We start from the raw sequence: 112119 nt of genomic DNA on the forward strand, positions 1-112119 counted from the left end.
GTGGTCGGCCGGCGGACTGCTCTGGCTCGGCCGCGGCCTCCCCCAGGTGACGGCGCGGCGCACGGCATTCAAGGTGTCGAACAGCGCCAGCAGGATCGGATTGTGCGCCGCCTCGGCGATCTCATGGTGGAAGCGCGCATCATAGGCCTCGTACTCACGCCAGGTCGTCGCGGCGCGGCAGGCGGCATTCAGTTCGGCGAGCGTGGCGATTTCGGCCGCAGTCGCATTGATCGCGGCCAGGCGCGCAAGCTCCGGCTCGAGACCGATGCGCGCTTTCATCACCTGGACCGGATTGCTGCGCTGCGCCAGGTCGGAAATATCGACCAGCTGCGGCGGCTTCGGACCGACGAAGGTTCCCTTGCCGACATGGCGCCAGAGCTGGCCTTCGCGCTCGAGCACCGCCAGCCCCTTGCGCAATTCGGTGCGCTTGACGCCGAGCAGTTCGGCGAGTTCCCGCTCCGGCGGCAAGCGCCCGTCATCGGGCAGCCGCGCGGCCGAAAGGAACCCGTAGAGCTGCGTCAGGACCCCCGAAAAGGCGGCATCGGTGGAGGCGACGACTTTCTGATCCATCATGTGGCGACCGGCTGCAGGTGATGGCGCCTTGATCCCACGGAACCTCCGCCAACGCAACCATTATTCGCATTGGTTGGATCAATAGGGTATCGCCGGCTGAAATTTTGCTGATTTTGAAAGCAAATGCGGCCTTGACATGATCAATCCGTCACTTGACACTGCCCAAAATAAAATTGGTTGCGACCATAACAGACAAGAACGCAACAGCACTCTGGGAGGAGTCAAACCATGCAACCCTTGGGAAGAAGGCTGTCTACCGTGTTCGCTGCCGCCTTTGCGGCCGCCACTTTGTTCGGGACTGTCGCTGCGCAGGCGCAAAGCAAGGTGCGGGTGGCGTTGGGCGACGTCCTGTCGACCGAGACACTCGCCATGGTCATCGCGCTCGAGCGCGCCAAGGAGAAGGGCGTCGACTATCAGGTGACGCATTTCTCGAAGGAGGACCTCGCCATCCAGGCTGTGATCAACGGCCAGGCGGATCTCGGCATCGGCACGCCCTATGCCGTGGTCCAGAAGAGCAAGGCGCCGCTGCGCGTCCTGTTCCAAGGCACGCGCCTGGTGTTCTTTCCGGTCGCCGACAAGTCCTACAAGACCTGGAAGGACATGAACGGCCAGCCGATCACATTCCATGCCCGTGCAACCGGGACCGAGGCGATCGGCAACATCATAGCCAAGCGTGAAGGCATCCAATTCGGCGAGCGCAGCTATGTGCCCGGCTCGGAGAACCGGATCATCGGGATGATGAAGGGCCAGATCAAGGCCACCGTCGTCGACCTCGCCAACAAGAACCTGCTGCTCGAGAAGGCGGGCGACCGCTTCCATGTCCTGCCAGGCGTCAGCGCGCCTGCCTCCGACGAGACCCTGTTCGGCAACATCGAGTGGATCCAGAAGAACGAGAAGCAGGTCGACGTCATCGTCACCGAATTCCTGCGGCTCTGGCAGGAGATGGCGGCCAATCCGGCCGTCGTCGAGCAGGAGCGCGCAAAGCGCAAGCTGATGGCCGACCAGCCGAAGGAGGTCCTGGAGGGCATCACCAAGTTCTACACAATGGCCACCAAGGAAGGCGTCTATGCGCCGGCCGGCGGCAGCGCCGAGATCGCGAAGGCAGATTTCGAGTTCTACACCGAGGCCGGGCAGATGCAGGGGCCGGTGGCGGAGTTGAAGGTCGAGGACTTCTGGTATCTCGCCCCGCTCGAACGGGCCCGCAAGGCTCTCGGCAGCTAACGCCCTCGCGTTCGACAGCCCACCCGCATGCCGGGCCTTCACGACCCGGCATGCGCCCAGCTTCGGCCTCAAGCGGAGTGACCTCCCTTGCAGATTTCCGACCTAGCTACCGCCTTGCCCCACTCTCGCGAAGCTTCGGCCCAGCGCTGGCGCGACGTTCTGATCCACCCGCTCGTCCTGCGCCTGCTCTCCTTCGCTGCCGTGTTCGCGCTCTGGGAATATGCCGGGCGCATTCCCCTGAGCCCGGCTTTCCCGACCTTTCTCGAAACGCTCGGCGGCCTCGGCGCGATCATCGCCGACGGTTCCCTCTTCAAGGCCTTCCTGATCACGCTCCATCCGCTCGTCATCGGTCTTGCCGTCTCGGTCGTGCTCGGCGTCGGCCTCGGGGTGCTGATGGGCCTGCACGAGCCTTCGGAGTGGCTGATCTCGCCGATCTTCATCATCGCTCAGGCGGCACCGCTGGCTGCGCTCATCCCGATCCTGACCTTCGCCTACGGCATCGGGCAGACGGCCAAGGTCATGACCGTCTGCATCATGGCGATGCCCGTCATCGTGCTGAACACGCTCGGCGCGGTGCGCAACACGCCGAAATCGCTCCTGGAAATGGGGCGGTCCTTTCTCGCCAGCCGCAGCCAGAACATCCGCCTCGTCATCCTGCCCGCGGCGAGCCCGATGATCTTCGCGGGTCTGCGGCTTGGCTGCGCGGCCGCCTTCATCGGCGTCATCCTCGCCGAACTGCTGATCACGCCGACCGGCATCGGCGACGTGATCTCCTACAACCAGTCGGTCGCCGACTATCCCAAGATGTACGCGGCCATTCTCGCCATCATCGCCTTCTCGGTCCTGTTCATCGAGGTTCTCGAGCGGATCGAGGTCACCCTGTTCCGACCGGAGGGACGCGCATGACCCCGAACCTTGCAGCGGTCACACCGCGGCACATGACCGACATCGCGCCGCCACTTCTTGCCACACGGCCGATCGTCGAGGTCAAAAGCGTCTCGAAGACCTATCCGGGCGGCATCGAGGCGCTCAGCGGGATCTCGCTGGATTTTCCCGAGGGCCGGCTGACGACGCTGCTCGGCCCCTCCGGCTGCGGCAAGACCACGCTTCTCAAGATCATCGCCGGGCTGATCCCGGCCAGCGGCGGCCAGGTCTTCGTAGACGGTCGCGAGGTGAAGGGGCCCGGCCCCGAGCGCGCGTTCGTGTTCCAGGACTTCGCGCTGATGCCGTGGGCGAGCGTGATCCGGAACGTCGCATTCGGGCTCGAACTGCGCGGCGTCGCCCATAGCGAGCGCGAGGCGATCGCCGAGCGCCACATCGCACGCGTCGGCCTCAAGGGGTTCGAGCGGAAATATCCGCACGAGCTCTCGGGCGGCATGCGGCAGCGGGTCGGGCTTGCCCGTGCCCTCGCGGTCGACGCCAAGGTCGTGCTGATGGACGAGCCGTTCTCGGCGGTCGACGAGCAGACCCGCCGCAAGTTCCAGGAGGAACTGCTCGAGCTCGTCGCGAACGAGGGCAAGTCCTTCATCTTCGTGACGCACAGCATCGAGGAGGCGGTCTATGTCTCCGACCGGATCGCGCTGCTTTCGCGCCGGCCGAGCCGCGTCGCGGCGGTCATCGAGCCGAAGATCATGCGCGGCGGCGACCCGGACAAGATCAGGCGCGACAGCACCTATCTCGACGTCGTCGAGGAGATTTGGCAGCAGCTCAAGCACTATCTGGACTAGGGGGCGGGCATGGTCATTTCCGGTATCCGCCTTCCCTTGATGACGTCGCTGATCGTCTGGGCCGTGATCTGGGAGATCGTCGGCCATACGGACGCCGGCTTCATCCTGCCGCCGCTGTCCAGCATCATCGGGCGCGTCTTCGAGATCGTGCCGACGGCCTCGTTCCTCGATGCGCTCCTGATCACCGGCCGCGCCTTCCTGCTCGGCAACGCGATCGCGATCGGCATCGGCGTCCCGCTCGGGATCCTGATGGGCCGCTCGGTCATCGCAGACCGCCTCCTGCTGCCCTGGGTGAACCTCTTCCTCTCGGCGCCGCTGAGCGCCCTCGTTCCCGTCATCATGGTGCTGTTCGGGCTCGGCGAGACGACGATCGTGCTGACGGTCGTGCTGTTCTCGATGTGGATCGTCGTGCTCAACACGCGAGCCGGCATCCGCGCCATCTCACCCTCGCTGGTCGAGATGGCGCGCAGCTTCGGCGCCAGCCGCTGGCAGGCCTTCAGCCGGATCTATCTCTGGGCAGCCCTGCCCGAGATCTTGGCCGGCATCCGGCTCGGGATGATCCGCGCCGTCAAGGGTGTGGTGATCGGGCAATTGCTGGTCTCTGTCGTCGGCTTCGGGACGCTCTTCGAGATCTACCAGTCGCATTTCCTGATGGAGCATTTCTGGGCGCTGCTGCTGGTGCTCTTCACCTTCGCCTTCACGCTCAACGAATTGCTGGCCGGGCTCGAACGTCGGTTCGCCTATTACGCCGCCTCACGCTGACCCACCCTCTTGCCAACGAAGGACGCCGCAAGATGAACATCGCCACGCCTCAGAACCATGTCGTGCAGGCCCCCGCGCCAATCTCCATCGCGGTGCGGGGGACGCAAAGTCGCTTCCCCGTCCACCGCATCTACTGCGTCGGCCGCAACTATGCCGCCCACACGATCGAGATGGGGGGCGACCCGAACCGCGAGGCGCCCTTCTTCTTCCAGAAGAACCCCGACAACGTCGTCCTCGATGGCGCCGATTTCCCCTACCCGCCGCGCAGCAGCAATGTGCACCACGAGATCGAAATGGTCGTCGCCCTCGCCAAGGGCGGCAAGGACATCCCGGTCGAAAAGGCGCTCGATCACGTCTACGGCTATGCGGTCGGCCTCGACATGACCCGGCGCGACCTGCAGGACGAGTGCAAGAAGGCGAGCCGCCCCTGGGAGATCGGCAAGGCCTTCGAGCATTCCGCGCCGATGGGCGAGATCGTTCCGGCGAGCACGATCGGCCACCCCGAGAACGGGGCGATCTGGCTGAAGGTCAACGGCGAAATCCGCCAGCAGGGCGACCTCAACCACATGATCTGGAAGGTGCCGGAGATGATCTCCTACCTCTCCGGCCTGTTCGAGCTCGAGCCGGGCGACCTGATCATGTCCGGCACCCCTTCCGGTGTCGGCGCGATCGTGCGGGGCGACGTCATGGAAGGCTATGTCGAGGGCATCGGCACGTTGCACGCCAAGGTGGCGTGACCGCGACGGGCGCGGTCCGCCTTGCTGGCCGCGCCCCATCAAGAAGAGGCCGGGGGCCTGCGCCTGAGCGCACGCCCTCTGCTCAGCCCTCGAGCGCCACCGCTCGATACCAGTCGTAGATCTCGCCCGCCGTCGCGAACCAGACGCCGTCATGCCCGGCGAAATGGTCGAGCGCCTGTTCAAAGTAGCCGATCCGGTGCGGCACACCCATGATGTAGGGGTGGACGCTCAGCGACATGATGCGCGGCTGCGTCTCCCCCTCCGCATAGAGCCGGTCGAACTGGTCGCGCAGCCGCCGTAGCCAGAGATCGGACTCGTGGTGATGAGCGACCATCATCGGGAGATCGCCGGTTTCGAGTGAATAGGGCATGGCCACGATCGGCCCATGATCGGTCGCCATCTCGACCGGATGCTCATCCATGGCCCAGTCGCAGACATAGCCGAAACCCGCCTCGGCGAGCAGGTCGAGCGTCTCGGCGGTCTCGGCCATGCCGGGTCCGAGCCAACCCTGCGGCGCCTTGCCGGCGAAATCGCGCAGGATGCGCATCGAGCTCTGGATCGCCTCGCGCTGATCGGGCACCGCGTGCATCGCACCCTGCACGACGCCATGGCCCACGAACTCCCAGCCGGCATCGAGCATCGCCCGCGCCACCGGCTCGTAGCTCTCGCAGAGCTTCGCATTGATCGGTGCGGAGGCCCTCAGCCCGCGCCGTGACAGCGCTTCCAGCAGGCGCCAGAATCCAACCCTCAGGCCGTATTCGTGCCAGGCCCAGTTCTGCACGTCCGGCACCACCGGCACCGCCGCCGGCGACGGCACGTATTGCCGCACGATCGGCTTGCGGAAGTCCCAGTCCTCGACATTGACGACGGTGTAGACGGCGATCCGCGCGCCGCCCGGCAACGCGATCGGTCGCCGATGCGGCATCGCGGAATAGGAAAATCGGTCGGACGGAAGCTTCACGGCGCCTGCTCGGTTGACGGCATATGACATTTCTTATGATATTTCTCTTGCGACATCAATTAAAAGGGGAATGACATGCTGCGCACCGCGCTCACGGCGCTGAACTCGCTCATAATGACCATCGGCATCGGTCTGGTGCCGGTCTGTACCGAGGCCATGGCGCAGACCTGGCCACAACGCCCCGTAAGCATCGTTGTCCCGCTCGCCGCCGGCGGAACAGCCGACGGCGTCGCCCGGGTTCTCGCCGAGGGCCTGGCCGAGCGCTGGGGCGTCCGCGTCAACGTCGAGAACAAGAGCGGTGGCAATGCCATCATCGGCACCGACGCCGTCGCCAAGTCACCGGCCGACGGCTACACGCTCAGCATGGGGCTGATCACCTCGCAGGCGGCCAACCCCTTCCTCTTCGACAAGCTGCCCTACAACGTCGAGAAGGACTTCACCGGCATCGCGCTGCTCGCGACGAGCCCGATCTTCCTGGTGGTGCACCCGTCCGTTCCGGCCAAGAACCTGCAGGAATTCATCGCCTTTGCGAAGGCGAACCCGGACAAGCTCGCCTTCGCCTCGACCGGCTATGGTTCCTCCTTCCACCTTGCGACCGAGCAGCTGACCCAGCGCACCGGAATCAAGATGACCCATGTGCCCTATCGCGGCATGGGCGCGGCCGTGATCGACCTGCTCTCTGGCAACATCCAGGTCGCGATGGACGTCTCGACCATGGCGCAGGTGAAGGAAGGCAAGCTCAAGGCACTGGGGGTCGCAAGCGCAAAGCGCTATGAGGGCGAGCCCGATATTCCTTCCTTCGCGGAGCAGGGCCTGCCCGATCTTGATGCCGGCACCTGGCTCAGCCTGCACGGCCCGGCCGGCCTGCCGGCCGATATCCGCGACAAGATCAACGCCGACATCAACGCGGTGCTGTCCAAGCCCGAGATTCGCGCGCGCATGCTGACGATGCATTATGTCCCCGCCGGCGGCAGCGCCGCGGAGCTCGACAGCTTTCTCGGGAAGGAACGCGCCAAGATCGGCGAGATCATCCGGGTCGGCAACATCCGCGTGCAGCAATAGCGAACGCTTGGGAAAGCGGGAAGGCGGGCGCGATTTGCCCGTCTTTCGCTTCGACGATATTGAAGGATCGCTACTCCGGCGATTGCTCCAACTCCGTGCGGCATGACGAAATGACAGCCACGACCAGCGAAACAGCCCGGAAGCGGCGTCCCGCGCAAAAGGCCAAGGTCAAGGAAGAGACCCTGTCGCTTTCGGAGCAGGCCTATATCGCGATCAAGGACCGCATCATCACGCTGTTCTTCGCGCCGGGCCAGTATCTCAACGAGGCTTCGATCTGCGAGCAGCTCGGCCTGGGGCGCACGCCGGTCCACCAGGCGCTGCAGCGCCTGCAGGCGGAAGGACTCGTCGACATCGTTCCGCGCAAGGGCGTGATCATCCAGCCCGACTCCATGGGGCAGGTGCTGGAGATCCTCGACGCGCGCCTCGTCGTGGAACCGGAGATCGCGGCCCGCGCCGCCGAGAATCGCCGCCCCGAGGACGTCGCCGAAATCCGGGCCCTGCTCGATCACCATCGCGACGACCCACATGGCGGAGGCCGGATCGACTCCTTCGTCGAGTGTGACCGCGCCTTCCACAACAAGCTCAGCGACATGTCCCAGTCGCGCATCCTCGGCGAGTTCGCCAAGGCGCTGCACGAGCGTTCGACGCGCGCCTGGTACCTGCATCTCTGGCAGACGCTCGATACGGAAGCCTCCGACCGACAGCACCGTGCGGTGCTGGACGCGATCGAGGCGCATGATCCGCAAACCGCTGCGGCGGCGATGCGCGAACATCTCGCCGCGCTGCGCGACAAGGTCGCCCAGCTGCACCAGCACGCTCCCAAGCGCATGCCGACACCGCGTTCGCGCTGACGAGACTCCCGCGCCGGCTTCGGCGCTGGGGCCGCCGGCCCCTCCTCCCTTTCACTTCGTTCCTGGCCGCGACGCAGAAATTCCGCGTCGCGGCCTTTTGGCGCTTGCATTAGACATCACGTGAAATATCATGACGGACATCCTAAGCGTGAATGCTGAACAGAAGGGTCCATCATGCAGCTCCCCGCCGGCGCTCCCAGCCTCGAGGAAATCCTCATCCAATCGAACGACATGCCCTGGCGCCCGAAGTCGCTGAAGGGTGTTCACGAGAAGATGCTGTGGCGGGACGAGGCGACCGGCGCCTCCGTGGCCCTGATCCGCTTCGAAAAGGGCGCCGGCATCCCCAAGCCGCACTCCCATGCCTCGAACCAGATGATGTTCTGCCTGTCCGGGCACTTCGAATACACCAGCACCGGCGTCACGCTGAAGCCGGGCAGCTTCTACTGCAATCCCAAGGGCAACGTGCACGGACCGAGCGTCGCCATCGAGGAGACGGTCGTCGTCGAGATCTATGACGGCCCGCACTACCCGCAGATGCCGTCCTGGTACACCGACGAGCGGGACGCGCATTGATGGCGCGCGCTTCCCAGGACGCCGCCCATGGCTAATCCCGCCTCATACCCGGCCGCCGATTTGCGCATGCTTGCCCAGGCCTTGCTGGCGAAAGCCGGCACGCCTGCTCCCTATGCCGGACTGGTGGCCGAAGCGCTGCTCGATGCCGATATCGAAGGACTCGGCTCGCACGGCCTGATGCTCCTGCCCATGTATCTGGAGCGAATCGAAAAGGGTTCGGTCGACGCCGGCGCCAACGGCCGGATCGTGGTCGATGCGGGCGCGCGCGTCACGATCGATGCGGACAACGCGCTCGGCCATGTCACGGCCGAGAAGGCAGCATCCCTCGCGATCGAGCGGGCACGGGCACACGGCCTCGCCGCGGTGGCCATACGCAACGCCTTCCACTTCGGCGCCGCAGGCCGTTTCGCGCGCAAGATCGCGCTGGCCGGCCAGATCGGCATCGTCATGGCGAACACCCGCCCGCTGCTGCCGGCTCCCGGCGGCGCCGAGCGTGTCGTCGGCAACAATCCGCTCGCCATCGCCGTGCCCACGGGTGGCGAGCCGCTTGTGCTCGATCTCGCGATGAGCGCCGGCGCCATGGGCAAGATCCGGCTCGCCGACGCGCGCGGCGAGCCCATTCCCGAAGGCTGGGCCGCCACCGCCGACGGCGTGCCGACCACGAATGCGGCTGAGGCGATCAAGGGCATGCTGCTGCCGGCCGCCGCCGCCAAGGGCTTCGGTCTCGCGGTGATGGTCGATCTGCTCGCGGGCGGCCTCTCGGCCGGTGCCATCGGCGATGCGGTCCGACCGCTCTATGGCGACCTGTCGCAGCCCTATGCCAGCGCGAACCTGTTCCTCGCCATCGAGATCGAGGGCTTCCGCCCGCTCGGCGAGTTCGAGGCGTCCGCGACCGGCTTCGCGGACCGCATCCGCGCCTCGAAGACGGCTCCCGGCGCTGCCGCCGTGCGCATGCCGGGCGACCGCGCAGCCAAGGCCCACCGCGATTTCGACGGCTCCTGCCGCATCGCCCCAGCGACGCTGGAGGCACTGCGTGCCGCCGCGGCCCGGCTGGACGTCGCGTTCCCCTCCTCTCTTTCCTGATAACGGAGTTTTCCAATGGCCAAGCAGAAGATCACCAGCGCTAAGCTGCGTCAGCCCAACGGTCACTTCGCGCAAGCGACCATGATCGAGGCGCGCGGCCGGCTCGTCTTCATTTCCGGCATGACCTCGCGCCGGGCGGACGGCTCGATCGCCGGCATCGGCGACGTCTCCGAACAGACCCGCCAGGTCTGCGAAAACTTGAAGGCCGCGGTGGAAGAGGCCGGCGGCACGCTCGACGACATCTGCCGCGTCGATGTCTATGTCCGGAACATGGAGCATTTTGACGCCATCCATAAGGTCCGGCGCGAATACTTCACCGGCATCGCGCCGGCCTCGACCATGGTCGAAATCTGCAAGATGACATCGCCCGACTATCTGATCGAGATCAACGCGATCGCGGTCATCCAGGACTGAGCGGCGTCCAATGCGCTTCATCAACATCCGCCAGGGCGAGAGCGAACGCCTTGGCTTTGTGGAGGGGGGCGAGATCGTCCTCCTGCCGCGCGAAACCGGGGACCTCGTCGCCCTCATCGGCCTCGCGCCGGACATCCGCTCCGCTGTCCTGGATTCGGCCCGGGCCACGGGCGAGCGCCTGCCGCTGGCGGGAGCCGACATCGCCGCCCCGATCCGCCGCTTCCGCCGCGACGTGCTCTGCACGGGCTGGAACTACTGGACGCATTTCGAGGAGAGCAAGGGCAAACGCGAAGGCCAGGACGTCGACCGCCCCAATGCGCCGACCTTCTTCACCAAGGCGCCCGACGTCGTCATCGGCCCGAACGACGACATCGCCTTCGACGCCCGCATCTCGGCAAAGTGGGACTACGAGGCCGAAATCGCGATCGTCATCGGCAAGGGCGGCCGCAGCATCCCGAAGGCGCGCGCCCATGAGCACATCTTCGGCTTCTGCCTCGCCAACGACGTCTCGCAGCGCGATCTCCAGCGCCGCCACGGCGCGCAGTGGCTGAAGGGCAAGAGCATCGACGGCACGATGCCGCTTGGTCCCATGGTCGTGACGCCCGATGAGATCGACTTGCCGAAGGTCCGCCTGCAATGCCTGCTCAATGGCGAGGTGATGCAGGACGCCGTCGCCGCGCAGATGGCCTTCCCGATCGAGGAGCTGATCGCCGAGCTTTCCTTCGGCATGACGCTGCATCCCGGCGACGTGCTGCTCACGGGCACGCCGGCCGGCATCGGCAATGCGCGCGAGCCGCCGATCTTCCTGAAGGCCGGCGACGAGGTGATCGTCCGCGCCGAGGGATTGGGCGAGCTGCGCAACAAGCTCGTGGAGCGCGATCTCGCCGGCGATAGCGACGTCGTGATCTGAGGCCCTGCGCAACGCCTAAAGGAAAGGGCCGGCCCTTCGGGGACCGGCCCTTTTTCTTGGCAGCGTGCGCAGCGGGCTCAGCCCGGCAAGCGCCCGGGATTGTCGCAGAAGATGGCGCGGCGGCGCTCGGCCGAGAGGCCCGCCAGCTGCTCATGCGGCTTGAGCAAACCCATCGGGAAGGGCCAGTCCGAGCCGAAGACGACCCGCTCGGGTCCGAAGACGGACTCCGCCAGGCCGAGCAGCGCCGGATCATGCGCGATGCAGTCGACGCAGAAGCGCCGCAGCGCCTTGGCCGGCGCCTCGACCGTCGTGTCGAGGCCGGGCCTGGCGGTGGCGAAGCCCTGCTGCCAGCGACCGGCGACAGCGGCAACTGTCCCGCCGGCATGGGCCAGGCAGATCGTGATGCGCGGATGGCGTTCCAGGATTCCGGCGAAGACGAGGTGGCTCGCCGCGATGGCGGTCTCGCTGGGATTGCCGAGGAGATTGTGCAGATAGAAGGGATCGAGCCGCCCGTCGCAGCCTTCGCCCGGATGCAGGAAGACGAAGGCACCGGCCTCGTCCAGCACCTGCCAGAGCGGCGCATGCGACGGTTGCGACAGCACCAGCCCGGGTTCGCCGGTCGGCATGGCGAAGCGAGCACGCCCGCTCGCCACGCATTCCCGTACCACTGCAACGGCGAGTTCGGGATGCCCGACCGGCAGATGGAATAACGGCTCCAGACGCTCGGGATGGGACGCCGCGATCGCGACGAGCCCCTCGTTCAGCGCGCGCGTCCAGGCCTCCGCCTGCGCGGCGTCGAGGCCCGGCCGGTAGGTCGGAGGCGGCACCGAAATCCAGGCCCGCTCGACACCCTGTGCGTCCATCCAGGCGATCAGCGCCTCCGGATGGAACAGAGCCTTGATGCCGACGGCGTGGCCGTCGATGACGAGCTTCTCCGTTGCCGGATCCCAGGTCACGCCCTCGGCCTGCGAGATCCCCTCATGTCCGACAGGGATCAGATGGGCGTGGACATCCAGCGCGATCCGTTCGGTGCTCATGCCGCCACCTTGCCGAAGCGCGCGACATGCCCGGCGAAGCGGGACAGGAAGCCGTCGAGGAAACGCCTGGTCGCCGCGTCGGCGATGTCTCCGGCCGCATCGAACAGCCCCTCGCGCATCGACATGCAGACTTCCGGCTGCGGCAGGACATGCACGTCGAGATGCGAGAGGATGTTGCGCAGATGCTGCTGCGCCGGTGCGGTTCCGAGCGCGCCGCTGGCGAGGCCGGCGATCGCCGCCGGCTTGTCCTTCCAGGAATTGGCGCCATAGGGGCGCGAGCCCCAATCGATCGCGTTCTTGAGAGCGGACGAAACGGAGCGGTTGTATTCAGGGCCGACGATCAGCACGCCATCCGCCGCTTCGACCTCGGCCTTGAAGCGCAGCACCGGTGCGGGCAGCGCCGCGTCGAGATCGCGGTTGAAGAGCGGCAGGTCCGCGAGCGTGCTTTCCGCGATCTCGAAGCGGTCGCTACCGAGGCGCGCAAGCGCCTCCCCAAGACGGCGGTTGATCGAGTCCCGGCTCAGCGAGCCGACGAGAAGGGCGATGCGAGGCTTGGTCATGACGGACTCTTCGGCGGTTCTTCAGTGGCGGACTTCGCTGAACCAGGGTTTCAGCGCGACCTCGACGAGCGCGACGGCGGCATAGAGCGCCATGCCGAGCACCGCGAGCGCGAGCAGCGCTGCAAAGGCGAGCGGCGTATTCACCTGCGAGTTGGCGACCAGCAGCAAATTGCCGAGTCCTTCGTTCGAGCTGATGAACTCGCCGATCACGGCGCCGATGACGGCCAGCGTGATCGCGACCTTCGAGCCGGTGATCACGAAGGGCAGCGCGGCGGGGAAGCGAATCTTCCAGAAGGTCTGCCAGCCCGTGGCGCGGACCGAAGAGGCAAGGTCGAGCATCTCCGGCGGGGTGGAGCGCAGGCCGGTGGCGGTGTCGACCACGATCGGGAAGAAGGCGACAAGCCAGGCGATGGCAAGCTTGGATTCGATGCCCGTGCCGAGCCAGACCAGGATCAGCGGCGCCAGAGCCACCTTGGGCAGAGCCTGCGTCGCGATCAGCAGCGGATAGAACATCAGGTTCAGCGTCCGCGAGGACGAGATCGCGACTGCGATCGGAATGCCGAGGAAGAAGGCGAGGAGGAAGCCGTAGACGCTCTCGAGCAAGGTCACCCTCCCCTCCGAAAGCAGCAGCGGCAGGTTGTTGACCGTCGCGTTCCAGACCGTCAGCGGCCGCGGCAGCACCGCCTGGGGCACGTCGAAGAGCACGATGTAGCCCTGCCAGAGCACCAGCAGGAGCACGAGGCCGAGCGCGGGATAGGCGATCCGCGTGAAGGCGTCCGATGAGATTTTCATGATGCGGATCGTCAAGCGTGATGAAGGACGCCGAGGCCGGCGCCGGCGCGCCGCTCGTACTCGCTGAAAGTGCTGGTGTAGCGCTGGGCCGCCTCGCGCGGATAAGGCAAGTCGACCCTGATGCGGTCCGAGACCCGGCCGGGTCGCGCGCTGAACACCAGCACCTCGTCGGCGAGATAAATCGCCTCAGAGATCGAGTGCGTGACGAACATCACCGTCGTTCCGGTCAGACGGCGGATGTCGAGCAGCAGCTCGTGCATTTCCATGCGGGTCAACTCGTCGAGCGCGCCGAACGGCTCGTCCATCAGGATGAGCGAGGGCGAATGGATCAGCGCACGGCAGAGCGCGACACGCTGCTTCATGCCACCGGACAGTTCGTGCGGCCGGCTCTTCAGGAACTTGCCGAGGCCGACATGGTCCAGGAGCTCGGCGGCCCGCGCGCGTGCCTTGTCGTCGAGCCGCCCCTTGATCTCCATCGGGAACAGCACGTTGGAGATCACCGTGCGCCAGGGCAGCAGGTTGGGGCTCTGGAAGACGAAACCGAAATCGTCCTGCGGCTCGGTGACCTCGCGGCCGCGGATCACGATCTTGCCGCCACTCGGCTTGGTCAGCCCCGCAACCATGCGCAGCAGGGTGGTCTTGCCGCAGCCGCTCGGGCCGAGCAGCGCGACGAGCTCGCCCTTCTTCAGCTCATAATCGACCTCGGAGAGGGCAATCATCTCGCCCTCCCCCGTCCCGAAAACCTTCCGGACACCGATGAAGTGGCCGTAGACTTCGAGCGCGCCCGCTGGGGCGCGCTCCGCTTGTGTCAAAGTTGTGCTCACGGCAGGACAGGCGTCGCAGGCAGCAGGGTGGAGTCGTAGACGTCGCTCGCGGTGACCTTGGCGCCCGGCAGGGTCTGGAGGATGAGCGACACCGAGGAGGCCATGGCGGCGGGATCGATGGTGCCGAGGCCGGCCTTGTCCGTGACCTCGGTCTTAACGAGTTCGGTCACGATCTGGATCTCCTCAAGCACGACATCCTTCTCGAGCCCCTTGTTGAGCTTGACGACGATGTCGGCCGCCTCCTCGGGCTTCGCGATCGTGTCCTTCCAACCCTTGAGCGAGGCCGCGATGAACGCCTTGACCACCTCGGGCTTCGACTTGATCAGGTCCTCGCGGACGACGATGCCGTTCGAGTAGAGCACGAGCCCGTCATTGGCGAGCAGATAGGTTCGGGCATTCGAGGAACCGACCGCCTTGGCGACGCCCGGCCGGGCCATCACGAAGGTCTCGACCGACGGAATCTTCTTTGCCGCAAGCAAGCCGACGCGCGCGGAGGGGTCGACATTGGTGAACTTCGCCGGCGTAGTGATGCCTTTCTGCAGCATGAACGCTTCGATCACCTTCTGGGTGAAGCTGCCGGCACCGCTGCCGATCTCGAGCCCCCCGAGCTGCTCGGCGGAACGAACATTGGCGCCATCCCGCAGCGAGAAGATCGCGTAAGGCGCCTTCTGATAGGTCACGGAGACGAGCCTCGCCGTAGAGCCGCTGTTGGCGCGCGCCGCGACGACGCCGGCGACATCCGAGAACGCGACCTGGGCCGTGCCGGCCTCCAGAGCCTGGATCGCCTGTGCGGTCCCCTGCCCGGCGATGATGTTCACGTCCAGCCCGGCCTGCTTGTAGTAGCCCTTGTCGAGCGCCACGAACCAGGCTGCATGGCGGCCGAGTGCGCGGAAGTCGAGCGAGAAGGTGATCGGCGTCTGTGCCTCGGCGGGCGCGACGGCGAAGCTCGCGGCGGCAACTGCGCCCGCGAATATGGCGACTGCGGCTTTCGTGATCCTGTGCATCGGATTTCCCCTCACGGCGGGCATTGCGCCCTTGCCGTGAAGATGTCCGATCTTGTGATATTTCTCAAGAGATATCTTTTGCGATTTCAATCGATGACGACACCCGCTTTCGCGATGACCTCTCCCCACATTTGCCGATCATGCAGGATGCGCGCCGCGAGGTCCTTCGAACCGGCAGCAGCCACGGTAACGCCCGCGGCGGCAAGCTTGGCCGCGATTGGAGGCTGCGCCAGGACGCCGACAACCGCCTTCTCGAGCTGCGCCACCAGCTCCGGCGACGTTGTCCTTGGCGCGAGCACGGCGAACCAGGCGGAAGTGTCGAAACCGGGGATCGCCGCCTCCGCCACGGTGGGCACCTCGGGCAGCAGCGGCGTACGCGCGGCCGAGGTTACCGCCAGCGCCCTGAGCTGGCCGCCGCGGATCTGCTCCAGCACGGTCGGCAAGTTGTCGAACATGAGGTCGACCTGCCCCCCGACCAGGTCGGTGACGGCCTGGGCGCTGCCTTTGTAGGGAACGTGCAGCAGCGATAGGCCGGTCGCGAGACGAAACAGCTCGGCGTTCATCTGCCCGTTCGAGCCGATGCCCTGGGAGGCATAGGTCAGCCCGCCCGGCCGGGCCTTCGCAACAGCAACGAGCTCGGCCAGGCTGCGTGCGGGCAGCTTCGGATTGACGACCACGACATTCGGAACCAGCCCGGTGACGCTCACCGGAACAAGATCGCGTTCCACGTCATAGGCGAGCTTCTTGTAGAGCAGCGGGTTCAGCGTCAGTGCGCTGGACGCCACGGCAAGCAGCGTGTGGCCATCGGGAGCGGCGCGCGCCACGGCCGAGACGCCGATCGAGCCGTTGGCGCCGGGCCGATTCTCGATCAGGACGGGCTGCTTCCAAAGCTCATGCAGGCCTTCGCCGAGCACGCGGGCGATGATGTCGCTGGTGCCGCCCGCCGCATAGGGCGAAACGATGGTGACGGGCCGACCGGAAAGCCCCTGGGCCCGGGCAGCGCCGGCGATGAGCGGCGCGAGGAACGGAAGTCCGATCAGCCGCCTGCGGTCGATCATGCCACGGCGCCCGCAGCAGGCTCGGGCTCCTTCAACTCGACGAGAATGTTGCGGTACTGCCAGGAGCTGACATTTTCCAGTTCGTGCGCAGCGCCGGGCATCCGCCAGAGCGTGACGCCGGGCTTCTCATCCGTCCTCACTTCGCGCCCGTCATCGAAGCGCATGATGTTCTGCCCGTCGGTCAGCGGCACGATGAGGTAGGGCAGATCATGCACATGCCGCGACTGGATCTGGCCTGGCTCGAGTTCTACAAGCCAGACGCGGACCCGTTCGTTCTCGAAGACGACCCTGTTTCCAATCGTTCCGAGGCCGCTGGTCTTCATCGAGAAACTCCTTGTCCGCCATGCGCCCGTTCGATCCGGGCAGCATCGAGCGAACTATAAAATCTCTTGTGAAATATTTGCAATACGCCCACGCGAAAGCGGAGGCACGCCTTCCCTGCATGCCTCCGCGCGACCAAGAAACGGCCAGCGTGTCAGGCCAGCGCCCGCAGCACCAGATCGCCCATCTCTTCCGTCCCGACCGCGGCGCAGCCCGGGCTCGCGATGTCGCTCGTGCGGTGGCCGTCGGCGAGCGTCCGACGCACTGCCGCCTCGACCGCCGAGGCCGCGTCCTCTCGGCCGAATCCGAGCCGCAGCATCATTGCTACGGACAGAATCGCGGCCAGCGGATTGGCGATGTCCTTGCCGGCGATATCCGGCGCGCAGCCATGGACAGGCTCGAACAGACCCTTGCCCTGCGCGTTCAGCGAGGCCGAAGGCAGCATCCCGATCGAGCCGACCAGCATCGACGCCTCGTCGGAGAGGATATCGCCGAAGAGATTGGCGGTGACGATGACGTCGAAGGCCTTCGGCGTGCGCACCAGCGCCATCGCGGCTGCATCGATATAGAGATGGGTCAGCTCGACATCCGGGTACTCGGCGCCGATCTCGGTGACGATCTCGCGCCAGAGCTCCATCGTCTCGAGCACATTGGCCTTGTCGACCGAGCAGAGCTTGCGGCGTCGTGCCCGCGCGGCGCGGAAACCTGCATGGGCGATGCGACGGATCTCGGCCTCGGCGTAGCTCATCGTGTTGATGCCGCGCCGGGTGCCGTCGGGCAGGGTCTCGATGCCACGCGGCTCGCCGAAATAGATGTCGCTCGTCAGTTCGCGCAGGATGGTCAGGTCGACGCCTTCGACCACCTCCGGCTTGAAGGTCGTCGCATCGGCCAGTTCCGGCCAGGCGATCACGGGACGGAAATTGGCGAAGAGGTCGAGCTCGCGGCGCAGGCTCAGCAGCGCGTCGCCGGGCCTCAGACCGCGAGGCAGCGTCTCGTACTGGAAACCGCCTTCCGAGCCGAACAGGATCGCGTCGGCCTCGCGGGCGAGCGCGAGCGTCGCGGGCGGCAGCGGATGACCATGGGCCTCGTAGGCGCAGCCGCCGATCAGCGCCTCGCTCAACTCGAGATCAAAGCCGAAGCGCGCGGCGGCGGCGCGCAGAACCTTGACGCCTTGGCGCGTCACTTCGGGCCCGATGCCGTCACCCGGCAGGACTGCAATCTTCATGGAACTCTCCGATATGTCAGCAGAACGATGGTTGAGGCGCTGGCCTTCACTGCCCCGCCGCCTCGAAGGCGCTGACCCGATCGAGCAGCGTCAGCGTGTAGTCGATCTCGTCGAGGCCGGCGAGGAGGCAGGAACGACCGAAGGGATCGGCCGAAAAGACATGCGCGGTGCCGTCGGCCTCGATGACCTGCTCGCTCTCGAGATCGATCGTGAGGTGCAGCCCCGGCGACGCGGTGAGGCCGGCGCGCAGCCCGCGCACGATCTCCTCTGGCTGCGTGACCGGCAGCAGGCCGTTCTTCAGGCAGTTCGTCCGGAAGATGTCCCCGAAGCTGACGGCGATGATGCTGCGGATGCCGAAATCGACCAGCGTATGGACCGCCTGCTCGCGCGAGGAGCCGCAGCCGAAATTGCGATCCCCCACCAGGATCGCGGGCTGCCGGAAGCCGGGCCGGTTCAGCACGAAATCCGGGCGCGGCCGGCCCGTCGTGTCGAGGCGCTGGTCGTGGAAGCAGTACTGGCCGTACTCGACGCGCCGCTTGTGCATGAAGCGCGCCGGCAGGATCTGGTCGGTGTCGATATCGGCGCCCTCGATCGGGACGGCGACGCCGGAAAGGCGGGTGAAACGCTCCATGCTCAGGCCATCCCGAGCTGGCGGACATCGGTGAGGCGGCCGGCGACGGCCGCGGCCGCAGCCATCGCCGGGCTCATCAGATGCGTTCGCGAGCCCCTGCCCTGTCGGCCGACGAAATTGCGGTTGGTAGTGGAGGCACAGCGCTCGCCTTCGGCGAGCATGTCGCCGTTGATGGCGAGGCACATCGAGCAGCCGGCATGGCGCCAGTCGCAGCCCGCTGCCAGGAAGATCCGATCGAGACCCTCCGCCTCGGCTTGCGCCCTTACCGTCCCGGAGCCCGGCACCACGAGCGTCGGCACGGTCGCCCGGCGCCCTTCCAGCACCGCCGCGGCGAGGCGCAGGTCCTCGATGCGGCCATTGGTGCAGGAGCCGATGAAGACGCGGTCGACAGCCAGCCCTTCGAGCGCCGCGCCGGGCTGAAGCCCCATATAGGCCAGACCCTTCTCGATGCGGCTGCGCTTCAGCGGATCGGCGATGCCGCGCGGATCGGGCACACGGCCGGTGATCGGCCCGGCATCCTCCGGACTCGTGCCCCAGGACACCATCGGCGCGAGCGTGGCTGCATCGAGCCGCACCTCGCGGTCGAAGGCCGCATCCGCCTCGCTTGCCAGTGCTCGCCAGCGCACTACGGCCTCGTCCCATTCGGCCCCCTTCGGAGCGAAGGGGCGCCCTGCGAGATAGGCGAAGGTCACCTCGTCCGGCGCGACCATGCCGGCGCGCGCACCGGCCTCGATCGACATGTTGCAGAGGGTCATGCGGCCCTCCATCGAGAGCTCGCGGATGGTCTCGCCAGCATATTCGATGACATGCCCGACGGCGCCGGCGACACCGATCTGGGCGATGATCCCCATGATGACGTCCTTGGCGACGACGCTCGGGCCCGGGATGCCGGAGACGGTCACGCGCATCGTGCGCGGCCTGCGCTGCCAGAGCGTCTGCGTCGCGAACACATGGCTGACCTCGGCCGCGCCGATGCCAAAGCCGAGCGCCCCGAGCGCGCCGTGGGTCGAGGTGTGGCTGTCGCCACAGACGATGGTCATGCCGGGCTGGCTCAGCCCCTGCTCGGGTCCGACGACATGGACGATGCCCTGCCGGATGTCGTCGAGCGGGAAGAGCGAGATCCCGTTCTCGGCCGTGAAGCGGACCAGCTCCTCGATCAGCTCGCGCCGCTCGGCATCGACAGTGTCGGCGAGGCTGCGGCCGCGGGTCGAGACATAGTGGTCCGGCATAGCGAAGGTCAGCTCGGGCCTGCGGACCTTCAGCCCCTTGCGCCGGAGCGTCTCGAAGGCTTCCAGCGGCAGGTCGTCGCCGACATAGTGACGGTCGACATAGAGCAGCGTCTGCCCATCCGGCCGCTCATGGACCTTGTGGCGGTCCCAGATTTTTTCGAACATCGTGCCGGACACGACACCCGCTCCCATCAGGCGAAGCCCGAAACGGCTCCGTCATCGGGATAGGAAGGCGCAGCGGCCGGGAGAAGTCGTGGTTCACCAAGGCTGCGGCGTGGCTCACGACGCCTGCGCCGCCTCGAGCAGATGGCGCAGCAAAAGGCGCGTCGCGACGGGCAGCTCGGCCTCGCCGCGCACGCAGATCTTGTGTTCGCGCACGGCCCAGTCCTCTTCGAGAGGCACCGTCACGATGTCCATCACCGGGCTGAGCTTGGCGGCAAGCTGGTTTGGAATGATGCCGAGCCCGAGCCCCGCCTCGACCATGCGGCAGACCGCGTCGAACCCTCCCACCCGCACGCGCGAACGCGGGATGTTGCCGAGCTCGCCCGCATTCTTGAGCAGAAGCGTCTGGATGGAGCTGCGCGGCTCCTGCTCAATCAGATCGTAGCCCAGCAGCTCCGCGAAGCCGACCCCGTCGCGGCCGGCGAGCTCATGCCCGGCCGGCACGACCACGACGAGGCGGTCCTTGAAGCAGGAATGCACGGACAATTCGCCCGTCGGCAGATCGCCGGAGAAAATGCCGATATCGGCACTGTTGTCCATCACCGCCTGGATATTGACCGGGCTCAGGTTGGACTGCAGCTCGACGCGCACCTGCGGATAGCGCTCGGCGAATCCGGCGAGCTGCTCGGGAATGAAGCCGAACAGCGTGGACTCGTTGGCCCAGATGCGAACCTGGCCGCGTGTACCCGCCGAGAAGTCGACGAGCTCAGCCTCTAGCTCGGCCAGATTGCGCATGATGAGGCGCGCGTGCTGGAACAGGGCCTGCCCGGCGGCCGTCGGTTCGACGCCCTGGCGCTGCCGGTGCAGCAGCTCCGTGCGCAGGGCAAGCTCCAAGTCACCGATGCGCTTGCTGACGGCGGAGGCCGCGATGTTCTCGCGCTCGGCAGCGCGCGCGATGCTGCGCTCCTCGACGATCGCGACGAAGAGCCTCAGTGTCAGAAGGTCGATGCGGGAGCTGACATTGATCCGGATCGGCTCGGGAGCTCCCGAATACTGCCGCATGGCGGGCCCCGGGGTGCGCATGGTCACGCCCCCGATGGAGCACGCCCCGCGTCGTCGATCAAGCCATCGTCGCGACGCAGGCGCCAGACCTGCGTCCGGCGGAGGATGACCGATGTCAGGAGCATCTGCAGCAACTTCACGGCCGCGGCCGTCAGCAGGATCATCACCGCCATCGCTGCCGCGGCGGCCGTGTCGCCGGTATCGTCCATCTCCACCACGGCGACGGAGGCGAGCTTGGTCGCCGGCGCATAGAGGAAGACCACCGCGCCGATCGTCGTCATGGCGTTGAGAAAGAAATAGGTCGCGATGTCGATCACCGTCGGTGCGCAGATCGGCAGGGTGACGCGCGAGAAGGTCTGCCAGAACGGCACGCCGAGCGCGGCAGCCGCCTCCTCGATCTCGTCGTCGATCTGTTTCAGCGCCGTCACCGCCATCAGATGCGGCACGGTGTAGTAATGCGCGATGGTGGACATGACGAGGATCGACAGTCCGCCATAGACGCCGTTCAGCGGGTTCGACGGGCTGTTGAAGAAGAAGATGTAGCCGAGGCCGAGCACGAGCCCCGGCACGGCCAGCGGCAGCACTGCGAGCGCACGATAGAGCGCGCGCGGCAGCGCCAGCCCGGGCCCCTTCTCGACCAGATAGGCGCCGCCGAAGGCGAAGACCGTGCCGATCAGCGCCGTCCAGGCAGCCATCGTCAGGCTGTTGCCGTAGGACGACCAGCCGGCCGCGTCATAGGCGGCGAAGTCATAGTTGCCGAGCGACAGGCTCAGATCATAGGGCCAGAACTTGACGAAGGAGGCAAAGAGCGCGGTGCCCACAAGGACGAGGATGAAGAGCGCGACCAGTCCCGCCGCCGCCAGCATCGCGAGGTCGAAGCCCCTGCGCTGCTCCGGCACCAGCACGACGGCTCGCACACTCAGCATCGATTTCTGCCGCCGCCGGACATAGAGATCCACGCCGAATGAGAGCACCGCCGGCAGCAGCAGCAGCACGCCGACGACCGCACCCATGCGGAAATTCTGCTGGCCGATGACCTGCTTGTAAATGTCGATCGAGAGCACGTTGAACTGGCCGCCGATGACCTTGGCCACGCCGAAATCGGTGACGGCGATGGTGAAGACGACGAAGACCGCGCTGATGAGGCCGAAGCGGGCGCCGGGCAGCGTGATCGTGCGGAACATCCGGCCGCGCGAAGCGCCCAGCATCTCCGCCGCCTCGTAGAGCCGCGCATCGGAGAGTGCGAGCGCCGTCGTCAGGATCAGCAGCGCATGCGGGAAGCAGTAGAAGACCTGCGCCACGACGATGCCGGACAGCCCGTAGATCGAGGCGCCGCCGAGCAGGTCCCTGAGGAAGCCCTGATTGCCGAAGAGATAGGTCAGCGCGATCGCCGGAAGCAGCGAGGGCGAGAGGACCGGCAGCAGCCCGATGCCCCGGAACAGCGGCTTCAACGGCATGCAGCTGCGCGACAACGCATAGGCATAGAGGAAAGCGAGCGAGACCGTGATCGTCGTCGTCAGTGCGCCGAGCAGCAGGCTGTTGCCGATCGAGCGGGTGAGCGAGGGATTGCCGAGATAGGCACTGAAATTGCCGAGGCCGACGAAGGCGCCGTTCTGATCCTCCAGGCTTTTGGAGAGGATGGCGCCGACCGGCAGCAGCACGAGGACGACGAGCGCTGCGAACAGCACGAGCGTCAGCATGAGCCGCAGCGCCGGTTCCGATATCGGCGGCGCCCGATGCCGCGTTACGACCGCCCTCTCCAGCATGACGTCACGCATCGCCGCCGCCCGGCAGGAGCTGCAGGCGTGTAGGGTCGAGCGTGATCCGCACTGCCGCGCCCGGCGCGATCGCCAGGTCGCGCATCTGGCGCGCCGCGACATCGGCGCTCAACACCACGCCGCCCCAGCCCGGAACGGCGAGGCGGAGCCGCGTGAAGGCGCCGAGGAACTCCACGCCCTCGACACGTGCCGCGGTGCCGCTGCCCGCATCCGAGACCTCGATATCCTCGGGCCTTACGCAGAGCCGCGCTGCACCCTCGCCTTGCGCCTCGGCGATCGTCGCCGTGGAGCCATGCGGCCTGAAGGCGCCGCCGGCGACCTGCCCCGGCACGAGGTTCATCTTGCCGACGAAGCTCGCCACGAAGAGCGAGGCGGGATGCCCGTAGATCTCGGCAGGCGTGCCGACCTGCTCGACGGTGCCGTGGTTCATCACCACGATCCGGTCGGCCATGGCCAGCGCCTCCTCCTGGTCATGCGTGACCATGATGGTGGTGATGCCGAGCCGGCGCTGCAGATCCTTGATCTGCTCGCGCAGATGGACGCGGACCTTGGCATCGAGCGCGCTCAGCGGCTCGTCGAGGAGTAGCAGCTTCGGGCTCGGAGCGAGCGCGCGCGCCAGCGCCACGCGCTGCTGCTGCCCGCCCGAAAGCTGGGAGGGAAACTTGCCGCCGATGTCCGGCAGGCCGACCATCTCGAGCAGCTCGGCGACGCGGGCCTCGGCCGCCCGGCCGGAGCCGTTCAGGCCATAGGCGACGTTCTGGCGGACGGTAAGGTTGGGAAACAGCGCGTAGGACTGGAACAGGATGCCGAAGCCGCGCTGCGCCGGCGAGAGCGCGGAGATGTCGCGGCCGCCCTGGCCGATCGTGCCGGCGCTCTGGCGCTCCAGCCCGGTGATGATGCGCAGCAGCGTCGACTTCCCGCAGCCCGAAGGCCCGAGGAAGCTGAGGAACTCGCCCTCATGGACGTCGAGGTCGATCGTCTTCAGCGCGACATAGCGGCCGAAGGTCTTGCCGAGGCCGCGAATGGCGAGCAGCAGCGCGGTCTGGCCGGAGGAAGAAACCATGGAATCGGCAATCCGGATGACATGAAACGGCCCGGCGCGCTCCCGCGGGATACGCGCCGGACGCTTGAGGTAAGGCGGCGAAGGATAGCCCTGGCTCAGTCGCTCTTGGGCTCGGACTTGCCGTCATAGCGCTTGACCCATTCGGCCGTCACGGCCTCGCGGTCGAGTGCGCTGGCGACGAGGTTCTGGTCGGCCATCGCGGCCTCGGCGCCCGGCGGATAGCCCTTCGGCGTGGCGAACTCGCCCGGATAGGCCACGATCGCCATGAACTTGTTGTACTGGTCGTTGGCGGCCTTGCTCACCGAGAAATCCGCCAGCGCCTGCGCGGCCTTGAGCTTCTTGGTGCCCTTGATGATCGCGGTGGCCTCGATGTCCCAGCCGACCTTGTCCTTCGGCAGGATGATGTCGATCGGCGCGCCCTTGGACTTGAGCTGGGGCGAGGTGATGTCGGTCGAGATGCCGATCACGTATTCGCCGGTCGCCGCCATCTTGCAGGGCTTGGAGCCGGAATGGGTGTAGAGCGCGACGTTCTCGTGCAGCCCGTCCATGAAGGACCAGGCCTTGTCGCCCATCGCCTGCTTCCAATGGTTCACCGCCATGTAGCCGGTGTGGCTGGAAGCCGGGTTCGGCATGGTGATCTGCCCCTTGTAGATCGGCTTGGCGAGATCGGCCCAGCTCTCCGGCGCCGGGATGTTGCGCTTCTTCGCCTCGACCGTGTTGAAGCAGATCAGGCTCATCCAGGTGTCCATGCCCGTCCAAGCAGGGGGATTGGCCGTGTCGCGGAAGCGCGGCTTCAGCTTGTCGTAATCCTTGGGCGCGTAGGGCTCGAGCATGCCGAGCTTGTCGAGACCGACGAGGTGCATCAGCGGCACGCCCCAGACGACGTCGGCGCGCGGATTGTCCTTCTCGGCGAGCAGGCGGGCCAGCACGATGCCGGGGCTGTCGCGCAGCCAGGCGATCTCGACATTGGGATGGGCCTTCTCGAAGGCCGCCTTGTAGGGAACGAGCTGTTCTTTCTCCAGCGCAGTGTAGACGGTGATCGTCTCCTTGCCGGACTGGGCCACGCCATAGCCGGTCGCGCCGGCGAGAATGGCGACCGAGAGTGCCCCGACGAGCGCCCTGCGAGATGCGGCGAGGATCGGGTCCAGCGGAATACGGCTCATGACTTTCCCCTTTTGGTGCTTGTTTGATCCGAGGCGACGCTAGTCACCGCTCAAAGGGGGCGGAACGCGCGATCGGGAAGGCAGCCATCGCGATCCGCGATGGATGCTGTGGCGGCTTGATGAGAAACGCCCTGCCATGCTGTAGGGCGGACCCGTTCAGCAGGGCCGCCATCGCCAACGCGTGAGGCCAAGAGCCATCGGGGAACACGAATCGAGGAAGCGCGGGGGCACCCTCGACGTGGGCTCGAGCGATTTCTTTTGAGTTCAATCTGTTGCGCCACCCATAAAAGAGTGGCGCGACCTACGGGAGTCGAACCCGTCTCCCCAGCGTGAAAGGCTGGTGTCCTAACCGATAGACGAAGGTCGCGGGCTTCCGAACCGCGGGCGGTTCGTGTCGAAGCGGGGCGAGGTATAGTGGCAGCTTCCCGGCTCCGCAAGCGCCAGTTTCCGGTTCCTGTGGTCAAACCACGGTACGGGCCAGAATCTCCCGTCCTGTCCGGTCAAGCCGGCTTGGCCAGGTCGAGCACGCGCAGTTCGGCGGTCTCGTTGCCGCCCCAGCGGTTGAGCGTCAGCGTCGCCGCGAGATGGACGGTCTCGCCACGAGCCGACAGGAGAGCGCGGCCGAGCGGCTCCTGTGCGACGCGAAAGGCGATGCCGCCGACCGTCGCGCCGTCGCCGCTCCTGAGCTTGATGCGGACATGGCCACCGCTGCCGATCTCGACTGCGTCGCTCAGGCGATGGGACGGAAAGACGAAGACCGGCTCGGGGCTGCCGGCGCCGAAGGGCCCTGCCCGCTCGATCTCCGTCAGCAGCCGGGGCGTGGCGCCGCCCGCACTGAGCGCGGCATCGACCCGCAGCGCCTCCGATTCGCTGGCCGTGCCGACCTCGGCCGCGAGACGCTCATTCAGGAAGGCATGGAACGCCTCGCCCTGCCCTGACGCCAGCGTGACGCCGGCCGCCATGGCGTGGCCGCCGCCCTTGATCGCGAGCCCGGCCTCGACGGCAGCGCGCACGGCGCGGCCGAGATCGACGCCGGCAATGGAACGGCCGGATCCGGTCGCACCGCCAGCGCCGTTGAGGGCGAGTGCGAAGGCCGGCCGGCGGAAGCGCTCCTTCAGCCGCGCGGCGACGAGGCCGACGATGCCGGGATGCCAGTCCGGCGAGGCGGCGAGCAGCACAGCCGTGCCTTCGTCCCGCATCAGCGCGTGATCAGCCTGGGAGGTCGCTTCCAGCACGGCCAGGCGCTCGATCTCCTGGCGCTCCTGGTTCAGGCGGTTGAGTTCGGCAGCAATGCCGCGCGACTCGATCTCGTCGGCGCTGAGCAGGAGCTTGGCGCCCAATGCCGCATCGCCGATGCGCCCGCCGGCATTGATGCGCGGACCGAGCAGGAAGCCGAGATGCCAGGGCTGGACCGGGCCGTCGAGGCCGGCGACGTCCATCAGGGCCGCCAGCCCCGGCCGGGCCCGTCCCCGCAGCATGGCGAGCCCCTGGCGCACGAAGGCACGGTTGAGGCCGCGCAGGGGCACGACATCGGCTACCGTCGCCAGCGCCACGAGGTCGAGCGACGCCAGCAGATCGGGCTCGGACCCACGCTGTGTCCAGACGCCCTGGCGGCGCAGTTCGGCGCGCGTCGCGACCAGAGCCAGGAAGACGACACCGGCTGCGCAGAGGTGGCCCAGCCCCGAGAGATCGTCCTGGCGGTTCGGATTGACCAGCGCCTCGACCTCCGGCAGCCGCTCCGGCGCCTGATGATGGTCGAGCACGACGACGTCGAGGCCGAGTCGCTTCGCCTCGGCGAGTGGCTCATGGCTGGTGGTGCCGCAATCGACGGTGACGAGCAGCGTCGCGCCTTCTGCGGCGAGCTGACGGATCGCCTCGCTGTTGGGGCCATAGCCCTCGATCAAGCGATCGGGAATGTGGATGCGCGCGCGGGCGCCCGCTTCCGCGAGGAAGCCCGCAAGGAGTGCCGAGGAGCAGGCGCCGTCGACATCATAGTCGCCGAAGATCGCGACCTGCTCGCGCCGCTCCACGGCGCGCGCGAGGCGGGCGGCTGCCGGCTGCATGTCGATCAACGTGCCGGGATCGGGCAGGAGGTCACGCAGCTTGGGCTCGAGATAGAGCGCCGCTTCGTTGGGTTCGACACCCCGCCCCGCCAGCAGGCGGGCGAGGATGTCCGGCATGCCCTCGAGCTGGGCCAGGGCCTCGGCCCGGCCGAGGCCGGCGGAATCGAGACGGTCACGCCACGGCCGGCCCAGCACCGAACGGGTGACGCCGAGAAAGGCGCGCGGGATTTCGAGACTCATGGCCAGAGGGCGTCGCCCAGGCGCACCCGTTCGTCAACCGTGCTGTTGAGGCATCAGCCTGGTTGGCTGCCGGCGAGATCGAGCGCCGAGCGGACGGCGACCGCATAGCCCTGCGCACCGAGCCCGGCGATGATCGCGGTCGCCACCATCGAAACATAGGAGCGGTGATAGATCGCCTCGCGGCGATGGATGTTGCTGATGTGCAGCTCGATGATCGGGCCCGGGAACATCTTGAGCGCGTCGAGGATCGCCATCGACGTGAAGGTGAAGGCGGCGGGGTTGATGACGATGGCGCGACCGCCGTCGATGGCCTCGTGGATCCAGTCGATCAGCTCATATTCGCGGTTCGACTGGCGGAATTCCAGCGGGGCGTCGCCCGCCGCCTCGCGGCACATCCCCTCGACCTGCGCGAGCGTCGTCGAGCCGTAGATGTGGGGCTCGCGCGTTCCGAGGCGGTTCAGGTTCGGGCCGTTCAGGACATAGATCGGCTTGGTCACGAGAGCACCTGTGATGTGTTCGGTCTAAGGCTGCGCCTATCCCTGGTAGCCCATCAGGCGCGGCAGCCAGAGGACGAGCTCCGGTATGAAGGTGATCAGTGCGAGCGCCCCGATCATCGCGAAGAGGAAGGGCATGCACTCGCGCACGATGTCCCTGAGCGGCACGCCGGTGATGTTGTTCATGATGAAGAGCAGCAGGCCGTAGGGCGGCGTGATCAGCCCGAGCATGATGTTGACGACGACAACGACGCCGAAATGCACCATGTCGATGCCGAGCGCCTTGGCGGTCGGGATGAAGACCGGCACGACGATGAGCAAGATCGCGGTGCCTTCGAGCAGGCAGCCGAGCACCAGCAGGATGGCGTTGACGAGGAGCAGGAAGCCGATCGGCGTCATGTTCCAGCCCGAGAGCACCACCTTCAGGCTTTCGGGAATGTTCTCGATCGTCACGACATAGTTGAACACCAGCGCGCCCGCGATGAGCATGCCGATCGAGGCCGTGGTGCGGGCGCTGTAGGCAAGCGAGGTATAGAAGGCGCGAAGCGACACGCTGCGATAGAGAAGCACCGAGATGGCCAGCGCATAGGCAGCGGCCACGGCCGCCGCCTCGGTGGGCGTGGTCGCCCCGCCATAGATGCCGCCGAGAAGGACGACGGGCATCATCAGGGCTGGAAAGGCGCGCCAGGTGATGCCGGGCCATTCGCGCAACGGGATCGGCGGCTCGACCGGGAAATCCCGCTTCCTCGCCGTGAAGCCGACAATGCCCATCTGCGCGCCGGCCATCAACAGCCCGGGTATGACACCGCCAAGGAAGAGGAAGCCGATCGAGGCGTCCGAGACCAACGCGTACAGCACCATCGGGATGGAGGGCGGGATGATCGGCCCGATCACCGAGGACGCGGCCGTCAGCGCCGCGGCAAAGCTCGGCGGGTACTTGCCGTCCTTTGTCATCATCGCCTGCATCATGCGTCCGGTCCCGGCCGCATCGGCGATGGCCGAACCCGACATGCCGGCGAAGATCACGCTCTGGACGATGTTGACCTGGGCGAGCCCGCCCCTGAACCGGCCGACGAGGGCATCGCAGAAGCGCAGGAGCCTCTCAGTCATCGAGCCGATATTCATCAGCTCGGCGGCGAGGATGAACAGCGGCACCGCCAAGATGACGTAGTTCGTGTACATGCCGTTGAGCAGTTGCTCGGCGGCGATGCTGAGGTCCTGCCCGGCCAGCAGCAGGTAGAAGATCGAGCCTGCGATCATGGCATGGCCGATCGGCAGACCGAGCAACGAGAGCGCCACGATCGCGATGATGCACAAGGAGAAGGGGCTGGTCATACGCCCGAGCTCGCCTTCGTCGGATCGAAATCCTGGGGGGCTTTGCCGCGCATCGCCTGCCAGCCGAGCCAGAGATAGCGGGCGATCGCTGCCACGGCGAAAGCGAGATAGATCGAATAGACCCAGTTGAACGGCAGCTTGAGATAGGCCGTGCGCTCCACCTTCATGAAGGCGACGTAATCGGCCATCGCCGGCAAGGAGAGCGTGTAGAGCACCACGAGCGCGACGGCGGTGATCACCGCCATCACCCTCCGCGCGCGGGGACCGACCGCGCCATAGATGATGTCGAAGCGGATCTCCTCGCTTTCGCGCGTGACGAAGGCCGAGCCGAACAGCACGATCCAGAGCCAGAGGATCACGCTGATCTCATGCGTCCAGCCAATCGGCAGGTTGAGCAGGTAGCGAAAGACGATCTGGACGATGAAGACCGCGAACATCGCGCCGAGCATCAGAACCAGGACGTTCTCGGCGCGGCGGGCCAACCACCCGCCGAGCCACTTCAAGCGATCCGTCACGCCGCAGCCCTCCCCGCGCCCCAAACGCCTCAGAGCGCGTTGATCTTGTCGACCAGACCCGGCTTCCAGCTCTTGGCGAGATCGGAGGCGAGATATTTCTTCTGGGCGAAGTCGCGGAAGGCGGCGACGTCAGGGACATAGACCTCGAGCCCCTGCTTCTTGAAGAAGTCGACCAGCTCCTTCTCCTTGTCGAGATGGGTCTTGGCGCTCCAGTCCATGGCCGCGTCGGCGGCGGCCTGGAAGGCGGCCTGCTTCTGTGGCGACATCGCCTTCCAGATCCGGTCGGTAACGCAGAGCAAATCGAAGCCGACGAGATGCGAGGTCAGCACGATCTGCGAGGAGACCTCGTAGAACTTCATGTTCTGGACGTTGGGCAGCGGATTGTCCTGGCCGTCGATCGCGCCGCTCTGCAGGCCGGTATAGACCTCGGCATAGGCCATCGGCGTCGGGTTGGCACCGAGCGACTGGCCGAGGAACTGCCAGGCATCGCCGCCCGGCATGCGTAGCTTGATGCCGGCCATGTCGGCGGGCGTGGTGATCTTCTTCTTCGGCTTCAGCCCGACCTGGCGGGCACCGAAATAGGTCGGCCCGAGAATCTTGATGTTGAGCTTGTCCTCGGCGACCTTCTTGAGATCGGCGCCGACATCGCTGGCGAAGACCTTCTTCAGATGGTCGGCGTCGCGGAACAGATAGGCCGAGGTCACGATCGACCATTCCGGAATCTGGTTCGAGATGTCCTGCGGCGCGATGTTCCCCATCTCGAGGTTGTTGCGCTGCATGGCGACCAGCTCGGTCCCCTGCTTGAAGAGGTTGCCGCCGTAGTAGGGCTGCAGGGTGAAGTCCTCTTTGATGGCGTCGCCGAAGCGCTTCATCATGTCGGCGCGGATGTCCTGCTCCGAAAACACCGCCGAGAAGCGCAGATTGGGCTTGGCCTGCGCAAAGGCGGCGCCGCTGAAACCGGCCGCCGCGGCGGCCGCGCCGCCAGCGATCAGAGCACGCCTATCGATTGAAATGGCCATGACGAACCTCCCCTGTGAGCGGACTGTGATGCCGCCTTGTGGGGCGCACTATTGCCGCGTGCCGGCGCAGGCGCAACATGGATTCTGAGTTTCATATGAGATTTTTGATTTTACCATATAAATTGATCTCAAGGGCGGTTTGGCTATGATGGCGGTTCGCCACGGCGAGCGCCGCCGCCGTGGCGAACACGCGATTCAAGGCCAGGTCATGCTCACCGTCACGCCCCCTGCCCCGTCCGTCGCCGAGACGGCCTATCGGCGCATTCGCTCCGACATCATCTTCGGGCGCCTCGCGCCGGGGCAGAAACTCAAACTGGAGGTGCTGCGTGAAGCCTATGGCGCCAGCGTCAGCACGCTGCGCGAGCTGCTCAACCGCCTGGCGTCGGAAGGGCTGATCGAGGCGGAGGGACAGAAGGGCTTCGTGGTCACGCCCGTCTCGGCCACGAACCTTCAGGAAATCGCGGCGATGCGCCTGCTGCTCGAAGGCCACGCGCTGGCGCAGTCCTTCGAGGCCGGCGATATGGAATGGGAAGGCCGCGTCGTCGCGGCGCATCACAAGCTCGCCGCGATGGAGCGGCGCATGCTTGCGCGAAGCGGCGCCGAGCCCGAGCTCTGGAAGCGCTATGACTGGGAGTTCCATCATGCGCTGATCTCGGCCTGCGGCTCGCAGGTGCTGCTGGAGACGCACGCGGCGATCTACGACAAATATCTGCGCTACCAGATGGTGGCGGTGATCTTCCGGGGTGCGATCGCGGCCGAGGAGCACCAGATGTTGCTGGATTGCGCATTGAAGCGCGACATCGCCGGCGCAACGGCGGTGCTGGCACGCCATGTCGATGGCTGCGTCGAGCACACGCTGGCCGGCGGGACGCTGCCGCAAGACCTCGCGGGCTGACACGCCGGCTCCGGCGCCTGGCCGAGACCGGAGCGCAGCCGCGCCTTGCAAACGCGCCTCTTCGCCTATCCCGTCAGGGACCGACCACGGTCCCTCGGGCGCGACCGCCCCAGACAGCGCAGGAACAGCCCGTCCCGACCACGCCGACATTGATCAACGCGCAGGTCCGTGCCGGCGTTGCGCAATAGCCGCCCGGCGAGGCGGCGACCCGCGTGGTGTAGACGGGGTAGCCGTAGGCCGGATAGCTATAGACATAGGGATCGGAATAATACGGCGCGGCCGCAGCAGCGCCGATGATCGTGCCGGCCGCCAGCCCCGCAGCCCCCCAGCCCCAGCCGGAATTCCAGCCGCGATAGTAGCCGGGATAGCCCCAACCACGACGCCAGCCCCAACCGGCGCGGACATAGGGTCGGTTCCAGCCGCCGCCGTACCAGCCTCCGCCACGCCAGCCGGCTCCGCGCCAGCCCGCACCACGCCAAGCCACGCCGCCACCGCGCCATGCTCCACCGCCATGCCATCCCCCGCCGCGCCACGCTCCGCCGCCCCAGCCGCCTCCGCCGGCACGGAAGCCCGCACCGCCGAAATGTCGCTGGGCGGAAGCTTCTTCGGCGGTGGCGATGAGGAGGGGAGTAACAGCTGCAGCAAGCAGAAGGACGTGACGCATGGCACACTCCTACGACGAGACCCTCGCAGGATAGCGCAAATTAACGTTACGGTAACGTCTTTTGACCGGGCACCCGACCGCCGAGCGCTTGAGGTCTTCCGAACAAGAATGGCCGGGACGAGCCCGGCCATTGCGTTTCAGACACCGTCCCTGGCGACCGCGGCCGCCGGCGTCTCAATCCAGCTTGAACTTCGAGAGTTCGCGGTGCTCGCCATAGATGCGGCGGACCGTGCCCGTGATCGAGCGATAGACGATGGTCTCCGTCTCGATGACGTCCTTGCCGAACTTCACGCCCGAGAGCAGCCCGCCATCGGTGACGCCGGTGGCGCAGACGATGACGTCGCCCGAGGCCATCTCCGACATGTCGTATTTCTTGTTGGGATCCTTGACACCCATCGTGGCGGCACGCTGGCGCTTCTCCTCGGTGTCGAGGATCAGGCGGCCTTGCATCTGGCCGCCGACGCAGCGCAGCGCCGCGGCGGCGAGCACGCCCTCAGGCGCGCCGCCGATGCCGAGATAGAGATCGATGCCGGTCTTCTCGGGCTGGGTGCAGAAGATCACGCCGGCGACGTCGCCATCGGTGATGAGGCGGATCGAGCAGCCGGTCTTGCGGACCTCCTCGATCAGCTTGGCATGGCGCGGGCGGTCCATGATCAGCGTCGAGATCTCGTGCGGCTTCACGCCCTTGGCCTTGGCCAGCGCATTGATGTTGTCGGCCGGGGAGGCATCGAGGTCGACCACGCCCTGCGGATAGCCCGGGCCGATCGCGATCTTGTCCATGTAGACGTCGGGCGCATAAAGCAGGCTGCCAGCGCCGGCCATCGCCATCACCGCGATCGAGCCCGGCATGTCCTTGGCGCAAAGCGTGGTGCCTTCGAGCGGATCGACCGCAATATGCACCTTCGGCCCCTGCTTGTTGCCGACCTTCTCGCCGATGAAGAGCATCGGCGCCTCGTCGCGCTCGCCCTCGCCGATGACGATCTCGCCGTCGATCGGCAGGCGGTTCAGTTCGCGCCGCATCGCGTCGACGGCCGCCTGGTCCGCGGCCTTCTCGTTGCCGTGGCCGCGCAGCCGGGCGGCAGAGACGGCGGCGCGCTCGGTAACGCGGACGAGTTCCATCGAGAGATAGCGCTCGATGATCTGGTCGGGGGAGATTTGGAGATCGACGGACATGAAACAGGGTCCCCTTGCAAAGACGTGGCTGGGCGAGGCGTGAAGCCTATTCCCGTTCGATACGGATGACTTGCGGCGGTTCGGCGACATGGCCGTCGGCTGAGACCTTTTCGAGAGCCGCCCGGATCGCCGCCTCGCTGGTGGCGTAGGTGATGAGCACGACCGGAACCGGCGCGCCGGAGCGGCCGCCCGGATCGCGGGTTGCCGCCTCGGGCGAACGCCGCTGCACGATGCTCTCCAGCGAGATGTCGGCCTCGGCCATGCGGGTCGCGATTGCAGCGGCAGCACCGGGCCGATCGGCGACGGCGAGGCGGATGTAATAACCGCCCTCATGGCGTTGCATCGGCGCTCGCTTCGCCTCCTCCAGACGCTCGACCGGCAGGCCGAACGGGAGACCGGCCGTCCCGCGCGCGACATCGGCGATGTCGGCGACGACGGCGGAAGCGGTCGGATCGCCACCGGCGCCAGGACCCACCAGCGTAATTTCGCGGACGGCGTCGGCATCGACACTGACCGCGTTGAGCACACCCATCACCTGCGCAATGGCGGAGGATTTCGGCACCATGGTCGGGTGGACGCGCTGCTCGATGCCGGTCTTGGTGCGTTCGGCGACGCCGAGCAGCTTGATGCGGTAGCCGAGTTCGTCGGCCATCCGGAGATCGAGCGGCGTGATCGCCGAAATGCCTTCGACATGAATCGCTTCGGCGTCGATCTTCGTGCCGAAGGAGAGGCTGGTCAGGATCGCGAGCTTGTGGGCGGTGTCGAAGCCCTCGACGTCGAATGTCGGGTCCGCTTCGGCGTATCCGAGGCGTTGCGCGTCCGCCAGGCAGGCCTCGAAGGTCAGCCCCTCCTGCTCCATCCGCGAGAGAATGTAGTTGCAGGTGCCGTTGAGGATGCCGGAGATGCGACTGACATTGTTGCCGGCCATTGCCTCTCGCAGTGTCTTCACGACCGGGATGCCGCCGGCCGAAGAGGCCTCAAAGGCGAGAGCCGCGCCCTTGCTTTCAGCCAGTTCCGCCAGTGCAACGCCATGAGCTGCGAGCAGAGCCTTGTTGGCGGTGACGACATGCTTGCCGGCCGAGAGCGCGGCCTCGACCGCCGCCTTGGCCGGACCGTCCGAGCCGCCCATCAGCTCGACCACGCAATCGACCTCGTCGGATTTCGCCAGCGCGACCGGATCATCGAACCAGGCCAGGCCGCCGAGATCGACGCCGCGGTCGCGCTTGCGGTCGCGGGCCGAGACGGCAACGACGCGGATCGCCCGGCCGCAGCGGGCCGCCAGCGCATTCTCCTGCCGTTGCAGGATCTTCAGCACCGAGGCCCCCACCGTTCCAAGACCGGCAAGGCCGATTCGCAGGGGCTGGGGGGCGGTTTGGGCGGTCGCGTTTGTCATGGGCGCGGGGTCGCATGGGGCGCGACACGAGTCAACGGAGCCCGACGCTCAGGGGCCAGCGAATTGTCGCCTGCGTTAGGCGCGCTCGGCTGAAACGACGAATGCGGCGAGGGCTCCTTCGATCGGGCCGGCCCCGAAGCGGCGCTCCAGTGCCCTTGCCACCGCCTCGGTCACGGCCATGAGCCCTGGCCCACCGCGCGCCTCGATCTCGCCGCGGATCGGCGTGCCCTGGCAGTAGCCCGTCGCGACATCCATCGCGGAAGCAGCGTGGGCGCGCTTCTCGACCCGCTCGATGATCGGCCTCGGGAAGCCGCCGGCCATCACATCGAGTTCGATGGTCCCGACATCATGATAGCCATGCGGCGTACGCTCGATGAAGCGCGGAGGATCGGACGGAAATGCCTCGACCAGCGCGTCCAGCAACACCGCCACGAAGTCGTTGGACGCGACCGCATCCCAGACATTGAACAGATAGCGCCCGCCGGGGCGCAGGACACGCCAGACCTCGCGATGGCTCTTCGGCTTGTCGGGGAAGAACATCACGCCGAACTGGCAGGCGGCAGCGTCGAAGCTCTCATCCGCGAAGGGCAGTTCGAGCGCATCAGCCTGATGCCAAGAGATCCTGTCATCGTCCGGCAGGCGGGTGGCGGCGAGGTCGAGCATCGGCTGGTTCAGGTCGGTCGCGACGAGGCTCGCCCCGTCGAGACGCTCCGCCATCGCGCGCGTCAGAGCGCCCGTGCCCGCCGCGAGCTCGAGAATCCGTTCGGGATTCGGGGCCATGACGCGGGCGGCCAGATCTTCTGCATAGGGCTGAAAGACCAGAGGAACGAGCAGCCGGTCATAGACCTGCGGAACGGGACCGGCGAAGACCTTGTCCGTCGCTTCCATGGCAGCACCTGTGGGAGCGCCCCCTGTGTCAGGATAGCCCAGCACGCGTTTGATCGAAACCGCCTTTTTCGGGCTTGCGGCGAGCCGGTCTCAGCCGAAGCGGCAGACCACCTCGGCCGCCAGCCGGCGCAACTTGCCATCCGCGAAAGTCAGATGGATGCGCAGCAGATTGGACCCGAAGGCTGTCGTCTTGATGGTGCGCAAAGCTTCGAGCGTGTCGCCCGTCCAAGTCGTCGCCGATTCCTTCGCCGGCGTCCAGAACCAGGGCCTGGGCGGCACGATGACTGCCGCATCCAGGATCTTCTCGGCCTGGGCCTGCGCGATGCCGGCCGGGAGATGGCGCGCGACGATCTCGGTCGCATCGCGGCCGCATTCGCGCGCCGTGGTTCCGGCCAGCACGTCGGCGATGAGAGGCGAATCCGTCTGCGGCACGCGGCCGCGCGAATAATCATAGGTCGTGACGAGGCAGATGAGCGCGAACAGGCCGACGCCGAGCCCGATCAGACGGCCTTTGCTGAACATTGCGCGCTGGAGCCCCACACCGGACGAGTCTGTCCGTGGCGTGGGGTTCCCATGTTTTCGGGGCGCGGTCCAGTGCGCTCAGCCGCGCAGGCGTCATTGCGAGGAGCGCAGCCCCTACCCTGCCTTCGGCATCTGGATGACGTTGTGCAGCCTGTCGTCCGCCGTCTTGAGGAAGCGGCCGATATTGCGGGCGGCCTGACGGATGCGCTGCTCGTTCTCGACGATGGCGATGCGAACATAGTCGTCGCCATGCTCGCCGAAGCCGATGCCCGGCGCGACGGCGACCTCGGCCTTCTCGATCAAGAGCTTCGAGAATTCAAGCGAGCCGAGATGGCGGAACTTCTCGGGGATCGGCACCCAGGCGAACATCGACGCGTTGGGAGCCGGAAATTCCCAGCCGGCCTTGCCGAAGCTCTCGACCAGAGCGTCGCGGCGCTTGCGGTAGATCTCGCGCATCTCGCGGATGCAGTCGTCGGGGCCGTTGAGGGCAGCCGCCGCCGCGACCTGGATCGGCGTGTAGGCACCGTAGTCGAGATAGGACTTAACCCGCGCGAGCGCTGCAAGCAGGCGCTCGTTGCCGACGGCAAAGCCCATGCGCCAGCCGGCCATCGAGAAGGTCTTCGACATCGAGGTGAACTCGACGGCGACATCGATCGCGCCCGGCACCTGCAGCATCGAGGGCGGCGGATCATTCTCGTCGAAATAGACCTCGGCATAGGCGAGGTCGGAAAGCAGGATCAGCTCATGCTTCTTCGCGAAGGCGACGAGGTCGCGGTAGAAATCGAGCGAAGCGGTGTAGGCGGTCGGGTTCGCTGGGTAGCAGGTCACGAGCGCGATCGGCTTGGGCACCGAATGCATCACCGCCCGCTCGAGCGCCGGGAACATCGCCGGCGTCGGCTCGGCCGGAACCGAGCGGATGACGCCGCCCGCCATCAGGAAGCCGAAGGCGTGGATCGGGTAGCTCGGATTCGGCACGAGCACGACGTCGCCCGGCCCGGTGATGGCCTGCGCCATGTTGGCGAAGCCCTCCTTCGAACCCAGCGTCGCGACGACCTGCGTCTCGGGATTGAGCTTCACGCCGAAGCGGCGCTCGTAATAGTTCGCCTGGGCGCGGCGCAGGCCGCCGATGCCCTTCGAGGCGGAGTAGCGATCCGTGCGCGGCTTGCCGGCGGTCTCGACCAGTTTCTCGATGACGTGCTTCGGAGCGGGCAGGTCCGGGTTGCCCATGCCGAGATCGATGATGTCGACGCCCTTGGCGCGTTCGGCTGCCTTAATCTTGTTGACCTGTTCGAAAACGTAAGGCGGCAGGCGCTTGATGCGATGAAAATCGGCCATTTCGAACAGTTCCTTCGCCGGATCCGGCAAAACTCAACGGTGCGCGGCGGGCTGCCGGCGGATGTGCGGCGGCTTTCCTCAAAGCACGCGATTCAGATCGTTGCGTCGTAGATGCCTCGCGCCGCATCTTTGGTCACGACAGGCAAAAAAACGCAAGATTCAATCAGCGCGAAATCTCACAAAGCGGGGCGGCGGCCCGCTGCTGCTCGCGTCAGTTGGTCGGCAATTGAGCCGGCTGGGGCGGCGGCGTGGTCCCCAGCGCCTTGGCCTCGTTGCCGGCCGCTTCATTGGCCGTGCGCTTGGTTTCGAGCTCGGCCTCGATCTTCTTGAATTCGGCCCTCGGCTTGCAGCCCTCATTGGGCTTGCGCGGATCGGGCCGGTAGATGTAGCGCGCAGCCTGTCCGGTCGGCACGAAGGGCGCAGGCGCGGGGCCATCGCCCTGGCAGAGCGGATCGACCGGGAAGGTCCGGCCGATCGGCATGTAGGCGGTGTCGGCCGGCCGCGTTGCCTGGACGAAAGGCTTCGCCTCCTGCGCGGTCGTAGCCATCCCGGCGGCTTCCGCAACGAACTTGCTGCTCTCGCCGGCGCAGCCTGCAGCCGTCATCCCCAATGCCGCCAGGAGCAGCAGGGGCAGGTGCGGCGTTTTCGTCGGCTGATGGAACGGCATGACGCAATCCGGCATGGTTGTAGAATTCTGTTTGTAATGGATATCCGCTACGTCCTTAATAGGACCAAAATGGGGAGCAAGCAGCATCCCACAAAAGGTTATGATGGGGAGAACACGATGAACCGGCGAGCGGACGAGAAGCCCGCGGATGCAGCCGCCTCAACCGAGGCGCCGATGCCGGATTTCGACCAGTTCGCGCAGAACATGGGCCGCCTTGTCGAGGAGTACGGAAAAGTCACGGCCGCCTATCTCAAGCCGATCGAGCGTGGCGAAGCCAAGGGTGGCCAGGCCGACGAGGCCAGCGAGATGGTCAAGACGCTCGGCCGCGTCGCCGAGAAGTGGGTTTCGGACCCGCGCAAGATTATCGAGGCGCAGGCTTCGATCACCGGCGACTTCCTGCATCTGTGGAGCAACATGCTCAAGCGCGCCGGCGGCGAGGAGGCCAAGCCCGTCGCCGAGCCCGACAAGCGCGACGCCCGCTTCAGCGACCCCGACTGGTCGGCGCATCCGATGTTCGACTTCGTCAAGCAGGCCTATCTGATCGGCACGCGCTGGGCCGAATCGATGGTCGACAAGGCCGAGGATCTCGACCCGCACACCCGCGAGAAGGCCCGCTTCTACGTCAAGCAGATCGCCAGCGCGCTCTCGCCGTCGAACTTCATCGCAACCAATCCCGAACTGCTGCGCGAGACGCTCAGGCAGAACGGCGAGAATCTCGTCCGCGGGATGAAGATGCTGGCCGAGGACATCGAGGCAGGCGGCGGCGAGCTCAAGATCCGCCAATCCGACCCGGGCGCCTTCCAGATCGGCGTCAACATCGCATCGACGCCCGGCAAGGTGATCTTCCGTGACGAGATCATGGAGCTGATCCAGTACGCGCCTTCGACCGAGACGGTGCTGAAGCGCCCGCTCCTGATCGTGCCGCCCTGGATCAACAAGTTCTACATCCTCGACCTCAACGCCGAGAAAAGCTTCATCCGCTGGTGCGTCGCCCAGGGCCTGACCGTATTCTGCATCTCCTGGGTCAACCCGGACGAGCGCCACGCGGCCAAGGATTTCGAGAGCTACATGCGCGAGGGCGTCTTCGCGGCGCTCGACGCGATCGAGCAAGCTACGGGCGAGAAGACGGCCAGCGCAATCGGATACTGCGTCGGCGGCACGCTTCTCGGCGTGACGCTCGCCTACATGGCCGCGACCAACGATAAGCGCATCGACAGCGCCACCTTCTTCACGACGCAGGTCGATTTCTCCAAGGCCGGCGAGCTCTCCGTCTTTGTCGACGAAGAGCAGATCCGCTCTGTCGAGGAGCAGATGACGAAGAGCGGCTATCTCGACGGCGCGCGGATGGCCGGCGCCTTCAACATGCTGCGCCCCAACGACCTGATCTGGTCCTACGCGATCAACAACTACCTCAAGGGCAAGGCGCCGACCCCGTTCGACCTGCTCTATTGGAACTCCGATTCGACGCGCATGCCGGCGGCGAACCACTCCTTCTATCTGCGCAACTGCTACCTCGAGAACAAGCTCTCCAAGGGCGAGATGAAGATCGGCGGCAAGCTGCTCGATCTCGGGAAGATCAAGATCCCAGTCTACAATCTCGCAACGCGCGAGGACCACATCGCGCCCGCGCCATCCGTGTTCCTCGGCTCGCAGTTCTTTGGCGGCCCGGTCGATTATGTCGTCGCCGGCTCCGGCCATATCGCCGGCGTGGTCAACCCGCCGACCAAGGTGAAGTACCAGTACTGGACCGGCGGGAAGGCCGAGGGCCGCTATGAGGACTGGATCGCGAGCGCCAGCGAGCATCCGGGATCCTGGTGGCCGCACTGGTTCGCCTGGCTCGAGAAACAGGCTCCCAAGCGGGTGGCAGCCCGCGTTCCGGGGAGCGGCAAGCTGCCCGCGATCGCCGACGCGCCGGGGACTTATGTGCTGAAGAAGGCTTGAGCGGCGGCAGCATTAGGCGCTGACGGCCCCCGCGCTATCGCGAACGCTAGGCCAGGCCACGCCACCATTGCCACAGCACGATAATCGCTACGCTGGCGACCACAGCGAGAATGAAGCGAAACTGTTCCCGCTGTTTTTCACGGCCCGTCGCTCGCGGCACTCCACAGACAGGGCAAACCACGGTGGAAGCGTCCATGGTGGCTTCGCAGCGCAAGCAACTGAACTGTTCCGGTCCAGACACGGGCGTATCGCTTCTCACGGCCGTAACACAGGAACGCTAGCTGATGCTCATTGACCTCACGTGGTCTATCGCGCGGACGCTTGGGGCCCGCGCCCACCCCGCAATCGAGCCGGCCAAGCCGCCCGTCACGTCGCATCAAAAAGCCGGCCCGAAGGCCGGCTTTTTCAGTCGATCAGGCTCGTGCCATCAGAACTTGCGGACCACCGGCTGGGCCGGGATCACCTGGGTCGGGTCGTCCCAGCGATAGGTCAGGCCGGCCGAGAGGATGTGGATGTAGGGCTTGGCCTCCGCAGTGAACAGGACCGGGCCCTGCTGCGGATGGGTGCCGCCATAGTTCACGGTGGCCTTGTTGACATGGATGTAGGTGTAGCCGAGGTCGAGCTTCAGCTTGTCGCTGACCTGGTAGCTCGCACCGGCCGAGAGCCAGAGGCGGTCATTGTCGGAGATGAACACCGTGCGGTTGGTGTCGTTCACGGCCGAGAGCTCATAGGCGACACCGGCGCGCAGCGTCAGGGCCTGATTGTACTTGTATTCGAGCGCGCCACTGAAATACCAGCTGTCGTCATACTGGAAGTTCAGGCTCGAGATCGGAAGCCCGCTGAGCTCGCTGACGATCGGGATGCGGCGGAAGCGGCTCCAGTTCGTCCATTCGACACCGAGGTGCGCCTGCCACTGGTCGTTGATGACCTGCGAGATGCCCAACACCGCCGAATCGGGCAAGTTCAGATTCGCCTTGATCGGCGCCACGCCGGCCACGGTCGAGATCGTGCCCTCGAGCGTCTGCCGGATCGAGGAGCGATAGCCGAGACCGATCGTGGTGCCCTGCCACGGCGTCAGCGTCGCGCCGACGCGGAAGCCGTAGTCGATCGAGTCACCCTTGAGGATCTGGTTCGGTGCGGCCGGGCCGACGGCCTGGAAGATGTTCGCCCCGGTGGCGTTCTTGAGGGTGGTCTTCAGATACTGGATCTGGAAGGCCGCACCGACTGAGAGCCAGTCATTAACCTTGTAGCCGATCGTCGGCGAGACGTTGTACGAGCCGAGCTTGGCGGAACGGCCATAGACCTGACCAGCATAGAACTGGTTGTCCGCCTTCGAGCGCAGGCCGAAGGGCGCGCCGGTGGTCAAGCCGACCCAGAAGCGATCGGTGAGCTGCCAGTTGCCATAGGATGCGGGGATGAAGGCGCCGTCGCCGCCGATGTTGCCGGTACCGAGGGGGCTGCCGCCGAGGGCCTGAATCGGCAGGCCGCCGACCGTGGTCTGGCGCGTCGGCTGGTAGTCGCCGTTGGCTAGGAGATAGGTGAAGTTCCAGTTGCTGTTGCGGCCCGGGAACATCGTGATCGTCGCCGGGTTCCAGGCCATCGAGCCCATGCCGATACCGCCCGAGGCGGCGCCGGCATAGGCCATGCCGAGGCCCTCTGCGCTCTGCCCGCTGCGGATGGCGAAGGAACTCGCCGAGGCCGCGCCGGCGGCGAGAAGCGCCGCAACTGAAACCGTGGCCGCGGCGGCTGTCCGAACGATGCCCTTCATCAAATCCATCCCGTCTGTCGTTTCTTCGAGGCCGCTTCGCCCCGTTCGCAGGCGAGCATGGCCTGACCCGTTTGCCGCCGCAATCCTGCCTCTTATGCCGCGATTCGGCCTTGTCGTCGTCGCGTTACGAAACGGAAACCCTAAAATCGGCCGAAATCGTCGAGTTTTTGCATTGCCGGCTCCGGGCGCGATCAAAAAAGATCGTTTACATACGAACTATCCGGACTTTTGCCGGTTTTGTCGTCGATCGCGCCAGTGCCGCACAATCTGCGAGCATGGAGCTTTCCGAAACTGCGTTGCATTCACGCAACAATTGGTCCGACTGCGGCCGGCAGCCGCGTCATGCGCGCGAACGGGCTTGTCTTTGGGCGCGCCATCCGGTCAGGATTGCGGCCCAATTAGATCGTTTGAAACGGGGGAAACCACGTGAAACTGCTTCGTTACGGTGCTCTGGGCCAGGAAAAGCCTGGCCTCCTCGATGCCAAGGGCGTCGTGCGCGACCTCTCCGGTGCCGTCCCGGATCTCGCTGGCAAGGCTCTGACCTCGGCCTCTCTGGCGAAAATTCGGGCACTCGACCCCGAATCACTGCCGGCGGTCTCCGGCTCGCCGCGGATCGGCGCCTGCGTCGGCGATGTCCGCAACTTCATCGCGGTCGGCCTGAACTTCGCCGACCATGCGGCGGAGACCGGCGCCGAGATCCCGAAGGAGCCGATTCTCTTCAACAAAGCCCCGAACTGCATCGTCGGCCCGAATGACGACGTAATCATTCCGAAGGGCTCGAAGAAGACCGACTGGGAAGTCGAGCTCGCGATCGTCATCGGCGATGGTGGCTCCTACATCCCCGAGGACAAGGCTTTTGCCGCGATCGCCGGCTTCGCCGTCTGCAACGACGTCTCAGAGCGCGAGTTCCAGATCGAGCGCGGCGGCCAGTGGGCCAAGGGCAAGGGCTGCCCGACCTTCGGCCCGCTTGGCCCCTGGCTGGTCACGACCGACGAGGTCAAGGACGTCCAGAACCTCGCCATGTGGCTCGAAGTTGACGGCGAGCGCGTCCAGAACGGCTCGAGCAAGACGATGATCTTCGGCTGCGCCTATCTCGTCCACTATATCAGCCAGTTCATGCGGCTGGATCCGGGCGACGTCATCACCACCGGCACGCCTCCCGGCGTCGGCCTCGGCTTCAAGCCGCCGCGCTTCCTGAAGGGCGGCGAGGTCGTGAAGCTCGGCATCGAAGGCCTCGGCGAGCAGCAGCAGAACTTCAAGGCCTATCAGGGCTGAAGATCACTCTGGTCGAAACAGGAAAGGGCCGCGCGAGCGGCCCTTTTTTGTTGCCCCGAACGCGTGGCTGACGCGCTGCCTTACTTTTCCGGCAAGCCCAGCATCAGCCGGATGTTCTGGACGGCCGCGCCCGAGGCGCCCTTGCCGAGATTGTCGAGCTTCGCGACGAGCACGGCCTGCTTCAAGTTGTCGTCGCCGAAGACGCGCAGCTCCAGCCTGTTGGTATCGTTCAGCGCTTCAGGCTCGAGCTTGCCGCCGGCCTGAGCTGCCGGCACGACGCTGACATAGGTCGAACCGGCATAGTGCTCGGCCAGCGCGTCTTCGAGATCCGCCGCCTTCGGCTTGCCGGGCAGCAGGTCGAGATGCAGCGGCACCGAGACCAGCATGCCCTGGCGGAAATTGCCGACCGACGGAACGAAGATCGGCCGCCGGGTCAGCCGGGCATACTCCTGCAGCTCGGGCAGGTGCTTGTGCTTGAGGCCGAGTCCGTAGAGCTCGAAGGCCGGCGCCGTGCCCGCCTCATAGGCCTCGATCATGCTCTTGCCGCCGCCGGAATAGCCGGAGACGGCATTGATCGTGATCGGATGGTCCTGCGGCAGCAGCCCGGCATCGACCAGCGGCCGCAGCAGCGCGATCGCGCCGGTGGGATAGCAGCCGGGATTGGCGACCCGGTTGGCGTTGGCGATCTTGGACGCGTGGCCATGCTCCAGCTCGGCGAAGCCGTAGATCCAGCCCGGCGCGACGCGGTGCGCCGTTGCGGCATCGACGATCTTGGGCGCGTTGCCGCCAAGCTCGTCGGCCAGCGCGACCGATTCCTTCGCGGCATCGTCCGGCAGGCAAAGCACGACGAGATCGACCTCCGCCATCATGTCCTTGCGGGCGGCCGGGTCCTTGCGCTTGTCGGGGTCGATGCTCTTGACGACGACCTCCGGCACGGCCGCGAGCCGGTCGCGGATGCCGAGGCCCGTGGTGCCGGCCTCGCCGTCGATGAAGATCGATTTCAAATTCTGGCTCATCTGGACCCCCGATGGGTGCGAAAGCGAAATGCTTGGTTGGCTTCAGGCATAAAAAAACCGCGCTCGGGGCGCGGTCGCGGGCGTTCGGACTGCAAGCCGAGCGTCATCGCGGTCGCGCGGGGGCGGCCGAGACAGGGCGACGTCGGGTCAGGTTCGTGGTCATCGCGCTGGATATGAGGGAGGGAGGGCGCGGTGTCAATCACGCCGCGTCATTCTCGGGCGGCGCGCAGCGGCGAACCGACAATCTCCGGCAGAACGAAGTGCCTTGGATTCCGCTCGCGAGATGCTCGGGGCTGGCCCGAGCACGACGACAGAGACCAATCTTATGAATCGCTTGCGACGGATCCCTGCCAAACGGATTCCGCTTGCTCACACGCTGTTTCAGCCGCGCAGCTTCAGCGGCAGCGCCTGGATGTAGTGCTGCACCAGCGCGGACCCCGCGATCGCGGTCGCATCGGCATGGTCGTAGGGCGGCGAGACTTCGACCACGTCCATGCCGCGGAAGTCGAGGTCGCGGATGCCCCAGACCATGCGCAGCGCCGCGTCCGAGGTGAAGCCGCCGGCGACCGGCGTGCCCGTCCCCGGCGCGAAGGCGGGATCGATCGCGTCGATATCGAAGGTGAGGTAGGCCGGCCCCTCCCCGACCCGTTGCCTGATCCGCGCGATCGTGCCGTCGACGCCGAGCTCATGGGCGGAATAGGCGTCGAGTACCTCGATGCCGCAATCGCGCGGCGCGACCGTGCGCAGGCCGATCTGGATCGAGCGTTCGACATCGATCAGTCCTTCGCGCACCGCCTCCAGCACGAAGGAGCCGTGGCTGATCGCGCCGACGCCGTCGTCCCAGGTGTCCTGATGCGCGTCGAACTGCACGAGCGCCAGCTTCCCGTGGCGCGCGACGTGGGCGCGCAGCAGTGGCAGCGTGATGAAGTGGTCGCCGCCAAGCGTGACGAGATGCGCGCCGGAGGCGATGATGCCGGCCGCCTCATGCTCGATCGCACGGGCGCAGCCCTGAAGATCGCCGCGCGGGAGCAGGCAGTCGCCATAGTCGACGGCGGTCAGGTGCTCGAACGGGTCGATGCGGGAGGGATACTGCGCATCGCCGTCGAAGATCGCGCTGGCCCGGCGCAGCGCCTGCGGCCCGAAGCGCGTGCCCGGGCGGTTCGAGACGGCGAGATCGAAGGGCACGCCCCAGATCACGAGATCGCAGCCGGAGACGTCCTTGGAGTAGCGGCGGCGCATGAAGGAGAGCGCCCCGGCATAGGTCGGGTCCAGCGCCGGCCCACGCCTGTCGCCGGTGAAGGCATGGTCGATCGGCGGCGTGTCGGCGTACTCGGTCATGTCAGTCATCCGGACGGTCGGTTTCGGAGGTCAGCGGCGAGAGCCGACGAGCCAGACATAGATGCACCAGGGCAGGATCAGGGCGAGGCCCGAGAGGACCAGCCGTAGCGTCGTCCAGGCGATGGGGTTCTGCAGCGCGCGGCCGTCGAGTTCCGGCACGCCATGGATCAGGCCGAGCGCAAAGGCCGGCGCCAGGAAGATCACCAACGCATTGAAGATGCGGCGGCCTCGCGGCAGGTCGTGCCGCGCCAGCGCAATCAGTGCCGGCACGGCGATCATGCCGAAAGCGATCAGGATCAGGAGGACGCGCATGGGGCTCCGGTCGGCGGGCTCGCGTCAGGCTTTAGCACGAAGTGCCGAACGCACCCTATCGCCCGCCTCCGACGCGCAGGATCGATCCGACGACATAGGAGGCCGCATCGGACAGGGCAAACAGGACCATCTCCGCAATCTCATCGGCATGGGCCGCGCGCCTGAGCGGGATCGACGGGGCGATCCGAGCGACGCGACCTGGCTCTCCGGAGGACATGGCGTGGATGTCGGTCTCGGTCATGCCGGGCGCAACGGCGTTGACCCGGATCCCGGCCGGAGCGAGCTCCTTCGCCATGCCCAGCGTCAGGGAATCGATCGCACCCTTCGAGGCGGCATACCAGACGAACTCGTCCGCCGAGCCGAGGCCGGCCGCGATCGAGGAGATGTTGACGATCGCCCTGCCCTTCGCGGCGTCATTGGCCAGCAAGGCGCGGGTCGCCTCGCGCGCCACCAGGATCGCGCCGGTGACATTGACGTCGATGCAGGTGCGGATGGTCTGTGGATTGGCATCGGCCAGCTTGCTCGCCGGGCCGGTGATGCCGGCATTGTTGACGACGTGGGTCAGGGGTCCGAGCGCGGTCTGCGCTTCCGCAAAGACGCGGGCGATGTCGGCGTCATCCGCCATATCGCCCTTGAGCGCGACGGCCTTGGCGCCGGCGGCCTTGCAGGCTGCGACGACCGTCTCGGCGGCTTCAGCATTGGACTGGTAGTTGACCGCAACGTCATAGCCGCGCTTCGCGGCCATCACGCAGATCGCGGCGCCGATGCCCCGGCTGCCGCCGGTGACGAGGAGAACGGGTCGGGACATGGGCGGGCTTCCTCTCGATTCTGGTTGAAGCCATCCCATACGAAAAGGGCGGCTCTTGCGAGCCGCCCTTTCCACATACCGGATCGTCGGAAAACGATCAGCGCTTCGAGAACTGGAAGCTGCGGCGGGCCTTGGCCTTGCCGAACTTCTTGCGCTCGACGACGCGCGAGTCGCGGGTCAGGAAGCCTTCCTTCTTGAGCGGGCTGCGCAGCTCCGGCTCATAGAAGGTCAGGGCCTTGGAGATGCCGTGGCGCACCGCGCCGGCCTGGCCGGAGAGACCGCCGCCCTTGACCGAGACGACGACGTCGTACTGGGTCAGGCGATCGACCAGGATCAGCGGCTGCTGGAGGACCATGCGCAGCACGGGGCGCGCGAAGTACACCTCCTGGTCACGGGTGTTGACCGTGATCTTGCCGGTGCCGGGCTTGATCCAGACGCGGGCGATGGCGTTCTTGCGCTTGCCGGTGGCATAGGCGCGGCCCTGGGCGTCGACCTTCTTGACATGGACCGGAGCGGCCTCGGCCTGCGCGGTCTTGACGCCGCCGAGATCGGCGAGAGACTGGAGAACTTCAGCCATGGTCAGACCCTCGCATTCTTGCTGTTGAGCGCGGCGACGTCGAGCGTCTCCGGCGACTGGGCTGCGTGGGGGTGCTCGGCGCCCTTGTAGACGCGCAGGTTGCCGAGGATCTGGCGGAACAGCGGGCCGCGGGGCAGCATGCGCTCGACGGCCTTCTCGACGATGCGCTCAGGGAAGCGGCCCTCGAGAATGAACTTGGCCGAACGCTCCTTGATGCCGCCGGCATAGCCGGTGTGGTGATAGTAGTTCTTCTGGTCGCGCTTGCGGCCAGTCAGAACGACCTTCTCGGCATTGATGACGATGATGTTGTCGCCGCAGTCGACATGGGGGGTGTAGGCGGCCTTGTGCTTGCCGCGCAGACGCATCGCCACAACGGAGGCGAGACGGCCGACGACGAGCCCGGAGGCGTCGATCACAACCCATTTCTTTTCGACATCGGCGGGCTTGAGCGAGATGGTCTTCATCGCGGCACCCCTTCGGTGGCTTGAGAAAAAACGACAAGCCGCCGGAGACCGGCGGCGATGTGGGGCGGTGGATAGTCGCGCCCTGCCTTCATGTCAATCGCTCATGGCGCGGCACTTTGCGAAAAAACCGCATAAATTTAAATGCGATAGAAGAAGAGGTATCTTGATACCGCATATCGGAATCTAACCGAGATGGCGAAGGGCCTGCAGGACAACGAGCGCTCCGCCGAGGATCACGACGCCGTCGAGGATCCAGGCATGGGCCGCCAGCGAAAGGCCGCCGGTCAGCCGCCTGGCGAGGAAGGCGCCGGGAATGGCGCAAAGCCCGATCACGCCCGCCATGATCCAGGCCGACAGGGGCAGCGCGCCCTGCCAGAGGAAGACGGCCGACTTGACGATGCCGACCGGCAGCGAGATCGCCGCATCGGTCGCGATCACCGCCATGCCGGAGAGCCCCGCCGCGAGCAGCATCGAGATCAGGAACACGCCCGAACCGGATGTGCCGCCGACGAGAAGGCCATAGCCCCCGCTCGCGAGCGCGAGTCCCTTGTCGGTCAGATGGCCGTGCCGGCGTGCCAGCAGCCGTCGTGCCGGCACCAGCACGATCAGCACGAGCCCGATCAGCAGCATTGCGCCCGGCCCCGACAGCAGGGTGTAGCCGTAGGCGCCGAGCGCAGAGAACGGCAGAGCGAAGAGCGAGACGATGCCAGCCCGGCGCCAGTCGAGATGCTGGCGGAAGGCAATCAGCCGGCTGCCATTGGTGGCCAGCGCAGACAGGCCGATCACGGGAACGACGGCTTCCGCGCCGATCAGCGGGATCAGAACCGGCGGCAGCAAGAGCCCCGTGCCATAGCCGGCGACGCCGCCGACGACCGAGGCCAGAAGCGAGGCGAAGCCGACGAGCGCATATTGAAGCAGAGTCACGTCGGCGGCCATCCGACGTTTCCGCTAGCGCTCGGAGGGGATCGAATAGGTGCCGGTCGCGTGGCAGACCATCTCGGTCTCGCCCTGCGAGTACAGTGAGACCTCCCCCACCGCCAGCCGCTTGCCGAGCTTGAGCAGCTTCGCCTCGCCGATCAGCGCGGCCTTGCCGGGCTTGCGCAAGAAGTTGAAGCTCAGGCTCGTGGTCACGGCCAGGGCGACCGGGCCGATCTGGCCGAGGATCGCGGCGTAGAGGGCGAGATCGGCGAGCGCCATCATGGTCGGGCCGGAGATCGTGCCACCCGGGCGCAGATGCTTCTCGTGGTAGTCGCAGCGCATGCGGGCGGTCATCGGCCCGACCTCCTCGACGAAGTAGGTGCGCCCGCCGACATGGAGCTGCGGGAAAACCTCGTCGAGATAGGCCTCGAGCTGCGAAGCGGTCATGCGGGTCGTCATGTCGGGCAGATGCTCATGGAGGGGCGCCGGCGCAGGCTGGAATGAGGAGATGCCCCTTGCAGCATGCGGGAGCGCGCCCGACAATACGTCAAAACGCAAAGCAGAATGCCCGAGGTTGCCGCCATGAACGTCCATCACAAGCCAGACGCCGCCGCCGTGCTTCGGCGCGAGGACAACGCAGGTGTCGCGACGCTGACGCTCAACCGGCCGCAGTCCCGCAACCCGCTGAGCGAGGCGATGCTGGCAGCGCTAGGCGAAGCCTTCACCGCCATCGCGGGCGATCGAGCCATCAAGGCGGTGGTTCTGGCCGCGGAAGGCCCGGTCTTCAGTGCCGGCCACGATCTCAAGGAGATGAGCGCCCATCGTGCCGATCCGGACCGAGGACGCGCCTATTTCGCCGAGATCCTCGGCCGCTGCTCGGCCGTCATGCAGCAGATCACCGCCCTGCCCCAGCCGGTCGTCGCGGCGGTTGAGGGCACGGCGACCGCGGCCGGCTGCCAGCTCGTCGCGAGTTGCGATCTCGCCATCGCGGGCGAGGCAGCACGCTTCTGCACGCCCGGCGTCCATATCGGCCTGTTCTGCTCGACGCCGATGGTGGCGCTGACCCGCAATCTTTCCGCCAAGCATGCGATGGAGATGCTGCTGCTCGGCGAGATGGTACCGGCTGACGAAGCAGCCCGGATGGGGTTGGTCAACCGCGTCGTGCCAGCGGGCGGCGCGCTCGCCGAGGCGCAGCGGCTCGCCGCCGTGATCGCCTCGAAATCGCCCGCGACGGTCCGGGTCGGCAAGCGCGCCTTCTACGAGCAGCGCGAGATGGGCCTGGCTGCGGCCTACGACCATGCCAGTGCGGTCATGGTCGAGAACATGCTGGCGCGCGATGCCGAGGAGGGCATCGGGGCATTCGTCGAGAAGCGCGCGCCGGTGTGGCAAGAACCCTGAAAGCAAAAGCCCGGCAGGAGAATCCTGTCAGGCGGCGCCGCGCCGGTCCATGGGCCGGCGCGGACCAGTCGACCGTTCTCAGACCGTTTCGGTCTGCGGCCTCACATCTTCCCGCTCCTGCGGCACGGCCTTCGCCTCGCCTTCAGGCTGCGGCACGGCCGGCAGTTGCAGCACCGTGAGGCGCTGTCCCTCCACCAGCGTCGTGACCATGACGATCTTGCCGTCGGGCAATTCGAGCGCGTCGTGATGCACGCAGGGCTTGTCGAGGTCGATCTGGCGGAACCGCGCCACCCTCGCTGCGATCCTGCGATTGGGCAGCAGGCCCAGGCCGCGGTCGCATTCGATGTCGGCGTGGAAGGCCAGCTCGGTGCCCGGCAGGACGCAGACGGCTACGTCGGGCTGCCCGACGGCGCAGAAGCCGCGGGTGCTCGATTGGGCGAAGCTGGTCGAAACCAACTCGTCGCCGACCTTGGCGGGAGTGGACATCACATGATGCAGGCTGTAGTCGCACATGGCAGGCACTCCTTTCTCAGCAGTGGCACGCCGGGGCCCATCCCCGTTTCGTCAGGTAAGCACGAAAGCATGGCGATGCTATGATGCGACCACTTCACCTCGTCGATGAGCGCCTTGATATCATTATGATTTCCCTGGGTGAATCGCGTTGAACCACGACTCTTATGATGATGCGCTGATCCGTCGCATCCTGCGCGAGACGAAGCGCATCGCGCTCGTCGGCGCCTCCGCCAATGAGGCCCGGCCGAGCTGGATCGTGACCAAGTACCTGCTCGACCGCGACTACGACGTCATTCCGGTCAATCCGGGCCTCGCGGGCCAGACTCTGCTGGGCAGGACGGTCTATGGCTCGCTGAAGGAGATTCCCGGCGCGATCGACATGGTCGAGATCTTCCGCAACTCCGAGGCGGCCGGGCCAATCACCGACGAGGCTCTTTCGCTCGATCCCCTGCCCAAGGTGATCTGGATGCAGCTTTCGGTGCGCAATGACGAGGCGGCCGCGCGGGCCGAGGCGAAGGGCCTGACCGTGATCATGAACCGCTGCCCCAAGATCGAATACGGCCGGCTCTCGGGGGAGATCGGCTGGCAGGGCATCAATTCGCGGATTCTGTCGTCGAAGAAGCCCGCGCTCGCCGGCAAGGGCTTCCAGAAGCTGACGATCAACCGGCCGGGGACGTGATCCGCCGAGCCCGCGGCCTTACTTGAAGCCGCGCGGATAGGGTTTCAGCCAGTCCGCGCCATTCTTCGGCGGCTCGACCGGGATTTCGTAGACCCAGGGCCCGGCCTCACGCCAGACAATCCGTAAGATGTAGTCCTTCGGCGGTCGCTGCCCCATCGCCCGCGTCATGTTCCGGGCCAGCCGGTCGAACGTGGCGTCGCTGCCATACTGATAGTTCGGGTCGACGATGTCGTTAAAGGCGAGGACGTTGTTGGTGTACTTCACCGTCAGGTTCGGCGTCTTCAACGAAGCCTGCTCGATCGAGATCGTGCCGGATATCTGGAAATCGCCGGCGGCCCGGTGGGAGCCGTGGAGCACCGCGTAGCCGGTATTGTAGCCGCCGGTCTGGGTGCCAACCTCGCCGTGAAACTGAAGCTTGTAGGGCTGGAACTTCAGGTCGATCCGGCCGTCCGGATGGATCTTGCCGCCGCGCAGCGCTTCGTCTCTGACGAGCTTCGCGTATCTGAAGACGTGGTCGTCGATGATCTTCTCGAGGCCTTTATCGGCCTTCATGTATTCGGCCCATTTCGGGTTGTCGAAGATCACCTCGTCCGGCGCATTGCCGCTGAACCACAGATCGAAGATCTCACGGGCATATTCATCCATGATCCCGCGGGCACCGCCGAGCATCATCCTAGCGGTGAACTCGTCGAATGCCTTCCTGTCATCCGCGATCGGCCCAGGCATCGGCTTCCCCCTGCACTTTCCCTGAACAGGGAGCCGCGACCGGCGCGGTGACCTTGCGTCAGAATCCGGAATCGCATGGCCGATTATGGCTGGCAAGGCCGGCCGATCTTTGCCAGCCTCGCGGTACCGCATGCCAAGGCGACCAGAGTGGGGCGAGGAGACGCGCCGATGTCCGAGATCTCGACCACCTGCTGCATTGCCGGCGGCGGCCCCGCCGGGATGATGCTCGGCTTCCTGCTGGCGCGGGCCGGCGTCGACGTGATCGTGCTGGAGAAGCATGCGGACTTCCTGCGCGACTTCCGCGGCGACACGATCCATCCCTCGACGATGCAGGTGATGCACGAGCTCGGACTGCTCGAGGACTTCCTGAAGCTGCCGCACTCCGCCGTCTCGAACATCGCCATGCGCTTCGGCGACGAGACGATCCAGTTCGCGGATTTTTCGCATCTGCCCGTGGCCGCTCCTTTCGTCGCGATGATGCCGCAATGGGATTTCCTCGACTTCCTGGCCGATCGCGGACGCGAGCAGCCACGCTTCACCTTGATGATGAGCGCCAAGGCCGAGGGTCTGATCGAACAGGCCGGCAAGGTCACCGGCCTCACCGGCCATGACGGCGCCGGCCCCTTCTCGATCCGGGCCGACCTCGTCGTCGCGGCGGATGGACGCCGCTCCGACATCCGCGCCGCATCGGGGCTGAAAGGAATCGATATCGGCGCGCCGATGGACGTGCTCTGGTTCCGGTTGCCGAAGCTGCCGGACGACCCCGGCCAGACCGGTGGGCAGGTCGCGAATGGCCGGCTCCTGGTGACGCTCGACCGCGGCGACTACTGGCAAAGCGCCTTCGTCATTCCGAAAGGCAAGTTTGCGGCCCTGCAAGCGGCGGGGCTGCCCTCCTTCCGCGATAGCGTCGTCAGAATGGCGCCCTGGCTCGCCGGGCGCATGCAGGCGATCGAAGACTGGGAAGAGATCAAGCTCCTGACGGTCGCCGTCGACCGGCTCGATAAATGGTGGCGGCCCGGGCTGCTCTGCATCGGGGACGCGGCCCATGCGATGTCGCCGATCGGCGGAGTAGGCGTCAATCTCGCCGTTCAGGATGCGGTCGCGACGGCCAATCGCCTCGCCGCTCCCCTGCGCGAGAAGCGCCTGACCGACGCCGATCTCGCGGCCGTGCAGGAGCGACGCGAGTTCCCGACCAAGGCGACGCAACGCATCCAGGTGATCGCGCAGAACCGCATCATCTCGCCGCTGCTCGCCCGCTCCGAGAGCGATGCGCCGCTCGGCCCACCCCTGCTGGTTCGGCTGTTCGACCAGTGGCCGCTTCTGCGCCGCTTGCCCGCAAGGCTCGTCGGAATGGGCGTGCGGCCGGAGCATATCGGGCCTGATCTTGCGCCTCGCCCCTGAATTGACGCCCTCCGGAGCGTTCGATAAAACGAACGCAATGTCTCGCATTCAGAAGATCGCAGGGAGTAATCGATGACTGACCGCGCGCCCGGCTTCCATACGCTCGCCATCCATGCAGGCGCCGCACCCGATGCGGCGACCGGCGCGCGCGCCACGCCGATCTACCAGACCACGTCCTTCGTCTTCGACGATGTCGACCATGCCGCCTCCCTGTTCGGGCTGCAGGCCTTCGGCAACATCTATTCCCGCATCGGCAATCCCACCAACGCCGTTCTGGAAGAGCGCGTCGCGGCGCTGGAGGGCGGCACGGCGGCGCTCGCCGTCGCGTCGGGCCATGCGGCCGAGTTCCTCTGCTTCCATGCCCTGCTGCAGCCGGGCGACGAGTTCGTCGCCGCGCGAAAGCTCTATGGCGGCTCGATCAACCAGTTCAACCACTCCTACAAGAACTTCGGCTGGAACGTGATCTGGGCCGATTCGGATGATCTGGACGCCTTCGCGGCGGCGGTGACACCGAAGACCAAGGCGATCTTCATCGAATCCATCGCCAATCCGGGCGGCGTCATCGTCGACATCGCCGGCATCTCGAAGATCGCCAAGAAGCACAACATCCCGCTCATCGTCGACAACACGATGGCCACGCCCTACCTGATCCGGCCCTTCGAGCATGGCGCTGACATCGTCGTGCATTCGCTGACCAAATTCCTGGGCGGCCACGGCAACTCGATCGGCGGCATCATCGTCGATGGCGGCTCGTTCAACTGGGTCGGCGACGAGCGCTACCCGATGCTGTCCAAGCCGCGGCCGGAATATAACGGCATGGTGCTGGGCGAGACCTTCGGTAACTTCGCCTTCGCCATCGCGACACGCGTGCTCGGCCTGCGCGACATGGGCCCGGCACTCTCGCCCTTCAACGCCTTCATGATCCTGACGGGCATCGAGACGCTGCCCCTGCGCATGCAGCGCCATTGCGACAGCGCGCTCTGGATCGCGACGCATCTGTCGAAGCATCCGGCGGTGGAATGGGTCAGCTATCCCGGCCTGCCCGGAGACAAGTACCACGAGCTCGCCAAGCGCTATTCGCCCAAGGGATCGGGCGCGGTCTTCACCTTCGGGCTGAAGGGCGGCTACGACGCCGGCGTCAAGCTCGTCACCGATCTCAAGCTGTTCTCGCATCTCGCCAATATCGGCGACACGCGCTCGCTGGTGATCCACCCGGCCTCGACGACCCATCGCCAGCTCTCGGACGAGCAAAAGACAGCGTCCGGCGCCGGGCCGCAGGTGATCCGCCTGTCGATCGGGCTGGAAGACGTGCAGGATCTGATCGACGATCTCAACCAGGCGCTGGGTTGAGCGAACCAACATCAGCGCCGTCATCCCGGACAAGTCGCGAACCGACGCAGCTCAGTGATTCATCGTAGAGCGCAGTTCCCTACGATGGATCCCGGACCTTCGCTTCGCTGCGTTCGGGATGACGCGCGGATGTTAAAGACGGCCGGCGCTCAGCCACCCGCTCCGCGCGTCCGCGTCACATGCACCACGCCCATCGCCAGCACGAGGAAAGCCAGCGCCTGATGCGCGAGGCCCGCCCATAGCGGCACGACCAGAAGAAGCGTGACGATGCCGAGCGCGGCCTGCGCCAGCGTCAGGCCGGCGATCACCGTCGCGCGTTTCGCCGCGCCCGCACCCGGCGCGGCCCGGCGCATCGCCAGCGCATGCCAGAGCGCCAGCCCCAGCAAGAGATAGGCGCCGAGGCGGTGGTTGAACTGCACCAGCACCGGGTTGTCGACGAAGTTCTCCCATAGCGGCAGCTGCGAGGCGAAGAGGTTCGCGGCGGGCGGTACCAGCGCGCCATCCATCAGCGGCCAGGTGTTGTAGGTCATACCCGCCTTGGAGCCGGCGACGAGGCCGCCGAGCGCGATCTGGACGAAGAGGACGATGAGCAGCGCCATGGCGAAGCCGCGCCCGCCGCTCGCCTCCTTGTGCCGCGGCGGCGTCAGCCAGGTCGCGAAGGCGATCACCGAGGCGAAGAACAGCCCAGCGAAGGTCAGGTGCAGCGTGAGCTTCACAGGAGCGACCGCGACCATGCCCGGCTGCAACCCCGACGCCACCATGATCCAGCCGATCGTGCCCTGCAGGCCGAGCAGCAGCCCCATGCCGAACAGGACCAGCGTCGACCGCCAAGGCAGCAGCCGGCGGGCAGCCACCACCAGGAACCCAAGCAGATAGACCAGCCCGATGAAGCGGCCGAGCTGGCGATGGCCCCATTCCCACCAGTAGATGAACTGGAACTCGCCGAGGCTCATGCCCTCGTTCAGGAGCTTGTATTGCGGGCTTTCGCGGTACTTCGCGAATTCGCTCGCCCAGCTCTCGGCGGAGAGCGGCGGGAGTGCGCCGGTGATCGGCTTCCATTCGGTGATGGAGAGGCCCGAGCCCGTCAGCCGCGTCGCGCCGCCGACGACGACCATGACGAAGACGAGCAGCGCTACGGCCCAGAGCCAGCGCCGGATGCCGGCATGTTTCCCGCCCTGCAGGATGATCGGAGCGGGCTTTTCAATGGTAATCGTCACGGAAGCGGGGCCTTCGGTCGCATCGGATACGCTTCACAAGCGCGTTGGCAGGTGACAGATAGTCCGCGCGCCGGGGCCAAGACAACGCCCGCATTGCCGCAGGCCTTGGAGCGTTTGGAGATCGCGTGATGAAACAGACCCACCGCAAGTTGATCGGCACCGTCGCGATCCTGATCTTCGTCTGCGTCTACGCGCTCGTCGCAATGGCCTTGGCACAGGGGCGGATCACCGAGGCACCGAAGCTCGTCCAGACCATCGCCTATATCGCGCTCGGCCTCGCCTGGGTTCTGCCATTGCTGCCGCTGATCCGCTGGATGGAGCGGAAGGACGGGGCGTAGACGCCCTAACCTGCCTTCACCCCCCGCCCCCGATTCCAGAGCCAGAACGGCAAGCCCGACAGCATCGCCCTGACCGCCGCCTCGCTCTGATGCAGGCCATTTAGCGAGACGCGCGGAAGGGCGTGCGGATGCTCGGCATGCTCGGCGAAGAGATGGCCCGGGCGCGTGGTGACGGCGCAGGCGAAACCGGCCTCCCGCGCCAGCGCGAAATCGCGCGGCCCGGCCGAGGTCGGATCGCCGACAGGATAGGCGAAGTGCCGGACGGCCAAGCCGAACTCCTTCTCCAGCCGCGCCTTGCTCTCGACGATCTCCGCCCGAGCGAAGGCCTCCTCGTGCTTGGCCAGCATCGGATGGCTGAGCGTATGCGCTCCGATTGTCACGCCCGGCGCGCCGGAGAGCGCGCGCAGCGTCTCCCAAGGCAGGCATTCGCGCTCGACGATCGCGGCGGCATCGATCCCGGCCTGGCCGGCGAGGTCGGAAATCGCCGAGAGCAGAATCGCTTCCGGCTGTTTGCGCAGACGCCAATAGAGCTTGTTGAAGGCACGCTGCTTCTCGGCGTCGCTGCCGGTGCGGGCGCTGAAGCGGCCATCCGGTAGCGTCAGTTCGATCTCCGAGAGAGCGCGGATCGCCTCCTCCAGCTCGCGCCACCAGAGGCGCGCAGTCCGGTCGGCGAAGCCTGTGGTGACGAAGAGTGTCCAGGGCGCGCCATGCTGCGCCAGCACCGGCCAGGCATGCTCGACATTGTCGCGATAGCCGTCGTCGAAGGTCAGCGCGACGAAGAAGCGACCTTTGCGCGGGGCGGTCAGCCGCTGCAACGCCTCATCGAGCGAGACGAGGTCGTAGCCCTCCGCACGGATGAGCCTGAGGGTGGCGTCGAGGAAGCCGGGCGTGATCTCGAGCAGGCCGTTCGGGCGGAAGCCGTCGCCCCCCTGCGGGCGGACATGGTGCAGCGTCAGGATGACGCCGGCGCCCTGGGCGAGCCCCCTGCCCCAGCGGTCGGCGCCGGTCGCCGAGATCGCCGCAAAGGCGGCGGAGAAGGCTTTGTGACGCAGGTTCATCTATCCGTTCCGTGGCAACCGCTCGCTAACGCTGTTCGCCGATGCCGGCGTCGGGGAAGCGCGATCTTGCCCAGTCCGTTCACAATGGCGGGTTAAGGAGGAGCACGATCCGCTTTCGAGGCCGGCCATCGATGTCCGCATTCGCCGACTCCGCATTTACCGAGAATTCGTCGGCACCCTTGCCGGCGGGGCATCGGGATGCTGCCGGAGCGCGGCCCTGGCATAGCGTCACGGTGACGGACGACATCACTGCCATCGAGGCCGACTGGCGCGATCTCGAGGCGTGTGCGCTGGTGACGCCCTATCAAGCCTTTGGCTGGGTGCGCCCCTTCGTCCAAACGGTCGGCGCAGCCGAAGGCATGAGCTTCCGCCATGTCGTGGTGCGGGACGCCTCGGCAGAGCCCCTCGCGATCCTGCCGCTGGTCATCACCCGCCGCAACGGCATCCGCTTCGCCGAGTTCATCGGCGGCAAGCACGCAAACTATCATATGGGCCTGTACGCGCCCGAATTCGCCGCGCTGCTGGACGCCCGGAACATGCGCCAACTGCTGTCCGAGATCGGCAGCGTGATCGGCGGGCTCGACGCCTTCATCTTCGTCAACCAGCCGACGCAGTGGCAGGGCGTCGCCAATCCGCTGGCGGCGCTGGCTGCGGGTCCCAGCCCGAGCGGCGCCTACAAGCTCGCTCTCGTCCCCGGCGATGGCGACGGCTCGCTGCGGCGCTCGATGAGCAGCCATGCCCACAAGAAGCTGAAGAACAAGCGCAACCGTTTCGCCGAGTTCGGCCCCTCCGAAATCGTCCGGGCACGCGAACCCGTCGAGATCAACAGGGTGATCGACGCCTTCCTGAAGCAGAAGGCTGCCCGCTTCCGGATGATGGGCGTGCCCGATCCGTTCGCGGCACCAGAGGTCCGCAGGTTTCTGGAGCTTGCTGCGCGCTCGGACGGAGCATCTGCGCCGGTTCTGGAGCTCTACTCTCTCGACCTCGCAGGCCAATCGGTTGCGACCTATGTCGGCGCCGTACACGCCGCGCGCTTCTCCGGGATGGCGACCTCCTTCGACATGGAGAGCAAGGCCGCCAGGACGAGCCCGGGTGAAATCCTGCTGGTCGATCTGATCAAACTGAAATGTCGCGAGGGAACGACCGTATTCGACCTCGGCGTCGGCGAAGCCCGCTACAAGACGACGATCTGCGATCAGCGCGACGAGCTGGTCGACAGCTTCCTGCCGCTCACCGCCAAGGGACGCGCCTTCGCCTGGTTCAGCCGCGCCAAGCGCGAGGCCAAGCGGCGGATCAAGGCCTCGCCGCTCGCGCTCAGGATCGCGCATCGCGGCCTGGGCTGGCTGAACCGAGGCCGCGCGCGCGCCGTCGAGGACTAGGGGGCCTTCTCAGACGGGCGTGGCGTCGCGCTCGCGCAGGCCAGGCATCGGCGCCGCCGGGGGCGCGTCGAGCATCAACGTCACCGGCGCCTTGGTCAGATCGGCCAGGCGATAGGCCGCCTCGACGGCGTGGCCATTGCCGAGCTGGCCTGCCATGACGAGCCCGCCTTGCGCGCGGCGGGCCAGCGGCGCCAGCACCGCCCCCTCGTCATTCGAGGCAGCGGCGACCAGGACCCAGTCATAGGTCTCGCAGAGCGCGTCCAGCGCCACCTCGACGAGATCGGGCGCGGCCAGAACCGCGTCGCGCCCGGCCCTGCCGGGCCCGATGCGGTGTAGCCGGGAGCCGGACGCGCGCGTGATGATGTCGGAGAACAGCGCCTCGCCCGCGAGCAGCTCGGAGAAACCGGGCTGGCTGCGCCCTTCATCGGCGGCAAGATCGACGATGATGCAGCGGCAGCGCTGCGACAGGAGCTCCGCCAGGTCGCGAGGCGTCGTCGCGCCCTCGCCGGCGCCGTCGAGCACGAGCACCATCGGCGCCATGCCGCGGGCCGGCTCCTCGATGCGCTCGGCCATGTCGGCCAGCGTCTGCTCCGGATGGACGAAATCGAGCGTGATCTGGCCGAGGCGGCCGCCATGCGTCAGCAGGCCCGCGACGCGTTCGCGGCGCGGGTCGACGGGGCTGTCCTCGGCTCGGGCGACGCCGCCGACCCAGCCCGGTGCCCGGCGGGGCTGCGGGGTCGGTGCGTCGCGGCGGCCGTCGAGCAGCTCGCGCGACACCACCGTCGCCAGCGAGGCGAGGAAGGTCGCAAGCGTCGCCACCAGCACCGTCGGCAGCTTCTTGGGGAAGGACGGCTCGGTCGGCTCGATGGCGCGCGAGATCACGCGGGCATCGGCGGGCGTCGCATTCTGGGTGTCGCGGGCGACAGCCTCGCGATAGCGCAGCATGTACTGCTCGAGCTGTTCGCGGAGCGTGCGGGCCTCGCGCTCGAGCGCACGCAGCTGAACCTCGCTGTCATTGCCCGTCGAGACGCTCTTCTTCTGCCCGTCGAGCGCGGCGGTGAAGCTCTCGACGCGCTGGCCGGCGATCTTCGCCTCGTTCTCCAGCGTGCGCACCGTACGCTCGGCGGCGGCACGAAGCTGACCTTCGAGGTCGGCGAGCTGGGCGTTCAGCTCCTTGATGCGGGGGTGCTCGGAGAGAAGATTGCGCGACTCGAGCGCGATCTGGGCACGCAGGTTGACGCGCTGCTCGATCAGCTGGCGCACCAGCTCGTTATTGGCGACATCGGGAATTTCGAAGGTGCGGCCCTGCTTGATCGCGTCGCGGATCAGGCCCGCCTTGGCCTGGGCCTCGGCCTGTTGGCTGCGGGCCGCCGAAAGCTGGGTCGAGAGGTCGCCGAGCTGCTGGGCGTTGATGGTCGTGTTGTTGGCGCCGACGAGCAGGCCGTTGCGCGAGCGGAACTCCTCGACCTTCGCCTCGGCCTCGGCCAGGCGCTTGCGCAGCGGCTCGATGGTGGTCGAGAGCCACGAGGAGGCACTGCGAGCGGAATCCTGCTTCGCGGCCTCCTGCATCTCCAGATAGGTGGCGGCGATGATGTTGGCGCCCTTGGCGGCGAGCGCCGGGTCCTGCGAAGTGAACTCGACGGCGACGATGCGCGAGCGCCCGACCGGATAGACCAGAAGCCGGTCGAAGTACTTCTCAAGGACTCGGTCCTCGGGCGAACGGTCGGCCGGGTGGCCGCCAAGGCCGACGAGGACACCGATCTTGCGCAACGCATTCAGCGCGCCGGCGCCTGAATCGAACTCTGAATTGCCGACCAGGCCAATGCGCTTGATCGCCTCGCGGGCGAGATCGCGCGACATGATGAGCTGGACCTGGCTCTGAACGGCTTCGCTGTCGAATTGCCCGGCGCTCTCGGGCGAGGCCTGGCCCGGAAGGGCGAAGAAGCTGCCGCGGTTCTCGAGCAGGATGCGAGCTTCGCCGGTGTAGCGTGGCGAAACCAGGTTCACGGCGACGAAGGACAGACCGAAAGCCGCGACCGTCGGACCGATGATCCACATCCGGCGGCGCTTGATCGCCGCCCAGAGCGCGGAGAGATCCAGCATCTCGCCGCGGCTTTCACCGTCGCGCGCCACGTCGTCCCTGGCGAGGCCCTCGGTCTGAGCGGTCATGACCCATCCATTCACGCAAAACTCTCGCGCCCTCGACAGGACGCTGCGTCAATGAAAGCGCAGTAAGGTTATTGCAGGGTTAAGAACGGGCCGAAACACCATCCCGGCCGGCGCCGAAACCGTCAACCTGAAGGCTTTGTTAACCATATCGAGCCCATGCTCCGCCCGGGTTCCGCATGGGTATCGCTTGTGATGAGTCGACGTCTCGCCTCTCTCGCCTTGGCTGTCGCCATGACGGCAGGCGCCTGCGCGCCCCGCTACGCGCCTTCCGACTATGCGCTCGCGCAGCCGAGCGGACCCTATCGCCTCGCCAGCGGCGACCGCCTGCGCATCATCGTCTTTGGGCAGGACAATCTCTCGAACATCTATGCGGTGGACGCCTCCGGGAGGATCTCGATGCCGCTGATCGACGCGGTCGAGGCGCAGGGGCGCACGACCCAGCAGCTCGAGAAAGCGATCGAGGGACGGCTGCGGGCCGGCTTCCTGCGCGAGCCCAAGGTCTCCGTCGAGGTCGACACCTACCGTCCCTTCTTTGTGCTCGGCGAAGTCACCAATTCCGGCCAGTTTGCCTTCGTGCCGGGAATGACCGTGCAGACGGCGGTGGCGATCGCCGGCGGCTTCACGCCACGCGGCCAGCGCTCCTATGCCGAGGTGACGCGCCAGGTCGAAGGCCAGCTCGTCACCGCCAGCGTGCCGATCACCTATCCCGTCCAGCCAGGCGACACGATCGTCATCAAGGAGCGCTGGTTCTGAGCGCGGCCAGGGGAGCCTGGCTGCCGGAGGCTGCCCAATGACCGACACCTCGCTGCCGCGGCTGCGTATCCTGCACGTCTTTCGGGCCCCGCTCGGCGGCCTCTTCCGGCATGTGCTCGACCTCGCACGCGGCCAGGCGGAGCGCGGCCACCAGGTCGGGATCTTCTGCGATTCAACGACCGGCGGAGCCCGCGCCGATGATGTCTTCGCCGATCTCGAGAGCCTCCTGAGCCTCGGCGTCACGCGCGTGCCGATGTCGCGCTATCCCAACATCACCGACGCCAGGGCGCAGATGAGCGCGATCTCGGTGCGCTCGCGGCTCGACCCCGACATCGTCCACTGCCACGGTTCCAAGGGCGGCCTTTACGGGCGGCTGCCGGCCCTCGCCAGCCCCGGGCGCCGCTACGCCACGGCCTACACCCCACATGGCGGCAGCTTCAACTACAAGCCCGGCGGAACCGAGCATAAGCTCTACATGGCGGTCGAGCGGCTTCTCGAACCTGCAACGGACATGTTCCTGTTCGAGAGCCGCTTCATTGCCGGGCGCTTCGAAGCCTATATCGGCCATATGCCGCGCACCGATCATCGGATCGTCCTGAACGGCATCTCGGACCCGGAATTCGTTCCGGTCGACCACACGGAGGCGAGCTTCGACCTCCTGTATCTCGGCGAACTTCGCTCGGCGAAAGGCATCGACACGCTGATCGACGCGCTCAGCCTGCTCAAGAGCCGCGACGGCCTGGCGCCCCGCATGCTCATCGTCGGCTCCGGCCCGGACGAGGCGGCGCTGCGCGCGCTCACCATATCGCGCGGCATCGCGGAGCAATGCGTCTTCGAGCCGCCCGGCCCGATCCGGCGAGCCTTGTCGCGAGCCCTCGTCATGGTCGTGCCGTCGCGGGCGGAATCGCTGCCCTATGTCATCCTGGAAGCGGCGGCAGCAGCCCAGCCGCTGGTCTCCACCGATGTCGGCGGCATCAACGAGATCTACGGGCCCCGCCACAGGAACCGGCTGATTCCGGCCAACGACCCGGTCGTACTGGCCGATGCCATCCGCAGCATGCTGGCGACCCCCGCCGCGGCCCGCGACGCGCAGGCCGCAGATCTCGCGCGGCATGTGCGCGAGAACTTTCGGCTCGATGCGATGACCGACGGCGTGATTGCGGCCTATCGTGACGCCTTGGCGAAGCGTAGCGAGGCCCAGCCGGAACGGCCGGTCAAAGCAGCTTGAGTGCTAGCACGCCGGCGATCACCAGGGCGATGCCGGCCCAGCCCGTCGGCCGAATGCGCTGACCGAAGGCCAGCATGCCGACGAGAGCGGTGATGACGAGGCCCGCCCCGCCCCAGACCGCATAGGCCACGGACAGGTCCATGCCGCGGATCGCCTGAGCTAGGGCAGCGAAGGCACCGATCACCATGACGATTCCGAGCAGGCCGATCAGACGACGGCTCATACCGTCGGAGAGCTTGAGCAGGCAGGAGCCCGTGACTTCGAGCACGACCGCCAGCGCCAGCCAGGCGATGGCGAGCGCCTGAGGCATCAGCGCGACGGTCACACCAGCCTCCCGTCGACGCGAGCGTGGCGGGCTTCTTCGGCCTCGGCGTCACCGACACCGCGCTCGAGCAGCAGGATACCGGCGAGGATCGCGGCCAGCGCCACGAGGCGGCCGGCAGTCAGATGCTCGCCGAAGAGCAGATGGCCGATGACGGCAATGCCGACGATGCCTAGCCCCTCCCAGACCGCGTAGGCGACAGCCAGCGGGATGACGCGCAGCGCGATGCTGAGCAGGGCGAAGGACAGGCCGATCAGAGCCAGAGGCAGGAACGCCACCAGCCAGGGAGCCGAGACGACCGACTTCAGCGCGGCCGTCGCGACGATCTCGACGGCGATGGCCGCGAGCAGGAAGAACCAATGGGTAGACATGTTGCACACGGGCGAAGCCGGCAACGGGGATCGCGGGGGCGATACCAGGCAGCTAAGCAAAAGTTGGAGTTTGAGATCAGGTCCGGATCAAAAAGGCTCTCGGCGGAAAACCGCCTCGAAAGCAGCACGGCAATCGACTCTCGGCCACAGAGGCCAAAAACTTGATCGCTCAAAAATGTGCTTCTCAGACACTCATCGCAGATGGATATAGCCTTCACATTGCTTCGCGTCAACCTAAGACAACTTCATTACAGTTTCGGCACTCAAGAACGACATCCATCGCAAGCGATCAAAACCGGTCCAATATCTTGATCCCCCAAGCGAAATTCGTGGTCCTGGCACGAGCGTTCCGACGTGCCGGCCCAAGGTAAGCCAGAGACCGCCAAGGCAGCCGAGGGGCCTGGGACAACGACACAATCCGCGCTCTAGCCGGCCAACCGCGCGGCTATGGAAACAGTAACCGGTCCGATTAAGCCTTCCGTGAGCATTTTCCGATAGGTCAGCGGCAAGATCGGCAACCGGCGCGGCCAGCGACCGGCCGCGTCGACAGCGACCAGGGTTGCAGCGACCAGGGATTTGACGTCATGGGTGCCTTCGATGTCCGGGATCTGATGAAGGCGGATGCAGCCGCCTCGGCTACGCCCGAGATGTTCGGCCCATCCAGCAGCGGTACGCGGATCTTTCACCCGCTCGCCGAGCGTATCGCAGCGATCCCGGTGAAGCCGACGCTCTCCCCTGTGATGATCGAGGGGCTGGTCCGGTTCTTCGACGTGCTGGCCATCATCGGCGCCGGCGGGCTGGTCTACTGGCTCTATGTCGCCGGCGTCGTCGACAGCACCCTGCCCTATCAGGTCACCATTCCGGCGCTGGCCGTCGGCGCGCTCGCAGTGTTCCAGTCGCTGCATCTCTACCATGTCGGTGCGCTCAGGAACTTCATCGCCATGGCGGTGAGGCTTGCCAGCGGCTGGACGCTGCTGTTCCTGGTCACGCTCGCCGTCTTTTTCTTCCTGAAGATCGGCGACCAGGTCTCGCGCGTCTGGCTGCTCGGCTTCTACGGCGTCGGCGTGGCGGCACTGCTGACCGAGCGCCTGATCGTCACGCTCGGCGTGCGGCATCTCACCCGGACGGGGCGGCTGGAGCGGCGCACGGCCATCGTCGGCGGCGGCGAAGGTGGCGAGGCCCTGATCCGCGCGCTCGAGGCACAGCGCGACACAGGCCTGCGCATCTGCGGCGTCTTCGACGACCGCAATGACGACCGCTCGCCCGATCTCGTCGCCGGCTACCCGAAGCTCGGCACGATCGACGACCTCGTCGAATTCGCGCGCCGCACCAAGCTTGATCTCGTGATCTTCACCCTGCCGATCTCGGCGGAAGCGCGCCTGCTCACCATGCTGCGCAAGCTCTGGGTGCTGCCGATCGACATCCGCCTCTCGGCGCATATGTCGAAGCTGCGTTTCCGCCCGCGCTCCTACTCCTATTTCGGCGCGGTGCCGGTGCTCGACGTCTTCGACCGGCCGATCGCGGACTGGGACATCGTGGTCAAATGGGTCTTCGACAAGGTCGTCGGAACGCTGGCGCTGATCGCGCTCTCGCCGGTGATGCTGGCGACGGCCATAGCGATCAAGCTCGACTCGAAGGGGCCGGTGCTGTTCCGCCAGAAGCGCTACGGCTTCAACAACGAGCAGATCGAGGTACTGAAGTTTCGCTCGCTCTACCATGAGATGAGCGACCACGCGGCCGCCAAGCAGGTCACCAAGAACGACCCCCGCGTCACCCGGGTCGGCCGTTTCATCCGCAAGACCTCGCTGGACGAGCTGCCGCAGCTGTTCAACGTCGTACTGAAGGGCAACCTCTCGCTGGTCGGCCCGCGCCCGCATGCAGTCCACGCCACGGCCTCGAACCGCGCCTACGAACAGGTCGTCGACGGCTATTTCGCCCGCCACAAGGTCAAGCCCGGCATCACCGGCTGGGCGCAGGTCAATGGCTGGCGCGGCGAGACCGACACCGAGGACAAGATCCAGCGCCGCGTCGAGCACGATCTCTACTACATCGAGAACTGGTCGGTGCTGCTCGATCTCTTCATCCTGGTGAAGACGCCGCTCTCGCTGATGACAAAGACCGAGAACGCCTATTGAGCGCGGTCGCCGACAGCGCTGGGCCGAAGCCGGGCCACCGCGGCCGTCTGCGCATCTCGCATGCCTCGATCAAGCGCGGCGCGCTATGGTTGCTGACGGCGTCGAGCTGGGTGGCGCTGATCGAGCCGTCGCCTTACGAGATCGCATTCCTTCTCGTCTTGCTGGTCTTCGCCGTCACCGGCATCCGCTTCTCGCAGCGGCTGCTGCCGCTGGCCTTCCTGCTGCTGGTCTTCAACATCGGCGGATTGTTCTCGCTGATCCCGTGGATGAGCGATCCCGATGCCGTCCGCTTCATGGCGGTCTCGCTCTATCTGATGATCACGGCCGTGGTCATCGCCGCGATCCTGGCCGAGGACACGCTCGGACGGCTGGAGACCCTGCGCAAAGGCTATCTGTTCGCAGCCTGGTGCGCCGGAATCGCCGGCATCCTCGGCTATTTCAACATCGCCGGCCTCGGCGACAGCTTCACGCTCTATGGGCGTGCCTCCGGCACCTTCAAGGACTCGAACGTGCTCGGACCGTTTCTGGTGCTGCCGATCGTCTTCGGCATCCAGCGCATCCTGAATGGCCAGAGCGGGCTGGTGCGCGGCCTGCTCTCGATCAGCATCCCGCTCCTTGCACTGTTCCTAACCTTCTCGCGCGGGGCGTGGGGCAATCTCGCGGCCTCCGTGCTGATCATGGTCGCGCTGTCGTTTCTTGTCGCACCGGATGCGGCGCGGCGCGCGCGGATCGTCGCGCTCACCCTGATCACGCTGATGCTGGCGGTCGTGGCGCTTCTGGTCGCGCTGTCATTCGAGGACATTCGCGCGGTCTTCGAGACCCGCGCCAGCTTCGACCAGAGTTACGACCAGGGCGTGACGGGTCGGTTCGGTAGCCAGCTGCGCTCGATTCCGCTCCTGCTCGACGAGCCGAACGGCTTCGGGCCGCTGCGCTTTCGCTGGCTCTTCAACCAGCAGGATCCGCACAACGTCTATGTCAACGCCTTCGCCTCCTATGGCTGGCTCGGCGGCTTCTCCTGGCTCGCCCTGATGGCGGCGACCTCCTATGTCGGCTGGCGGCTCGCCTTCCGGCGCGCGCCGACGCAGCAGCATGCGATCGCGATCTGGGCGGTGCTGTTCATCCACATCCTCCAGGGCCTGCAGATCGACACCGACCACTGGCGCCACTTCTACCTGATGCTCGGCCTCGTCTGGGGCCTGACCGCCGCTGTGTCACCTGTTCGCATCGCCAAGGCGAAGGCGAGCTGAAACATGGCGGCGGAGCGCAATCTCAACGTCCAAGTCCTGCGCGCGGTGGCGGCCTTTCTCGTGGTCGTCGGCCATGCGGCGCATGAGACCGAGGTGATGTCCGCCGCGCTGGGCCGCCCCGCCGCCGACCTGTCGGCGGTCAATTGGGGCTTCGGCGTCGACATCTTCTTCGTCATTTCCGGCTTCATCATGGTCTACACCTCGGCCGATCTCTTCGGCCGACCGGGCGCATGGCGCATCTTCCTGACCCGGCGCCTGATCCGGATCGTGCCGCTCTATTGGTTGCTGACGACAGCGCTGCTGGTCGGCGCCCTGCTGATGCCGCAGCTGCTCAACGTACCGATCAGCGACTGGAAGCACGTCCTGGCGTCCTATCTCTTCATCCCCAGCATGCGCGTTCCCGGCGAGATCCGCCCGGTCATGGCGCTCGGCTGGACTCTGAACATGGAGATGTTCTTCTACGTCCTCTTCGCCGCCGCGCTGGCGTTCCCCTTCCGCCGCGGCATGGCGGTGCTCACGCTGGCGATCCTGAGCTTCGCGACGATCGGGCTGGCGTTCCAACCTGAGCAGGTCCAGCTCGCCTTCTGGAGCCAGTCGCTCGTGCTGGAATTCCTCTTCGGCTGCCTGCTCGCCGTGGCGTTCCTCAACGGCGCCCGCCTGACGGCTCCGGTGGCGATCGTGCTCGGGCTGATCGGCTTCGCGGGGATGCTGAAGGTTCCCGGCCTCGACGGAGAGCCCACGGCGTTCGACGGGCTGCGCTGGGGCGTGCCGGCGCTGCTCGTGGTGGCGGCGGCGGCCCTTTCTCCGGGATCGTCGTCGCGCGCCGTGCTATGGCTCGCGGCGCTGGGCGACGCCTCCTACAGCCTCTATCTGGCGCATCCCTTCATCCTGCGGCCGCTCCGCAACGTCTGGATCAACTTTGTCGGCGACTCCATCTCGCTGACGGTCTACGTCCTCGTCGCGGCAGCGATCGCCACGCTCGGCTCCGTGCTGGTCTATCGCTGGCTCGAGCGGCCCCTGCTGCGCTGGGCGCAAGCCTGGCTCGGCCCTTCGAGCAAACGGCCGGCACACGCGCCGGAACAGGCAGCCGCCCTGTCCTGAGCCGGCCGCCCAAGGCTGACATATCCGTTCAGGCGGCGCGGTCCTTGCGCACGACGACATAGGCGTAGGTCGTCACCAGGTCCCAGCCGATCTTCGCCGCGAGCGCATTGAAGGCATGGTCGGCCTGCTTCAGGCCGGGCATGCGATCGAAATAGCCATGGCCCCAGAAGCGCTGGATGTGAACATCGGAGAAGCCGGCGCGGTTCAGCATCGGCGTGAGCTGTCCCCTGCTGCCGCGGCACCAGTCGTAATGGGCCGGGAACTTCGGATCGCCGCCGCCGTCGCGCCGCAGCGGGAAGAGCGCATGGACGATCGCGCGCGAGGCCTTTTCCGGCAGGACGTGGTTCAGCGCGAAGACCGGAGCCCAGAGCGTCGGGAAGAAGGCGAGCGCGACGCCGCCGGGCGCCAGCAGGGCATGGATGTTGGTCCAGGCGCGCTCGACATCCGCGACATGCTCGAAAACCATGCGCGAGACCATCAGATCATAGCCTCCACGCGCGACGTCGGGCTCGGACAGGTCTCCGGCTATATCGAAGCGCGCGGTCTTGAGCCCTGCCGGCGTCAATGCCAGTTCGCCGGCATCGATGTCGTTGACGATGAGATCGATGCCGCGGCGCCTCGCCTGCTCAGCCGTGAACAGCGGGTCGCGCCCGCCGCCGATCTCGCAGACACGGTGCAGGCCGAGGCGCTGGCTCAAGTCGAGAATGGTCGATTCGTAGTTGTCCCAGGCCCATTGCGAATGCCAATCCGGCGCGAGATCGCGGAAGAAGGCTTCGAGGGAGCCGGAGGATTGCGCCGATGCGCGCATCGCGGGCCGGGCCCGGGCCTCCGTGACTGTCGCCAGTGACATGGTCTTCTCCGCCTGCGTGACCTCCCCGCCCCGCGCAAAACCATGCGGGCAGCGCGCGAAGGCCGCAACCGAAGACTTAATCGAGGGTTAATATCGCCCCGCCCGAGTTGTGCCGCATCGGTTCAATTCACAATCGTGGAGGAACTGCATGAATCAGCCGCCAAAGCGGATTGCATCCCGGCGCACCCGCCACTATAAGCCGACCCGTCGGAGCGTAGCGCAGCCCGGTTAGCGCACTTGTCTGGGGGACAAGGGGTCGGAGGTTCGAATCCTCTCGCTCCGACCATAAATTCCAATAAAATCAAACACCTCTGCCGCCACACATCGGCGCGATGGACAATCCCAGCGCGATCTCCGATCGGCTAGACGGCCTCGCCGTCCATTTTCGCGCCGCGGCCGACGATCTTCAAACTGCCGTCGGGCAGCGGCCTCTGCAGGTAGCTCGCCGTCTCCCAGGGAGCCGTCATCCAGGTCTCGCATTGCTCCGGCGTCGTCAGGATCACCGGCATCGCCTTCGGATGGATGCCCTTGACCTCGGCATTCGGATCGGTGGTGAGGAAGGCATAAAAATCTGCTGAGACCTCGCCTTCCCTGAGCTTCCGCACGCTCCTCCACTGCGGCGTCCAGATTCCGGCAAAGAATGCCGTCGGCCGCGTCTCGTCGAAGGCAAACCAGATGTCGCCACCCTCGGCCTTGTTGAACTCACTGAACGAGGTGAACGGCACCAGGCAGCGATTCTCGACGCCGAGCCAGCGCCGCCAATGCGGACTCTTGGTGTTGCGGACGTTCGTCACGCCCGGATCGGTCTTCTTGCCCTCGAGCGCGAAGACGGGCGACGGCATGCCCCAGCGCGTCATCGCCAGCGTCGGTTGACCGCCTTCGTTGCGGATGATCGGCGCCGCATAGTCGGGGAAGATCCCGGGCTGCGGCACCACCTGTGCCGCAACTTCGAACTTGGCGAACAGCTTCCGCATCGCCTCGACATTTCGCGTGTGGCTGTAGAGATTGCACATCGGGCGAGGCTAGCGTGAAGCTGCCTCCATGTCTGCTCTCGACCCATAGCGCACCTAGAGCCAGGGTCGGCACAGCTTCTGAAATGGCTCCGCCGTGGCGGCGAACCAGTCCGCCGGCTTCGCGTTCCCCAACGGAACGCTCCCGCGATCGTGACTCACGGAAATCAGGCCGCCGTCGTTGTAGGGGATCAGGAGAATTGCCCCTGCATCCTGAGCAGCTGGCATATCGAGAGGGGTTGCGAGTAGGGCATATTCGGACCTCGTTCCCCAAAGGCATTGACTATCATCCAAGGCGGTCTGGACGAAGCCGACAGGATAGGGAGTTCGTGCCCCGTTGAGGTCGATGCGTTCGATGCGGAAGCCCTTGCTTAAGTGTGCGGCTATCGCGTCGGCGGTCACGTGCAAATGATACTCCATGCCGCCTATAATGGCGCGACGGCCAACATCCGCAACCGACCCACAGCAGACGCCTGCTACCGCCCTCGGCAAGTAAGCTCCTGCGCGACAACGAACATCGCGCCTGCGCTCGACCAGCGCCGGCCCGCCCACGCAGGCGTCGACGCTGGTCAGTCCCAGGCCTCTTGTCTGCCGCCGATCACTCGACGATTCGAACAGCTCCCTTGGCGGCGCTGGTCGTCATCGCCGCATAGGCCTTCAGAGCGGTCGAGATCTTGCGCTTGCGCGGTGCGGCGGGCTTCCAGCCATCCTTGCCCTTTGCGTCCATCGCGGCGCGGCGGGTGGCCAGCTCCTCGTCGGAAACCTGTAGTGAAATGCTGCGATTGGGGATGTCGATCGCAATGATGTCGCCGCTCTCGACGAGGCCGATCGCACCGCCCTCGGCGGCTTCCGGCGAGACATGGCCGATCGAGAGCCCTGACGAGCCGCCCGAGAAGCGACCGTCGGTGACCAGCGCGCAGGCTTTCCCCAGCCCCTTCGATTTCAGATAGCTCGTCGGATAGAGCATCTCCTGCATGCCCGGTCCGCCACGCGGCCCCTCATAGCGGATCAGCACGATTTCGCCGGCCTTGACCTTGTTGTTGAGGATGCCTTCGACCGCCGCGTCCTGGCTCTCGAAGATCACGGCCGGGCCGGAGAACTTCAGGATCGAGGCGTCGACGCCGGCCGTCTTCACGATGCAGCCGTCGAGCGCGATGTTGCCGAACAGCACGGCAAGCCCGCCATCCTGCGAATGCGCGTTCGCCTTGCTGCGAATGACGCCCTTCTCGCGGTCGAGATCGAGCTCCTCGAAGCGCCGCTCCTGACTGAAGGCCGTCTGTGTAGGGACACCACCCGGCGCTGCGCTATAGAATGAGCGCACGCTCTCGCTATGGGTCTGGGCGATGTCCCAGCGCACCAGCGCATCGGCCATCGTCGCGCTGTGCACGGTCGGCAGCGAGGTGTCGATCAGCCCGGCGCGATCGAGCTCACCGAGGATCGCCATGATGCCACCGGCGCGGTGAACGTCCTCCATGTGGACGTTGGCGACCGAGGGAGCGACCTTGCAGAGCACCGGCACGCGGCGCGACAGCCGGTCGATATCGGCCATGGTGAAGTCGCATTCCGCCTCATGGGCGGCGGCGAGGAGGTGCAGCACCGTGTTGGTCGAGCCGCCCATGGCGATGTCGAGGGTCATGGCATTCTCGAAGGCCTTGAAGCTCGCGACATTGCGCGGCAGCACCGAGGCGTCGTCCTGCTCGTAGTGGCGCCGGGCCAGATCGACGATCAGATGGCCGGCCTCGACGAAGAGGCCCTTGCGGTCGGCATGGGTCGCGAGCACCGAGCCGTTGCCGGGCAGCGCCAGGCCCAGCGCCTCGGTCAGGCAGTTCATCGAATTGGCGGTGAACATGCCCGAGCAGGAGCCGCAGGTCGGGCAGGCCGAGCGCTCGATCGTCTCGACCTCGGCGTCGCTGTACTTGCTGTCGGCCGCCGCGATCATCGCATCAACGAGATCGACCTTCTTCAGAACTCCCTCGGCGATGTACTTGCCGGCCTCCATCGGCCCGCCCGAGACGAAGACGGTGGGGATATTGAGGCGCATCGACGCCATCAGCATGCCGGGCGTGATCTTGTCGCAATTCGAGATGCAGACCATCGCATCGGCGCAGTGGGCGTTGACCATGTATTCGACGCTGTCGGCGATCAGCTCGCGCGACGGCAGGCTGTAAAGCATGCCGTCATGGCCCATGGCGATGCCGTCATCGACGGCGATGGTGTTGAACTCCTTGGCGACGCCGCCGGCCTTCTCGATCTCGCGCGCGACGAGCTGGCCGAGATCCTTGAGATGGACATGGCCCGGCACGAACTGGGTGAAGGAGTTCACCACGGCGATGATCGGCTTGCCAAAATCGCCATCCTTCATGCCGGTGGCGCGCCAGAGGCCGCGAGCGCCGGCCATGTTGCGACCATGGGTAGAGGTGCGGGAGCGATAGGCGGGCATTTCTTGACCTCTTGTCTTGATCTCTTGCCGAAAACCGAAGGAACCTCATACGAGGCGGAGCGCCAGCTTCAAAATCGAATAATCCGATCCTTGCGATCGGGGCGGCCCATGCTGCGGCGGCGAAGAGAACTGACTATGCTTCGGAACATAGACATCGACCTGCTGCGCTGCTTCCTGACCATCGCCGAGCTGCGAAGCTTCACCAAGGCGGGAGCGGCACTGTTTCGCAGCCAGTCGACGATCTCGACGCAGATCCGGCGGCTGGAGGAGCTCGCAGGCCAGAGCCTGCTGCAGCGCTCACCGCAGGAGGTGCTGCTGACGCGCGCCGGGGAGGATTTCCTGGGCTATGCCCGGCGCATCGTCACGCTGCATGACGAGGCGCTCGACGTGGTCAACGCCCGCAACGTCGCCGGGCGGGTGCGGCTTGCCGTGATGGACGACTACGCCACCCAGGTCCTGCCGCAGCCGCTGGCCCGCTTTGCGCGGCTGAACCCCGATGTCGAGCTGGAAGTCACCACCGGCTTCACGCGCGACCTGCTCGACGATCTCGGCGAGGATTTCGACTTGGTGCTGGCGACCCAGAAGCTCGGCGACGGGCGCGGCGAGATCCTGCGGACGGAGCGTACGGCCTGGGCCTGTTCCGACCGGCATGATTTCGACGTGGGATCCCGGGTTTCGCTCGCCCTGCTCAAGGCCCCGAACATGTACCGCGAATGGGCGCTCGCCGCCCTGAACGACGCCGGCCTGCCCTGGCGCATCCTGTTCAGCAGTTCGAGCATCGGCGCGGTCGAAGCCATGGCCGCTTCGGGCGCCGCCATCACCATCGTCAAGGCCGGCACGGCGCGCAGCGGTTTACGCCTGCTCGGGCCTGAGGACGGCATGCCGGAGCTGCCGGCGTCCGAGATCGCGCTCCACTCCGCCCCCGGCCGACAGGCGCCGGCGGTGCGCGCAATGGCTGGCTTTCTGCAGGAATCGCTCGCTACTCCGCAGGGCTGAGGAAGGCCGGGCGAACCCTTTTCCACAGAATACGCCGTGAAAATGCTTGCCGAATGCAGGGTTATGACCCAACGTCATCCCGCCGCGTTGTCGGGAGTCGTTTCATGCGTGCCCTGTCGCGTTCACATGAGTTCCGGTTGTCGGGCCAATGGGCCGTACTTGTCCGCGCCCTGGCGGTGCTGGCGATCGCGATGGCGATCATCCTACCGCTGATCGACTGAACCGGCGCGCCCGGGCCGCCCGTTCCGCAACCCGTATCGCGGCTCGTATCCGTGTGCATTCGCGCGTAAGCTGTGGCAGCGGCGTGTGACAGAAGGAATGCGGCGATGGCAGCAGAAGGTCGAGGAACACGCGTCTGGCACGATGTGAACACCATCCAGGAAGCGCCCCGCGAGAAGCAGAAGGCGAGCGGCCGCATCGCGGCTGAGGAAGCCGCCGCCCGCAAGAAGATCGAGGCGCTGAGGGCCCTGCGGCTGGCCAGAGAGGCCGCCGAGCCCCCTGCCCCGCCGGCGGCAGCCAAGGCGCCCAAGCGCAAGGCCGCCGCCGCAACGCCATGAGGCGGCACGGCGGCGGCGCGAGCGCCACCGCCGCCAGGTTCAGGCACCCATCAGCCAACCCTTGAGCAGACCGATGTCCGGTTGCGACAGGCCGTGACCGGACGGCAGGACCCGGTGATCGACAGTCGCGCCGTTGCTGGACAGCGTGTGTGCCAGCCGCTCGGCATCATCGGCCGGGACGATCGGGTCCATCGCGCCTGACAGGATCAGTACACGCTTCCCGGCCAGCTGGGCCTGCGGCGGCTTGGCGAACGGCGACATCGCCCGCAAGAGCGCTGCACCGGCCAGCACCTCCGGACGGAGCAGAAGCAAGCTCGCCGCGATATTCGCCCCGTTCGAGAAGCCGACGGCGACAGGCGCGGCCAGGCCATGACGTTCCCGCGCCCAATTGACGAAATCGGCCAGCTCATGCGTGCGACGACGCAGGTCGTCTTCGTCGAAGACGCCTTCCGAGAGCCGCCGGAAGAAGCGCGGCATCGCCCCTTCCAGCACCTTGCCGCGCGGCGAGAGCAGGCTGGCGCCGGGCGCAACCATCCGGCCGAGGCCAAGCAGGTCGCTCTCGTCGCCGCCCGTGCCATGCAGCAGGAGCAGTGGCCGCCGGTCCGTGTCGGTGCCGGGCTCGTAGACATGGATGAAATCGGTGGTCGCGATGGTGTCCATCGTGATCTCCTCCTTTGCAATGTGGTGTCGCCTTGCCTGAAAGGCCTGCTGCCCTGCCCGAACGCAGGCAGGGCGGCGGCGCATTCAGACGAGGGTGGGCAGGATCGCCTCGATCCGCTCGCGCTGCTTCTCCAGACCGGCCGGGAGCTTCAGCGCCTGGCCGAGGCTCTCGGCGGGTTCGTCGACGGCGAAGCCCGGGATGTCGGTCGCGATCTCGAAGAGCACGCGGCCGGGCTCGCGGAAGTAGACGGAGCGGAAGTAGTTCCGGTCCCTCTGCTCCGTCGTGCGGATGCCGTGGTTCTCCGCGAGCTTGCGCACCATTGCCTCCTCCGCCGCGTCATCGGCGGCGCGGAAGGCGATATGGTGGACCGAGCCCGCGCCCTGGCGAGCCGGCAGGAAGCCGCCGGCGACGCGCAGGTCGATGACGTTGCCGAGTGGCGCGCCATCGGCACGGTAGCGGATCAGCGTGTCCTCGCGACCGACTTCGCGGAATCCGAACACATCGCTCAGGATCGCACCCGTGGGAGCCGCATCCTCGAGCAGCAGGCTGACACTGTGGAAGCCGCGGATGGCATGCTCCACCGGCACATCGCTGCCACTCCAGGCCGGCTCGGTCTCGATGCCGGGCACGCCTACGAGGGCAAGCCGCATTCCGTCGCGATCGCGGAAGGCCAGGACCGTCTCGCCGAAGCGCTTCACCGGCGCATCATGCGGCACGCCATGCTCGACGAACCGATGCGTCCAGTATCCGATCGCCGCCGCGGGAATCCGGAACACGGTTTCCTGCGTCTCGCCGACACCGAGCCGGCCAGGAGCGGCATGCTCCCAGGGGAAGAAGGTCAGGATCGTGCCGGGAGCCGCGGCGGCATCACCGTAATAGAGGTGATAGGTGCCGGGATCGTCGAAATTGACGGTCTTCTTGACCAGGCGCAGGCCGAGCACGCGGCCGTAGAAGTCGAGGTTGCGGCGCGCCGGGCCGGCGATCGCCGTGACATGGTGGATGCCGTTGATCTGCATGATGAAGCTCCTTCCGACGCTCGCTCGGGGAGATCCCCGTGACGCGATGCTTTGAGGCGGTTGCCCCGTTGGCGAGGAAGATTGGTCCAGCGCGGCCGAAACGCCAGCGTCAAATCATTGCGCAGGCGCAATGTCGTTATTGGCATCTTGCTGTTTGCATTGCGGCGACACGAGAGCGATCTCTTGTGGCGAGACCAGCCCGGTCCCGCTTCAGGAGACTGCCATCATGATCGACAATCGCCTCGCCCCCTATGGTGCCCTCGGCCTGCGCGTCGCGCTCGGCCTGATGTTCATCGCCCACGCCTATCTCAAGCTCGTGATCTTCACCCCCGCCGGGTTCGCCGGCTTCCTCGGTCAGGTCGGCCTGCCGGCTTTCCTCGCCTGGCCGATCATCCTGGCCGAACTCATCGGCGGCCTCGCGATCCTGACCGGCTTCTATGGCCGCTATGTCTCGATCCTGCTGCTGCCGGTCCTGCTCGGCGCGCTGATGGTCCATGCCCCGAACGGCTGGGTCTTCAATGCCCCGAATGGTGGCTGGGAGTATCCGGCCTTCCTGGCGCTCGCCGCGCTGGCCCACGGCCTGATCGGCGACGGCGCGCTGGCCCTCAAGCCCGCCCCGCTGCCGGTTTCGGCCAAGCCCGCGACCGCCTGACGAGCCGCGCGTATATAGGCTGCCTCTTCGCCGTCATCAGGGCCACAAGGCCTTGATGGCGGCGAAGCCATGTCTGAGAGTGCCGGGATGAACACAGCTACTAAGCCGCAGCCGACGAAGACGCTCGCCTGGGACGATTTCCGCCTGATCAAGGCGATCGCCGACAAGCGGGCCCTGCCGGCCGCCGCGCTTGCGCTCGGCCTCAACCATTCGACCGTCTTCCGCCGCCTCGGCCAGATCGAGGAGGCGCTCGGTATCAAGCTGTTCGAGCGGCATCGCAGCGGCTATGTCGCGACGCCGGCCGGCGATGAGATGGCCCAGCTGGCCGAGCGGTTCGACGGCGACATCAACGCCTTCGCGCTGAAGCTCGCAGGCCAGGACATCAAACCGGCCGGGGAACTGCGCGTCACCACCAACGACACGCTGCTGGTCGACCTGCTGACGCCTGTCCTCGCCGCCTTCCTGGTGCAATGTCCGGACATCCGGCTGGACGTGCTGCTCAGCAACCAGTCGCTCAACCTGTCGAAGCGCGACGCCGATGTCGCGATCCGGGCGACCGACAACCCGCCGGAGACGCTGGTCGGGCGCAGGGCCGCGCGCATCGCCTGGGCGCTCTACGGCCGCGCCGCCGATTTCAGCGATGCCGGGACGGTGGCCATCGAAAACCTCTGGGATCATCGCTGGGTCTCGCTCGGCGAACAGTTCACCGGGCTGAAGGCGGTGCGCTATCTCGCGCAGCATGTCGCGCCCGAACGGATCGTCTACAAGGTCAACACGGTGCTGGGCCTCGCCGAGGCGGTCGAGGCCGGGATCGGGATCGGCTTCCTGCCCTGCTTCATCGCCGACACGAAGCCGGGCCTGACGCGACTGGCCGCGCCCGACCCGGGCTTTGCCGCCGATCTCTGGCTGCTGACGCATCCCGATCTGCGCCATTCGCCGCGCGTGCGCCTGTTCCTCGACTTCATGGCCGGGGAGCTCGGGCGGATGAAACCGCTGATCGAAGGGGCGCTGGCGATCTCGCCACGCGGCCTTCCTGCCCCCGAACCGGCCGGAACCACGCCCCCATGACCGGCGACTGGAGCTTCCTGCCCTGGCTGTTGCTCATCTCGATCCCGCCGGGCATGGCGCTGGCGGGTTACTGGGCGCGCGGCCGCTTCCGCGACAAGGCTCCCAAGGTCCCGCCCGGCGATCCCGGGAACCCGGTCTAGAAAGAACTGCGCCGCCTTCGGCCGCGACCTCGCGACAGGCGTGGGGCGTAGCACCGGGACCTGTTCCGTCCCGGCGCGGCTTGCTCTAGGCTTGCTCTATGGAGATGCTCGTCCCCCTCTTGATCGGCCTGACTCTGATCTGGCTGATCGGCCGCGGCACGCCGTGGAACGCCAAGCTCTTGACGCTCGCCGTCACGCTCGCGGTGATCACCCTCATCATCCTGCTGGAGCGGAGCGGCTACTGGCCGGAGGGCTGGCAGCGCCGCTGAACCTCGGGCTCAAGCGACGAGCTTGAGCCCGACGATGCCGGCGACGATCAACCCGATGCAGGCCAGCCGCAGTGCCGTCGCAGGCTCGCCGAGCAAGATGATGCCGAGAGCGGCGGTGCCGATCGTGCCGATGCCGGTCCAGACGGCGTAGGCCGTTCCGACCGGGAGCTCCTTGAGCGCGAGGCCGAGCAGGCCGAGGCTGACCACCATGCTGGCGAGCGTCAGCGCCGTCGGCACCAGGCGGGTGAAGCCGTCGGTGTACTTCAGGCCGATGGCCCAACCGACCTCGAACAGTCCTGCGATGAAGAGATAGAGCCAAGCCATGACGCCGCTCCTCCTGAAGGGGGCGAGGTCGTCCACGCCTGGAAGGAAAGCGCCAGGGCCTGTGCTCGCTGGCGACAGAGGTCGTCCTCTGCGGCCGATCTAGGGCGCGGCGCGGAAGCTTTCAAGCCTCCGCCAGGAAGGTTCAGCCCCTCCCCCTTCAGCCGCTCTCGGCAGCGGGCTGCAGCGCGCGATCGAGGATGCGCTTGCATTCGCCGAGTTCGGCGAGCACCGCGGTCAACAGCGTGATGTCGTCGAGACCGGGGGGCACAGGTGCGCGTGCCTGCTGCCTCGGCGCGGCCTCTGCCGTGGGCGGCGGGGCTGCGCTTCCTGCCTCGGTCGGCGGGGGGCCGATCGGCGCGCCGCGGCCGATCGCCTGGACATGGCGCGGGCCCTGCTCCTTGAGAATGCGCTGGAGCCCCTTGATCGTATAGCCTTCGCCGTAGAGCAGCCGGCGGATACCCTTCAGCAGCGCGACATCATCGGGGCGATAATAGCGCCGGCCGCCGCCGCGCTTGAGCGGCTTGATCTGGGAAAAGCGCGTTTCCCAGAAGCGCAGGACATGCTGGGGAATGTCGAGGTCTTCGGCGACCTCGCTGATGGTCCGGAAGGCATCTGCGCTCTTGGTGTCCATGTCGGCCTCGCTATCGCCGTTGTGGAACTCCAAATTCACGTGTCCTCACTCACTCGTCTTCGCCTTCGCCCGCCTGCCCGTTGATACGGGCCTTCATCACATTCGAGGGCTTGAACACCATCACGCGGCGCGGCTCGATCGGAACCTCGACGCCCGTCTTCGGATTACGCCCGATTCGCTCGCCCTTGTCGCGCACGACGAAGGATCCGAATGAAGAAAGCTTGACGTTCTCGCCCCGGGCGACTGCATCGCAGATCTCATCCAGAACGGCCTCGACGAGCTTCGACGACTCCGTCCGAGACAGGCCGATCTTCTGATATACGGCCTCGCTCAAATCGGCCCGCGTAACCGTTTGCCCCGACATTCATATCCTCCAAGGCGTTATGCGGCCGATGGGCACGCCATCGGCTCTCGCCATTATGGATGGCGAACGCTAGGCGCAGCCGCTGCCGCGGTCAATGCTCGAACGGGCGCACATGCTCCCGCCAGTTAAAAATTGCATGAAAACGGCTAGAAAATCGGGAAATTCCGATCGATTTCTTGCCTTGCCGGCTTACCAGCGGATCAACGCCGACCCCCAGGTGAAGCCACCGCCCATCGCCTCGATCAGGACGAGCTGGCCGCGCTTGATGCGGCCGTCGCGATGCGCCTCGGCCAGCGCCAGCGGGATCGAGGCGGCCGAGGTGTTGCCGTGGCGATCGACGGTCACGACGACTCGGTCATGGCCGATGCCGAGTTTGTCGGCGGTCGCGTCGATGATGCGGCGATTGGCCTGGTGCGGCACGAACCAGTCGATGTCGGCGCTGCTCAGCCCGGTTTCCTCGAAGGTGTGGCGCACCGTCTCGGCGAGTTTGACGACGGCATGGCGGAAGACCTCCTTGCCCTCCATGCGCAGGAACCCGACCGTCTTGGTCGAGCCCGGCCCACCATCGACATAGAGTTTGTCGGTGTAGCGCCCGTCCGACCGGATATGGGTCGCCAGCACACCGCGATCCGCCAGCGTGCCCTCGCCCGGCGTCGCCTTCAGCACCACCGCCCCCGCGCCATCGCCGAAGAGCACGCAGGTCGTGCGGTCCTCCCAGTCGAGGATGCGCGAGAAGGTCTCGGCGCCGATCACGATCGCAGCCTTCGCCGCGCCCGAGCTCAGGAACTTGTCGGCGGTCGCGAGCCCGAAGACGAAGCCGGAGCAGACCGCCTGCAGGTCAAACGCAGCGCCGCCTTCGATGCCGAGCGCGGCCTGGATCTGCGTCGCCGTGGCTGGGAAGGTGTGATCCGGCGTCGCGGTCGCGACGATGACGAGGTCGATCTCGCTCGCGTCCATGCCGGCATCGGCCAACGCCGCCTGGGCCGCCTTGAGGCCGAGCGTCGAGGTGGTCTCGTCTTCGGCCGCGACATGGCGCTGCCGGATGCCGGTGCGCTGGACGATCCACTCGTCGGAGGTGTCGACGCGCTGCGCCAGATCCGCATTGGTGACGATATGCGCCGGTAGATAGGAGCCGCAGCCGACGATTTGAGAACGCAGAATTGACAAGTACGCGTTTCCCTATTGGACGGCGGGTGCCTGCGCAGCCGCTTGCTGCTGCATCGACGCTTCCTGGCGTGCCGAGGCTGCGACCATCTCGCGGACCTTCGCCATCAGGTTCTCGCGCGCCATCTCATAGCCAAGTTCGGTCGCACTGGCGAAACCGACGGCATCCGTGCCGCCATGGCTCTTGATCACGATGCCCTCGAGCCCGAGGAACACGCCGCCATTGACCTTGCGCGGATCCATCTTGTCCTTCAGCGCCGCGAAGGCGCCGCGCGCGAAGAGATAGCCGATCTTGGCCATCAGCGAGCGGCCCATCGCAGCCTTTAGATAGGAACTGATCTGCCGGGCGGTACCCTCGGCCGTCTTCAGCGCGATGTTTCCGGTGAAGCCCTCGGTCACGACGACATCGACGGTGCCCTTGCCGAGATCGTCGCCCTCGACGAAACCGTGATAGCTCAGATGCGGGACGTTGCCCTCGCGCAGGATGCGCCCCGCCTCCTTCACCGCCTCGACGCCCTTGATCTCCTCGACGCCGACATTGAGCAGGCCGACCGTCGGGCGGTCCAGATCGAACACCACCCGCGCCATGGCGGCGCCCATCACCGCGAGATCGACGAGATGGCGGGCGTCGGCGCCGATGGTCGCGCCGACGTCGAGCACGATGCTCTCGCCGCGAACCGTCGGCCACAGGCAGGCGATGGCCGGACGATCGACCTCGGGCATCGACTTCAGGCAGAACTTCGACATCGCCATCAGTGCGCCGGTGTTGCCGGCAGAGACGGTGACGTCCGCCTCCCCTGTCTTGGTCGCGTCGATGGCGCGCCACATCGAGGATTTGTAGCGGCCATAGCGCAGAGCCTGGCTCGGCTTGTCGTCCATCTTCACCGAGACCTCGGTGTGATGGAACGTCGTGACCGCCTTGAGCTTCGGGTGCTGATCGAGGAGCGGCACGACCTGTGCCTCGTCCCCGAAGATCACGAAGCGAGCATCGGGGCGGCGCTCCAACGTCAACGCGGCGCCGGGGATGACGATGGAGGGGCCGTGGTCCCCGCCCATCGCATCGAGCGCGATTGTAACCGGTCGTGTCATGGAGTGATGGTTGATCCCAGGAGCGGCCGACCTTCAATCCGGGGCGGCTCGATGCGGGCGGGACAATAGCGACTTGGGCGTGCGCCGCAAGCCACGTTGAGACCGCCGAGGTCCGTCATTCGCTGCGCTTGAGCCTTGCCAGGGCCGCAAAGGGCGATTCAGGGGGTTCTTCCGGCGCAGGCTCGGTGAAGGCGGCACCCGGTTTGCGGGGATAGGGGTCGAGTGCCAAAGCGAGGAACTCCAGCGTCACCGCGCCGAGATCGATCACGCCGTCGATGATCGGCTCGGGCGGATCCTCCTCGTTCAGCCGGACTTCGATGTCGATCTCGCCGCCATCCTCATCGCTGCTCCGGCGCCGCGGCGTCTCGGGCACCTCGGGAGCGAAATCGAGCTTCAGCGGGACCGAAAGCGTCACCGGGAAGGGATCGAGCGAGACGATGCAGGTCTGGTGCAACGCAGCCTCGATCTCGCCCTCGAGCTTGACCCGCTCGCCATTGCGCGACAGCAGGAAGCGCGCCGCGAGCTTTTCCACCGAGGGCAGATCGAGCATGGCAGCGATTCCGGCGCGCTCGGACGCGTCGGCTTCGACCGCGAACCGGGAACCGCGCAGCTTGATCTCCTCGACTCGGATCGGCCGGCTCAGCGGAAGCGGGGTGGCATCAGGCGTCATGGCTGGCCTCCACATCGACCAGGGCCGGGAACAACGCAGCGTCGCGCAGGATGGCGTCGAGATCCAGCCCGGCCAGAAGCGCCTGCGCGCGGTTGACATAGGCGGCGAGCAGGGTCGCTCCCTCACCCGAGGCCTGATCGGGGCTCGCATTGCGCCGCAAGGCCTCGACCAGATCCGCCGGCTGGCGCGTCGCCAGCGCCGCCTCATAGGCTTGCAACCGGCCATAGAACATCTGGCCGATCTTCTTCATGCGCTTGGGAACGGCAATGTCGCTGATGCCGGCATTGCGGAAGCCGAGTTCAAGATAGGCGAAGCAGGCATCGACCAGCTCCTGCGCGAGATCGGCCGCCGGCGCCGGCAATTCGCGCAGGCGCCGCAGCACAAGGAAGACATGCAGCGTCAGCGATTCGAAGCGCCCCTCGAAGCTGTCGGGAACGCCGCCGGCGAGATAGAGCGCGGGCTGCCGAGACGCCTCGGCGATGCGCGCGAACAACGCATCGACCGGCGCCTGCCTGCCTTTCCGCTTGCCGAACAAACCAAACATTCCAAACCGCATCTCATAAGGGGGAGGCCCGGAGGTCTCCTTGCCTTGCCAAAGCCATTCTCGGGCGTTACGCCAACCTCCACCCGTTTGACAAGCGGCTCGGGCCCTGCCCTCACGCCGCAACGCCACTGGATGCTGTCCGAATGATCGCTGCCTCCCGCCGTACAGCCTTCCTTGGCCTCCTCGCGACAACGACACTGGCTCTTGCAGGATGCGGCCCCAACGCAGGCGGCTTCAAGCTTGCGACCTCGGCCGGCCTGAACGAGGAGTTCAGCCGCGGCTTCGTCGCCGACGACGCGCTGATCGCGCAGGTCAAGGTCGGCATGGACGTGCAGCAGGTGCTGTCGATCCTGGGCACGCCCTCGACGACCTCGACTGTCGGCAACCGGACCTTCTACTACATCAGCCAGACCGTGCGCCGGCGCTTCCAGTTCCAGGAGCTGAGCGTCATCGACCAGAAGGTGCTGGTGGTCTATTTCAACAAGGGCTTCAAGGTCGAGCGCATCGCCCATTACGGCCTGCAGGATGGCGTCATCTTCGACTTCATCAGCCGCACCACCGCGACCGGCGGCGAGGAACAGAGCTTCCTGCGCAACCTCTTCCGCGGCGTGACCAAGTTCAATCCGCTCGGTTCCTGAGTCGGGCGAGAGGCCTTACGGATATGCAAGAACCCGCGGTGCGATCCGCGGGTTTTCTGTTTGCATCACGCCGACCGCCTCAGCTCCGCGACGGATCGCGCTCCGGCGCAGTCATGGCAGCAACGCCAACCACCACGAGACAGAGGCCGACCCAGGCCGTCGAACTCGGGCTCTCTCCCAGGACAAGCATGCCGATGGCGACGCCGATCGGCACGCGGATGTAGGATACCGTCGTCGTGCCGACCGGGCCGAGCGTGCGGATCAATCGGAAATAGATCGCGAAGGCGAGTGCCGTCGACACCGCCGCGAGCGCGAGCAGCGCCAGCAGCGAATCCCGCGACGGCGTGAGCGTCCAGGGCTGGTCGACCAGCAGCGAGACCGGCAGCAACAGCGCGCCGCCGGCCAGCATCGAGCCGGCTGCCGGCAACAGCGGGGCCATGCCGGCGAAGTTGCGCCCGAACAGCGCCGCGCAGGCATAGGCTACGGTTGCCAGGACGATGGCGAGTTGCGGGAGCACCTGATCGCCGAGTCCAGCCAGAGCCGGCAGACCGACGATCAGGCTGATGCCGGCAATCCCTGCCAGGACACCGAGCGCCCTGCGGCCATCCGGCCGCTTCCGCGGCGCGATCGCCAGCGAGATCAGAAAGACGAAGACCGGGGTGGTGCCGTTCAGGATCGAGGCCAGGCCGGCGTCGACACTGCGCTCGGCCCAGGCGATCAACGTGAAGGGCAGCACGCTGTTGAGGCAGGCCTGCACCATGAAGAGCCGCCATGTCGCCAGATCGCGCGGCAGCCGCAGGCCGCGCCAGTGCAGCACGGCGAGCAGGATCGTTCCTCCGATCAGGGTCCGCGCGGCGATGAAGGTCACCGGCGGAATCGTCTCCACGCCAATCTTGATGAAAGTGTAGGAGGCTCCCCACAACGTCGCGAGGATCAGCAGGAGGCAAAGCTCGGTCGAGCGCTTGGTCGCCGCGACCGACTCGGCAATGGTTTGGGTTGTCATGGCGATCTCCCTGGTTGGGGAGACCATGCCACGCTTAGGCTCGGCAAACTGGCAGGAACGCTACGGTTCCGAACGTAGCTTCCCAAACCGATTCAACAGGCGACGGATCTGATTCAAGCATTTGGCGGAAGCGCTTGCCTGCAAAGAGAAAACCCCGCGGATCGCTCCGCGGGGTCCGTTCATCTCAATCGAGCATCGGCGCTCAGCTATGCGCCAGGATCGCCAGCAGCAGCAGCGCGATGATGTTCGTGATCTTGATCGCCGGGTTCACGGCGGGGCCCGCCGTGTCCTTGTAGGGGTCGCCGACGGTGTCGCCGGTCACCGAGGCCTTGTGCGCCTCGGAGCCCTTCATGTGGCGCACCCCGTCCTTGTCGACGAAGCCATCCTCGAAGGACTTCTTGGCGTTATCCCAGGCACCGCCGCCCGAGGTCATCGAGATCGCGACGAAGATGCCGGTCACGATCACGCCCATCAGCATGGCGCCTACCGCGGCGAAGGCCTGGTTGCGGCCAGCGATGGCGTTGATCACGAAGAAGGTCACGATCGGTGCGAGCACCGGCAGCAGCGAGGGCACGACCATTTCCTTGATCGCGGCCCGCGTCAGCATGTCGACGGCGCGGCCGTAATCGGGCCGGTCCTTGCCGTCCATGATGCCGGGCTTCTCCTTGAACTGGCGCCGGACCTCCTCGACGACGGAGCCCGCCGCGCGCCCCACCGCCGTCATGCCCATGCCGCCGAAGAGGAACGGGATCAGGCCGCCGAGCAGCAGGCCGACGACGACATAGGGGTTGGACAGCGAGAAATCGACCGTGACGCCCTTGAAGTACTGGAACGAGGTCGAGCCCGCCTTGTTGGCCTCGGCAACGAAGAAGTTCAGATCCGAGGTGTAGGCCGCGAAGAGCACCAGCGCGCCGAGGCCGGCCGAGCCGATGGCATAGCCCTTGGTCACCGCCTTGGTGGTGTTGCCGACCGCATCGAGCGCGTCGGTCGACTGGCGCACTTCCTTGGGCAGGCCGGCCATTTCCGCGATGCCGCCGGCATTGTCGGTGACCGGGCCGAAGGCGTCGAGCGCCACGACGACGCCCGCCAGCGCCAGCATGGCGGTGGTGGCGATGGCGATGCCGAAGAGGCCGGCGAGGCCATAGGCGACGATGATGCCGGCGATGATCACGATCGTCGGGGCGGCCGTCGATTCCAAGGATACCGCGAGGCCCTGGATGACGTTGGTGCCGTGGCCGGTGACCGAGGCCTGGGCGATCGAGACGACCGGGCGCTTGCCGGTGCCCGTGTAGTATTCGGTGATGACGACGATCAGCAGCGTCACCGCGAGGCCGACCAGCGCGCAGGCGAACAGACCGCCCGAGGTGAAACTGACGCCCTGCCCCGTGGTGAAGGAGGCCGAGAAGCCGCCGAACATCAGGTGGTTGACCGCGGCGATCGCACCGACGGAGAGCACGCCGGCCGCGATGAAGCCCTTGTAGAGCGCGCCCATGATCGACTGGTTGGCGCCGAGCTTGACGAAGAAGGTGCCCATGATCGAAGTGACGATGCAGGCCGCGCCGATCGCCATCGGGTAGAGCATCATCTGGCCGAGCACCGGCTGGCCGGCGAAGAAGATCGCTGACAGCACCATGGTCGCCACCAGCGTCACCGCATAGGTCTCGAACAGGTCGGCGGCCATGCCGGCGCAGTCACCGACATTGTCGCCGACATTGTCGGCGATGGTCGCGGGGTTGCGCGGATCGTCCTCGGGAATGCCGGCCTCGACCTTGCCGACGAGATCGGCGCCGACATCGGCGCCCTTGGTGAAGATGCCGCCGCCGAGACGGGCGAAGATCGAGATCAGCGAGGCGCCGAAGCCGAGTGCGACCAGCGAATCGATGACGACGCGGCTGGACGGGCTAAAGCCGAGCATCGAGGTCAGGACGCCGTAATAGACGGCGACGCCGAGCAGGGCGAGGCCCGCGACCAGCATGCCGGTCACCGCGCCCGCCTTGAAGGCGACGTCGAGGCCGTCCCCCAGCGACTGCATCGCCGCCTGTGCGGTGCGGACATTGGCGCGCACCGAAACATTCATGCCGATGAATCCGGCCATGCCGGACAGGACCGCGCCGATCAGGAAGCCGACAGCAACCCATTTTCCGAGCAGATAGGCCAGCGCAACGAACAGGACGATGCCGACCATGGCAATGGTGACGTATTGGCGCTTGAGATAAGCCTGCGCGCCCTCGGCGACCGCTGCGGAAATCTCCTGCATGCGCTGGTTGCCGGCGTCGCGTTTCATGACGTCGGCATAGGCCCAAACGCCATAGGCGATCGATAATGCACTTAAGACGATGATGATAAGCAGGGCTGACATTCGGTTTCCTGACCTTGAGCTTCCGACCTATCGGGAGCGCTATCGCTCCTCATTTGCCGTTTTGGACGCCAGGAACAGGAAAAGCGGGCCAAGAAACATCAAGGCCCGCTTCGCGTCGCCAGTGTCAGGCGAATTTGTGGCAAGTTTCGTGGAAAAGCGCAAACGTGACGATGCGGCAGCGGCCCGCGATCGGATCCTGCCGCCAGGCGGTCGCAGCCGGTCTAAAGTGCCACGTCGCGGTTGACGTTCTTGTAGAGCAGGTAGCAGGCGTCATCGAAGCCGGTGGGGTAGAATTGCTGCGGGCAATAGCCACCCATCCAGATGAAGTCGCGCGCCCAGATCTCGTGCCAGTCCCGACCGAGGAAGTAGAGCCCCTGCCCTTCCAGCATGTAGAGCCCGTGCTCCATCACATGGGTCTCGACATCGGGGAAGCAGGTGCCGGGCTTGAACCACATCAGGTTCATCTCGAAATCGAAGCGCAGGTCGCCATGGGGCAGCAGGAACTGGAAGCCGCGGCCCTCCATGCCGGTGTGATTGGTCACTGGCACCGAATCCTGATGCGACAGGATCGGTTCCGGCACGGCCAGTCCCGGCGCGGGCTCGTAGCGCTTGCGCAGGGCCAGCACGCGGACCGGCTCGGTGCTGTCGTTGCGCAGGCTGAACCGGGTTCCCGGGGGCAGATAGGCGAAGCTGCCCTTCCGGAACGGCGTGGCGGTCTGCCCCTCGATTGCGAAGGCGGCCTCGCCCGAGAGACCGTAGTAGAAATGCTGGATGCCGTCCTCGCCGAAAGGCGCACGGGTGCCGCCGCCGGGCTCGATTTCGAAGACGTACTGCGCGAAGGCGGCGCCGAGCACCGGCGCAGCGAGGATGCGGATGATCGTCTTCTCCAGATGCGGCAGGCGGCTGACGAGCACGCCCTCGGGCGGCATGAAGGCGTAGTTGGGCGCAACCACGCCGCGGTTGTGGCCGATGGCGCCGACGGCAGGGCGGCCGGGAATCTGAGGCAGCTGATGGGGGCGCATCGCGGGTCTCCTGAGTCGCGGCCGAATCGGCCAGCGATCAGGCTGCCACGGCACGACGCCCCAGTCCCTGCCAGGCGACGAGCGCAAGCGCCACGGCGACGGGCGGGAAGACCAGCCAGTTGACGCTGTCCCAGCCGCCGGCGTGGAGCAGGCCGCCCGACGAGAATGAGGCGATCGCGACCGAGCCGAAGACGAGGAAGTCGTTGGCGGCCTGGACCTTCACGCGCTCCTCGGGGCGATAGCAGTCGGTGACGAGAGCGGTGGCGCCGATGAAGCCGAAATTCCAGCCGAGCCCGAGCAGGATCAGCGCGATCCAGAAATGCGCGACGCTGATGCCCGACAGGCCGACGACCGCGGCCAGCGCCGTCAGCAGGAGGCCCGCCATCGTGACCTGCGCCTTGCCGAAGCGATTGATCAGCCGCCCGGTGAAGAAGCTCGGCCCGAACATGGCGAGCACATGCCACTGGATGCCGAGCGCGGCATCGCCGACCGAATATCCGCAGCCGATCATGGCAAGCGGGGCCGCGGTCATCAGGAAGCTCATCAGCCCGTAGGTGACGAGGCCGGCGGTGACCGAGGCGATGAATTTTGGCTGCCGCATGATCTCGCCCAGTGGGCGGCCACCGGTCGAGGCGGCCTTGGCCACGGGCGGCGCGCGCAGTTGCAGGATCACCAGCATGGCGATCAGCGCGAGACAGCCCTGGGCGACGAAGCTTGCCGCGAAGGGCGCAGCGGGGGTGAGGTCGCGTGTCCAGTAGACGGTCTGCGGGCCGATGACGCCGGCCGCGATGCCGCCGATCATGACCCAGGAGATCGCCCGCGGCCTGAAGCTGTCGGTTGCCGCATCGGCTGCGGCGAAGCGGTAACTCTGGACGAATGCGCCGTAGAGCCCGCAGGCGAAGGTGCCGAGGCAGAACAGCCAGAACAGGCGCGCACTGGTGCCGGCCGCCGCAATGCTGGCTGCGGTGGCGCCGATCAGGGCGCCGATCAGGTAGCCGTTGCGCCGCCCCAGCCGCCGCATCAGCATCGCGGCGGGAATGACGCCGCAGGCGATGCCGAGCTGCATCAGGCTGACGGGCACCGTCGCGAAGGTCTGGTCGGTGACGAGCTGCGAGCCGACGATGCCGCCGAGCGAGATGACGATCGGCGGGCTCGATCCACCCAGCGCTTGTGCACAGGCGAGGACCACGGAGTTGCGCTTGGCGAGCGCGTCGCCATCAGCGACCGGAACATGCTGGTTCATGCGTTTGCCGCCCTAGCCCGTGGCGGCACTCGAGGCCGCCTTCAGAAATGAGCGAAGGAGCCCTGCGCGAAGCTGCGCGCCTTGCCTCCTTCGCGATATGTCGCCACGCCTGCCGCATCGGTCACAAGGCCGATCCTGGACAGCACGATGCCGGCGGCCTCGGCCGCCGCGGCCAGAGCAGGATATTCCCTTTCTGAGGCCGTGAAGAGAATTTCGTAATCGTCTCCGCCGGTCCAGGCCAGTTCCGCCAATGCGGGATCGGCCATGATCGCAGCGCGCGCCGCAGCCGACAGCGGAACCGCGTCGAGATCGATCTCGGCGCCGACGCCAGAAGCCTTGAGCAGCTTGGCAAGGTCGCCGACGAGCCCGTCGGAAACGTCCATCGCAGCCGAGGCATGGCCCTGGAGCGCTGCCGCCAGTGCGAGGCGCGGCTGGGGATGCAAATAGCGATCGGCCAGGAAGGCACGCTGCCGGTCGGCCAGCCCGGAAACCCAGCCCGGCTTGTCAGGCCCGTGCGCCTTCAAGCCCAGTGCGCCGTCGCCGATCGTACCCGAGACAAGCACGAGATCGCCGGGCTTGGCGCCGGAGCGCAGCACCATCCGCCCGGCCGGCACGCTGCCGAATGCGGTGACGGAGAGCGTGAGCGGACCAGGCGTCGAGACGGTATCGCCGCCGATCAGCGGGCAACCGCCCTCCGCCGCAATGGCGGCAAGGCCCGAGGCAAATCCCTTCAGCCACGCCTCCTGCCAGCCTTTCGGCAAGGCAAGCGAGAGCACGAAGCCCTCCGGCTTCGCGCCCTTGGCAGCGAGATCGGAGAGATTCACCGCCAGTGCCTTGCGAGCGATCGAAGCCGGCGGGTCGTCCGGAAAGAAGTGCACCCCGGCGACCAGCGCATCGGTCGTGACGACGATCTCATAGCCACGCGCCGGCCTGAGCAGGCCGGCATCGTCAAGGAGACCAAGGCCGCCCGGCCCCGCGATCGGCGCGAAATGGCGGGCGATCAGTTCGAATTCGCCGGGGCGCTGCGTGTCTCCGGCCATCCCGTTCTCACGCCGCCGGGGCGTCGAACTCGTCGGCGCGGAAGTCGCGGGCGAGCTTGTCGAGTACGGCATTGACCATGCCGATCTCCTCGCCCTCGTAGAAGGCGCGAGCGACAGCGACGTATTCGGAGATCACCGCCCGTGCCGGCACGTCCTTGCGGAACGCCAGCTCATAGGCGCCGGCGCGGAAGATGGCGCGAACGACAGCCTCGACCCGCTTCAGCGGCCAGCCCTCGGCCAGCAGCTGATCGACAGCGCGGTCGACCAGACGCTGCTCGCGGACGACGCCACCGAGCAGATCGCGGAAGAAGGCGATCTCGGCCTTGGGCAGCTCGATATCCTCGACCTCCTGGCCGATCCAGAAGGCCTCGAACTCGGCCATGGCCTCGACCACGCCGCGCCCGCCGATCTCCATCTCGTAGAGCGCCTGCACGACGGAGAGCCGTGCGCCCCGCCGCATCTCGGCCCGGCTCATTTCGATTGCTCCCCGAGGGAACGCTTGTAACGCAGCACGCTGAGCGCCGCTTCCGCCGCGCCGCCCCCCTTGTCCATCTCGGAGCGGTTGGCGCGGGCCCAGGCCTGTGCCTCGTTCTCGACGGTCAGGATGCCGTTGCCGAGCGGCAGGGCGAAGGCGACCGACAGATCCATCAGCGCGCGCGAGCTTTCGCCGGCGACGATGTCGTAATGGCCGGTCTCGCCGCGGATGACGGTGCCGAGCGCGATCACCGCCTCGTACGGATCGACGGCCTCGTCGGCAGCACGCAGGCCGATGACTATCGCGGAGGGAATTTCGAGCGCGCCGGGCACGGTGACCACATCCACGCGGCACTCGGCCTTGTCGAGTACGGCGAGCGCGCCTTCCAGCAGTTCGTCGGCCAGCTTGTCGTAGAAGCGCGCCTCGACCACGAGCACGCGCGCGCCGTCCAGCGGGACGGCAGGAGTTGCGGCCTTGTCGGCCGAGATCTGCCGGGGTCCGGCCATGGTTCTTATCCTTCTCGGGTGTTGAGGGGCGCTGTTACCCCTGCGGGCGCGCCTCCGCAAGCCGCGCGGCGTAGCGCGCCATCAGATCGACTTCGACATGGACGGGATCGCCCTCCTTGCGCTGCCCCCAGGTGGTAACGCTGAAGGAATGCGGGATCAGCAGCACGGTGAAGACATCGTCCTCGACCGTGTTGACGGTTAGTGAGGTGCCGTCGAGGCTGATCGAGCCCTTGGCGGCGATGAAACGCGGCAGCCCCTGCGGCGCGCGGATGTGGAAGCGCGCCGTTGCGCCCCAGGGCTCGTCCGGATCGGGGGCGATCGGTTCAATCCTGACGATCTGGCCGACTCCGTCGACATGGCCGGTGACGAGATGGCCACCGAGCTCGTCGCCGACCTTGAGCGAGCGCTCGAGATTGATCGCCGTCCCCGGCTCCCAATCGCCGACCGTCGTCTTGGACAGGGTCTCTGCGGCGGCCTCGACCTGGAAGACACAGCCGGGCTCGCCGTCGGTGCGTGGCCGGAGCGCCGTCACGGTGAGACAGACGCCGGCGCAGGCGATGGAGGCGCCAATCTCGATGCCTGCCGCGTCATAGGGGCTGGCGATGGCGAGCCGCTTCAGGCTCGGCCCCTTGCGCTCGGCCTCGACGACCTTGCCTATGCCGGTGACGATGCCGGTGAACATCAGCCTGTCCTCACGAAATGCTCGAAACGGTCGAGACCGATGAAGCCGGTTTCGACGCGGGCGTAAACATCGCCATCCGCCAGTAGCGCCGCAAGAGGCGGACGCACGGCAACAATGCCGGGTCGGCCCAGCGCATTCGGAGAGGTCGAGACGATGACCTCGTCGAGCAGCCCGACGATGGCGAGCTTCTCGGCGACGGTTGGCCCACCTTCGGAGAAGACGCGCGTCAGCCCGCGCGTGCCGAGCAACTGCAGGGCCTCGCCGAGATCGAGATGCCCGTGGGCATCCGCGGAGACGCGCATCACCTCGACACCGGCGGCGACGAGCGCCGTCTCGCGCTCGACCGGCGCAGCCTCCGTCGCGATGACCCAGACCGGTACCTCGCCAGCGGTCTTCACGAGCTGCGAGGCGAGCGGCAGACGCAAGTGCGAATCCAGCACGATCCGGATCGGCGAACGTTGTGCCATGCCGGGCAGGCGCACCGTCAGCAGCGGGTCGTCGGTGAGAACCGAGCCGATGCCCAGCATGATCCCGTCATGATGGGCGCGCTGGAGATGGACCCAGCCGCTGGCCGCCGGACAGGAGACGGCGATCCGCTCCCCGCCCGGCCCCCCGGCGTAGCCGTCGGCCGTGCGCGCGACCTTGAAGGTCACCATCGGCCGCCCCCGCGTAATGCGCGAGAGATAGCCGCGATGGGCGTGCCGGGCCTGGTCTTCCAGCACGCCTGTCGTCACCGCGATGCCGGCCGTGCGCAGCAGCGCATGGCTCAACCCGGAAATGTGAGGGTTAGGGTCTTCCATCGCGGAGACGACGCGCCGAACGCCGGATAGCAGCGTGAGCTCGACGCACGGGGTCGCGCCGCGGATCGAGCGATGCGCGCAAGGCTCCAGCGTGACGTAGAGCGTGCCGCCAGCCACGGGCGAAACGGCACGCGCGAAGGCGTTCGCCTCGCCATGCGGCCGGCCGCCGGGCTGCGTGTGCCCCCGTGCAACGACGACGGGGCCATCGGCCGTGTCCTGGGTCACGATCGCACCCACGCAAGGGTTCGTGCCGGTGGTGCCCAGCCCGCGCGCCGCGAAATCGAGCGCCTGCCGCATGAAGACCTTGTCGATCGCGGCTTGCTGCCGGTCTGGCTCAGTCATCGTTGCGAGGCGGCCTCACCGGTGCCCCGGCTTCCGGATCGGCCTCGTCCGAGCCGAGTTGGCCGAGCAGCTCCTCGAAATCCTTGGCCTCGCGGAAGTTCTTGTAGACCGAGGCGAAGCGGACATAGGCGACGTCGTCGAGGCCCTTCAGGCCCTCCATCACCAGTTCGCCGATGCTCGAGCTCGGAATTTCGGCTTCGCCCGAGCTTTCGAGCTGGCGCACGATGCCGTTGACCATGCGTTCGATGCGCTCAGGCGCGACCGGGCGCTTGCGCAAAGCGTGTGCGATCGAGGTTTCCAGCTTGTCACGGTCGAAGGGCGTGCGGCGCCCGGAACGCTTGACCACGGTCAGCTCTCGCAGCTGCACGCGCTCGAAGGTGGTGAAGCGGCCGCCGCAATCGGGGCAGACCCGGCGGCGGCGGATCGAGGCATGGTCATCCGTCGGACGGGAGTCCTTCACCTGCGTGTCGAGAGAGCCGCAATAGGGGCAGCGCATCATGCGTATCCTTGGACCTGCGTGCCGGACGATACCATCGTGCCCCTCATTGCCTCATCGGCCATGTCGCGGGCCAGCGAAAAAGACGCCCACGCGTTGAACCACTTCGGGCCTCGCGGCGACAAACCCGGAAATCGTTACAGCGGAGGCGCCGCGCTTCTATCATGGCGGCAGGCAGGAGCAACGCGTCGCGTCGCGCGTTTCGACCTGCCGAGTTTCCCCGGCGGAGAAAGCGACAGGAAGCGGATCATGTCGGACGATGTTGGGAGCCCTGTCGATGCCTTCGGCGGTCTGGTCGTGCTGGCTTTCGATCTGGTCGGGTCAGAAATCGACCGCGCGCCGGACCGGCTGCTCCAGACTTTCAAGAGCCCGACACTTCTGCAGGCAGCCGAGAACGCGCTCCTGAGCTTCGCGAAATCGCGCGGTCCCTTCGGAAGCTCCCAGCTGACCGCGGAGGAAATCGACCGTCTCCAGTCCTCCGTCGTCGGCGGCGTCAGGACCGCGGCGACGAACGCCTACCTCAAGCAGATCCAATCCTCCTCGAAGTTCAAGGGGCTGGAGGCGCAACTCAAGAATTTCGAGGAGGCGGCAAAATCCTCGGCGATCGGCGTCTGGATCGATCGCAACAAGAACATCCTCTATGTCGTCGGCGCTGCGCTCGCGGTCGGCGCCGGCGTCGCGCTCTACATCACGAAGCCGTCGGGGCCAGCCTACAAGATGGGGCTGCGCGAGCTCGAAAAGCTCAAATTCGAGGTGGTGAAGGTCGGCGCCTTGAAACTCGGCGTGAGCAGCATCGTCTTCGACCCCACGGCCGAACGCTACGGCGGCAAGGTCACCGGCAAGGTCGAATGGGAGCAGCTCAAGCTCGAGCTGGCTCTCCAGATCGTCACCAAGTCCGCGGAGGTGACCGAGATCGACGGCGAGGTCATGGTCAAATACGGCGTGGTCAGCCTGACCGGCATCGCGAAGCAGGACATGACCAAGCCGAAGGTCGATCTGACGCTCAGGCTGGGCGCGAACAAGGACCGTTTCGGCCTGGCGATCGCGGCGCATCTGAAGGACGACAACGTCACCGGCAGCGCCTCGGCCTCCTACAAGGTCGCCGAGAACCTGAAGCTGGGCGTCGACCTCAGCCGCAAGAACCGCCCCGACATGGGCAACCAGACCGAGAACCTGATCATGTTCGAGCTCAAGGGCGTGTTCCCTTGAGCTCCGCGACGCCGCACGACGCGGCGTATCAGTAGATCGGGAAGCGTCCGGTCAGTTCCTTGACCTTCGCCTTGACCGCCGTCTCCACGGCGGCGTTACCTTCCTCGCCGTTCGCAGCCAGCCCATCCAGAACTTCGGCGATCAGTTCGCCCACCTTCTTGAACTCGGCGACACCGAAGCCGCGCGAGGTCGCAGCAGGCGTGCCCAGGCGGATGCCCGAGGTGGTCATCGGCTTCTCCGGGTCGAAGGGGATGCCGTTCTTGTTGCAGGTGATGTGGGCGCGCCCGAGCGCGGCCTCGGCCGCCTTGCCGGTGAGCTTCTTGGAGCGCAGGTCGACCAGCATCAGGTGGTTGTCGGTACCGCCTGTGACGAGGTCGAAGCCCTTGCTCTTCAGCGTTTCGGCCAGAGCCTTGGCGTTGGCGACGACGGCGTGGGCGTAGGTCTTGAACTCCGGCTGCAGCGCCTCCTGGAAGGAGACCGCCTTGGCGGCGATGACGTGCATCAGCGGCCCGCCCTGGATGCCCGGGAAGATCGCCGAGTTGATCTTCTTGGCGATCGCCTCGTCATTGGTCAGGATCATGCCGCCGCGCGGACCGCGCAGGGTCTTGTGGGTCGTGGTGGTGACGACATGGGCATGCGGGAACGGCGAGGGATGCGCGCCGCCAGCGACGAGGCCGGCGAAATGCGCGATGTCGACCATGAAATAGGCCCCGACCTCATCGGCGATCGCGCGGAAGCGGGCGAAGTCCCAATGGCGGGCATAGGCGGAACCGCCGGCGACGATGACCTTTGGCTTGTGCTCGCGGGCGAGGCGCTCGAGCGCGTCATAGTCGATCATCTGGTCGACGACGCAGACGCCGTAGGAGACGACATTGAACCACTTGCCGGACTGGTTGACCGGCGCGCCATGGGTCAGGTGCCCGCCGGCGGCGAGGTCGAGGCCCATGAAGGTGTCGCCCGGCTGCATCAGCGCCATGAAGACGCCCTGGTTGGCCTGGCTGCCGGAATTCGGCTGGACATTGGCGAAGCTGCAGCCGAACAGGCGGCAGGCGCGCTCGATGGCGAGCTTCTCGGCGATGTCGACGAACTGGCAGCCGCCATAATAGCGCCGGCCGGGATAGCCCTCGGCATACTTGTTGGTCATCACCGAGCCCTGCGCCTCGAGCACGGCGCGGGAGACGATGTTCTCCGAGGCGATCAGCTCGATCTCGTCGCGTTGGCGGCCGAGTTCGAGCTCGATGGCGCGGGCGATCTCCGGGTCGGCATCCGCCAGGGTGGCGCCGAAGAAGGAGTTCGACAGGTGCTTTTCAGCGGCGGCGTCATGGCTCATGGCGAAGCTCCATCGGCGCGGGATCGGCAGTGCCTTGCGAGGCCCGCGATCCGGCATGGCATGCGGTTGCGAAAGCTTGCGGAATCCGCGCGCGCGATCCCGCCGTCGCGCGTCCCCTAGCATTCGCTGCGCCCCATTCCAAGCGAGAAGCGGGTGACATGAGCGCGCGGGCGGGCCAGAAACGGCGGCCCGCCACTCCGCGCCGGACAAGGAGACGGAATGCAGCACGACAGCGACGACGACCTTTTCGTCAGGCGCTCGCCTCTCGGCGCGTTCCTGAAGAGCGAAGCCGCCGGCGGCGTGCTGCTGATGATCGCTGCGGCACTGGCCCTAGCGATCGCCAACTCGCCCGTGGCCTCACTCTATTTCTCGCTGCTCGAGACCTATGTCGGGCCGCTGAGCCTGCTGCACTGGATCAACGACGCGCTGATGGCGGTGTTCTTCCTGCTCGTCGGGCTGGAGATCAAGCGCGAGTTCATTGAAGGCCAGCTTTCATCCTGGTCGCGGCGCGCCCTGCCCGGCATCGCCGCACTCGGCGGCATGGTCGCCCCGGCGCTGATCTATGTCGCAATGGCTCGTGGCGATCCGGTCGCTCTCCAGGGTTGGGCAATCCCGACCGCAACCGACATCGCCTTTGCGCTCGGCGTGCTCGCCTTGGTCGGCTCGCGCGTGCCGGTCTCGCTCAAGATCTTCCTGACCGCGCTCGCGATCATCGACGATCTCGGCGCGGTGATCATCATCGCGCTGTTCTACACCAAGGGCCTGTCGCTGCCGATGCTCGCGCTGGCGGGCGCCGGCATCGCCGGGCTGATTGTCCTGAACCGCATGAACGTGACGCGGCTCTGGGCCTATCTCGGCCTCGGCGCGGTGCTCTGGCTCTTCGTGCTGAAATCCGGTGTCCACGCCACGCTCGCGGGCGTCGCGCTGGCGCTCACGATCCCGATCGGCGACGGCAGCGACAGCGACGAGCCGGAGCATTCGCCGCTGCATACACTCGAACACTTCCTGCACCCCTGGGTCGCCTTCCTGATCGTGCCGATCTTCGGCTTCGCCAATGCGGGCGTGTCCTTCACCGGCATGACGCCGGCGAGTGCGCTCGCGCCGGTGCCGCTCGGCATTGCGCTCGGCCTGTTCCTCGGCAAGCAGATCGGCGTCTTCGGGTTCTCATGGCTCGCAGTGAAAGCCGGTCTCGCGGCCATGCCGGCAAAGACGAGCTTCCTCCAGCTCTACGGCGTGGCGCTGCTATGCGGCATCGGCTTCACGATGAGCCTGTTCATCGGGGCCCTCGCCTTCCCCGAAGATGCCGTGGAGCTCGGCAAGGCGACGAAGATCGGCGTGTTGCTCGGCTCGGTGGCGTCGGCCATCGCCGGCGCCGCAGTTCTGCAGGCGGCGGGCAGGTCGAAGCCCCGCATTCGGTAGAAAAATCAAAGCGGTGATAGGACGTATCTACCGACCTGCAAGTGCAGGCGCAGACCAGTTCCATCGCCCTCGACCAGATCGATGTCGTTGCGGCAGTCGACATCAGACAGGTAAAGATGATAACTTCCCCGTTGTTGACAGATGGACCAGCGACGTCCCTCGACGAAAGATGCGCCTGAAAGCGCGTCAGCTATGACTGCCTTCGCCAGGGACGAGCATCGAGGTGGCCGGCATGACGCCTGCATACCCGCCTTGGCCTGCCAGAGATATCCTGCGCCCGCTTCCAGCGAAACCAAGGCGGCGCATCGTCGCCGCACTCGCTTGTCTCGGCGCTGTTGCCGGGCCGCCGGGCGCGCCCGACCTTTTCCTGTCGTCGGCGCTGGCCACCGAAGCCTCGGATGAGCGGCGCGGCTCGCGCGCAAAGAAGGCCCGCACGCCGCATGCGAAGCCACCCGCCCCCGCTCCGGCCGCGCTGGCCGACCGGCGGACCGTCGCCACGGCGCCTGCCCCGGCGCCACCGACCTTTTACTCGATGAACCAACTGGGCGACCATCTGTGGTCGGTGCGCTGGGAACTGGCCGCGGTCGGAGGCGCCCTGGCGGTTATCGGATTCAAAGACTGGGGCTGGGGCGATTCCGGCTTCAAGTTCATCGAGGAAGGCTATTTTGCGAAGAACACGCGGCATGGCGGGATGGACAAGATTGGCCACGCATTCTCGACGTTCGTCATCGCCGACCTCATAACCGACCGGATCCGGGCGAACGCGGCCGATCCGACCGGCGCCCAGATCACGGGCGCCCTGGTCGCCTTCGGGATCATGGGGCTCGCCGAGACGCTGGACGGCTTCGCCGGCAGGCACCGCTTCTCGCGCGAAGACATTGCCGCGAACGCAGTCGGCGCCGCCTTCTCGATGATCCGCAACACGATCCCGGGGATGCGCGAGAAGCTCGACTGGCGGCTGATGTACACGCCCTCCAATTACGAGCGCCCAGGCATCACCACCGCGGATGGCGGCTTCCTGCCCACCTATGAACGCCAGCGCTACGTCATGGCACTGAAGGGCAGCGGCTTCGCTTCACTCAAGAGTACGCCGCTCCGCTATGTCGAGCTGCACGCGGGCTTCGATGTGCGCGGTTTCGAGAAGAAGGAGCGCGCCCTCGGCTACCCGATCGAGCGAACCTTCTATGTCGGCGTCGGCCTGAATCTGAACGAGGTCCTCTTCGGACAAGGCGCGTTGCCGAACCTGTCGAAGCACAAGGACACCCTGCCGGCGAAACTCGCGCAGAAGACCTTCGAGTACATCCAGGTGCCCTACACCGCGATCTATGCCGGCAATCGCTTCTCAACGATCCGGAGATAGGTGCAGCCGGCGATCAGTTCCTTCGGCAAATCGCGGGATCGAGGTTCCGGCTCGCTCCCCCGTTGCATTCCGGTTTTTGGGGCATGAGCGTGCAGCAAAAAGCCCGCCGTCGCCGGCGGGCTTCGTCGTCCTCGCAAACTGGGAATGCGCTCAGATGTCTTGCTCGGCCTGCAGTGCGGCGATCGGCGCGGGGCCGAGACCATCCTTGTTGTAGATGTCGTCGCGGAACTGCACGCCGCCATCGGGCGTCGCCCAGGCGGTGACATAGACCCAGTAGCACGGCACCGGGTTGCTGATGCGGGCATTGATGCGCTCGCCCGAGGCGATGACCTCGTCGATCTTGGCGCGATCCCAGCCAGGCGTCTCCTTGAGCAGCCAGGCAATGTAGTCGCGCACGTTCTGGACGCGCATGCAGCCCGAGGAAACGAAGCGGAAATCGTCGCCGAAGATGCCCTTGGCCGGGGTGTCGTGCATGTAGACGCCGTGCGGGCTGGGGATATTGATGCGCACGAAGCCGAGCGAGTTGAACTCGCCGCCCGGATCCTGCCGGAAGGTGTAGCGCGTCGCCTCGTCGGAGTTCCAGTTGACGCGCTCGGGCGCGATCTCGCCCTGCGGGCCGATGATCCGGATCTTGTTCTCGGTCAGGTAGCTCGGCTCCTTCCTCATCTTCGGGATGAGGTCCTTCTTGATGATGGAGGCCGGCACGGTCCAGGTCGGGTTGAAGTTGACCTCGGGGATCTTGGTCGACAGCAGCGGCGACTGGCGGTCGATCTTGCCGACGCCAGCGGCATGGCGCGTCGCGACCTGCCCGTTCTCGACGGTCTCGACCATCGCCGCCGGGATGTTGGCGACGACATAGCGGTGGCCGAGATTGCCTGAAAGCGAGCGCAGCCGGACCACATTGGTCTCGAGCTGGCGGATGCGCCGCTCGATCGGCACGTTGAGCGCGGCAACGGTGGCGCGGTTGATGGCGCCCGTGGTGGAGAGACCGACACGCGCCTGGAAATTGCGCACGCCCGCCTCGACATAGGAATCGTAGACGTTGCTGTTGCCGGCGCTGGCGGGCAGGTCGCCGGTGATGATCAGGCGCTGGCGCAGGGCGACGACGCCGGGCCCGCGTGAACCGACGGCCATCTTGTCGCCGAGCTGCACCGGCTGCCAGCCGCCGCGAGCGGCAAGGTCGCGATAGGCGACGATCGCCTGCTCGGTGGCCTGCAGCGATTCGGGCGAGATCATCGGCGTATGGGAGCGGGCGACGGCGTTGCGCGCGCCGGAATCATAGCTCTGGCGCCATTCCGCCTGCTGGGCGAAGGCCGGCACAGTCGTGGTTGCAGCAGCGCCCGAAAGCAGCGCCAGAACTGTCTCGCGGCGGGTCAGGCTCTTCGTCGACATCGCTTCCCTCTTCAACTCGTCCATCGCCCTGGGCGCAAACAGGCGCCGCAAGGATACCGCCACCCGTTCGACGCGGGTGACCTGCTATCCGGGCGACGCTGCCGTATCACAGTTAACGTCTTGTGATGAGAGCGGCGAATTTAGGGCATGGGCAGGTCTTGCGGCATGCATGGCGCAGCTTGGCCGCGCCTGTTGCAACGCAAACACAGCGAAGCCCCCGGCCGCGAGCCGGGAGCTTCGATTGACTGCTGGAGGCGTCGAATTCCGGTCCGGGAGACCGAATTCAGAGCTTGTAGCGGATCTGGTCGGTCCAGAAGCGCTCCAGGCGCAGCAGGGCATTGTTCATCCGTTCGAAGTCGTCGGCCGCGATACCGCCGATCTGCTCGACCGTGCGGACATGCTTGTCGTAGACGCCCTTCACGAGATTGTGCACTTCGGCACCCTTCTCGGTGAGGCTGATGCGCACCGAGCGGCGATCGATCCGCGAGCGAGCGTGGTGGAGATAGCCGAGCTCGACCAGCTTCTTGACGTTGTAGGACACGTTCGACCCGAGATAGTAGCCGCGCGTCCGCAGTTCGCTGGCGCTGAGCTCGGCATCGCCGATGTTGTAGAGCAGCAGGGCCTGGACGCTGTTGACGTCGTCGCGGCCGCGACGCTCGAACTCGTCCTTGATGACGTCGAGAAGGCGGCGATGCAGCCGCTCGACGAGAGTGAGTGACTCCAGGTAGAGAGGCTTGACCTTCAGATCAGCTTCTTCAGACCTTTCAACGACCGAAGTCTTGACGCTCGCTTTCATGGTATATCCCGCCTGTTGACTGCCGGTCAGGATTGATCTCCCGATCCGCTTCTGAGAAACACCATAGGCGGCACGGATGAAAACGAGTTTAAATATCAGGATGAATCGGAGATTTACCCCTTTGGGTGAATGCAAGATGAAGCCAGAAACGCTTAAGCTAAAGCGTTTGTTACCGTGACTCGCCGCAGTCTAGCGATGCTGCGGGATCAGGAGCCTTCGTTTTCCGCCGCCCATGTCGCCAGGAAATAGGCCAGGATGGCAGCGACGTAGCCGCCCGTGAGCCATGGAGTCATCGGCAGCAGGCGCGGGAAGAAGAAGGCGAGCAGCAACTGGCTGATCGCCGCGAGCAGCCAGAGCACGCCGCCCCAGGTCGAGGTCAGCCACAGCCCGACGGCGGCGACGAGGTCGATCACCGCGAAATAGACCGTGATCGCCTGGAAGCTCAGCAGCCTGGCCTCGAAGGGCGGCTGGTTGTCGCCCCAGACGCCGAAGATCACTCCCCAGGCGAGGAGCCCCTTGGCGAGCCAGAGCACCGAGAGGATGCGCAGCATCCAGACCAGCACGGTCCGCCAGCGCGTCGAGACGGGCTCGACGCCGCCGGAAGCGTCGTCGCTCCGGACCCCGCGCAGGGCATCAGAATCTCCGCTGCGCCCCAAGCTCAGGCCTCCAGCGCCAGTTCGGCAGCGCCGAGCGGCGCGAAGTAGGCCTCGATCGCGGCGGGATCGAGCGCATCGATCGAGGCCGGGCGCCAGTGCGGCGCTTGATCCTTGTCGATGACGACGGCCCGCACGCCCTCATAGAAGTCGTGGCCATGGGCGACGCGCGAGACGATGCGGAACTCGGTGCGCATCGCTTCGGCGAAGTCCATCCCGGCACCGCGACGCATCTGCTCGAAGGCGATGGCGACGCTCGTCGGCGACTTCGCGGACAACGTCTGACGCAGCTTGGCGGCAAATGCGCTCCCAGCAGTCGCGGCGTTGTCGAGACGCGCCAGAATCTCCGGCAGGCTCGGCGCGCCGAAGCATTCCGCGATCGTCCCGCGCTCGGCCGCGAGCTTCGGCGGACCCGGATCACGTGTGAAGCCGGCCAGAACATCGTCCAGTCCCTCGCGCCGCGTCAGGGCGTCCGCCAACTCCGCCATGCGGGCACTCGGCACGGCATGAGTGGCAAGGCCGACGGCCAGCGCATCGGCCGCGCCGACGCGGTCTCCCGTCAGCGCGAGATAGATGCCAGCGGCGCCGGGCAGGCGCGGCAACGCATGGGTCGCACCGACATCGGGGAAGAAGCCGATGCCGACCTCGGGCATGGCGAAGAGGTAGCGGTCACCGGCGATTCGGTAGCTGCCATGCAGGGATATGCCGACGCCGCCGCCCATGACGATGCCGTCGATCAGCGCGACATAGGGCTTGCGGTAGCGCTTGATATGAGCGTTGAGGATGTACTCCTCGCTCCAGAAGGCGAGCATCTCGTTTTGCCGACCGGCCTTGCCAAGGTCGTGAAGCGCGCGGATGTCGCCGCCGGCGCAGAAGGCCTTCTCGCTCGTGCTCGTCACGACGACGCGCTCGACCCGGGGATCGTTCTCCCAGGCTGCGAGCGCGCGGGCCAGCTCGCGCACCATCGGCTGGTTGAGCGCGTTCAGCGCCTTGGGCCGGTCGAGAATGACCATGCCGGCGGCTCCGCGCACCTCGCAAATTATCTCGGGATCCTGCGACATGCGCCTTCTTTTCCTGCGGTGACGATCCGGTTCTGGGCCGGGGGGCGGACGGTTGTCAACGCAGCGCGAGGACCGGGCTCAGACTTAAGGCGGGTCAAGCCATGCGACCATCAGGCCTATTTTGGAACCGTTCCGATGTGCTAGGAACGGCTCCGGCCCGGCCGGGCAGCATCTGGCCGACGGAGGCATCATTGGATACGAGGAACGTGCGGCCTTTCCCTGCGCCGCAGGCACGTCAGGAGACGGCGACCCCTTCGCTCGGCCTGACCCGGCGCATGCGGCGCAACCGTAAGGCGGAATGGTCGCGGCGGCTGGTGCGCGAGACGCGGCTGTCCACGGACGACCTGATCTGGCCGCTGTTCCTGATGGATGCCAGCGAGGCCCGCACGCCCGTCGCCTGGATGCCCGGCGTCGACCGCCTCAACATCGACGAAGCGGTGCGCCAGAGCACGCATGCCGCCTCCCTCGGCATTCCCGCGATCGCGCCCTTCCCCTTCGTCGACAAGGCATTGCGCGACCCGACCGGCTCGGAAGCGCTGAACGCGCGCAACCTGATGTGTCGGGCCGTCCGGGCGATAAAGGCCGAGGTGCCGCAGATCGGCATCATCTGCGACGCCGCGCTCGACCCCTATACGTCGCATGGCCATGACGGCGTGATGGAGGGCGAGCGCATCCTGAACGATGCCAGCGTCGCGATCCTGGTCCAGCAGGCGCTGGCGCTGGCCGATGCCGGGGCCGACGTGATCGCTCCTTCCGACATGATGGACGGGCGCGTTGCGGCGATCCGGTCCGCCCTCGATGCCTCGGGCCATGAGGACGTTCAGATCATGGCCTATGCGGCGAAATACGCCTCGGCCTTTTACGGCCCCTTCCGCGACGCGATCGGCACCAATGCCACGCTCGTCGGCGACAAGCGCACCTACCAGATGGACCCGGCCAATTCGGACGAGGCCATCGCCGAGGTCGCGCTCGATCTCGACGAGGGCGCCGACATGGTCATGATCAAGCCCGGCCTGCCCTATCTCGACGTCGTGGCGCGGGTGAAGGATCATTTCCGCGTGCCGACATTCGCCTATCAGGTGTCCGGCGAGTACGCGATGATCGTGGCCGCCGCCCGCAATGGCTGGCTCGACGGCGACCGCGCGATGATGGAAAGCCTGACCGCCTTCAAGCGCGCCGGCGCCGATGGCGTGTTGACCTACTTCGCCCCGCAGGTGGCGCAGAAGCTCAAGGCCGAAGGCTGAGAGCTGAGGGCCCGGCGGCGGGTTCATCCTCCGCGTCATCCCGAACAAGCGGCGAAGCCGCGCGGTTTCGGGATCCATCGTAGAGCGCAGTTCCCTCCGATGGATTCCGGAGCTCCGCTTCGCCGCGTCAGGGATGACGGCGCGTATTTCAAAGGCGTCGAGCGAGCGCTACCGTCGCGCGGCATGCGCCCTTTCCTGCTGACGATTCTGCTTGTCCTGGCGCTCGCCTCCTGCGGCGAGAGCTTCGACACGGACCAGCAACGGCTCTGCCGGCAGGCGATTCCCGCCCTGAATGCGCCGGACACTCCGATCACGATCGAACGGATCGGCGCAGGCCCGCGTCCGAACGTGCTGCGTATCGTCTATGTTGCCGGGGACCAGGCTGGACCGGCGCGGCGGCGCAGTGTCGACTGCCTCTTCGCCGGCGAGGGCCAGAGCCTACAACGCGGCGCGCTGCTCGGCATCGCCAGCGACGGGCAGCCGATGAGCGATGCGAGCTTCTACCTTCTGCGGCGCTTCTATCTGGAGAATCGCGAGGAACCGCCGCCTGATCCAGGCGCCGCTCGCTCCGACGCGCTGCCAGAACTGTCGGCCGGGCTCGCCTATGGCCTCCAGCAGGCGCTGAGCGCGCTGCCAACGGCGGCGATCTACGCCCTGCTCGCTTGCGCCTATGCACTGATCTATGGGCTGACAGGACGCATCATCCTGAGCTTTGGCGAGTTTGCCGCGCTGGGAGCGATGGCCGCCGTGGTCGGCGCGGCACTGCTGGTTTCGATGGCAGCCTCGACGCCGGCCTCGGGGCTGGTCTTCGCCTTCGTCGTGGCGATCCTGGCCTGCGCGCTGCACGGCTTCGCCATGGGCCGTTTCGTGCTGGGCCCGCTCGATCATGCCTTCGACCCGCTCGGTCAGGGACGGCAGGCGCCGCTCCGCCAGGCTCCCGGCCAGCAGATTCTGATCGCGACGATCGGGCTTGCCATCGCGCTGTCGGAATATCTCCGGCTGGCGCAGGGGACGGGTCCGCGCTGGCTGCCGCCGGTCTTCAACGAGCCGATCGGCGTGGCGCGGGCGGGCCGATTCATCGTCACCGTGACGCCGCTGGGTCTGGCTGTGGCCGCCATGGGCTTTTCCGTCACGCTCGGGCTTGTCCTCATGATCGCCCGCTCGGCCTATGGCCGGCAATGGCGGGCCGTCTCGGACGATGCGCGCACCGCCGCCCTGTTCGGTGTCGATGCGCGGGCCGTCCACGACAAGGCGCTCATCCTCGCCTGCGCGGCGAGCGGCATGGCGGGCGTGATCGTCACCGCCGTCTATGGCGGAATGGGTTTCGCGGGCGGCTTCTCGCTCGGCCTGAAGGCGCTCGTCGGCTCGATCCTGGGCGGCATCGGCTCGCCGGGAGGAGCGGCGCTCGGCGGGCTTTGCATCGCGCTGTTCGAAGTGCTCTGGTCGGCGGCGATGCCGCTCGAACAGCGCGACATCGCCGTCTATGCCCTGCTCGCCGTGGTGCTCATCCTGCGGCCCGGTGGCTTTTTCGGCGAGGGCACGCTGGCGCCGCGGCAAGTCTGAGACCCGACCGATGGAAATCTGGCCATGAGCGAGCCTTTCGTGATCACGCCCGCGGATGTCGAGGAGGCGGCGCGGCGCATCGAGGGCCATGTCCTGCGAACGCCATTGGTGCCGGCGCCGCGGCTCTCCGAGCTGACGGGCGCGACCGTGCTGGTGAAGCACGAGAACATGCAGGCGACAGCCTCCTTCAAGGAGCGCGGAGCCGTCAACAAGCTGCTGACGCTCACCGAGGACGAGCGCGAGCGCGGCGTCATCGCGATGTCAGCCGGCAACCATGCCCAGGCCGTCGCCTATCACGCGAGGCGCTTCGGCATCCCAGCGACGATCGTGATGCCGGAGACGACGCCGCTGGTGAAGGTGGAGAACACCCGCTCCCACGGCGCGCGCGTCGTGCTGCATGGCGAGACCCTCTACGAATCGGCCCAGAAGGCGCGCGAACTCGCGGGGGCGGAGCAGCTCGTGCTGGTCCACCCTTACGACGATCCGGCGATCATGGCCGGCCAGGGCACGATCGCCCGCGAGATGCTCGACGACGAGCCCGATCTCGACGTCCTGATCATCCCGCTCGGCGGCGGCGGGCTGATGGCCGGCAACGCCGTCGCGGCGAAGGCGCTGAAGCCCGGCATCGAGCTGATCGGCGTCGAGGCCGCGCTCTACCCCTCCTTCTTCAATGCCATCAATGCCGAGGACATGCCGATCGGCGGGGCGACGCTGGCCGAGGGCATCGCGGTCAAGACTGTCGGCGTCCAGACGCTGCCGATCGTCTCCAGCCTGGTCTCCGACATCGTGCTGGTCGGCGAGGACCTGATCGAGCGCGCCGTCTATGCCTATGCCAGCTTGCAGCACAGTCTGGCAGAAGGGGCCGGGGCGGCCGGGCTGGCGGCCATGCTGCAGGAGCCCGGGCGCTATGCCGGGCGCAAGGTCGGCCTCGTGCTCTGCGGCGGCAATATCGACACGCGCCTGCTGGCCGCAGTGATGGTGCGCGAGCTCGAGCGCGAGGACCGGATCGTCGCTTTCCGCCTGACCTCGAGCGACCGGCCGGGCCTCCTCGGCAAAGTCGCCAGCCTGCTCGGCGACCACGGCGCCAACATCCTCGAGGTCAGCCATGGCCGGCTGTTCCTCGACGTGCCGGCCAAGGGCGTGACGCTCGACGTCACCGTCGAGACCCGCGGCAGCGCGCATTCGGCGGCGATCGAGGCGGCCCTGCGCGACAGCGGCTTCGCACCGCATCGCGTCCTGCCGCGCGGTCTTGCGGAACCGGGACGCTGAACCGACATTATCGCGAGGGCGGCCAATCCGGCCTCCGAAACGGAACCAGAGAGAGATGACAGACACACGCTACAGCCGCCCCCCGATCGTCGCGGTCGGCGAGCGCCCCGTCCAGGACGTCAGCGGCGTGCTGGGCTCGCGGATCTTCGCCTGGATTGGCGATGTCGTCGTGCTCTTTATCCTCGGCACGCTGGTCTGGTTCGCGCTCGCCCTGCTCGGCATCGTCACCTTCGGTGCGGCTTGGATGCTGATCCCGATTGCGGGCGTCGCGACGGCGCTGGGCTATGCGGCGCTGACCATCGGCGGGCCACGCCAGGCGACCTGGGGCATGCGGATGGCCGGGCTCCGCGTCGAGACCGCCAATGGCGGGCGCCCTGACGGGCTGGCGGCAGCCGTGCATGCGCTGCTCTTCTATGTCGCAGCCGGCACGGTCGGCCTGTGGCTGCTCGACATCCTCTGCGGCATCGTTCGCGGCGACCGGCGTCTCGGTCACGACCTTCTGACCGGTCTCGTGGTGGTGCGCGCCTGACGAATCGAAACGGCGATAGGCGCAGAATCATGCCGCGCTGATCGCCGGCGGGCGCCTGTCGCGCCGCCCCGGCCAGTTGCCTCGCGCCGTGCTTTCTGCCTTTCTCTGGCGAGGTGAGGCGAGACGGACCAAGCCGATGGCGGGCGATCCGGAGCAACCCGAGAAGATCGAGTCGACATTCCGCAGTGGCTCGCTGACGGCCGTTGGCATTGTTCTCGGCTTCTCCCTGAGCTTCCTCAGTCGCTGGGCCGCCAATCCGAACGCCTGGAGTCGCGTCGATTTCATCCCGCTGGTACTGCTGGCCACCGGCATCGGCCTGCAGCTCAAGGCGTTCTCCAATCTCCTGAGGCGGGATTCGTTGCTGGTGACCCGCTACGACCGTACGCAGCGCCTCTTCGTGATCGGGCTGATCATCATGACACTCGGCATCGGGGCCGCGCTCGCAAACGATATTCTCGGGTTCAGCAAGCAGACGATGTTCGGATGAACCGGCCTGCGGGCCGGCGATTCGCGCAACCGAGAGCCGCGACCGGCACCACGGCGCTTGTTGCCAGAATTGCCGGTGGTACACTGCTTTGCCGAGCCGTTTCCGGAGCGAACCTGACGTGACGCGCCCGTTGCGGGATGCCCCGCAATTTTATCTGACGTCGCCGACCGCGTGCCCCTACCTGCCCGGGCGCGAGGAGCGGAAGGTGTTCACGCATCTGGTCGGTTCCCGCGCTCGAGACCTCAACAATGTGCTCAGCCAGGGTGGTTTCCGGCGGTCGCAGAGCATCGCCTACCGCCCGGCCTGCGAGACCTGCCGGGCCTGCGTCTCGGTGCGCGTCGTGGTCGATGATTTCCGCCCGTCGCGCGGCTTCAGGAAGGTCCTGTCGCGCAACAGCGACCTGATCGGAGAGAGCCTGCCGCCGCGCCCCCGCTCCGAGCACTATTCGCTGTTCCGGACCTATCTGGACGAGCGCCACCCCGATGGCGGCATGGCAACGATGTCGGCGCTCGATTTCGCGATGATGATCGAGGACAGCCATGTCGAGACCTCGCTGATCGAGTATCGCCGGCGCGGCCCGGACAGCGGCTTCACCGGCCGCGGCAGCGGCGACCTCTTCGCGATGGCGCTGACGGACACGCTGAGCGACGGGCTCTCGATGGTCTATTCGGTGTTCGATCCGGCGCTGGAGCAACGCTCGCTCGGCACCTTCATGGTGCTCGACCATATCGAGCGGGCACGCCGCCTGCGCCTGCCTTATGTCTATCTCGGCTATTGGGTCGATGGCTCACCCAAGATGGCCTACAAGGAGCGCTTCCTGCCGCAGGAGCGCCTGCTGGCTCAGGGCTGGGAACGCGTGGGCTAGGACATTGGTCCGGCTGGAGTGTTCGACGCCATGATCCGGCGCCCTCCTGCATCGGCGTTTTTCGAGAGCTGCCTCACTTTCGAGCCGATATCCTGACGCAGCTTCTGTCCGGCAGGAAGCAGCCGAACGGAAAGTGTTAACACCCGAAGGCTATGGCGGGCATGTTCCGCCGGCAAAATGGGGTTCCCACCCCTGCAAAGCCTGCTCTGATGCCATTCCGCGAGGATTTTGCACCTGCAGCCCCCCTCCAGGGCCGGATTCGCAACAGGTTTTGTTCATACCATTTCATGACAATGGTTGCGTGGCGGCGGCGCTGCGCCACATTGGCCACGGCTTCTCGCAAGCCTGGCCCTTATTAGAAAGGCTTGGAGGGCGTCATGCTGCACTCGCTGTTCAAACTCGCCGCGGAGACCTCGTCGGATGCACGCCGACGGCTTCTGCACGCGGTCACGGATCTGTTCTTCTACGATCCTGAGCCGACCGGCATGTCCAAGCACCACTATGGCGAGATCGCCCTGCGTGCCCTGCCGCATCTCGATGCCGAGGCGCGCCAGGGCTATGCGGACGAGGTCGCGGCGGAGCCGAACCTGCCGCGCAGCGTCGCGAACGCGCTCGCCGGCGACCCCGAGAGCGAGGTCGCGCGGCTGGTTCTGCGCCTGTCGCCGGTCCTGACCGATCGCGACCTTGCCGCCATCGCGCTCAACCAGTCGCAGGATCATCTTGCCGCGATCGCGGAGCGCGTGCGGCTGTCCGAGAGCATCACCGACATCCTGGTCGAGCGCGGTGACAACGGCGTGCTGAAGACCGTCGGCGCCAATGAGGGCGCGGAGTTTTCCGAGGAAGGGTTCGACCGGCTGCTGGAGCGCGGTCGCGACGAACCCGCGATCCCGCGCACCGTCGCCATCCGTTCAGATCTCACCGATGGGCGCGCCGAGCGCGTCATGCGCCTGCTTGTCGAGCTGGGCGAGGACGACCTCGAACCCCGCCCCCAGAGCGAGGCGGTCGACATCGTCCGCCAGGCCCGCCAGCAGCGCCTGGAAGTGAGCCTGCTGCTGAAGGACCTGAAGGCGAAGGAGCGCGCGATCGACGACGTGCTGATCATGCTCGCCAACGAGGACCGCGCCTATCATCTCGCACAGGTCATCGCGCGCTCGTCGGACATCGGCGTCGAACAGGCCCTGCGCGCGCTGTTGCGCCGGGATGTCAGCGGCATTGCGCTGGCCTGCCGTGCCCTGGATGTCGGCTTTCCGGCCTTCGCGGCAATTCTGGGCTTGCGCTCGCGGCGCCTGATGTTCGCGAACAAGGATCATGAGGAGGATCTGCGGCGCTACGCCCAGATCGACCAGACGGCGGCCGAGCGCGGCATGCGCTTCATTCGCATGAAAGCCAAGGTCGCCTGACCCGGAACCGCCACCCGCCATGCGCCGCTTAACGGGCCAGCCGGGCATGCTCGGAAGGAATTCGTGATTTCAAACGGAATGCGCGCGCCTTCCTTAAGGTTCGGGCAAGTGCTGTACCCTAAGGCTAGGCTGATCGAGTCCGCCTGGAACGCCTCATGTTCGATGAACTGACCCGGATGCCCGCAGAGATGTCGTCGGATTCCCGCCGGCAGCTTCTCAATGCCGTCACCGACCTCTTTCTGCTGGACGAGGCTCCCAGCGAGGAATCCCAGGCGCACTACGGCGACATCGCTGTGCGCTCGCTGCCTCACCTCCAAACCAGCGATCGCCGGGACTATGCCGACCGCGTCGCCGCGACCCCGGCACTGCCGCGCGATGTCGCCGTGACGCTGGCCTCGGATCCGGACGCCGATGTCGCGCATCTCGTCCTGAAGCTCTCGCCGGTGCTGACCGACACCGACCTCGCGGCCATCGCGGTGAGCCAGTCGCAGCGCCATCTCGTGGCGATCGCCGAACGCTCCCGCCTCTCCGAGAGCGTGACCGACATCCTGGTCGAGCGCGGCGACCGCCAGGTCCTTCACACGGTCAGCGCCAATGAGGGCGCGAGCCTGTCGGACAAGGGCTTCGACCGGCTGATCGAGCGCGGCGGCGACGACAGCCAGATCAGCCTGACCCTGTCGACGCGCTCCGATCTGACGCCCGTCCGGGCAGAACGCGTCATGCGCATCGTCGAGCAGCTCAGCGACGAGAAGGGGCTCTGGTCGAAGGCGAACACCGAAGCGGTGTCGCTGGCACGGCAGGCGCGCCATCAAAGGCTGGAGATCAAGCTGCTGCTGGCCGATCTGGCCGCTGGGTCCCGTCCGCTGGACGAGATCGTCACGATGCTCGCCGAGGAGGATCGGGCCTTTCATCTGGCGCTCGTCTTCGCGCAGATGGCCAACCTCACGACCGATCAGGCGCTCAGGGTGCTGATGCAGCGCGATGTCAGCGGCATCGCCGTGACCTGCCGGGCGCTCGGTGTGGGCGCCGGCGCCTTCGAGGCCGTCCTGACCTTGCGGGCCAGGCGCCTGATCTTCGTCAAGCCTTCTAACGAGGATGACCTGCGCAACTATGCGCGGCTCGATCCGGCCGTGGCAGAACGCACGATGCGCTTCCTGAAACTCAAGACCAAACTCGCCTGATCGCGACGCGCCACAAATCCGCGACATTCGGGCGACCTCATGCTAGCCTGACATGGTTCGGCGCATCCGTGCGACGCGCGGACCGGCGGCGAGGATGGCTTTCGAGATGAGATTTCCGCTTCTTTCCGGTGCACTCTGCGCGGCGGCGCTGTTTACGAGTGACGCCCAAGCGCAGAGTTGGCTGCCGATCACCGGCTTCGCCCCTCTGCCCTCCTTCGCCTGGACGTCCCCGACGCTCGCGCCCGGCGGCGTCAGGTGGGACGGCTCCTACGCCCGGATCTCCACCGGCTTCAACGTCACCAGCTCGAAGCACTTCGGCACCAGCGCCGGGCCGACCTTCGGGCTCGAGGCCGGCGTGATGCGGCAGGAGGGCAACTTCATCTATGGCATCGTCGGCGCGCTCGAATATATGCCGGGCTCCTTCGGCGGCTATGGCACGCCGGGGTTCGGGCAGGTCGCCTACAGCCGCGACTTCGTCGGCGCGTTCCAGATCAAGACGGGCGTGCTCGTGACGCCGGACGTGCTGGTCTATACCAAGGTCGGGATGGCGGCGGCCAACGAGACCCGGCGCTTCGGCGCCTCGCCCTGGTCGACGCCGTTCTCGCGCAACGACATCCGGGTCCGGCCGGAAGCACGCGCCGGCGTCGAATGGGCTGTGACCAACAACCTCACGCTCGGCCTCGAAGTCGGCGTCGCCGGCGAGGCGATCCGCTGAGAGGTTGATTCAAGCGCTTGCGGGTTTGATTCCGCATTTGCGCGCAAGTCTCTGATCGCACGCGTCATTCTCGGGCTAGCCCCGAGAATTTCATGACCGGTTACCTCTCCTTGGAGAGGTGCTCGGCCGAGCCCGAGCAGGACGCAGCCGGCTAGCCCCCGAACTTGTTGTTCTTCGGGAAGCCCTTCGGCGGCAGGCGGCCGGATTCGCCGCGATGGCCGAGCCATTCCATCAGCTCGCTCTGCGCGACCGTCCAGGTCCGGCCGGAGGTGTCGAGCCAGGTCAGCCCGTCGGCGAGCTTGAAGGTCTTGGCGTCGGAGACGCCGCCATCCTTGTAGCGCTGAAGCCGCACGCCTTTGCCACGGCCCATCTCCGCCACCTCGGAGATCGGGAAGCAGTTGAGCTTGCGGTTCTCGCCGATGATCGCAACGTGATCGCCATCGGCCGGGGCCGCGAGCAGGGCCACGACCGGCGCCTCGACATTGAGAACCTGACGGCCCTTGCGCGTATTGGCGACGACATCGTCGCTGGGCGCTACGAAGCCGCGCCCGTCGCTGGTCACCATCAGCAGGCGGCTGCCCGGCTTGTAGGGGAAGGCGGCGACGATCTCGGCCGTTTCCTCCAGCTCAATCATCAGGCGGATCGGATCGCCGAAGCCGCGGCCGCCCGGCAGCTTCGCCGCCTCCAGCGTGAAGACCTTGCCGTTCGAGGCCAGCACCAGGAGCTTCGCCGTCGTCTCGCTGAAGAAGGCCGTCTTCAGCCCGTCATCGCCCTTGAAGGTGAGCGTCGACTGATCCTGGACATGGC

116 protein-coding genes and 2 tRNA genes (2 of these 118 only partly in view) are annotated in these 112119 nt (G+C 66.6%); 45 read left to right on the forward strand and 73 right to left on the reverse strand.

From position 1 onward, the window contains the following. Window positions 1-573: the 5' portion of a FadR/GntR family transcriptional regulator gene (locus VGN82_RS15925; protein WP_327528022.1), read on the reverse strand. Its footprint begins 126 nt before the window's first position; 573 of the gene's 699 nt are visible here — the first part of the coding sequence; it begins with the start codon at window positions 571-573; its stop codon lies off the left edge, out of view. Window positions 574-831: 258 nt separating this feature from the next. Between VGN82_RS15925 and VGN82_RS15930 the strand changes: the two genes are divergently transcribed. The 5 genes from VGN82_RS15930 to VGN82_RS15950 all read left to right on the forward strand — a co-directional run bounded on the left by VGN82_RS15930 (window position 832) and on the right by VGN82_RS15950 (window position 5020). After that, window positions 832-1794: an ABC transporter substrate-binding protein gene (locus tag VGN82_RS15930; protein ID WP_327528023.1), complete on the forward strand. Its 963-nt coding sequence runs from the start codon at window positions 832-834 to the stop codon at window positions 1792-1794. A gap of 87 nt (window positions 1795-1881) precedes the next feature. Continuing rightward, window positions 1882-2700, forward strand: coding sequence for an ABC transporter permease (locus VGN82_RS15935; RefSeq protein WP_327528024.1), 819 nt, complete (start codon window positions 1882-1884; stop codon window positions 2698-2700). 32 nt (window positions 2701-2732) lie between these two features. Continuing rightward, window positions 2733-3521 carry an ABC transporter ATP-binding protein gene (locus VGN82_RS15940; RefSeq protein WP_327529156.1) on the forward strand — a complete coding sequence of 263 codons (789 nt, stop codon included), beginning with the start codon at window positions 2733-2735 and terminating at the stop codon, window positions 3519-3521. Window positions 3522-3530: 9 nt separating this feature from the next. Next, window positions 3531-4283 carry an ABC transporter permease gene (locus VGN82_RS15945; protein WP_327528025.1) on the forward strand — a complete coding sequence of 251 codons (753 nt, stop codon included), beginning with the start codon at window positions 3531-3533 and terminating at the stop codon, window positions 4281-4283. Window positions 4284-4315: 32 nt separating this feature from the next. Continuing rightward, a complete protein-coding gene (locus VGN82_RS15950; RefSeq protein WP_327528026.1) occupies window positions 4316-5020 on the forward strand; it encodes a fumarylacetoacetate hydrolase family protein in 705 nt (234 codons plus the stop codon). 82 nt (window positions 5021-5102) lie between these two features. On the opposite strand, the gene VGN82_RS15955 is transcribed toward VGN82_RS15950, so the two are convergent. Further along, on the reverse strand, window positions 5103-5981 hold the full coding sequence (locus tag VGN82_RS15955; protein WP_327528027.1) for a polysaccharide deacetylase family protein: 879 nt from the start codon (window positions 5979-5981) through the stop codon (window positions 5103-5105). Window positions 5982-6056: 75 nt separating this feature from the next. Between VGN82_RS15955 and VGN82_RS15960 the strand changes: the two genes are divergently transcribed. The 6 genes from VGN82_RS15960 to VGN82_RS15985 all read left to right on the forward strand — a co-directional run bounded on the left by VGN82_RS15960 (window position 6057) and on the right by VGN82_RS15985 (window position 10874). Next, on the forward strand, window positions 6057-7043 hold the full coding sequence (locus VGN82_RS15960; protein ID WP_327528028.1) for a Bug family tripartite tricarboxylate transporter substrate binding protein: 987 nt from the start codon (window positions 6057-6059) through the stop codon (window positions 7041-7043). Between the two features lie 110 nt (window positions 7044-7153). Next, window positions 7154-7894 (forward strand): GntR family transcriptional regulator, encoded by a 741-nt coding sequence (locus tag VGN82_RS15965; protein ID WP_327528029.1) that lies wholly within the window; start codon window positions 7154-7156, stop codon window positions 7892-7894. Between the two features lie 174 nt (window positions 7895-8068). Next, window positions 8069-8467, forward strand: coding sequence for a cupin domain-containing protein (locus VGN82_RS15970; protein ID WP_327528030.1), 399 nt, complete (start codon window positions 8069-8071; stop codon window positions 8465-8467). Between the two features lie 27 nt (window positions 8468-8494). Next, window positions 8495-9550, forward strand: a complete 1056-nt coding sequence (locus tag VGN82_RS15975) for an Ldh family oxidoreductase (RefSeq protein WP_327528031.1) — start codon at window positions 8495-8497, stop codon at window positions 9548-9550. Window positions 9551-9565: 15 nt separating this feature from the next. After that, window positions 9566-9964, forward strand: coding sequence for a RidA family protein (locus VGN82_RS15980; RefSeq protein WP_327528032.1), 399 nt, complete (start codon window positions 9566-9568; stop codon window positions 9962-9964). A gap of 10 nt (window positions 9965-9974) precedes the next feature. After that, window positions 9975-10874 carry a fumarylacetoacetate hydrolase family protein gene (locus VGN82_RS15985; protein ID WP_327528033.1) on the forward strand — a complete coding sequence of 300 codons (900 nt, stop codon included), beginning with the start codon at window positions 9975-9977 and terminating at the stop codon, window positions 10872-10874. 77 nt (window positions 10875-10951) lie between these two features. Here the strand turns inward: VGN82_RS15985 and VGN82_RS15990 are convergent, their stop codons facing one another. From VGN82_RS15990 to dctP, 20 genes are all read right to left on the reverse strand, one after another. After that, on the reverse strand, window positions 10952-11911 hold the full coding sequence (locus VGN82_RS15990) for an amidohydrolase family protein (protein ID WP_327528034.1): 960 nt from the start codon (window positions 11909-11911) through the stop codon (window positions 10952-10954). Beyond that, entirely contained in the window at window positions 11908-12471 is a 564-nt protein-coding gene (locus VGN82_RS15995) for an NADPH-dependent FMN reductase (protein ID WP_327528035.1), read from the reverse strand. Before VGN82_RS15995 ends, VGN82_RS15990 begins: the two co-directional genes overlap by 4 nt. A 21-nt stretch (window positions 12472-12492) precedes the next feature. Continuing rightward, a complete protein-coding gene (locus VGN82_RS16000) occupies window positions 12493-13263 on the reverse strand; it encodes an ABC transporter permease (RefSeq protein WP_327528036.1) in 771 nt (256 codons plus the stop codon). 11 nt (window positions 13264-13274) lie between these two features. After that, on the reverse strand, window positions 13275-13982 hold the full coding sequence (locus tag VGN82_RS16005; protein WP_327528037.1) for an ABC transporter ATP-binding protein: 708 nt from the start codon (window positions 13980-13982) through the stop codon (window positions 13275-13277). A gap of 101 nt (window positions 13983-14083) precedes the next feature. Then, window positions 14084-15091 carry an ABC transporter substrate-binding protein gene (locus VGN82_RS16010; RefSeq protein ID WP_327528038.1) on the reverse strand — a complete coding sequence of 336 codons (1008 nt, stop codon included), beginning with the start codon at window positions 15089-15091 and terminating at the stop codon, window positions 14084-14086. An 86-nt stretch (window positions 15092-15177) separates the two neighbouring features. Continuing rightward, window positions 15178-16149 carry a Bug family tripartite tricarboxylate transporter substrate binding protein gene (locus VGN82_RS16015; RefSeq protein WP_327528039.1) on the reverse strand — a complete coding sequence of 324 codons (972 nt, stop codon included), beginning with the start codon at window positions 16147-16149 and terminating at the stop codon, window positions 15178-15180. Continuing rightward, window positions 16146-16472, reverse strand: coding sequence for a cupin domain-containing protein (locus VGN82_RS16020; RefSeq protein ID WP_327528040.1), 327 nt, complete (start codon window positions 16470-16472; stop codon window positions 16146-16148). The genes VGN82_RS16015 and VGN82_RS16020 overlap by 4 nt, the downstream gene beginning before the upstream one ends. 152 nt (window positions 16473-16624) lie before the next feature. Beyond that, window positions 16625-17695 carry a 3-isopropylmalate dehydrogenase gene (leuB, locus tag VGN82_RS16025; protein ID WP_327528041.1) on the reverse strand — a complete coding sequence of 357 codons (1071 nt, stop codon included), beginning with the start codon at window positions 17693-17695 and terminating at the stop codon, window positions 16625-16627. Between the two features lie 46 nt (window positions 17696-17741). After that, window positions 17742-18326 (reverse strand): 3-isopropylmalate dehydratase small subunit, encoded by a 585-nt coding sequence (leuD, locus tag VGN82_RS16030; protein WP_327528042.1) that lies wholly within the window; start codon window positions 18324-18326, stop codon window positions 17742-17744. A 2-nt stretch (window positions 18327-18328) separates the two neighbouring features. After that, entirely contained in the window at window positions 18329-19747 is a 1419-nt protein-coding gene (leuC, locus tag VGN82_RS16035; protein WP_414644305.1) for a 3-isopropylmalate dehydratase large subunit, read from the reverse strand. 87 nt (window positions 19748-19834) lie between these two features. Continuing rightward, window positions 19835-20779, reverse strand: a complete 945-nt coding sequence (locus tag VGN82_RS16040) for a LysR family transcriptional regulator (protein WP_327528043.1) — start codon at window positions 20777-20779, stop codon at window positions 19835-19837. Window positions 20780-20802: 23 nt separating this feature from the next. Then, window positions 20803-22557 (reverse strand): putative 2-aminoethylphosphonate ABC transporter permease subunit, encoded by a 1755-nt coding sequence (locus tag VGN82_RS16045; RefSeq protein WP_327528044.1) that lies wholly within the window; start codon window positions 22555-22557, stop codon window positions 20803-20805. Next, entirely contained in the window at window positions 22550-23620 is a 1071-nt protein-coding gene (locus VGN82_RS16050) for a putative 2-aminoethylphosphonate ABC transporter ATP-binding protein (RefSeq protein WP_327528045.1), read from the reverse strand. Before VGN82_RS16050 ends, VGN82_RS16045 begins: the two co-directional genes overlap by 8 nt. Before the next feature lie 95 nt (window positions 23621-23715). Further along, window positions 23716-24783, reverse strand: a complete 1068-nt coding sequence (locus VGN82_RS16055; protein ID WP_327528046.1) for a putative 2-aminoethylphosphonate ABC transporter substrate-binding protein — start codon at window positions 24781-24783, stop codon at window positions 23716-23718. 292 nt (window positions 24784-25075) lie between these two features. Beyond that, window positions 25076-25150 (reverse strand) — tRNA-Glu (locus tag VGN82_RS16060). A 133-nt stretch (window positions 25151-25283) separates the two neighbouring features. Next, a complete protein-coding gene (recJ, locus tag VGN82_RS16065) occupies window positions 25284-27086 on the reverse strand; it encodes a single-stranded-DNA-specific exonuclease RecJ (protein ID WP_327528047.1) in 1803 nt (600 codons plus the stop codon). A gap of 53 nt (window positions 27087-27139) precedes the next feature. Further along, entirely contained in the window at window positions 27140-27583 is a 444-nt protein-coding gene (locus tag VGN82_RS16070; protein ID WP_327528048.1) for a type II 3-dehydroquinate dehydratase, read from the reverse strand. A 36-nt stretch (window positions 27584-27619) separates the two neighbouring features. Then, window positions 27620-28915, reverse strand: coding sequence for a TRAP transporter large permease (locus tag VGN82_RS16075; protein ID WP_327528049.1), 1296 nt, complete (start codon window positions 28913-28915; stop codon window positions 27620-27622). Then, window positions 28912-29430, reverse strand: a complete 519-nt coding sequence (locus VGN82_RS16080; protein ID WP_327528050.1) for a TRAP transporter small permease — start codon at window positions 29428-29430, stop codon at window positions 28912-28914. Before VGN82_RS16080 ends, VGN82_RS16075 begins: the two co-directional genes overlap by 4 nt. 29 nt (window positions 29431-29459) lie before the next feature. Next, window positions 29460-30449 carry a TRAP transporter substrate-binding protein DctP gene (dctP, locus tag VGN82_RS16085; protein ID WP_327528051.1) on the reverse strand — a complete coding sequence of 330 codons (990 nt, stop codon included), beginning with the start codon at window positions 30447-30449 and terminating at the stop codon, window positions 29460-29462. Between the two features lie 208 nt (window positions 30450-30657). Here dctP and VGN82_RS16090 point away from each other — a divergent pair, with 208 nt between their 5' ends. Next, complete coding sequence (locus tag VGN82_RS16090; protein ID WP_327528052.1) at window positions 30658-31344, forward strand: GntR family transcriptional regulator; 687 nt, start codon at window positions 30658-30660, stop codon at window positions 31342-31344. A gap of 73 nt (window positions 31345-31417) precedes the next feature. Here VGN82_RS16090 and VGN82_RS16095 read toward each other — a convergent pair whose 3' ends face one another. The 7 genes from VGN82_RS16095 to VGN82_RS16125 form a co-directional block, all read right to left on the reverse strand. Further along, on the reverse strand, window positions 31418-32008 hold the full coding sequence (locus VGN82_RS16095) for a hypothetical protein (protein WP_327528053.1): 591 nt from the start codon (window positions 32006-32008) through the stop codon (window positions 31418-31420). A gap of 174 nt (window positions 32009-32182) precedes the next feature. Continuing rightward, window positions 32183-33181 (reverse strand): class II fructose-bisphosphatase, encoded by a 999-nt coding sequence (gene glpX, locus VGN82_RS16100; protein WP_327528054.1) that lies wholly within the window; start codon window positions 33179-33181, stop codon window positions 32183-32185. Window positions 33182-33227: 46 nt separating this feature from the next. Continuing rightward, window positions 33228-34574 (reverse strand): homoserine dehydrogenase, encoded by a 1347-nt coding sequence (locus tag VGN82_RS16105; protein ID WP_327528055.1) that lies wholly within the window; start codon window positions 34572-34574, stop codon window positions 33228-33230. A 75-nt stretch (window positions 34575-34649) separates the two neighbouring features. Then, the gene (locus VGN82_RS16110; protein ID WP_327528056.1) at window positions 34650-35462 is read right to left on the reverse strand and encodes a class I SAM-dependent methyltransferase; all 813 of its coding nucleotides are present in this window, start codon (window positions 35460-35462) and stop codon (window positions 34650-34652) included. 90 nt (window positions 35463-35552) lie between these two features. Further along, window positions 35553-35984: a hypothetical protein gene (locus VGN82_RS16115; RefSeq protein WP_327528057.1), complete on the reverse strand. Its 432-nt coding sequence runs from the start codon at window positions 35982-35984 to the stop codon at window positions 35553-35555. A 114-nt stretch (window positions 35985-36098) separates the two neighbouring features. Continuing rightward, a complete protein-coding gene (locus VGN82_RS16120) occupies window positions 36099-37319 on the reverse strand; it encodes an LL-diaminopimelate aminotransferase (protein WP_327528058.1) in 1221 nt (406 codons plus the stop codon). 211 nt (window positions 37320-37530) lie between these two features. Beyond that, complete coding sequence (locus VGN82_RS16125; protein ID WP_327528059.1) at window positions 37531-37986, reverse strand: hypothetical protein; 456 nt, start codon at window positions 37984-37986, stop codon at window positions 37531-37533. 117 nt (window positions 37987-38103) lie between these two features. Between VGN82_RS16125 and phaC the strand changes: the two genes are divergently transcribed. Then, on the forward strand, window positions 38104-39927 hold the full coding sequence (gene phaC, locus VGN82_RS16130; RefSeq protein ID WP_327528060.1) for a class I poly(R)-hydroxyalkanoic acid synthase: 1824 nt from the start codon (window positions 38104-38106) through the stop codon (window positions 39925-39927). Between the two features lie 427 nt (window positions 39928-40354). Here phaC and VGN82_RS16135 read toward each other — a convergent pair whose 3' ends face one another. Beyond that, a complete protein-coding gene (locus tag VGN82_RS16135) occupies window positions 40355-41695 on the reverse strand; it encodes an OmpP1/FadL family transporter (RefSeq protein ID WP_327528061.1) in 1341 nt (446 codons plus the stop codon). Window positions 41696-42121: 426 nt separating this feature from the next. On the opposite strand from VGN82_RS16135, the gene VGN82_RS16140 reads away from it, so the two are divergent. Beyond that, complete coding sequence (locus VGN82_RS16140; RefSeq protein WP_327528062.1) at window positions 42122-42970, forward strand: fumarylacetoacetate hydrolase family protein; 849 nt, start codon at window positions 42122-42124, stop codon at window positions 42968-42970. A gap of 80 nt (window positions 42971-43050) precedes the next feature. On the opposite strand, the gene argC is transcribed toward VGN82_RS16140, so the two are convergent. From argC to VGN82_RS16180, 8 genes are all read right to left on the reverse strand, one after another. Beyond that, a complete protein-coding gene (gene argC, locus VGN82_RS16145) occupies window positions 43051-43986 on the reverse strand; it encodes an N-acetyl-gamma-glutamyl-phosphate reductase (protein ID WP_327528063.1) in 936 nt (311 codons plus the stop codon). Between the two features lie 381 nt (window positions 43987-44367). Beyond that, window positions 44368-45324 carry an agmatinase gene (speB, locus tag VGN82_RS16150; protein WP_327528064.1) on the reverse strand — a complete coding sequence of 319 codons (957 nt, stop codon included), beginning with the start codon at window positions 45322-45324 and terminating at the stop codon, window positions 44368-44370. A gap of 30 nt (window positions 45325-45354) precedes the next feature. Further along, on the reverse strand, window positions 45355-45636 hold the full coding sequence (locus tag VGN82_RS16155) for a hypothetical protein (RefSeq protein ID WP_327528065.1): 282 nt from the start codon (window positions 45634-45636) through the stop codon (window positions 45355-45357). Window positions 45637-45691: 55 nt separating this feature from the next. Beyond that, on the reverse strand, window positions 45692-46444 hold the full coding sequence (locus tag VGN82_RS16160) for an SDR family oxidoreductase (protein WP_327528066.1): 753 nt from the start codon (window positions 46442-46444) through the stop codon (window positions 45692-45694). Window positions 46445-46541: 97 nt separating this feature from the next. Continuing rightward, window positions 46542-47021, reverse strand: a complete 480-nt coding sequence (gene rpsI, locus VGN82_RS16165) for a 30S ribosomal protein S9 (RefSeq protein ID WP_327528067.1) — start codon at window positions 47019-47021, stop codon at window positions 46542-46544. A gap of 2 nt (window positions 47022-47023) precedes the next feature. Then, complete coding sequence (rplM, locus tag VGN82_RS16170) at window positions 47024-47485, reverse strand: 50S ribosomal protein L13 (RefSeq protein ID WP_327528068.1); 462 nt, start codon at window positions 47483-47485, stop codon at window positions 47024-47026. Window positions 47486-47668: 183 nt separating this feature from the next. After that, window positions 47669-48421, reverse strand: coding sequence for a sulfite exporter TauE/SafE family protein (locus tag VGN82_RS16175; protein ID WP_327528069.1), 753 nt, complete (start codon window positions 48419-48421; stop codon window positions 47669-47671). A gap of 12 nt (window positions 48422-48433) precedes the next feature. Continuing rightward, the gene (locus tag VGN82_RS16180; protein WP_327528070.1) at window positions 48434-48850 is read right to left on the reverse strand and encodes a PaaI family thioesterase; all 417 of its coding nucleotides are present in this window, start codon (window positions 48848-48850) and stop codon (window positions 48434-48436) included. A 117-nt stretch (window positions 48851-48967) separates the two neighbouring features. Between VGN82_RS16180 and VGN82_RS16185 the strand changes: the two genes are divergently transcribed. Next, on the forward strand, window positions 48968-49801 hold the full coding sequence (locus VGN82_RS16185) for an enoyl-CoA hydratase (protein WP_414644307.1): 834 nt from the start codon (window positions 48968-48970) through the stop codon (window positions 49799-49801). Window positions 49802-49879: 78 nt separating this feature from the next. On the opposite strand, the gene VGN82_RS16190 is transcribed toward VGN82_RS16185, so the two are convergent. Then, a complete protein-coding gene (locus VGN82_RS16190; protein WP_327528071.1) occupies window positions 49880-50314 on the reverse strand; it encodes a hypothetical protein in 435 nt (144 codons plus the stop codon). Window positions 50315-50462: 148 nt separating this feature from the next. Between VGN82_RS16190 and VGN82_RS16195 the strand changes: the two genes are divergently transcribed. Continuing rightward, a complete protein-coding gene (locus VGN82_RS16195; protein WP_327528072.1) occupies window positions 50463-50993 on the forward strand; it encodes a CoA-binding protein in 531 nt (176 codons plus the stop codon). Between the two features lie 18 nt (window positions 50994-51011). Here the strand turns inward: VGN82_RS16195 and VGN82_RS16200 are convergent, their stop codons facing one another. Continuing rightward, complete coding sequence (locus tag VGN82_RS16200; protein ID WP_327528073.1) at window positions 51012-51719, reverse strand: hypothetical protein; 708 nt, start codon at window positions 51717-51719, stop codon at window positions 51012-51014. Between the two features lie 168 nt (window positions 51720-51887). Between VGN82_RS16200 and VGN82_RS16205 the strand changes: the two genes are divergently transcribed. Further along, window positions 51888-53120, forward strand: coding sequence for an FAD-dependent oxidoreductase (locus VGN82_RS16205; protein WP_327528074.1), 1233 nt, complete (start codon window positions 51888-51890; stop codon window positions 53118-53120). Between the two features lie 72 nt (window positions 53121-53192). Continuing rightward, complete coding sequence (locus VGN82_RS16210; protein WP_327528075.1) at window positions 53193-54470, forward strand: O-acetylhomoserine aminocarboxypropyltransferase; 1278 nt, start codon at window positions 53193-53195, stop codon at window positions 54468-54470. 149 nt (window positions 54471-54619) lie between these two features. Here the strand turns inward: VGN82_RS16210 and VGN82_RS16215 are convergent, their stop codons facing one another. Beyond that, window positions 54620-55687 (reverse strand): COX15/CtaA family protein, encoded by a 1068-nt coding sequence (locus tag VGN82_RS16215; RefSeq protein ID WP_327528076.1) that lies wholly within the window; start codon window positions 55685-55687, stop codon window positions 54620-54622. A 128-nt stretch (window positions 55688-55815) separates the two neighbouring features. Between VGN82_RS16215 and VGN82_RS16220 the strand changes: the two genes are divergently transcribed. Beyond that, window positions 55816-56025, forward strand: a complete 210-nt coding sequence (locus VGN82_RS16220; RefSeq protein WP_327528077.1) for a DUF2842 domain-containing protein — start codon at window positions 55816-55818, stop codon at window positions 56023-56025. A gap of 5 nt (window positions 56026-56030) precedes the next feature. Here VGN82_RS16220 and VGN82_RS16225 read toward each other — a convergent pair whose 3' ends face one another. Continuing rightward, entirely contained in the window at window positions 56031-57083 is a 1053-nt protein-coding gene (locus tag VGN82_RS16225; protein WP_327528078.1) for a polysaccharide deacetylase family protein, read from the reverse strand. A gap of 131 nt (window positions 57084-57214) precedes the next feature. Between VGN82_RS16225 and VGN82_RS16230 the strand changes: the two genes are divergently transcribed. Continuing rightward, complete coding sequence (locus tag VGN82_RS16230) at window positions 57215-58462, forward strand: GNAT family N-acetyltransferase (RefSeq protein ID WP_327528079.1); 1248 nt, start codon at window positions 57215-57217, stop codon at window positions 58460-58462. 9 nt (window positions 58463-58471) lie between these two features. Here VGN82_RS16230 and VGN82_RS16235 read toward each other — a convergent pair whose 3' ends face one another. Then, window positions 58472-60631, reverse strand: coding sequence for a GumC family protein (locus tag VGN82_RS16235; RefSeq protein WP_327528080.1), 2160 nt, complete (start codon window positions 60629-60631; stop codon window positions 58472-58474). Between the two features lie 192 nt (window positions 60632-60823). On the opposite strand from VGN82_RS16235, the gene VGN82_RS16240 reads away from it, so the two are divergent. Beyond that, window positions 60824-61384 carry a polysaccharide biosynthesis/export family protein gene (locus tag VGN82_RS16240; protein WP_327528081.1) on the forward strand — a complete coding sequence of 187 codons (561 nt, stop codon included), beginning with the start codon at window positions 60824-60826 and terminating at the stop codon, window positions 61382-61384. Window positions 61385-61421: 37 nt separating this feature from the next. Next, a complete protein-coding gene (locus tag VGN82_RS16245) occupies window positions 61422-62612 on the forward strand; it encodes a glycosyltransferase (RefSeq protein ID WP_327528082.1) in 1191 nt (396 codons plus the stop codon). Here the strand turns inward: VGN82_RS16245 and mdtI are convergent. Both mdtI and VGN82_RS16255 read right to left on the reverse strand, forming a co-directional pair. After that, on the reverse strand, window positions 62599-62937 hold the full coding sequence (gene mdtI, locus VGN82_RS16250; protein ID WP_327528083.1) for a multidrug/spermidine efflux SMR transporter subunit MdtI: 339 nt from the start codon (window positions 62935-62937) through the stop codon (window positions 62599-62601). The genes VGN82_RS16245 and mdtI overlap by 14 nt on opposite strands. Continuing rightward, a complete protein-coding gene (locus VGN82_RS16255; protein WP_327528084.1) occupies window positions 62934-63305 on the reverse strand; it encodes a DMT family transporter in 372 nt (123 codons plus the stop codon). The genes mdtI and VGN82_RS16255 overlap by 4 nt, the downstream gene beginning before the upstream one ends. Before the next feature lie 584 nt (window positions 63306-63889). Between VGN82_RS16255 and VGN82_RS16260 the strand changes: the two genes are divergently transcribed. From VGN82_RS16260 to VGN82_RS16270, 3 genes are read left to right on the forward strand one after another with little or no spacing between them, the layout of a single operon-like run. After that, window positions 63890-65440, forward strand: a complete 1551-nt coding sequence (locus tag VGN82_RS16260; RefSeq protein WP_327528085.1) for an undecaprenyl-phosphate glucose phosphotransferase — start codon at window positions 63890-63892, stop codon at window positions 65438-65440. Continuing rightward, on the forward strand, window positions 65437-66687 hold the full coding sequence (locus VGN82_RS16265) for an O-antigen ligase family protein (protein ID WP_327528086.1): 1251 nt from the start codon (window positions 65437-65439) through the stop codon (window positions 66685-66687). The genes VGN82_RS16260 and VGN82_RS16265 overlap by 4 nt, the downstream gene beginning before the upstream one ends. 3 nt (window positions 66688-66690) lie before the next feature. Beyond that, window positions 66691-67788, forward strand: a complete 1098-nt coding sequence (locus VGN82_RS16270) for an acyltransferase family protein (protein WP_327528087.1) — start codon at window positions 66691-66693, stop codon at window positions 67786-67788. A gap of 28 nt (window positions 67789-67816) precedes the next feature. Here VGN82_RS16270 and VGN82_RS16275 read toward each other — a convergent pair whose 3' ends face one another. Next, complete coding sequence (locus VGN82_RS16275) at window positions 67817-68638, reverse strand: class I SAM-dependent methyltransferase (RefSeq protein WP_327528088.1); 822 nt, start codon at window positions 68636-68638, stop codon at window positions 67817-67819. 208 nt (window positions 68639-68846) lie between these two features. Between VGN82_RS16275 and VGN82_RS16280 the strand changes: the two genes are divergently transcribed. Further along, a tRNA-Pro gene (locus tag VGN82_RS16280) sits at window positions 68847-68924 on the forward strand. 76 nt (window positions 68925-69000) lie between these two features. Here VGN82_RS16280 and VGN82_RS16285 read toward each other — a convergent pair. Then, the gene (locus VGN82_RS16285; RefSeq protein ID WP_327528089.1) at window positions 69001-69651 is read right to left on the reverse strand and encodes an SOS response-associated peptidase; all 651 of its coding nucleotides are present in this window, start codon (window positions 69649-69651) and stop codon (window positions 69001-69003) included. Window positions 69652-70246: 595 nt separating this feature from the next. Next, entirely contained in the window at window positions 70247-72088 is a 1842-nt protein-coding gene (ilvD, locus tag VGN82_RS16290; protein WP_327528090.1) for a dihydroxy-acid dehydratase, read from the reverse strand. Window positions 72089-72223: 135 nt separating this feature from the next. Here ilvD and VGN82_RS16295 point away from each other — a divergent pair, with 135 nt between their 5' ends. Continuing rightward, the gene (locus VGN82_RS16295; protein WP_327528091.1) at window positions 72224-73084 is read left to right on the forward strand and encodes a LysR substrate-binding domain-containing protein; all 861 of its coding nucleotides are present in this window, start codon (window positions 72224-72226) and stop codon (window positions 73082-73084) included. Window positions 73085-73410: 326 nt separating this feature from the next. After that, a complete protein-coding gene (locus VGN82_RS16300; RefSeq protein ID WP_327528092.1) occupies window positions 73411-73641 on the forward strand; it encodes a transcriptional regulator in 231 nt (76 codons plus the stop codon). A 39-nt stretch (window positions 73642-73680) separates the two neighbouring features. Here the strand turns inward: VGN82_RS16300 and VGN82_RS16305 are convergent, their stop codons facing one another. Further along, a complete protein-coding gene (locus tag VGN82_RS16305) occupies window positions 73681-74301 on the reverse strand; it encodes an alpha/beta hydrolase (RefSeq protein WP_327528093.1) in 621 nt (206 codons plus the stop codon). A gap of 84 nt (window positions 74302-74385) precedes the next feature. Beyond that, the gene (locus VGN82_RS16310; protein WP_327528094.1) at window positions 74386-75318 is read right to left on the reverse strand and encodes a ring-cleaving dioxygenase; all 933 of its coding nucleotides are present in this window, start codon (window positions 75316-75318) and stop codon (window positions 74386-74388) included. 226 nt (window positions 75319-75544) lie between these two features. Between VGN82_RS16310 and VGN82_RS16315 the strand changes: the two genes are divergently transcribed. The 4 genes from VGN82_RS16315 (at window position 75545) to VGN82_RS16330 (ending at window position 77447) form a co-directional block, all read left to right on the forward strand. Beyond that, entirely contained in the window at window positions 75545-75970 is a 426-nt protein-coding gene (locus VGN82_RS16315; protein ID WP_327528095.1) for a DoxX family protein, read from the forward strand. 87 nt (window positions 75971-76057) lie between these two features. Continuing rightward, window positions 76058-77038, forward strand: coding sequence for a LysR family transcriptional regulator (locus VGN82_RS16320; RefSeq protein WP_327528096.1), 981 nt, complete (start codon window positions 76058-76060; stop codon window positions 77036-77038). Next, window positions 77035-77178: a hypothetical protein gene (locus VGN82_RS16325; RefSeq protein ID WP_327528097.1), complete on the forward strand. Its 144-nt coding sequence runs from the start codon at window positions 77035-77037 to the stop codon at window positions 77176-77178. The genes VGN82_RS16320 and VGN82_RS16325 overlap by 4 nt, the downstream gene beginning before the upstream one ends. Before the next feature lie 98 nt (window positions 77179-77276). Then, entirely contained in the window at window positions 77277-77447 is a 171-nt protein-coding gene (locus VGN82_RS16330) for a hypothetical protein (protein ID WP_327528098.1), read from the forward strand. A gap of 9 nt (window positions 77448-77456) precedes the next feature. Here VGN82_RS16330 and sugE read toward each other — a convergent pair whose 3' ends face one another. From sugE to VGN82_RS16365, 7 genes are all read right to left on the reverse strand, one after another. Further along, window positions 77457-77771 (reverse strand): quaternary ammonium compound efflux SMR transporter SugE, encoded by a 315-nt coding sequence (sugE, locus tag VGN82_RS16335; RefSeq protein ID WP_327528099.1) that lies wholly within the window; start codon window positions 77769-77771, stop codon window positions 77457-77459. 157 nt (window positions 77772-77928) lie between these two features. Beyond that, window positions 77929-78402, reverse strand: coding sequence for a MerR family transcriptional regulator (locus VGN82_RS16340; RefSeq protein ID WP_327528100.1), 474 nt, complete (start codon window positions 78400-78402; stop codon window positions 77929-77931). 49 nt (window positions 78403-78451) lie between these two features. Beyond that, on the reverse strand, window positions 78452-78766 hold the full coding sequence (locus VGN82_RS16345; RefSeq protein WP_327528101.1) for an integration host factor subunit alpha: 315 nt from the start codon (window positions 78764-78766) through the stop codon (window positions 78452-78454). A gap of 189 nt (window positions 78767-78955) precedes the next feature. Beyond that, window positions 78956-79933 (reverse strand): beta-ketoacyl-ACP synthase III, encoded by a 978-nt coding sequence (locus VGN82_RS16350; RefSeq protein WP_327528102.1) that lies wholly within the window; start codon window positions 79931-79933, stop codon window positions 78956-78958. Between the two features lie 12 nt (window positions 79934-79945). Then, the gene (gene plsX, locus VGN82_RS16355; protein ID WP_327528103.1) at window positions 79946-81019 is read right to left on the reverse strand and encodes a phosphate acyltransferase PlsX; all 1074 of its coding nucleotides are present in this window, start codon (window positions 81017-81019) and stop codon (window positions 79946-79948) included. Window positions 81020-81134: 115 nt separating this feature from the next. Then, complete coding sequence (locus tag VGN82_RS16360; RefSeq protein ID WP_327528104.1) at window positions 81135-81689, reverse strand: YceD family protein; 555 nt, start codon at window positions 81687-81689, stop codon at window positions 81135-81137. Continuing rightward, window positions 81679-82233 carry a ubiquinol-cytochrome C chaperone family protein gene (locus VGN82_RS16365; RefSeq protein ID WP_327528105.1) on the reverse strand — a complete coding sequence of 185 codons (555 nt, stop codon included), beginning with the start codon at window positions 82231-82233 and terminating at the stop codon, window positions 81679-81681. The genes VGN82_RS16360 and VGN82_RS16365 overlap by 11 nt, the downstream gene beginning before the upstream one ends. A 143-nt stretch (window positions 82234-82376) precedes the next feature. On the opposite strand from VGN82_RS16365, the gene VGN82_RS16370 reads away from it, so the two are divergent. Further along, window positions 82377-82871 (forward strand): outer membrane protein assembly factor BamE, encoded by a 495-nt coding sequence (locus VGN82_RS16370; RefSeq protein WP_327528106.1) that lies wholly within the window; start codon window positions 82377-82379, stop codon window positions 82869-82871. A gap of 79 nt (window positions 82872-82950) precedes the next feature. Here the strand turns inward: VGN82_RS16370 and VGN82_RS16375 are convergent, their stop codons facing one another. The 10 genes from VGN82_RS16375 to nrdR form a co-directional block, all read right to left on the reverse strand. Further along, complete coding sequence (locus tag VGN82_RS16375; RefSeq protein WP_327528107.1) at window positions 82951-83874, reverse strand: DMT family transporter; 924 nt, start codon at window positions 83872-83874, stop codon at window positions 82951-82953. Between the two features lie 202 nt (window positions 83875-84076). Further along, complete coding sequence (locus VGN82_RS16380) at window positions 84077-86233, reverse strand: sodium-translocating pyrophosphatase (RefSeq protein WP_327528108.1); 2157 nt, start codon at window positions 86231-86233, stop codon at window positions 84077-84079. A gap of 221 nt (window positions 86234-86454) precedes the next feature. Continuing rightward, a complete protein-coding gene (gene allE, locus VGN82_RS16385; protein ID WP_327528109.1) occupies window positions 86455-87255 on the reverse strand; it encodes a (S)-ureidoglycine aminohydrolase in 801 nt (266 codons plus the stop codon). A 37-nt stretch (window positions 87256-87292) separates the two neighbouring features. Beyond that, window positions 87293-88498, reverse strand: a complete 1206-nt coding sequence (locus tag VGN82_RS16390) for an MFS transporter (RefSeq protein ID WP_327528110.1) — start codon at window positions 88496-88498, stop codon at window positions 87293-87295. Window positions 88499-88539: 41 nt separating this feature from the next. Next, window positions 88540-89538: a thiamine-phosphate kinase gene (thiL, locus tag VGN82_RS16395; protein WP_327528111.1), complete on the reverse strand. Its 999-nt coding sequence runs from the start codon at window positions 89536-89538 to the stop codon at window positions 88540-88542. Between the two features lie 7 nt (window positions 89539-89545). Next, entirely contained in the window at window positions 89546-90013 is a 468-nt protein-coding gene (gene nusB, locus VGN82_RS16400) for a transcription antitermination factor NusB (protein ID WP_327528112.1), read from the reverse strand. After that, window positions 90010-90519: a 6,7-dimethyl-8-ribityllumazine synthase gene (ribH, locus tag VGN82_RS16405; protein WP_327528113.1), complete on the reverse strand. Its 510-nt coding sequence runs from the start codon at window positions 90517-90519 to the stop codon at window positions 90010-90012. The genes nusB and ribH overlap by 4 nt, the downstream gene beginning before the upstream one ends. A 34-nt stretch (window positions 90520-90553) precedes the next feature. Further along, on the reverse strand, window positions 90554-91201 hold the full coding sequence (locus tag VGN82_RS16410; protein WP_327528114.1) for a riboflavin synthase: 648 nt from the start codon (window positions 91199-91201) through the stop codon (window positions 90554-90556). Continuing rightward, a complete protein-coding gene (ribD, locus tag VGN82_RS16415; RefSeq protein ID WP_327528115.1) occupies window positions 91201-92343 on the reverse strand; it encodes a bifunctional diaminohydroxyphosphoribosylaminopyrimidine deaminase/5-amino-6-(5-phosphoribosylamino)uracil reductase RibD in 1143 nt (380 codons plus the stop codon). The genes VGN82_RS16410 and ribD overlap by 1 nt, the downstream gene beginning before the upstream one ends. Beyond that, complete coding sequence (nrdR, locus tag VGN82_RS16420) at window positions 92336-92839, reverse strand: transcriptional regulator NrdR (RefSeq protein WP_327529159.1); 504 nt, start codon at window positions 92837-92839, stop codon at window positions 92336-92338. Before nrdR ends, ribD begins: the two co-directional genes overlap by 8 nt. 249 nt (window positions 92840-93088) lie before the next feature. Here nrdR and VGN82_RS16425 point away from each other — a divergent pair, with 249 nt between their 5' ends. Next, window positions 93089-94048, forward strand: a complete 960-nt coding sequence (locus VGN82_RS16425) for a hypothetical protein (RefSeq protein WP_327528116.1) — start codon at window positions 93089-93091, stop codon at window positions 94046-94048. 28 nt (window positions 94049-94076) lie between these two features. On the opposite strand, the gene glyA is transcribed toward VGN82_RS16425, so the two are convergent. Beyond that, a complete protein-coding gene (glyA, locus tag VGN82_RS16430; protein WP_327528117.1) occupies window positions 94077-95378 on the reverse strand; it encodes a serine hydroxymethyltransferase in 1302 nt (433 codons plus the stop codon). Window positions 95379-95597: 219 nt separating this feature from the next. Between glyA and nhaA the strand changes: the two genes are divergently transcribed. Further along, entirely contained in the window at window positions 95598-96797 is a 1200-nt protein-coding gene (gene nhaA, locus VGN82_RS16435) for a Na+/H+ antiporter NhaA (protein WP_327528118.1), read from the forward strand. Window positions 96798-97029: 232 nt separating this feature from the next. Then, window positions 97030-98157, forward strand: a complete 1128-nt coding sequence (locus tag VGN82_RS16440) for a DUF2279 domain-containing protein (protein WP_327528119.1) — start codon at window positions 97030-97032, stop codon at window positions 98155-98157. A gap of 150 nt (window positions 98158-98307) precedes the next feature. Here VGN82_RS16440 and VGN82_RS16445 read toward each other — a convergent pair whose 3' ends face one another. From VGN82_RS16445 to VGN82_RS16460, 4 genes are all read right to left on the reverse strand, one after another. Beyond that, window positions 98308-99549, reverse strand: coding sequence for a L,D-transpeptidase family protein (locus VGN82_RS16445; RefSeq protein ID WP_327528120.1), 1242 nt, complete (start codon window positions 99547-99549; stop codon window positions 98308-98310). 283 nt (window positions 99550-99832) lie between these two features. Further along, window positions 99833-100345, reverse strand: a complete 513-nt coding sequence (gene ldtR, locus VGN82_RS16450; RefSeq protein WP_305680877.1) for a transcriptional regulator LdtR — start codon at window positions 100343-100345, stop codon at window positions 99833-99835. Window positions 100346-100551: 206 nt separating this feature from the next. Continuing rightward, a complete protein-coding gene (locus tag VGN82_RS16455; RefSeq protein WP_327528121.1) occupies window positions 100552-101001 on the reverse strand; it encodes a DUF6163 family protein in 450 nt (149 codons plus the stop codon). Between the two features lie 2 nt (window positions 101002-101003). Beyond that, window positions 101004-102059, reverse strand: coding sequence for an enoyl-CoA hydratase/isomerase family protein (locus VGN82_RS16460; protein WP_327528122.1), 1056 nt, complete (start codon window positions 102057-102059; stop codon window positions 101004-101006). A gap of 206 nt (window positions 102060-102265) precedes the next feature. On the opposite strand from VGN82_RS16460, the gene hemB reads away from it, so the two are divergent. From hemB to VGN82_RS16505, 9 genes are all read left to right on the forward strand, one after another. Then, window positions 102266-103303: a porphobilinogen synthase gene (gene hemB, locus VGN82_RS16465; RefSeq protein WP_327528123.1), complete on the forward strand. Its 1038-nt coding sequence runs from the start codon at window positions 102266-102268 to the stop codon at window positions 103301-103303. 99 nt (window positions 103304-103402) lie between these two features. Continuing rightward, complete coding sequence (locus VGN82_RS16470; protein WP_327528124.1) at window positions 103403-104866, forward strand: branched-chain amino acid ABC transporter permease; 1464 nt, start codon at window positions 103403-103405, stop codon at window positions 104864-104866. A 24-nt stretch (window positions 104867-104890) separates the two neighbouring features. Continuing rightward, window positions 104891-106135, forward strand: a complete 1245-nt coding sequence (locus VGN82_RS16475) for a threonine ammonia-lyase (protein WP_327528125.1) — start codon at window positions 104891-104893, stop codon at window positions 106133-106135. 55 nt (window positions 106136-106190) lie between these two features. Beyond that, entirely contained in the window at window positions 106191-106664 is a 474-nt protein-coding gene (locus VGN82_RS16480) for an RDD family protein (protein ID WP_327528126.1), read from the forward strand. A 136-nt stretch (window positions 106665-106800) separates the two neighbouring features. Beyond that, window positions 106801-107151, forward strand: coding sequence for a hypothetical protein (locus VGN82_RS16485; protein WP_327528127.1), 351 nt, complete (start codon window positions 106801-106803; stop codon window positions 107149-107151). 118 nt (window positions 107152-107269) lie between these two features. Next, entirely contained in the window at window positions 107270-108016 is a 747-nt protein-coding gene (locus VGN82_RS16490; RefSeq protein ID WP_327528128.1) for an arginyltransferase, read from the forward strand. 377 nt (window positions 108017-108393) lie between these two features. Beyond that, window positions 108394-109416 carry a DUF2336 domain-containing protein gene (locus VGN82_RS16495; protein ID WP_327528129.1) on the forward strand — a complete coding sequence of 341 codons (1023 nt, stop codon included), beginning with the start codon at window positions 108394-108396 and terminating at the stop codon, window positions 109414-109416. 155 nt (window positions 109417-109571) lie between these two features. Beyond that, entirely contained in the window at window positions 109572-110597 is a 1026-nt protein-coding gene (locus tag VGN82_RS16500) for a DUF2336 domain-containing protein (RefSeq protein ID WP_327528130.1), read from the forward strand. A 106-nt stretch (window positions 110598-110703) separates the two neighbouring features. Next, on the forward strand, window positions 110704-111312 hold the full coding sequence (locus VGN82_RS16505) for an outer membrane protein (protein WP_327528131.1): 609 nt from the start codon (window positions 110704-110706) through the stop codon (window positions 111310-111312). A gap of 151 nt (window positions 111313-111463) precedes the next feature. On the opposite strand, the gene parC is transcribed toward VGN82_RS16505, so the two are convergent. Further along, window positions 111464-112119, reverse strand: the 3' end of a protein-coding gene (parC, locus tag VGN82_RS16510; protein WP_327528132.1) for a DNA topoisomerase IV subunit A. Its footprint extends 1591 nt past the window's final position; the window shows 656 of its 2247 coding nt (coding positions 1592-2247); the start codon falls outside the window, past its right edge; its stop codon occupies window positions 111464-111466.

Source organism: Allobosea sp., from assembly GCF_035999205.1.
In the GTDB taxonomy this organism is placed as follows: domain Bacteria; phylum Pseudomonadota; class Alphaproteobacteria; order Rhizobiales; family Beijerinckiaceae; genus Allobosea.

Bases quoted from the DNA above. Each gene is read 5' to 3' on its own strand.
- speB (WP_327528064.1), bottom strand. From the start codon at position 45,324: ATGACCGAGTACGCCGACACGCCGCCGATCGACCATGCCTTCACCGGC.
- nhaA (WP_327528118.1), top strand. From the start codon at position 95,598: ATGCAGCACGACAGCGACGACGACCTTTTCGTCAGGCGCTCGCCTCTC.
- VGN82_RS16210 (WP_327528075.1), top strand. From the start codon at position 53,193: ATGACTGACCGCGCGCCCGGCTTCCATACGCTCGCCATCCATGCAGGC.
- VGN82_RS16245 (WP_327528082.1), top strand. From the start codon at position 61,422: ATGACCGACACCTCGCTGCCGCGGCTGCGTATCCTGCACGTCTTTCGG.
- recJ (WP_327528047.1), bottom strand. From the start codon at position 27,086: ATGAGTCTCGAAATCCCGCGCGCCTTTCTCGGCGTCACCCGTTCGGTG.
- dctP (WP_327528051.1), bottom strand. From the start codon at position 30,449: ATGGCCATTTCAATCGATAGGCGTGCTCTGATCGCTGGCGGCGCGGCC.
- VGN82_RS15940 (WP_327529156.1), top strand. From the start codon at position 2,733: ATGACCGACATCGCGCCGCCACTTCTTGCCACACGGCCGATCGTCGAG.
- VGN82_RS16325 (WP_327528097.1), top strand. From the start codon at position 77,035: ATGACCGGCGACTGGAGCTTCCTGCCCTGGCTGTTGCTCATCTCGATC.
- phaC (WP_327528060.1), top strand. From the start codon at position 38,104: ATGAACCGGCGAGCGGACGAGAAGCCCGCGGATGCAGCCGCCTCAACC.
- VGN82_RS16390 (WP_327528110.1), bottom strand. From the start codon at position 88,498: ATGAACCAGCATGTTCCGGTCGCTGATGGCGACGCGCTCGCCAAGCGC.
- sugE (WP_327528099.1), bottom strand. From the start codon at position 77,771: ATGGCTTGGCTCTATCTCTTCATCGCAGGACTGTTCGAGGTCGGTTGG.
- VGN82_RS16125 (WP_327528059.1), bottom strand. From the start codon at position 37,986: ATGCCGTTCCATCAGCCGACGAAAACGCCGCACCTGCCCCTGCTGCTC.
- VGN82_RS16500 (WP_327528130.1), top strand. From the start codon at position 109,572: ATGTTCGATGAACTGACCCGGATGCCCGCAGAGATGTCGTCGGATTCC.
- VGN82_RS16010 (WP_327528038.1), bottom strand. From the start codon at position 15,091: ATGCACAGGATCACGAAAGCCGCAGTCGCCATATTCGCGGGCGCAGTT.
- VGN82_RS16360 (WP_327528104.1), bottom strand. From the start codon at position 81,689: ATGACGCCTGATGCCACCCCGCTTCCGCTGAGCCGGCCGATCCGAGTC.
- VGN82_RS16050 (WP_327528045.1), bottom strand. From the start codon at position 23,620: ATGGTTTCTTCCTCCGGCCAGACCGCGCTGCTGCTCGCCATTCGCGGC.
- VGN82_RS15995 (WP_327528035.1), bottom strand. From the start codon at position 12,471: ATGACCAAGCCTCGCATCGCCCTTCTCGTCGGCTCGCTGAGCCGGGAC.
- VGN82_RS16345 (WP_327528101.1), bottom strand. From the start codon at position 78,766: ATGTCGGGGCAAACGGTTACGCGGGCCGATTTGAGCGAGGCCGTATAT.
- VGN82_RS16110 (WP_327528056.1), bottom strand. From the start codon at position 35,462: ATGGAAGCGACGGACAAGGTCTTCGCCGGTCCCGTTCCGCAGGTCTAT.
- rpsI (WP_327528067.1), bottom strand. From the start codon at position 47,021: ATGGCTGAAGTTCTCCAGTCTCTCGCCGATCTCGGCGGCGTCAAGACC.
- allE (WP_327528109.1), bottom strand. From the start codon at position 87,255: ATGCGCCCCCATCAGCTGCCTCAGATTCCCGGCCGCCCTGCCGTCGGC.
- VGN82_RS16440 (WP_327528119.1), top strand. From the start codon at position 97,030: ATGACGCCTGCATACCCGCCTTGGCCTGCCAGAGATATCCTGCGCCCG.
- VGN82_RS16270 (WP_327528087.1), top strand. From the start codon at position 66,691: ATGGCGGCGGAGCGCAATCTCAACGTCCAAGTCCTGCGCGCGGTGGCG.
- VGN82_RS16410 (WP_327528114.1), bottom strand. From the start codon at position 91,201: ATGTTCACCGGCATCGTCACCGGCATAGGCAAGGTCGTCGAGGCCGAG.
- VGN82_RS16160 (WP_327528066.1), bottom strand. From the start codon at position 46,444: ATGTCCCGACCCGTTCTCCTCGTCACCGGCGGCAGCCGGGGCATCGGC.
- plsX (WP_327528103.1), bottom strand. From the start codon at position 81,019: ATGACACGACCGGTTACAATCGCGCTCGATGCGATGGGCGGGGACCAC.
- ldtR (WP_305680877.1), bottom strand. From the start codon at position 100,345: ATGAAAGCGAGCGTCAAGACTTCGGTCGTTGAAAGGTCTGAAGAAGCT.
- glpX (WP_327528054.1), bottom strand. From the start codon at position 33,181: ATGTCCGTCGATCTCCAAATCTCCCCCGACCAGATCATCGAGCGCTAT.
- VGN82_RS16005 (WP_327528037.1), bottom strand. From the start codon at position 13,982: ATGATTGCCCTCTCCGAGGTCGATTATGAGCTGAAGAAGGGCGAGCTC.
- ribD (WP_327528115.1), bottom strand. From the start codon at position 92,343: ATGACTGAGCCAGACCGGCAGCAAGCCGCGATCGACAAGGTCTTCATG.
- VGN82_RS16330 (WP_327528098.1), top strand. From the start codon at position 77,277: ATGGAGATGCTCGTCCCCCTCTTGATCGGCCTGACTCTGATCTGGCTG.
- ilvD (WP_327528090.1), bottom strand. From the start codon at position 72,088: ATGCCCGCCTATCGCTCCCGCACCTCTACCCATGGTCGCAACATGGCC.
- VGN82_RS16480 (WP_327528126.1), top strand. From the start codon at position 106,191: ATGACAGACACACGCTACAGCCGCCCCCCGATCGTCGCGGTCGGCGAG.
- VGN82_RS16200 (WP_327528073.1), bottom strand. From the start codon at position 51,719: ATGCCTGGGCCGATCGCGGATGACAGGAAGGCATTCGACGAGTTCACC.
- VGN82_RS16095 (WP_327528053.1), bottom strand. From the start codon at position 32,008: ATGCGTCACGTCCTTCTGCTTGCTGCAGCTGTTACTCCCCTCCTCATC.
- VGN82_RS16305 (WP_327528093.1), bottom strand. From the start codon at position 74,301: ATGGACACCATCGCGACCACCGATTTCATCCATGTCTACGAGCCCGGC.
- VGN82_RS16230 (WP_327528079.1), top strand. From the start codon at position 57,215: ATGTCCGCATTCGCCGACTCCGCATTTACCGAGAATTCGTCGGCACCC.
- VGN82_RS16505 (WP_327528131.1), top strand. From the start codon at position 110,704: ATGAGATTTCCGCTTCTTTCCGGTGCACTCTGCGCGGCGGCGCTGTTT.
- VGN82_RS15965 (WP_327528029.1), top strand. From the start codon at position 7,154: ATGACAGCCACGACCAGCGAAACAGCCCGGAAGCGGCGTCCCGCGCAA.
- VGN82_RS16255 (WP_327528084.1), bottom strand. From the start codon at position 63,305: ATGTCTACCCATTGGTTCTTCCTGCTCGCGGCCATCGCCGTCGAGATC.
- VGN82_RS16020 (WP_327528040.1), bottom strand. From the start codon at position 16,472: ATGAAGACCAGCGGCCTCGGAACGATTGGAAACAGGGTCGTCTTCGAG.
- VGN82_RS16365 (WP_327528105.1), bottom strand. From the start codon at position 82,233: ATGTTTGGTTTGTTCGGCAAGCGGAAAGGCAGGCAGGCGCCGGTCGAT.
- VGN82_RS16320 (WP_327528096.1), top strand. From the start codon at position 76,058: ATGAACACAGCTACTAAGCCGCAGCCGACGAAGACGCTCGCCTGGGAC.
- VGN82_RS16285 (WP_327528089.1), bottom strand. From the start codon at position 69,651: ATGTGCAATCTCTACAGCCACACGCGAAATGTCGAGGCGATGCGGAAG.
- VGN82_RS16055 (WP_327528046.1), bottom strand. From the start codon at position 24,783: ATGAGCCGTATTCCGCTGGACCCGATCCTCGCCGCATCTCGCAGGGCG.
- VGN82_RS16015 (WP_327528039.1), bottom strand. From the start codon at position 16,149: ATGATCGACCGCAGGCGGCTGATCGGACTTCCGTTCCTCGCGCCGCTC.
- VGN82_RS16300 (WP_327528092.1), top strand. From the start codon at position 73,411: ATGGCAGCAGAAGGTCGAGGAACACGCGTCTGGCACGATGTGAACACC.
- leuB (WP_327528041.1), bottom strand. From the start codon at position 17,695: ATGAAGATTGCAGTCCTGCCGGGTGACGGCATCGGGCCCGAAGTGACG.
- leuC (WP_414644305.1), bottom strand. From the start codon at position 19,747: ATGGGAGCGGGTGTCGTGTCCGGCACGATGTTCGAAAAAATCTGGGAC.
- VGN82_RS16225 (WP_327528078.1), bottom strand. From the start codon at position 57,083: ATGAACCTGCGTCACAAAGCCTTCTCCGCCGCCTTTGCGGCGATCTCG.
- leuD (WP_327528042.1), bottom strand. From the start codon at position 18,326: ATGGAGCGTTTCACCCGCCTTTCCGGCGTCGCCGTCCCGATCGAGGGC.
- VGN82_RS15950 (WP_327528026.1), top strand. From the start codon at position 4,316: ATGAACATCGCCACGCCTCAGAACCATGTCGTGCAGGCCCCCGCGCCA.
- VGN82_RS16460 (WP_327528122.1), bottom strand. From the start codon at position 102,059: ATGTCGCAGGATCCCGAGATAATTTGCGAGGTGCGCGGAGCCGCCGGC.
- VGN82_RS16180 (WP_327528070.1), bottom strand. From the start codon at position 48,850: ATGACCGCTTCGCAGCTCGAGGCCTATCTCGACGAGGTTTTCCCGCAG.
- VGN82_RS16090 (WP_327528052.1), top strand. From the start codon at position 30,658: ATGCTCACCGTCACGCCCCCTGCCCCGTCCGTCGCCGAGACGGCCTAT.
- VGN82_RS16205 (WP_327528074.1), top strand. From the start codon at position 51,888: ATGTCCGAGATCTCGACCACCTGCTGCATTGCCGGCGGCGGCCCCGCC.
- rplM (WP_327528068.1), bottom strand. From the start codon at position 47,485: ATGAAGACCATCTCGCTCAAGCCCGCCGATGTCGAAAAGAAATGGGTT.
- VGN82_RS15970 (WP_327528030.1), top strand. From the start codon at position 8,069: ATGCAGCTCCCCGCCGGCGCTCCCAGCCTCGAGGAAATCCTCATCCAA.
- VGN82_RS16235 (WP_327528080.1), bottom strand. From the start codon at position 60,631: ATGACCGCTCAGACCGAGGGCCTCGCCAGGGACGACGTGGCGCGCGAC.
- VGN82_RS16260 (WP_327528085.1), top strand. From the start codon at position 63,890: ATGGGTGCCTTCGATGTCCGGGATCTGATGAAGGCGGATGCAGCCGCC.
- VGN82_RS15975 (WP_327528031.1), top strand. From the start codon at position 8,495: ATGGCTAATCCCGCCTCATACCCGGCCGCCGATTTGCGCATGCTTGCC.
- VGN82_RS16340 (WP_327528100.1), bottom strand. From the start codon at position 78,402: ATGGACACCAAGAGCGCAGATGCCTTCCGGACCATCAGCGAGGTCGCC.
- VGN82_RS16425 (WP_327528116.1), top strand. From the start codon at position 93,089: ATGTCGGACGATGTTGGGAGCCCTGTCGATGCCTTCGGCGGTCTGGTC.
- VGN82_RS16135 (WP_327528061.1), bottom strand. From the start codon at position 41,695: ATGAAGGGCATCGTTCGGACAGCCGCCGCGGCCACGGTTTCAGTTGCG.
- VGN82_RS16380 (WP_327528108.1), bottom strand. From the start codon at position 86,233: ATGTCAGCCCTGCTTATCATCATCGTCTTAAGTGCATTATCGATCGCC.
- VGN82_RS16000 (WP_327528036.1), bottom strand. From the start codon at position 13,263: ATGAAAATCTCATCGGACGCCTTCACGCGGATCGCCTATCCCGCGCTC.
- VGN82_RS16040 (WP_327528043.1), bottom strand. From the start codon at position 20,779: ATGCGGCAGTATTCGGGAGCTCCCGAGCCGATCCGGATCAATGTCAGC.
- VGN82_RS16220 (WP_327528077.1), top strand. From the start codon at position 55,816: ATGAAACAGACCCACCGCAAGTTGATCGGCACCGTCGCGATCCTGATC.
- VGN82_RS16190 (WP_327528071.1), bottom strand. From the start codon at position 50,314: ATGTGCGACTACAGCCTGCATCATGTGATGTCCACTCCCGCCAAGGTC.
- VGN82_RS16120 (WP_327528058.1), bottom strand. From the start codon at position 37,319: ATGGCCGATTTTCATCGCATCAAGCGCCTGCCGCCTTACGTTTTCGAA.
- VGN82_RS16240 (WP_327528081.1), top strand. From the start codon at position 60,824: ATGAGTCGACGTCTCGCCTCTCTCGCCTTGGCTGTCGCCATGACGGCA.
- VGN82_RS16115 (WP_327528057.1), bottom strand. From the start codon at position 35,984: ATGTTCAGCAAAGGCCGTCTGATCGGGCTCGGCGTCGGCCTGTTCGCG.
- VGN82_RS16155 (WP_327528065.1), bottom strand. From the start codon at position 45,636: ATGCGCGTCCTCCTGATCCTGATCGCTTTCGGCATGATCGCCGTGCCG.
- VGN82_RS16075 (WP_327528049.1), bottom strand. From the start codon at position 28,915: ATGACCAGCCCCTTCTCCTTGTGCATCATCGCGATCGTGGCGCTCTCG.
- VGN82_RS16375 (WP_327528107.1), bottom strand. From the start codon at position 83,874: ATGACAACCCAAACCATTGCCGAGTCGGTCGCGGCGACCAAGCGCTCG.
- VGN82_RS16295 (WP_327528091.1), top strand. From the start codon at position 72,224: ATGCTTCGGAACATAGACATCGACCTGCTGCGCTGCTTCCTGACCATC.
- VGN82_RS15945 (WP_327528025.1), top strand. From the start codon at position 3,531: ATGGTCATTTCCGGTATCCGCCTTCCCTTGATGACGTCGCTGATCGTC.
- VGN82_RS15985 (WP_327528033.1), top strand. From the start codon at position 9,975: ATGCGCTTCATCAACATCCGCCAGGGCGAGAGCGAACGCCTTGGCTTT.
- VGN82_RS15960 (WP_327528028.1), top strand. From the start codon at position 6,057: ATGCTGCGCACCGCGCTCACGGCGCTGAACTCGCTCATAATGACCATC.
- VGN82_RS16370 (WP_327528106.1), top strand. From the start codon at position 82,377: ATGATCGCTGCCTCCCGCCGTACAGCCTTCCTTGGCCTCCTCGCGACA.
- VGN82_RS16310 (WP_327528094.1), bottom strand. From the start codon at position 75,318: ATGCAGATCAACGGCATCCACCATGTCACGGCGATCGCCGGCCCGGCG.
- VGN82_RS15980 (WP_327528032.1), top strand. From the start codon at position 9,566: ATGGCCAAGCAGAAGATCACCAGCGCTAAGCTGCGTCAGCCCAACGGT.
- argC (WP_327528063.1), bottom strand. From the start codon at position 43,986: ATGAGCCAGAATTTGAAATCGATCTTCATCGACGGCGAGGCCGGCACC.
- glyA (WP_327528117.1), bottom strand. From the start codon at position 95,378: ATGAGCCATGACGCCGCCGCTGAAAAGCACCTGTCGAACTCCTTCTTC.
- VGN82_RS16045 (WP_327528044.1), bottom strand. From the start codon at position 22,557: ATGCGTGACGTCATGCTGGAGAGGGCGGTCGTAACGCGGCATCGGGCG.
- ribH (WP_327528113.1), bottom strand. From the start codon at position 90,519: ATGGCCGGACCCCGGCAGATCTCGGCCGACAAGGCCGCAACTCCTGCC.
- nrdR (WP_327529159.1), bottom strand. From the start codon at position 92,839: ATGCGCTGCCCCTATTGCGGCTCTCTCGACACGCAGGTGAAGGACTCC.
- nusB (WP_327528112.1), bottom strand. From the start codon at position 90,013: ATGAGCCGGGCCGAGATGCGGCGGGGCGCACGGCTCTCCGTCGTGCAG.
- VGN82_RS16185 (WP_414644307.1), top strand. From the start codon at position 48,968: ATGCCCGAGGTTGCCGCCATGAACGTCCATCACAAGCCAGACGCCGCC.
- VGN82_RS16495 (WP_327528129.1), top strand. From the start codon at position 108,394: ATGCTGCACTCGCTGTTCAAACTCGCCGCGGAGACCTCGTCGGATGCA.
- VGN82_RS16315 (WP_327528095.1), top strand. From the start codon at position 75,545: ATGATCGACAATCGCCTCGCCCCCTATGGTGCCCTCGGCCTGCGCGTC.
- thiL (WP_327528111.1), bottom strand. From the start codon at position 89,538: ATGGCCGGAGACACGCAGCGCCCCGGCGAATTCGAACTGATCGCCCGC.
- VGN82_RS16275 (WP_327528088.1), bottom strand. From the start codon at position 68,638: ATGTCACTGGCGACAGTCACGGAGGCCCGGGCCCGGCCCGCGATGCGC.
- VGN82_RS16445 (WP_327528120.1), bottom strand. From the start codon at position 99,549: ATGTCGACGAAGAGCCTGACCCGCCGCGAGACAGTTCTGGCGCTGCTT.
- VGN82_RS16175 (WP_327528069.1), bottom strand. From the start codon at position 48,421: ATGGCCGCCGACGTGACTCTGCTTCAATATGCGCTCGTCGGCTTCGCC.
- VGN82_RS16485 (WP_327528127.1), top strand. From the start codon at position 106,801: ATGGCGGGCGATCCGGAGCAACCCGAGAAGATCGAGTCGACATTCCGC.
- VGN82_RS15990 (WP_327528034.1), bottom strand. From the start codon at position 11,911: ATGAGCACCGAACGGATCGCGCTGGATGTCCACGCCCATCTGATCCCT.
- VGN82_RS16105 (WP_327528055.1), bottom strand. From the start codon at position 34,574: ATGACAAACGCGACCGCCCAAACCGCCCCCCAGCCCCTGCGAATCGGC.
- VGN82_RS16470 (WP_327528124.1), top strand. From the start codon at position 103,403: ATGGATTCCGGAGCTCCGCTTCGCCGCGTCAGGGATGACGGCGCGTAT.
- VGN82_RS16475 (WP_327528125.1), top strand. From the start codon at position 104,891: ATGAGCGAGCCTTTCGTGATCACGCCCGCGGATGTCGAGGAGGCGGCG.